Origin of the sequence: Rhodococcus sp. NPDC127527 (genome assembly GCF_042672245.1) — a bacterium.
Lineage (GTDB): Bacteria > Actinomycetota > Actinomycetes > Mycobacteriales > Mycobacteriaceae > Rhodococcus_G.
Genome location: NZ_JBHXVP010000002.1, coordinates 210555 through 322617, shown reverse-complemented (window position 1 = coordinate 322617; position 112063 = coordinate 210555). Strand labels below are relative to the sequence as shown.

At 69.6% G+C, this 112063-nt stretch carries 114 protein-coding genes (1 of these 114 running past the window's edge); 40 read left to right on the top strand and 74 right to left on the bottom strand.

From position 1 onward, the window contains the following. Positions 1-335 carry the 3' portion of an exodeoxyribonuclease III gene (locus ACFVH2_RS04440; protein ID WP_378422625.1) on the top strand. The gene continues 580 nt to the left of window position 1, outside the view, so 335 of the gene's 915 nt are visible here — the last part of the coding sequence; its start codon lies beyond the left edge, outside the window; its stop codon occupies positions 333-335. 11 nt (positions 336-346) lie between these two features. Here ACFVH2_RS04440 and ACFVH2_RS04435 read toward each other — a convergent pair whose 3' ends face one another. Both ACFVH2_RS04435 and ACFVH2_RS04430 read right to left on the bottom strand, forming a co-directional pair. Beyond that, positions 347-601 carry a WhiB family transcriptional regulator gene (locus ACFVH2_RS04435; RefSeq protein WP_378422676.1) on the bottom strand — a complete coding sequence of 85 codons (255 nt, stop codon included), beginning with the start codon at positions 599-601 and terminating at the stop codon, positions 347-349. 525 nt (positions 602-1126) lie between these two features. Then, positions 1127-3280, bottom strand: a complete 2154-nt coding sequence (locus ACFVH2_RS04430; protein WP_378422623.1) for an ATP-dependent DNA helicase UvrD2 — start codon at positions 3278-3280, stop codon at positions 1127-1129. A 74-nt stretch (positions 3281-3354) separates the two neighbouring features. Between ACFVH2_RS04430 and ACFVH2_RS04425 the strand changes: the two genes are divergently transcribed. Next, a complete protein-coding gene (locus ACFVH2_RS04425; protein ID WP_378422621.1) occupies positions 3355-3612 on the top strand; it encodes a mycoredoxin in 258 nt (85 codons plus the stop codon). An 8-nt stretch (positions 3613-3620) separates the two neighbouring features. Here ACFVH2_RS04425 and nudC read toward each other — a convergent pair whose 3' ends face one another. From nudC to ACFVH2_RS04410, 3 genes are all read right to left on the bottom strand, one after another. Next, positions 3621-4502 (bottom strand): NAD(+) diphosphatase, encoded by an 882-nt coding sequence (nudC, locus tag ACFVH2_RS04420; RefSeq protein ID WP_378422674.1) that lies wholly within the window; start codon positions 4500-4502, stop codon positions 3621-3623. Positions 4503-4569: 67 nt separating this feature from the next. Further along, positions 4570-5637, bottom strand: a complete 1068-nt coding sequence (locus ACFVH2_RS04415) for a potassium channel family protein (protein WP_378422619.1) — start codon at positions 5635-5637, stop codon at positions 4570-4572. A 71-nt stretch (positions 5638-5708) separates the two neighbouring features. After that, positions 5709-6041, bottom strand: coding sequence for a hypothetical protein (locus tag ACFVH2_RS04410; protein ID WP_378422617.1), 333 nt, complete (start codon positions 6039-6041; stop codon positions 5709-5711). A gap of 71 nt (positions 6042-6112) precedes the next feature. Here ACFVH2_RS04410 and ACFVH2_RS04405 point away from each other — a divergent pair, with 71 nt between their 5' ends. Further along, entirely contained in the window at positions 6113-6487 is a 375-nt protein-coding gene (locus ACFVH2_RS04405) for a hypothetical protein (RefSeq protein ID WP_378422615.1), read from the top strand. A gap of 2 nt (positions 6488-6489) precedes the next feature. Here ACFVH2_RS04405 and ACFVH2_RS04400 read toward each other — a convergent pair whose 3' ends face one another. Both ACFVH2_RS04400 and ACFVH2_RS04395 read right to left on the bottom strand, forming a co-directional pair. Next, positions 6490-9873, bottom strand: coding sequence for an ATP-dependent helicase (locus tag ACFVH2_RS04400; RefSeq protein ID WP_378422613.1), 3384 nt, complete (start codon positions 9871-9873; stop codon positions 6490-6492). Next, positions 9870-13172 carry an ATP-dependent helicase gene (locus ACFVH2_RS04395; RefSeq protein ID WP_378422611.1) on the bottom strand — a complete coding sequence of 1101 codons (3303 nt, stop codon included), beginning with the start codon at positions 13170-13172 and terminating at the stop codon, positions 9870-9872. The genes ACFVH2_RS04400 and ACFVH2_RS04395 overlap by 4 nt, the downstream gene beginning before the upstream one ends. Positions 13173-13251: 79 nt before the next feature. On the opposite strand from ACFVH2_RS04395, the gene ACFVH2_RS04390 reads away from it, so the two are divergent. The 6 genes from ACFVH2_RS04390 to ACFVH2_RS04365 all read left to right on the top strand — a co-directional run bounded on the left by ACFVH2_RS04390 (position 13252) and on the right by ACFVH2_RS04365 (position 16464). Next, positions 13252-13815, top strand: coding sequence for a dihydrofolate reductase family protein (locus ACFVH2_RS04390; protein WP_378422672.1), 564 nt, complete (start codon positions 13252-13254; stop codon positions 13813-13815). Between the two features lie 21 nt (positions 13816-13836). Further along, entirely contained in the window at positions 13837-14622 is a 786-nt protein-coding gene (locus tag ACFVH2_RS04385) for an alpha/beta fold hydrolase (protein WP_378422609.1), read from the top strand. Beyond that, positions 14623-14919: an MGMT family protein gene (locus tag ACFVH2_RS04380; RefSeq protein WP_378422607.1), complete on the top strand. Its 297-nt coding sequence runs from the start codon at positions 14623-14625 to the stop codon at positions 14917-14919. 36 nt (positions 14920-14955) lie between these two features. Continuing rightward, entirely contained in the window at positions 14956-15354 is a 399-nt protein-coding gene (locus ACFVH2_RS04375; protein ID WP_378422605.1) for an ACT domain-containing protein, read from the top strand. 171 nt (positions 15355-15525) lie between these two features. Further along, positions 15526-15759, top strand: coding sequence for a hypothetical protein (locus ACFVH2_RS04370; RefSeq protein ID WP_378422603.1), 234 nt, complete (start codon positions 15526-15528; stop codon positions 15757-15759). 9 nt (positions 15760-15768) lie between these two features. Continuing rightward, the gene (locus tag ACFVH2_RS04365; protein WP_378422601.1) at positions 15769-16464 is read left to right on the top strand and encodes a transglutaminase domain-containing protein; all 696 of its coding nucleotides are present in this window, start codon (positions 15769-15771) and stop codon (positions 16462-16464) included. Here the strand turns inward: ACFVH2_RS04365 and ACFVH2_RS04360 are convergent, their stop codons facing one another. The 3 genes from ACFVH2_RS04360 to ACFVH2_RS04350 are packed head-to-tail and all read right to left on the bottom strand — an operon-like array spanning position 16465 to position 19597. Next, entirely contained in the window at positions 16465-17715 is a 1251-nt protein-coding gene (locus ACFVH2_RS04360; protein ID WP_378422599.1) for a kynureninase, read from the bottom strand. Next, the gene (locus tag ACFVH2_RS04355; protein WP_378422597.1) at positions 17712-18743 is read right to left on the bottom strand and encodes a hypothetical protein; all 1032 of its coding nucleotides are present in this window, start codon (positions 18741-18743) and stop codon (positions 17712-17714) included. Before ACFVH2_RS04355 ends, ACFVH2_RS04360 begins: the two co-directional genes overlap by 4 nt. Further along, complete coding sequence (locus tag ACFVH2_RS04350) at positions 18740-19597, bottom strand: tryptophan 2,3-dioxygenase (RefSeq protein ID WP_378422595.1); 858 nt, start codon at positions 19595-19597, stop codon at positions 18740-18742. Before ACFVH2_RS04350 ends, ACFVH2_RS04355 begins: the two co-directional genes overlap by 4 nt. Before the next feature lie 118 nt (positions 19598-19715). Here ACFVH2_RS04350 and ACFVH2_RS04345 point away from each other — a divergent pair, with 118 nt between their 5' ends. Further along, positions 19716-21464 carry an NTP transferase domain-containing protein gene (locus tag ACFVH2_RS04345; protein ID WP_378422593.1) on the top strand — a complete coding sequence of 583 codons (1749 nt, stop codon included), beginning with the start codon at positions 19716-19718 and terminating at the stop codon, positions 21462-21464. Here ACFVH2_RS04345 and ACFVH2_RS04340 read toward each other — a convergent pair. The 6 genes from ACFVH2_RS04340 to ACFVH2_RS04315 all read right to left on the bottom strand — a co-directional run bounded on the left by ACFVH2_RS04340 (position 21406) and on the right by ACFVH2_RS04315 (position 29139). Further along, positions 21406-22122, bottom strand: coding sequence for a sirohydrochlorin chelatase (locus ACFVH2_RS04340; RefSeq protein ID WP_378422591.1), 717 nt, complete (start codon positions 22120-22122; stop codon positions 21406-21408). The genes ACFVH2_RS04345 and ACFVH2_RS04340 overlap by 59 nt on opposite strands. Next, on the bottom strand, positions 22115-23293 hold the full coding sequence (locus ACFVH2_RS04335) for a uroporphyrinogen-III synthase (protein ID WP_378422589.1): 1179 nt from the start codon (positions 23291-23293) through the stop codon (positions 22115-22117). The genes ACFVH2_RS04340 and ACFVH2_RS04335 overlap by 8 nt, the downstream gene beginning before the upstream one ends. Further along, a complete protein-coding gene (gene nirD / locus ACFVH2_RS04330) occupies positions 23290-23733 on the bottom strand; it encodes a nitrite reductase small subunit NirD (protein WP_378422587.1) in 444 nt (147 codons plus the stop codon). The genes ACFVH2_RS04335 and nirD overlap by 4 nt, the downstream gene beginning before the upstream one ends. 60 nt (positions 23734-23793) lie before the next feature. Continuing rightward, entirely contained in the window at positions 23794-26307 is a 2514-nt protein-coding gene (gene nirB / locus ACFVH2_RS04325) for a nitrite reductase large subunit NirB (protein ID WP_378422585.1), read from the bottom strand. A gap of 39 nt (positions 26308-26346) precedes the next feature. Continuing rightward, the gene (locus ACFVH2_RS04320; protein WP_378422670.1) at positions 26347-27744 is read right to left on the bottom strand and encodes an MFS transporter; all 1398 of its coding nucleotides are present in this window, start codon (positions 27742-27744) and stop codon (positions 26347-26349) included. A 171-nt stretch (positions 27745-27915) separates the two neighbouring features. Continuing rightward, a complete protein-coding gene (locus ACFVH2_RS04315; RefSeq protein ID WP_378422583.1) occupies positions 27916-29139 on the bottom strand; it encodes a CynX/NimT family MFS transporter in 1224 nt (407 codons plus the stop codon). A gap of 159 nt (positions 29140-29298) precedes the next feature. Here ACFVH2_RS04315 and ACFVH2_RS04310 point away from each other — a divergent pair, with 159 nt between their 5' ends. The 3 genes from ACFVH2_RS04310 to ACFVH2_RS04300 are packed head-to-tail and all read left to right on the top strand — an operon-like array spanning position 29299 to position 31522. Further along, the gene (locus ACFVH2_RS04310) at positions 29299-29991 is read left to right on the top strand and encodes a FadR/GntR family transcriptional regulator (protein ID WP_378422581.1); all 693 of its coding nucleotides are present in this window, start codon (positions 29299-29301) and stop codon (positions 29989-29991) included. Between the two features lie 28 nt (positions 29992-30019). Next, positions 30020-31042: a pirin family protein gene (locus tag ACFVH2_RS04305; protein ID WP_378422579.1), complete on the top strand. Its 1023-nt coding sequence runs from the start codon at positions 30020-30022 to the stop codon at positions 31040-31042. Positions 31043-31069: 27 nt separating this feature from the next. Continuing rightward, positions 31070-31522, top strand: coding sequence for a GNAT family N-acetyltransferase (locus ACFVH2_RS04300; RefSeq protein WP_378422577.1), 453 nt, complete (start codon positions 31070-31072; stop codon positions 31520-31522). A 10-nt stretch (positions 31523-31532) separates the two neighbouring features. Here the strand turns inward: ACFVH2_RS04300 and ACFVH2_RS04295 are convergent, their stop codons facing one another. Further along, the gene (locus ACFVH2_RS04295; protein ID WP_378422575.1) at positions 31533-32381 is read right to left on the bottom strand and encodes a TIGR02569 family protein; all 849 of its coding nucleotides are present in this window, start codon (positions 32379-32381) and stop codon (positions 31533-31535) included. Positions 32382-32433: 52 nt separating this feature from the next. Further along, a complete protein-coding gene (gene moeZ / locus ACFVH2_RS04290) occupies positions 32434-33630 on the bottom strand; it encodes an adenylyltransferase/sulfurtransferase MoeZ (protein WP_378422573.1) in 1197 nt (398 codons plus the stop codon). Between the two features lie 63 nt (positions 33631-33693). On the opposite strand from moeZ, the gene ACFVH2_RS04285 reads away from it, so the two are divergent. Further along, entirely contained in the window at positions 33694-34128 is a 435-nt protein-coding gene (locus ACFVH2_RS04285) for an acyl-CoA thioesterase (RefSeq protein ID WP_378422571.1), read from the top strand. A gap of 15 nt (positions 34129-34143) precedes the next feature. On the opposite strand, the gene ACFVH2_RS04280 is transcribed toward ACFVH2_RS04285, so the two are convergent. Then, positions 34144-35109, bottom strand: coding sequence for a DUF3152 domain-containing protein (locus ACFVH2_RS04280; protein ID WP_378422570.1), 966 nt, complete (start codon positions 35107-35109; stop codon positions 34144-34146). Positions 35110-35492: 383 nt separating this feature from the next. Between ACFVH2_RS04280 and ACFVH2_RS04275 the strand changes: the two genes are divergently transcribed. Continuing rightward, positions 35493-36155: a TetR/AcrR family transcriptional regulator gene (locus tag ACFVH2_RS04275; RefSeq protein ID WP_378422569.1), complete on the top strand. Its 663-nt coding sequence runs from the start codon at positions 35493-35495 to the stop codon at positions 36153-36155. Positions 36156-36216: 61 nt separating this feature from the next. Here ACFVH2_RS04275 and ACFVH2_RS04270 read toward each other — a convergent pair whose 3' ends face one another. Together ACFVH2_RS04270 and ACFVH2_RS04265 are read right to left on the bottom strand one after the other, a co-directional pair. Continuing rightward, on the bottom strand, positions 36217-36444 hold the full coding sequence (locus ACFVH2_RS04270) for a DUF3107 domain-containing protein (protein WP_378422567.1): 228 nt from the start codon (positions 36442-36444) through the stop codon (positions 36217-36219). 103 nt (positions 36445-36547) lie between these two features. Next, a complete protein-coding gene (locus ACFVH2_RS04265; RefSeq protein WP_378422565.1) occupies positions 36548-37228 on the bottom strand; it encodes a ferritin-like fold-containing protein in 681 nt (226 codons plus the stop codon). A 297-nt stretch (positions 37229-37525) separates the two neighbouring features. On the opposite strand from ACFVH2_RS04265, the gene ACFVH2_RS04260 reads away from it, so the two are divergent. Both ACFVH2_RS04260 and ACFVH2_RS04255 read left to right on the top strand, forming a co-directional pair. After that, complete coding sequence (locus tag ACFVH2_RS04260) at positions 37526-39124, top strand: DEAD/DEAH box helicase (protein WP_378422563.1); 1599 nt, start codon at positions 37526-37528, stop codon at positions 39122-39124. An 8-nt stretch (positions 39125-39132) separates the two neighbouring features. Continuing rightward, on the top strand, positions 39133-40365 hold the full coding sequence (locus ACFVH2_RS04255) for a hypothetical protein (protein ID WP_378422561.1): 1233 nt from the start codon (positions 39133-39135) through the stop codon (positions 40363-40365). A 12-nt stretch (positions 40366-40377) separates the two neighbouring features. Here ACFVH2_RS04255 and ACFVH2_RS04250 read toward each other — a convergent pair whose 3' ends face one another. Beyond that, positions 40378-41169, bottom strand: coding sequence for a ParA family protein (locus tag ACFVH2_RS04250; protein ID WP_378422559.1), 792 nt, complete (start codon positions 41167-41169; stop codon positions 40378-40380). A 71-nt stretch (positions 41170-41240) separates the two neighbouring features. Between ACFVH2_RS04250 and ACFVH2_RS04245 the strand changes: the two genes are divergently transcribed. Both ACFVH2_RS04245 and ACFVH2_RS04240 read left to right on the top strand, forming a co-directional pair. Then, positions 41241-41855, top strand: a complete 615-nt coding sequence (locus ACFVH2_RS04245) for an acid phosphatase (RefSeq protein ID WP_378422557.1) — start codon at positions 41241-41243, stop codon at positions 41853-41855. Next, positions 41852-42325, top strand: coding sequence for a GNAT family N-acetyltransferase (locus tag ACFVH2_RS04240; RefSeq protein ID WP_378422556.1), 474 nt, complete (start codon positions 41852-41854; stop codon positions 42323-42325). The genes ACFVH2_RS04245 and ACFVH2_RS04240 overlap by 4 nt, the downstream gene beginning before the upstream one ends. Here ACFVH2_RS04240 and ACFVH2_RS04235 read toward each other — a convergent pair. Further along, positions 42322-42741: a hypothetical protein gene (locus ACFVH2_RS04235; protein ID WP_378422554.1), complete on the bottom strand. Its 420-nt coding sequence runs from the start codon at positions 42739-42741 to the stop codon at positions 42322-42324. The two genes, ACFVH2_RS04240 and ACFVH2_RS04235, sit on opposite strands and share 4 nt — an antisense overlap. A gap of 45 nt (positions 42742-42786) precedes the next feature. On the opposite strand from ACFVH2_RS04235, the gene ACFVH2_RS04230 reads away from it, so the two are divergent. Then, entirely contained in the window at positions 42787-43743 is a 957-nt protein-coding gene (locus ACFVH2_RS04230; protein ID WP_378422552.1) for a diacylglycerol/lipid kinase family protein, read from the top strand. A 259-nt stretch (positions 43744-44002) separates the two neighbouring features. Next, positions 44003-44257, top strand: a complete 255-nt coding sequence (locus ACFVH2_RS04225; protein WP_007537924.1) for a WhiB family transcriptional regulator — start codon at positions 44003-44005, stop codon at positions 44255-44257. 67 nt (positions 44258-44324) lie between these two features. On the opposite strand, the gene ACFVH2_RS04220 is transcribed toward ACFVH2_RS04225, so the two are convergent. Beyond that, positions 44325-45836 (bottom strand): sensor histidine kinase, encoded by a 1512-nt coding sequence (locus ACFVH2_RS04220; RefSeq protein ID WP_378422551.1) that lies wholly within the window; start codon positions 45834-45836, stop codon positions 44325-44327. A gap of 17 nt (positions 45837-45853) precedes the next feature. After that, entirely contained in the window at positions 45854-46069 is a 216-nt protein-coding gene (locus ACFVH2_RS04215; RefSeq protein WP_378422549.1) for a biotin/lipoyl-binding carrier protein, read from the bottom strand. Between the two features lie 94 nt (positions 46070-46163). Here ACFVH2_RS04215 and ACFVH2_RS04210 point away from each other — a divergent pair, with 94 nt between their 5' ends. From ACFVH2_RS04210 to ACFVH2_RS04200, 3 genes are all read left to right on the top strand, one after another. Then, positions 46164-46238 carry a 50S ribosomal protein bL37 gene (locus tag ACFVH2_RS04210; protein ID WP_115967926.1) on the top strand — a complete coding sequence of 25 codons (75 nt, stop codon included), beginning with the start codon at positions 46164-46166 and terminating at the stop codon, positions 46236-46238. Positions 46239-46453: 215 nt separating this feature from the next. Next, a complete protein-coding gene (locus ACFVH2_RS04205; RefSeq protein WP_378422547.1) occupies positions 46454-47197 on the top strand; it encodes a hypothetical protein in 744 nt (247 codons plus the stop codon). Between the two features lie 110 nt (positions 47198-47307). Further along, entirely contained in the window at positions 47308-47547 is a 240-nt protein-coding gene (locus tag ACFVH2_RS04200; protein WP_378422545.1) for a hypothetical protein, read from the top strand. Between the two features lie 481 nt (positions 47548-48028). Here ACFVH2_RS04200 and ACFVH2_RS04195 read toward each other — a convergent pair whose 3' ends face one another. After that, positions 48029-48175: a hypothetical protein gene (locus ACFVH2_RS04195; RefSeq protein WP_378422678.1), complete on the bottom strand. Its 147-nt coding sequence runs from the start codon at positions 48173-48175 to the stop codon at positions 48029-48031. Between the two features lie 214 nt (positions 48176-48389). Here ACFVH2_RS04195 and ACFVH2_RS04190 point away from each other — a divergent pair, with 214 nt between their 5' ends. After that, on the top strand, positions 48390-49079 hold the full coding sequence (locus tag ACFVH2_RS04190) for a hypothetical protein (RefSeq protein ID WP_378422544.1): 690 nt from the start codon (positions 48390-48392) through the stop codon (positions 49077-49079). Between the two features lie 185 nt (positions 49080-49264). On the opposite strand, the gene rsrA is transcribed toward ACFVH2_RS04190, so the two are convergent. Together rsrA and ACFVH2_RS04180 are read right to left on the bottom strand one after the other, a co-directional pair. Beyond that, complete coding sequence (rsrA, locus tag ACFVH2_RS04185) at positions 49265-49546, bottom strand: mycothiol system anti-sigma-R factor (protein WP_378422542.1); 282 nt, start codon at positions 49544-49546, stop codon at positions 49265-49267. Continuing rightward, entirely contained in the window at positions 49543-50199 is a 657-nt protein-coding gene (locus tag ACFVH2_RS04180) for a sigma-70 family RNA polymerase sigma factor (protein ID WP_378422668.1), read from the bottom strand. Before ACFVH2_RS04180 ends, rsrA begins: the two co-directional genes overlap by 4 nt. A gap of 173 nt (positions 50200-50372) precedes the next feature. Here ACFVH2_RS04180 and ybaK point away from each other — a divergent pair, with 173 nt between their 5' ends. Continuing rightward, complete coding sequence (gene ybaK, locus ACFVH2_RS04175) at positions 50373-50867, top strand: Cys-tRNA(Pro) deacylase (protein ID WP_378422540.1); 495 nt, start codon at positions 50373-50375, stop codon at positions 50865-50867. A gap of 109 nt (positions 50868-50976) precedes the next feature. Continuing rightward, positions 50977-51969, top strand: coding sequence for an LLM class flavin-dependent oxidoreductase (locus tag ACFVH2_RS04170; RefSeq protein ID WP_378422538.1), 993 nt, complete (start codon positions 50977-50979; stop codon positions 51967-51969). On the opposite strand, the gene ACFVH2_RS04165 is transcribed toward ACFVH2_RS04170, so the two are convergent. Further along, the gene (locus ACFVH2_RS04165) at positions 51956-52735 is read right to left on the bottom strand and encodes an SOS response-associated peptidase (protein ID WP_378422536.1); all 780 of its coding nucleotides are present in this window, start codon (positions 52733-52735) and stop codon (positions 51956-51958) included. The genes ACFVH2_RS04170 and ACFVH2_RS04165 overlap by 14 nt on opposite strands. A gap of 6 nt (positions 52736-52741) precedes the next feature. Here ACFVH2_RS04165 and aroA point away from each other — a divergent pair, with 6 nt between their 5' ends. Together aroA and rsgA are read left to right on the top strand one after the other, a co-directional pair. After that, positions 52742-54037 carry a 3-phosphoshikimate 1-carboxyvinyltransferase gene (gene aroA, locus ACFVH2_RS04160; RefSeq protein WP_378422666.1) on the top strand — a complete coding sequence of 432 codons (1296 nt, stop codon included), beginning with the start codon at positions 52742-52744 and terminating at the stop codon, positions 54035-54037. Next, positions 53998-55050 (top strand): ribosome small subunit-dependent GTPase A, encoded by a 1053-nt coding sequence (rsgA, locus tag ACFVH2_RS04155; RefSeq protein WP_378422534.1) that lies wholly within the window; start codon positions 53998-54000, stop codon positions 55048-55050. The genes aroA and rsgA overlap by 40 nt, the downstream gene beginning before the upstream one ends. Before the next feature lie 331 nt (positions 55051-55381). Here the strand turns inward: rsgA and ACFVH2_RS04150 are convergent, their stop codons facing one another. The 6 genes from ACFVH2_RS04150 to ACFVH2_RS04125 form a co-directional block, all read right to left on the bottom strand. After that, positions 55382-56623, bottom strand: a complete 1242-nt coding sequence (locus ACFVH2_RS04150) for a fatty acid desaturase family protein (RefSeq protein ID WP_378422532.1) — start codon at positions 56621-56623, stop codon at positions 55382-55384. Positions 56624-56715: 92 nt separating this feature from the next. After that, positions 56716-57957, bottom strand: coding sequence for a fatty acid desaturase family protein (locus ACFVH2_RS04145; protein WP_378422530.1), 1242 nt, complete (start codon positions 57955-57957; stop codon positions 56716-56718). 103 nt (positions 57958-58060) lie between these two features. After that, entirely contained in the window at positions 58061-59176 is a 1116-nt protein-coding gene (locus ACFVH2_RS04140) for a ferredoxin reductase (protein ID WP_378422664.1), read from the bottom strand. An 84-nt stretch (positions 59177-59260) separates the two neighbouring features. Then, complete coding sequence (locus tag ACFVH2_RS04135; RefSeq protein ID WP_378422528.1) at positions 59261-59764, bottom strand: DUF6912 family protein; 504 nt, start codon at positions 59762-59764, stop codon at positions 59261-59263. A 10-nt stretch (positions 59765-59774) separates the two neighbouring features. Then, positions 59775-61211, bottom strand: coding sequence for a wax ester/triacylglycerol synthase family O-acyltransferase (locus ACFVH2_RS04130; protein ID WP_378422526.1), 1437 nt, complete (start codon positions 61209-61211; stop codon positions 59775-59777). Next, positions 61196-61639, bottom strand: coding sequence for an HAD-IA family hydrolase (locus ACFVH2_RS04125; protein WP_378422524.1), 444 nt, complete (start codon positions 61637-61639; stop codon positions 61196-61198). The genes ACFVH2_RS04130 and ACFVH2_RS04125 overlap by 16 nt, the downstream gene beginning before the upstream one ends. Positions 61640-61787: 148 nt before the next feature. On the opposite strand from ACFVH2_RS04125, the gene ACFVH2_RS04120 reads away from it, so the two are divergent. Beyond that, the gene (locus tag ACFVH2_RS04120) at positions 61788-62327 is read left to right on the top strand and encodes an Rv3235 family protein (protein WP_378422522.1); all 540 of its coding nucleotides are present in this window, start codon (positions 61788-61790) and stop codon (positions 62325-62327) included. A gap of 14 nt (positions 62328-62341) precedes the next feature. On the opposite strand, the gene secA is transcribed toward ACFVH2_RS04120, so the two are convergent. From secA to ACFVH2_RS04020, 20 genes are all read right to left on the bottom strand, one after another. Next, entirely contained in the window at positions 62342-65134 is a 2793-nt protein-coding gene (gene secA, locus ACFVH2_RS04115) for a preprotein translocase subunit SecA (RefSeq protein WP_378422520.1), read from the bottom strand. A gap of 169 nt (positions 65135-65303) precedes the next feature. Further along, positions 65304-65972 carry a ribosome hibernation-promoting factor, HPF/YfiA family gene (hpf, locus tag ACFVH2_RS04110; protein ID WP_378422518.1) on the bottom strand — a complete coding sequence of 223 codons (669 nt, stop codon included), beginning with the start codon at positions 65970-65972 and terminating at the stop codon, positions 65304-65306. 176 nt (positions 65973-66148) lie between these two features. Further along, positions 66149-66817, bottom strand: coding sequence for a ComF family protein (locus ACFVH2_RS04105; protein WP_378422516.1), 669 nt, complete (start codon positions 66815-66817; stop codon positions 66149-66151). Positions 66818-66848: 31 nt separating this feature from the next. Beyond that, on the bottom strand, positions 66849-68615 hold the full coding sequence (gene lpqB, locus ACFVH2_RS04100; protein WP_378422514.1) for an MtrAB system accessory lipoprotein LpqB: 1767 nt from the start codon (positions 68613-68615) through the stop codon (positions 66849-66851). Further along, entirely contained in the window at positions 68612-70327 is a 1716-nt protein-coding gene (mtrB, locus tag ACFVH2_RS04095) for an MtrAB system histidine kinase MtrB (RefSeq protein ID WP_378422512.1), read from the bottom strand. Before mtrB ends, lpqB begins: the two co-directional genes overlap by 4 nt. A gap of 14 nt (positions 70328-70341) precedes the next feature. Continuing rightward, positions 70342-71019: an MtrAB system response regulator MtrA gene (gene mtrA / locus ACFVH2_RS04090; RefSeq protein ID WP_378422510.1), complete on the bottom strand. Its 678-nt coding sequence runs from the start codon at positions 71017-71019 to the stop codon at positions 70342-70344. 76 nt (positions 71020-71095) lie between these two features. Then, entirely contained in the window at positions 71096-71737 is a 642-nt protein-coding gene (locus ACFVH2_RS04085; RefSeq protein WP_378422508.1) for a dTMP kinase, read from the bottom strand. A gap of 66 nt (positions 71738-71803) precedes the next feature. Further along, on the bottom strand, positions 71804-72982 hold the full coding sequence (locus ACFVH2_RS04080; RefSeq protein ID WP_378422506.1) for a 4-hydroxybenzoate 3-monooxygenase: 1179 nt from the start codon (positions 72980-72982) through the stop codon (positions 71804-71806). A 67-nt stretch (positions 72983-73049) separates the two neighbouring features. Further along, positions 73050-73817 carry an IclR family transcriptional regulator gene (locus ACFVH2_RS04075; protein WP_378422504.1) on the bottom strand — a complete coding sequence of 256 codons (768 nt, stop codon included), beginning with the start codon at positions 73815-73817 and terminating at the stop codon, positions 73050-73052. Between the two features lie 139 nt (positions 73818-73956). Beyond that, the gene (ahcY, locus tag ACFVH2_RS04070; protein WP_378422502.1) at positions 73957-75438 is read right to left on the bottom strand and encodes an adenosylhomocysteinase; all 1482 of its coding nucleotides are present in this window, start codon (positions 75436-75438) and stop codon (positions 73957-73959) included. A 37-nt stretch (positions 75439-75475) separates the two neighbouring features. Further along, complete coding sequence (locus ACFVH2_RS04065; RefSeq protein WP_378422500.1) at positions 75476-76087, bottom strand: TetR family transcriptional regulator; 612 nt, start codon at positions 76085-76087, stop codon at positions 75476-75478. A gap of 16 nt (positions 76088-76103) precedes the next feature. Beyond that, positions 76104-77294: an NAD(P)/FAD-dependent oxidoreductase gene (locus ACFVH2_RS04060; protein WP_378422498.1), complete on the bottom strand. Its 1191-nt coding sequence runs from the start codon at positions 77292-77294 to the stop codon at positions 76104-76106. Further along, on the bottom strand, positions 77291-77464 hold the full coding sequence (locus ACFVH2_RS04055) for a rubredoxin (protein WP_345342105.1): 174 nt from the start codon (positions 77462-77464) through the stop codon (positions 77291-77293). The genes ACFVH2_RS04060 and ACFVH2_RS04055 overlap by 4 nt, the downstream gene beginning before the upstream one ends. After that, positions 77464-77628, bottom strand: a complete 165-nt coding sequence (locus tag ACFVH2_RS04050; protein ID WP_072843793.1) for a rubredoxin — start codon at positions 77626-77628, stop codon at positions 77464-77466. The genes ACFVH2_RS04055 and ACFVH2_RS04050 overlap by 1 nt, the downstream gene beginning before the upstream one ends. A gap of 2 nt (positions 77629-77630) precedes the next feature. Continuing rightward, positions 77631-78842 carry an alkane 1-monooxygenase gene (locus ACFVH2_RS04045; protein WP_378422662.1) on the bottom strand — a complete coding sequence of 404 codons (1212 nt, stop codon included), beginning with the start codon at positions 78840-78842 and terminating at the stop codon, positions 77631-77633. A 118-nt stretch (positions 78843-78960) separates the two neighbouring features. Further along, positions 78961-80493, bottom strand: coding sequence for an amino acid permease (locus ACFVH2_RS04040; protein WP_378422495.1), 1533 nt, complete (start codon positions 80491-80493; stop codon positions 78961-78963). Between the two features lie 100 nt (positions 80494-80593). Next, complete coding sequence (gene manA, locus ACFVH2_RS04035) at positions 80594-81826, bottom strand: mannose-6-phosphate isomerase, class I (protein WP_378422493.1); 1233 nt, start codon at positions 81824-81826, stop codon at positions 80594-80596. Next, the gene (locus ACFVH2_RS04030) at positions 81826-82947 is read right to left on the bottom strand and encodes a tobH protein (RefSeq protein WP_378422492.1); all 1122 of its coding nucleotides are present in this window, start codon (positions 82945-82947) and stop codon (positions 81826-81828) included. The genes manA and ACFVH2_RS04030 overlap by 1 nt, the downstream gene beginning before the upstream one ends. A 43-nt stretch (positions 82948-82990) precedes the next feature. Beyond that, on the bottom strand, positions 82991-84358 hold the full coding sequence (locus ACFVH2_RS04025) for a phosphomannomutase/phosphoglucomutase (protein ID WP_378422490.1): 1368 nt from the start codon (positions 84356-84358) through the stop codon (positions 82991-82993). A 91-nt stretch (positions 84359-84449) separates the two neighbouring features. Beyond that, positions 84450-84827, bottom strand: coding sequence for a DUF3499 domain-containing protein (locus ACFVH2_RS04020; RefSeq protein WP_378422489.1), 378 nt, complete (start codon positions 84825-84827; stop codon positions 84450-84452). Positions 84828-84908: 81 nt separating this feature from the next. Here ACFVH2_RS04020 and ACFVH2_RS04015 point away from each other — a divergent pair, with 81 nt between their 5' ends. Beyond that, positions 84909-85403, top strand: a complete 495-nt coding sequence (locus ACFVH2_RS04015; protein WP_378422487.1) for a metallopeptidase family protein — start codon at positions 84909-84911, stop codon at positions 85401-85403. 67 nt (positions 85404-85470) lie between these two features. On the opposite strand, the gene ACFVH2_RS04010 is transcribed toward ACFVH2_RS04015, so the two are convergent. Continuing rightward, positions 85471-85704 (bottom strand): WhiB family transcriptional regulator, encoded by a 234-nt coding sequence (locus tag ACFVH2_RS04010; RefSeq protein WP_378422660.1) that lies wholly within the window; start codon positions 85702-85704, stop codon positions 85471-85473. Between the two features lie 481 nt (positions 85705-86185). Between ACFVH2_RS04010 and cofD the strand changes: the two genes are divergently transcribed. The 3 genes from cofD to ACFVH2_RS03995 are packed head-to-tail and all read left to right on the top strand — an operon-like array spanning position 86186 to position 89036. Next, positions 86186-87145 (top strand): 2-phospho-L-lactate transferase, encoded by a 960-nt coding sequence (gene cofD, locus ACFVH2_RS04005; protein ID WP_378422485.1) that lies wholly within the window; start codon positions 86186-86188, stop codon positions 87143-87145. Then, entirely contained in the window at positions 87142-88491 is a 1350-nt protein-coding gene (locus tag ACFVH2_RS04000) for a coenzyme F420-0:L-glutamate ligase (protein ID WP_378422484.1), read from the top strand. The genes cofD and ACFVH2_RS04000 overlap by 4 nt, the downstream gene beginning before the upstream one ends. Continuing rightward, positions 88488-89036: an NUDIX hydrolase gene (locus tag ACFVH2_RS03995; RefSeq protein ID WP_378422482.1), complete on the top strand. Its 549-nt coding sequence runs from the start codon at positions 88488-88490 to the stop codon at positions 89034-89036. Before ACFVH2_RS04000 ends, ACFVH2_RS03995 begins: the two co-directional genes overlap by 4 nt. A gap of 10 nt (positions 89037-89046) precedes the next feature. Here ACFVH2_RS03995 and ACFVH2_RS03990 read toward each other — a convergent pair whose 3' ends face one another. Then, positions 89047-90402, bottom strand: coding sequence for an APC family permease (locus ACFVH2_RS03990; protein WP_378422480.1), 1356 nt, complete (start codon positions 90400-90402; stop codon positions 89047-89049). Between the two features lie 591 nt (positions 90403-90993). Between ACFVH2_RS03990 and ACFVH2_RS03985 the strand changes: the two genes are divergently transcribed. Together ACFVH2_RS03985 and ACFVH2_RS03980 are read left to right on the top strand one after the other, a co-directional pair. Beyond that, positions 90994-92448, top strand: a complete 1455-nt coding sequence (locus tag ACFVH2_RS03985; protein ID WP_378422478.1) for an APC family permease — start codon at positions 90994-90996, stop codon at positions 92446-92448. Then, positions 92445-92891: a Tfp pilus assembly protein FimT/FimU gene (locus ACFVH2_RS03980; RefSeq protein ID WP_378422476.1), complete on the top strand. Its 447-nt coding sequence runs from the start codon at positions 92445-92447 to the stop codon at positions 92889-92891. Before ACFVH2_RS03985 ends, ACFVH2_RS03980 begins: the two co-directional genes overlap by 4 nt. A gap of 48 nt (positions 92892-92939) precedes the next feature. Here ACFVH2_RS03980 and ACFVH2_RS03975 read toward each other — a convergent pair whose 3' ends face one another. From ACFVH2_RS03975 to rfbD, 4 genes are all read right to left on the bottom strand, one after another. Next, a complete protein-coding gene (locus ACFVH2_RS03975) occupies positions 92940-93725 on the bottom strand; it encodes an SGNH/GDSL hydrolase family protein (RefSeq protein ID WP_378422474.1) in 786 nt (261 codons plus the stop codon). Between the two features lie 65 nt (positions 93726-93790). Further along, entirely contained in the window at positions 93791-94873 is a 1083-nt protein-coding gene (locus ACFVH2_RS03970; RefSeq protein WP_378422472.1) for a sugar phosphate nucleotidyltransferase, read from the bottom strand. Next, positions 94866-95756 carry a glycosyltransferase family 2 protein gene (locus tag ACFVH2_RS03965; protein ID WP_378422470.1) on the bottom strand — a complete coding sequence of 297 codons (891 nt, stop codon included), beginning with the start codon at positions 95754-95756 and terminating at the stop codon, positions 94866-94868. Before ACFVH2_RS03965 ends, ACFVH2_RS03970 begins: the two co-directional genes overlap by 8 nt. Positions 95757-95766: 10 nt before the next feature. After that, positions 95767-96627, bottom strand: coding sequence for a dTDP-4-dehydrorhamnose reductase (gene rfbD / locus ACFVH2_RS03960; protein WP_378422468.1), 861 nt, complete (start codon positions 96625-96627; stop codon positions 95767-95769). A 186-nt stretch (positions 96628-96813) separates the two neighbouring features. On the opposite strand from rfbD, the gene ACFVH2_RS03955 reads away from it, so the two are divergent. After that, positions 96814-98289, top strand: coding sequence for an LCP family protein (locus tag ACFVH2_RS03955; RefSeq protein ID WP_378422467.1), 1476 nt, complete (start codon positions 96814-96816; stop codon positions 98287-98289). 14 nt (positions 98290-98303) lie between these two features. Further along, entirely contained in the window at positions 98304-99038 is a 735-nt protein-coding gene (locus ACFVH2_RS03950) for a TIGR03089 family protein (RefSeq protein WP_378422465.1), read from the top strand. Positions 99039-99042: 4 nt separating this feature from the next. Here the strand turns inward: ACFVH2_RS03950 and ACFVH2_RS03945 are convergent, their stop codons facing one another. The 8 genes from ACFVH2_RS03945 to ACFVH2_RS03910 form a co-directional block, all read right to left on the bottom strand. Next, the gene (locus ACFVH2_RS03945) at positions 99043-99228 is read right to left on the bottom strand and encodes a hypothetical protein (protein ID WP_378422463.1); all 186 of its coding nucleotides are present in this window, start codon (positions 99226-99228) and stop codon (positions 99043-99045) included. Positions 99229-99408: 180 nt separating this feature from the next. Further along, a complete protein-coding gene (locus ACFVH2_RS03940; protein WP_378422461.1) occupies positions 99409-100101 on the bottom strand; it encodes a response regulator in 693 nt (230 codons plus the stop codon). Between the two features lie 2 nt (positions 100102-100103). Then, positions 100104-101294: a sensor histidine kinase gene (locus tag ACFVH2_RS03935; protein ID WP_378422459.1), complete on the bottom strand. Its 1191-nt coding sequence runs from the start codon at positions 101292-101294 to the stop codon at positions 100104-100106. Positions 101295-101363: 69 nt separating this feature from the next. Next, the gene (locus ACFVH2_RS03930) at positions 101364-102521 is read right to left on the bottom strand and encodes an acyl-CoA dehydrogenase (RefSeq protein WP_378422457.1); all 1158 of its coding nucleotides are present in this window, start codon (positions 102519-102521) and stop codon (positions 101364-101366) included. 124 nt (positions 102522-102645) lie between these two features. Further along, positions 102646-103320, bottom strand: coding sequence for a TetR family transcriptional regulator (locus tag ACFVH2_RS03925; protein ID WP_378422456.1), 675 nt, complete (start codon positions 103318-103320; stop codon positions 102646-102648). A gap of 79 nt (positions 103321-103399) precedes the next feature. After that, positions 103400-104506, bottom strand: a complete 1107-nt coding sequence (locus ACFVH2_RS03920; protein WP_378422454.1) for a hypothetical protein — start codon at positions 104504-104506, stop codon at positions 103400-103402. A 103-nt stretch (positions 104507-104609) separates the two neighbouring features. Then, a complete protein-coding gene (purE, locus tag ACFVH2_RS03915; RefSeq protein WP_378422657.1) occupies positions 104610-105083 on the bottom strand; it encodes a 5-(carboxyamino)imidazole ribonucleotide mutase in 474 nt (157 codons plus the stop codon). A gap of 31 nt (positions 105084-105114) precedes the next feature. Further along, on the bottom strand, positions 105115-106377 hold the full coding sequence (locus ACFVH2_RS03910) for a 5-(carboxyamino)imidazole ribonucleotide synthase (RefSeq protein ID WP_378422452.1): 1263 nt from the start codon (positions 106375-106377) through the stop codon (positions 105115-105117). Positions 106378-106498: 121 nt separating this feature from the next. On the opposite strand from ACFVH2_RS03910, the gene ACFVH2_RS03905 reads away from it, so the two are divergent. Next, positions 106499-107050, top strand: a complete 552-nt coding sequence (locus tag ACFVH2_RS03905) for a GtrA family protein (RefSeq protein WP_378422450.1) — start codon at positions 106499-106501, stop codon at positions 107048-107050. Here ACFVH2_RS03905 and ACFVH2_RS03900 read toward each other — a convergent pair. The 5 genes from ACFVH2_RS03900 to ACFVH2_RS03880 are packed head-to-tail and all read right to left on the bottom strand — an operon-like array spanning position 107047 to position 111358. After that, on the bottom strand, positions 107047-108351 hold the full coding sequence (locus tag ACFVH2_RS03900) for a sensor histidine kinase (protein WP_378422448.1): 1305 nt from the start codon (positions 108349-108351) through the stop codon (positions 107047-107049). The genes ACFVH2_RS03905 and ACFVH2_RS03900 overlap by 4 nt on opposite strands. Before the next feature lie 15 nt (positions 108352-108366). Next, positions 108367-109047 carry a response regulator transcription factor gene (locus tag ACFVH2_RS03895; protein WP_378422445.1) on the bottom strand — a complete coding sequence of 227 codons (681 nt, stop codon included), beginning with the start codon at positions 109045-109047 and terminating at the stop codon, positions 108367-108369. A 48-nt stretch (positions 109048-109095) separates the two neighbouring features. Then, complete coding sequence (locus tag ACFVH2_RS03890) at positions 109096-109698, bottom strand: PH domain-containing protein (protein WP_378422444.1); 603 nt, start codon at positions 109696-109698, stop codon at positions 109096-109098. Positions 109699-109715: 17 nt separating this feature from the next. After that, positions 109716-110900: an AI-2E family transporter gene (locus ACFVH2_RS03885; RefSeq protein WP_378422442.1), complete on the bottom strand. Its 1185-nt coding sequence runs from the start codon at positions 110898-110900 to the stop codon at positions 109716-109718. After that, positions 110897-111358, bottom strand: a complete 462-nt coding sequence (locus tag ACFVH2_RS03880; protein WP_378422440.1) for a DUF6069 family protein — start codon at positions 111356-111358, stop codon at positions 110897-110899. Before ACFVH2_RS03880 ends, ACFVH2_RS03885 begins: the two co-directional genes overlap by 4 nt. A 204-nt stretch (positions 111359-111562) precedes the next feature. Here ACFVH2_RS03880 and ACFVH2_RS03875 point away from each other — a divergent pair, with 204 nt between their 5' ends. Then, positions 111563-111982 carry a hypothetical protein gene (locus ACFVH2_RS03875; protein WP_378422438.1) on the top strand — a complete coding sequence of 140 codons (420 nt, stop codon included), beginning with the start codon at positions 111563-111565 and terminating at the stop codon, positions 111980-111982. Positions 111983-112063: the final 81 nt, after the last annotated feature.

The window sequence follows — 112063 nt, the reverse complement described above, 5'->3', positions numbered from 1 at the left end:
ACATCGCACACAGCCGGCACGACGTGCGGAACTGGCGGCGCAGCAACCAGGTCGAGGGCTTCCTCCCCGAGGAACGCGAATGGTTCGACTCGATCCTGTCGCCGCGCACGCTCGTCGACGTCGTCCGTGCCCAGCATCCGGACACCGACGGGCCCTACAGCTGGTGGTCGTGGCTGGGCCAGTCGTTCGAGGGCGACGTCGGCTGGCGCATCGACTACCACCTCGCGACGCCCGGGCTCGCCCGGACGGCCGTCGCCGCGGGCACCGACCGCGAGCCGGCGGCGGACCGGCGGCTGAGCGATCATGCCCCCGTGGTCGTCGACTACGCCCTCTGAGCCCGCACGGCTCACGCGCAGACGGCCACCTTCCGGGGCCGCCCACGGGGGCGCTTGCGGGCGATGACGACGCCCTGGTCGAGGATCTCCCCGCCCCACACCCCCCACGGCTCGGCGCGGTCGAGCGCGGCGCTCAGGCAGCGGGCGCGGATCGGGCACTGCCCGCACAGGGACTTCGCCTGCTCCAGCTCGGCAGGAGTCTCCCCGAACCAGAGGTCGGGGTTGTCGGCTCGGCACGGCAGCTCGCGTCGCACGGCGCCGATCACCGTCGGCTCGCTCGTGGCGGCCCGGGAATCGTCTCGGCAGGTGACGGTTGGCACGTCATGCTCCTTAGGCTTCTTCGGTGGTGTCAGGTCGTGGTGCGAACCTGTAGCCGGGCCTGGAGCTGGTGCTCGAAACAAAGAAGGCCACGGTCCGCTGGTGCGTCCGTGGCCGAGAGGAAGGAGTGATTCCTACCGAGTGGTGACTCGGCGTCTACTCCTGGGCACGGACGAGAGGGCTGCTGCGCGCGATGCGGGTGCTTCGCCGACTGCATATGCGCGATGGCGAGCGAGGCGCTCGGGCGCCGCCAACCACGCTGCCGCGGGCAGGTGAGCGGCGGGAGCGATACGAGCGGTCACTGCGACGCCTTGCGCGCTGCCGTTCCAATCGATCATGGCCAATCACCTCCCTCTCGTTCGTGTGGACTGTCGTTCCTTGCTGTGTCCAACTGCGGCAGGCCGGAGCTCACCGCGTCGGGAACCAGGGTATGCGGTCTCCTGCAAACCGCACAACCTATTTTTGACCTGCGGTTATACGTCCTCCACCAGGGACGCCTGCGCGGTGGCGACCGGATCGTCGCCGCGAACCACCGCCAGCACGTCGGCGCCGAACCGCTCGAGTTTCTTCGCCCCGATCCCCGGGATGGTCACCAGCGCGCGGTCGTCGCGCGGCTGCTGCTCGGCGATCGCGGTCAGCGTGGTGTCGCTGAACACCACGTACGCCGGGACCTTCAGTTCCTTCGACTTCGCCGATCGCCAGGCCTTGAGAGCGTCGAACAGCGCAGCGTCGAGGTTCGACGGGCAGGACTCGCAGCGCCCGAGCATCGTCGCCGCGGTGCCGAGCAGCTGCTTACCGCACACCCGGCAGCGCGGCCGCTTCTTCTGCGGTGCGGGCGCGGCGATCCGGGACGCGGGCGAGTCCTCGGGGATGAGCCCGTGCAGGAAGCGGGATCGCCGGCGCGACTTGCGGCCGCCCTCGTTGCGAGCCAGCGCCCACGACACCTGTAGGTGCTCGCGGGCTCGGGTGACGCCGACATACAGCAGCCGCCGCTCCTCCTCGATCCCCGCCTCGTCGGGCGCGGACTTGCTGTCGCCGAGCACGTGGGCGATCGGCAGCGTGCCGTCGGTGACCCCGACCAGGAACACCGCGTCCCACTCGAGCCCCTTCGCCGCATGCAGGGAGGCGAGGGTCACGCCTTGAACGGTGGGTGGGTGCCGGGCCTCCGCTCGCGCGGCGAGGTCGCGCAGCAGCCCGGCCAGGTCGAGATCCGGCTCGTGGGTGAGCAACTCCTCGGTCAAGGCCACCAACGCACCGAGGGAGGCCCACCGTTCCCGCGCCTGCGCGCCGGCCGGCTCGGCGTCCGTGAGCCCGAGCGGGACCAGGACCGCACGCACCAGCGTCACCAGCGCGTCACCCCGGTCCGCACCCTCGGGCAGGTCGTCGCGCGACGCAGCCTGCCGCAGGGCGCCGACCGCCTGCCGCACCTCGGGCCGGGTGAAGAAGCCCTCCCCGCCGCGGACCTGGAAGGGGATGTCGAGTTCGGTGAGCGCCTGCTCGTGCACCTCGGACTGCGCGTTGATCCGGTACAGGACGGCGATCTCCGCGGCCGGCGTGCCGTTTGCGATGAGCTTCTGGATCGACTTCGCGACCGCCGCGGCCTCGGCCGGCTCGTCGTCGAACTCCGCGAACTCCGGCTCCGGCCCGGGGGGCCGCTGGCCGATCAGCTGCAGCCGGGTACCGGCGATCCGGCCGCGGGCGGCGCCGATCACCCGGTTGGCGAGCGAGACGACCTCCGGGGTGGAGCGGTAGTCGCGTTCGAGCCGGACGACCGTCGCATCGGGGAACCGACGCGAGAAGTCCAGCAGGTAGCGCGGGGTGGCACCGGTGAACGAGTAGATGGTCTGGTTCGCGTCGCCGACGACGGTGAGGTCGTCGCGTTCGCCGAGCCAGGCGTCGAGCACCCGCTGCTGCAGCGGCGTGACGTCCTGGTACTCGTCGACCACGAAGCAGCGGTAGCGGTCCCGGAACTCCTCGGCGACGGCCGCGTGATCCTCGAGCGCGGCCGCCGTGTGCAGCAGCAGGTCGTCGAAGTCGAGCAGCATGCCCTCGCCGCGGACCTTGAGCGCCTCGTACGCGGCGTACACGTCGGCCACCTTGCCCGCGTCCGCAGGCGGTTCGCGCCGCGACCTGGCCGCCGCCGCCGGGTAGTCCTCCGGCGCGATGAGAGACGCCTTCGACCACTCGATCTCACCCGCCAGGTCCCGCACGCTCTCGGTGCTGGTGGACAGGCCGACCCGGTTCGCCGCCTGCGCGACGATCGCGAACTTGCGATCCAGCAGGTCCCACTGGGTGTCGCCGACGACCTGCGGCCAGAAGTAGCGCAGCTGCCGCAGCGCCGCGGCGTGGAACGTGCGGGCCTGCACCTGGCTCGCACCCTCACCGATGCCGAGCGTGCGCAGCCGAGCCCGCATCTCCCCCGCGGCGCGCGCGGTGAAGGTGACCGCGAGCACCTGTCCGGCCGAGACGTGCCCGCCCGCGACGAGGTGCGCGATGCGGCGGGTGATGGTGCGGGTCTTGCCCGTGCCCGCGCCGGCCAGCACGCACACCGGCCCCCGCGGTGCGAGCACGGCTGCCGACTGCTGCGGGTCGAGTCCTGTGGCGTCGGCTGACATGGCACCCATCATCTCAGGGACCACCGACAGGGCGGGCGCCGCGTCCGCCCGGAACAATTCACGCGGGTCGTGATGTTGTACGCGCCGTGACCGTTACTGACACCGACACCGCCCTGACCATCTACTCGACCACCTGGTGCGGGTACTGCCGCCGACTCAAGAAGCAGCTCGACGAGTCCGGCATCAGCTACGTCGAGATCGACATCGAGGACGATCCCGCCTCCGCCGAGTTCGTCGGCAGCGTGAACGGCGGCAATCACGTCGTCCCGACCGTCAAGTTCGCCGACGGCAGCACGGCCACCAACCCGACCCTCGTCGATGTGAAGAAGGCGCTCGGCCTCTAAGCCTCCAGCTACTTGGCCCACGCCTCGAGCATGCCTCGGGCGATGGACACGGACCCCGGCACCAACAGTCGGGCGTCCGTGGCCGAGGCCCAGTCCCCCGCCTCGAGGGCCGCGCGTACCTCGGCCCGGCCGAACCAGTGCGCCTCCGCGATCTCGCCGTCCGCGAACGCCAGCGGGGCGTCCGGGTCGGCGACCGCGGAGAACCCGATCATCACCGACCGCGGGAACGGCCAGGGCTGGCTGCCGAGGTAGCGGATGTCGCGGACCGCGAGACCCACCTCCTCGCCGATCTCCCGCGCCACGCACGTCTCGAGCGACTCGCCCGCCTCCACGAACCCGGCGAGGACGGAGAACCGGCGCTCCGGCCAGTTCCCGTTCCGTGCCAACAGCACCCGGTCGGCACCGTCGTGCACCAGGCAGATCACCGCCGGGTCGGTTCGAGGGAACTCCTCCTGGCCGGTGCTGGTGCTGTGCCGCGACCAGCCCGAGATGGTCGGGATCGTCGGCGCCCCGTCGACGGGGCTGTAACCGGCGGCGTCGTGCCAGTTCAGTACGGCGATCGCGGTGGTGAGCAGCCCGGCGCTGGAGTCGTCGAGGCTGTCGCCCACGAAGCGCAGATCGCCGAGGTCGCCGGTCAGCGCAGGCACCCGCACGCCCCACAGGTGTCGCCCGTCGAGCCTGCCGAGGAAGACTGCGCCCGGTATGGGTTCCGGGCCGAGGACGGTGGCGGGCTCCAGCACCAGCTCTCTGCCGTCGAGGCGTGCCTGCCCCCGGTGGTTGACGCGCAGCAGTTGTGCATCGGCCCAGCCCGCGCGCAGTGCGTCGGTGTCCGAGCGCAGTTCCTCGGCACGGTCCAGTGCCGATCGCGACAGCAGCGGCACCTCGGTCATCTCAAAGTCGGCCACGGCGCCAACCTTATTCGTCGCCCCGTGTCGGCTCGCACGCTAGTGCTGGGCACTAGTGCCCGACCCTGCGGATGTAGAGCAGGCGATCGGTCTCCTCCACCGCGTCGACCTCGGGTGAACCCACCCGCACGAGCCTTCCGTCGCGGACGACCCCGAGCACGATGTCGGACAGGTGCCGCGGCGACCCGCCTATCTCGTCGCGTTCGACCTCGCGCTCGGCAATGGCGAAACCGGCTTCCGGGGTGAGCAGGTCTTCGATCATCTCGACGACGGTGGGGGTGGTGCGGGCGATGCCGAGCAACCGGCCGGCGGTCTCCGACGAAACCACGACCGAGTCGGCACCAGACTGGCTCAACAGGTGTGCGTTGTCGGTTTCGCGGATCGCGGCGACGATCTTCGCCTCGGGGCCGACCTCGCGGGCGGTGAGGGTGACCAGGACCGCGGTGTCGTCGCGGTTGGTGGCGACGATGACCGACGCCGCGTTCTGGACACCCGCGAGGCGCAGCACGTCGGACTTGGTCGCCGACCCGCACACCGTCACGAGGCCGAGTGCGTTGGCCGAGTCGAGCACCGCCTGATCGGTGTCGACGACGACGATCTCGGACGGCTTGATGCCGTCGCCGAGCATCGCGTCGACCGCGGTCCTGCCCTTCGTGCCGTATCCGACGACGACGGTGTGATTGCGCACGGCGTGCCTCCAACGCTGGATCTTGAATGCCTGGCGCGATCGCTCGGTGAGCGCAGCCATGGTGGTGCTAATGAGGATGATGAGGAAGAGCACCCGCAACGGCGTGATCACGACGACGTTGATCAGTCGGGCGCTCGGGCTGAGCGGGGTGACGTCGCCGTAGCCGGTGGTCGAGAGCGAGACGGTCGCGTAGTAGAGGCAGTCCAGGAACGACAGCTCGTTCTCCTGTGCGTCCTTGTACCCGCCCCGATCGAGGTAGACGACGAGCACCGCGAGCATCAGAACCGCGACGGCCATCATCACGCGCCGAAAGATCAGCTGAAACGGGCTGCGGACCAGCTCGGGGATCCGAAGCACACCGACGAGGGCGTAGTCGGGCCGTTCGGTCAACAGCTCCGGATCGCGTAGGCGCGCACGCAATTTACCGGCCATGAGGGTGTTTCCCGTTCGCAGACATCGGCTGGCAGCCTATCCGAGGCCCGGACGCCGGGGGTGGGGACGGATCACCGCCGGCGCGAGCCTACGAAATCGAGTGCCTCCTGGCCGAGCGAGAACCACACGTGGTCGTCGTCGGTGTCGACCCCGAGCCATTCCTTCATCGGGACCCCCTTGCCCGCGTCGTAGGGCACCCCCACGCCCTCCTCGATCAGCGACCGGACCCGCTCCCGGGGCAGTTTCACCACCAGGCGCCCGTGAGCGAGCATCGCGAAGATCGACCCGTGGACCTTCAGCGCCGAGGAACCGAAGCCGCCCGAGCCGACAGCATCGGGTGCCGCGACGCCGGGTGCCCCCGTGAAATGCTCGACCAGCGCGGAAAAACGCTCCTCCGGGCCCATTCGTCCATTCGACGCCCGCCCGGGTCGCGGCACAACCCCACCTCTGCTCGCGCGCCGGTACCGTCGATCCCATGGCCTCCACACGCAGCACCGGACTGTCCGCCATCCTGCTCGGCGCGGGCACCCTGCATTTCCTCAACCCGAAGCCGTTCGACGCGATCGTGCCGAGGCAACTACCGGGCGACGCGCGGGCCTACACCTACGCCTCGGGCATCGCGGAACTGGTGGTCGGCACCGCGATCGCGGTGCCGCGGACCCGCAGGCTCGGCGGCACCCTGGCGGCCGCTCTGTTCGTCGCGGTGTTCCCGGCGAACGTGCAGATGGCGGCCGACTGGTTGGGCAGGAGCTCGATTCCGTTGCCGCTGAAGGTGCTCGGGGTGGCCCGCCTGCCCCTGCAGATCCCGCTGATCGCGGCGGCGCTGAAGGTCAGGCGCGACGCCGCCTGAGGTCAGGTTCGGTCCGGGGTCTCGACCGCCATCTCGGCGGCACTCGCGCCCGCCGATTCGATCAGGGCGACCAGTTCGTCGGGGTCCGGCAGGTCCGTGGGAGCGATGGTCCGCCCGGTCCGCACGTAGTGGAACGCGGCCCGCACCCGCTCGAGCGCGATCGGCTCCTGCCCTCGCGACACCGCACGTGCCGACATGAGTTCGGCCCAGGCGATCCGGTAGGCGGCCAACTGCATGGCGACGGCGTGTTCGTTGGCGGCACTCGGTTCGGCGCCGGTCTTCCAGTCGATCACCGTCCAGCCGCCGTCCGGGTCTGCGAACACGGCGTCGATCCTGCCGCGAACGACCGTGCCCGCGATGGAGGTCTCGAACGGCACCTCGACCTCGACGGGACTGCGGTGCGCCCACCGCGACCGCAGGAACGCCGCCTGGAGCGCGTCGAGCTCGCCGTCGGCGGCGCCATCGGTGTCGGCGGCGCCGGGCAGCTCGTCCATGTCCAGCAACCGGGTCGCGCCGAACCGTCGCTCGATCCAGGCGTGGAAGGCGGTTCCCCTGCGCGCCAACGGGTTCGGCGGGAAGGGCAGCGGGCGCCGCAACCGCGCCGCGAGTTCGTCCGGCGAGGCCGCGAGGTCGACCAGCTGGCTCACCGACAACTGGGTGGGCAGGGCGACCTCCGCTCGCGCGGCGGCGCGCCGCGCGCGTTCGGCCAGCAGAGCGTCCACGTCCGCCGCCCAGCCCTCCGGATCGTCCTCCTCTGCCGGCTGCCCGCCCTCGGGGGCGCCGATCGCGTCGAGGACGAGTTGCGCGCCACGGTCGACGCCTGCGCGCCGCTCCCCCAACGGATCCTGTGGCCACAGCGCCGTGACCGGCTCCGCGGTCAGCGGGTTCTCCGTGTCCGCCTCGGGCTCGTCCGCCCACTGCTCCACCACCCCGATCGGGCTGCCCTCCGCCACCGCGGCGTCGAGCAGGGCCCGCATCTCGAGCAGGAACTCGGAGGGCCCCTTGGGCTTGGTACCCGACTCGGACCACTGGTGGCCGGAGACGTACAGCGCGCGCTCGGTGCGGGTGAGCGCGACGTAGAACAGGCGCCGGTCCTCGTCGAGTTTGCGCCGCGTCAACGCGTCCTTGTGGGCGGCCAGCGCGTCCTCGAGGTCCTTGCGGTCGCAGACGTCCTCGAGGTCGAGAACGGGCACGCCGTCTGCGCCGTCCCCCTCGTGCGCGCGGTCCCCACGCAGGGCAGGCGGCAGTTCGGCCACCGCTCCGAGCCAGCTGCCCGAGGCCGTGGTCGAGGGGAACACCCCGTCCACCACGTGGGGCACCGCGACGACCTCCCATTCGAGGCCCTTGGCCGAGTGCACCGTCAGCACCTGCACGCGGTCCTTGGCGACCTCGACCTCCCCGGGTGCGAGCCCCTTCTCGACGGTTTCCGCCGCGGACAGGAAGGCGAGCAGTCCGGTCAGCGTCGCGGACGGGTTGCGGGCGTACGCGGCGACGGCGTCGGCGAACGCATCGAGGTGTTCGCGGCCGGCGCCGCCGTCCGGCGACCAGGGCAGCCGCGCCTGCGCCTCGATGCCGATGCCGAGCACCCGCTCGACCTCGGCGACCAACTCGGTCAAGGGCTGGCCGATCCGCTCGCGCAGCGAGGTCAACTCCGCGGCGAGCGCTCCGATGCGGGCGTAACCGAGCGTCGAATAGCGTTGCGGTCGACCGGGATCCGCGATGGCATCCGCGAGACCCGCCAGCTCGGCGTGCTCGCCGGGCAGGGCCGCCTCGAGCGCCTGGTCCAGGCTGGCGGCATCGGCGACCGCGCCCGGCGTGCCCCGGGTGGCGCCGATCGCCAGCTCACGTGCTCGTCGCCACAGCGCGGCGATATCGGACACTCCGAGCTGCCAGCGTGCGCCGGTGAGCACCCGCATGGCCGCACTGCCGGCGAGCGGGTCCGCCACCAGACGCAGCATCGCGATGACGTCGGCGACCTCCGGAATGTGCAGCAGCCCTCCGAGACCGACCACCTCGACGGGCAGGCCGCGTCGGCGCAGTGCAGCCGCGACGGGCGCCGCGTCGGCGTTGCGGCGGATCAGGACCGCGGCGGTCGGCGGAGCCTCGCCGCGTTCACGTGCCGAGGCGTAGTCGGCGGCGATCCGCTGCGCGACCCAGTCCCGTTCGCTCTCCACGTCCTCCGCGAGGGCGAGCCTGACGTCACCGGGCTCGGCACCCGGCTTGGGTCGCAGCTCCTGCACCGGCACGCCCCGCTCGCGCAACGACGCGGAGGCCGCGTTCGCGAGGGTCAACGCCTCCGCCGGGTTGCGCCAGCTGGTGAGCAGTTCGAGGCGCGGTGCGGGCCGCCCGTCCGGCAGTGGAAAGTCGGTCGCGAAGCGCGGCAGGTTGGCGGCCGAGGCGCCCCGCCAGCCGTAGATGGACTGCATCGGATCGCCCACCGCGGTCAGCGCCAGGCCACCGTCCTCACCGCCGCCGAACAGCGACGACAGCAGTACCCGCTGGGCGTGCCCGGTGTCCTGGTACTCGTCGAGCAGCACCACCCGGAACCGCGACCGCTCCGACCGCCCGACCTCGGGATGCTCGGCGGCCACCCGCGCGGACAGCGACATCTGGCTGCCGAAGTCGAGCGCACCCTCGCGCCGCAGCGCCTCGGAGACCCGCTGTACCAGTGGCAGCAGCGCGATCCGTTCGTGCTGGGTGTCGAGGATGTCGAGCAGATCCTTCTTCGGGCCGCCGCGCTGGCGCGGACCCGCGGGCAGGGTGTGGACCAGCTTGTCGAGCTCGGTGTGCGCCTCGCGCAGGTCCTCCGGTTCGACGAGGTGCTCGGCGAGCTGGCCGGACAGCGCGAGCACCGCCTCGGTCAGCGAGGTGGGGTTGCGGTCGGTGTCGAGGTCCCCGTCCCAGGAGCTGACCACGCGATACGCCAGCTGCCACAGGGCGGTCTCGGAGAGCAGTTCCGCGGACGGTTCCATCGGCAGCAGCAGACCGTGCTCGGTGAGCAGCCGACCGGCGTAGGAGTGGTAGGTGCTGACCTCGGGCTCACCCGAGAGGATGCGGCCCCGCAGTTGCCCGCTCGGGTCGATCGATCGCAGCAACGGCGAACCCGCCAGGCGGGCAAGACGTTGCCTGATCCGGCTGGTGAGCTGCTGGGCGGCCTTGCGGGTGAAGGTGAGCCCGAGCACCTGCTCCGGGTCGACCAGACCGTTCGCGACCAGCCACACCACGCGGGCGGCCATCGTCTCGGTCTTGCCCGCGCCCGCACCCGCCACCACCAGGGTCGGCCCGAGCGTGGCGGCGATCACCGCTTCCTGCTCGTCGGTCGGCGGGAACTGGCCCAGCGCGGCGGCGAGCTCCGCCGGCGTGACCCGCACCTGTCGCGGCGTCATCGGCCGGTCACCTGCCGTCCCGTCTCCTGAGCCGGGCAGCTCGACGACACCGGGCAGTGCCGACAGCCGTCGTTCGGCTTCGCCACGAACTGCGGCCCACGCGTCGCCGCTGCGGCCGCGTGCACCGCGTCCAGCCACTGCTCCTCCGACTCCTCGGTCAGGGGCGCCTGCATCCGCTGAGTCGCGCCCTCCTTGCGACTCGGCTTGGCCACGAACACGAGCCGAGCGCCGCCCGACTTCGCCGGGGGTTCGCCCTCGATCGCACCCGCGAGCGCGGCGACCTGGTACGTCGCCAGCTGGGCGTGCTGCTCGGCGGCCTCCTTGCTCACCGGCGTGCGTGCCGTCTTGACGTCCACGATCACCGGCCGCCCGTCCTGGTCACGTTCGAGCCGGTCGATGCGACCGCGAAGCCGGACGGCGGGTTCGCCGGGTGCGCGCGGCTCGAGCACCCCGTCCACCGCGACCTCGACGCCGACCTCGGTGAGCTCACCGCGCGTGCGGCTCAGCCACTCGGAGAACGAGTCGATCATCTGCGCGGTGCGGTCCATCTCGCGACGCGAGTACCACTGCGACCCGAGGTCGACCGCGTCCCAGGCGGTGGCCAGCGCCAGCCGGACCTGGTCGGGCGGCATCTTGCCGGCGACGGCCTGCACCAGGGTGTGCACCAGGGTGCCCGTCACTGCGTGGCTGTTCTCCCCGTCGGTGCCGCCGTGCCGTTCCAGCGCCCAGCGCAGCGGGCACGCCTCGAGCTGCTCGATCGTCGACGGCGAGAGCGGAACCGGGCCGTCCTCGAGTTCCCAGAGCGGCGCCGCCGAACTCCCACCGCCGACGCCGTACCAGTGTTCGGGGTGCGCGCCGCGCACCCCGGCGCGGGCCAGCCTGGCGAGTTGCTTCGCGGCCCGTGCCTGCGCGGCGGGATCGGTCTCGGCCAGCTCGGGATCGCACACGGCCCTGCGCAACTCGGCGATCAGCGACGGCAGCGCGAGCACCCGACTCGGCAACGTGGGTTCCAGCCACGAGTCCGGATCCTCGGGTCCACCGTCGACGTCGCCGCGACCGAGCAGTTCGTCGACGAACCGCGACTGCACCAGGTCGGCGTCGCCCGCGGCCGAGCGCACCGCCGTGACGAGCAGGGTGCGGCGGGCCCGACTGCAGGCGAGCAGGAACAGTCGCCGCTCCTCGGCGAGCAGCGGCGCCGTGCGCGAGAGGGTCGCCTCGCCACCCGGCGAGGGGTCGCCGACCCCGGCGGTGAGGTCCACGAGCGCCTCGGTCCCGAGCAGGGTCCCGCGGGCTCGCAGTCCCGGCCACATGCCCTCCTGCACGCCGGCGACGACCACGACATCCCACTCGCGACCCGCCGCGGAGTGCGCGCTGAGCACCGCGACCGCCTCGCCGGGTACCGCGGCGGCCGACCGCGGATCGCTCGGGATCTCCTGGTCGGCAAGATATTCCACGAATCCGGCGAGCGTGGAGCGCGGGAGTCGGTCGACGTAGTTCGCCGCCGCGTCGAACAGCGCGACCACGGCGTCGAGGTCTCGGTCGGCCTGCGCCGCGATCGGTCCGCCGCGCGCGGAGGCCGCGGCCCACCGCTTCTCCAACCCGGTCGCCTGCCAGCAGGCCCACAGGACGTTCTCCACCCCGCGGCCGCCGTGGTGCGCCTTCCTCGCCCTGGCGAGGATGGTGAGCACCCGCCGCAGGGCGGCGAACTCGCCTTCGGTGAGCTTTCCGACCAGGTCCTGGTGCGACTGTTCACCCTCGACGATGAGCACACGAAGCAGTTCCGCCGAGTCGCGCTCACCGCCCGCCGCGAGTTCGACCCGGCGCAGGCCGCGCCGGAGCCGGCGCAGCGTGACCGGGTCCGCCCCGCCCACCGGGCCGGACACCAGCGCGAGGGCGTCCTCGCCGGTGAAGGTTCCACCCGCGACCGCGCGGAGCACGAGCAGCAGGCTGGCCACCGCGTGCTGGCGGGCGAGGGGCAGTTCGGAGGACCCGGTGGTGACGGGCACGCCGGCGGACAGCAGCGCCCGGCGCAGCGGGGCCAGCGCCCGCGGGACCGACCGCACGATCACCGCCATCCGGGACCACGGCACGCCGTCGCGCAGGTGCGCTCGGCGCAGGGTGTCGGCGATGAGAGCGGATTCCTTGCCCGCGGTGCCGAGCACCGCCACCTGGGCCTCGCCCTCCGCACCGGGACCCACCGCCGCGCCGCGATGCGGTGGCAGTCCCGGCAGGCGTGCCGCGATCGCACCGGTGAGCTCAGCGATCCGCGCGGTGTTGCGGAAGTTGGTGTCCAGCACGACCTGCCGATCGGACCCCGGCTCGGCCAGGTCCGTCAGGAACCGCGAGTCCGCCCCGCGGAACCCGAACACGGACTGGTCGGGGTCGCCCGCGACCACCGCCAGGTCGGCGCCCCGTCCGAGCAGTCGGACCAGCTCGGCGGCCTGTGGGTCGAGGTGCTGGGCATCGTCGACGAACAGGTAGCGCACCCGCGCGCGTTCGCGGGCGAGCAGGTCGGGATCGGTGGCGAAGGCAGCGAGCGCCGCCCCGACCAGCTCCGCCGCGTCGAGTGCAGGCGCGGTCGCTTCGGGCGCCTCCACCCCCACCGCACCGCGCAGCAGCGTCACCTGCTCGTAGCGGATGGCGAACTTCCCGGCCGCGACCCACTCCGGCCGATGGTGCTCGCGACCGAGCTTGACCAGGTCTTCCGGGCCGATCCCGCGTTCGCCCGCACGCAGCATCAGGTCACGCAGTTCGACCGCGAACCCGGCCATCGGCAGCGCCGGCCGTAACCGCTCGGGCCACTGGTGCGCCCCGTCCGCGACGTCTCCCCGCAGCATCTCGCGCAGCACCGCGTCCTGCTCGGCGCCGGTGATCAGGCGCGGCGGCGGGTTAGAGTGTGCGGCCGCCTGCAGGCGCAGCACCGCGAACGCGTAGGAGTGCACGGTACGCACCAGCGGCTCCCGGGTGGCGCGCGACGATCCGGCGCCGAGCAGCCCCGCCGTGATCGACTCTCGGACCGCGGTCGCGGCCTTGCGCGAATGTGTCAGCACCAGAACCGATTCCGGATCGCCGTCCGGTCCGGCGATCCGGGACACCGCGAGGTCGACGAGCAGCGACGTCTTTCCGGTGCCGGGGCCGCCGAGCACCTGCCACGGGCGTCGGGCCGACCGGCCGGTGAGTTCCGCCGCGATCCGCTGGACGTCGGGGCCCCATGTCCGCGGCTCGGCGGGCTCGGCTGGGCGCCGGACCAGGGTTGCGGTCGCCCGCTGCGCCCTGTCCTGTCCCCCCGCGTCGGTCATGGCAAGCATTCCACCACGGGGCACCGACAGGCCCGCGTGCGGGAAGATGGCCCTCAGGGTCGACGAAGGGATGAGCACCGTGGCCCAGCTGATCTATTCGACCATCGCCTCACTCGACGGCTACGTCGCCGACCAGGACGGTCGCTTCGACTGGGCCGCCCCCGACGAGGAGGTGCACGCCTTCGTCAACGATCTCGAGCGGCCCGTCGGCACTTACCTGTACGGGCGCCGGATGTACGAGACGATGGTCACCTGGGAGTACGTCGGCGAGATGGCCGGCGGCGACCCGTCCGCCGCGCTGGATTTCGCCCAGTTGTGGCGGGCGGCCGACAAGATCGTGTACTCCACCACCCTGACGCGCCCGGCCAGCGCGAGGACCCGGATCGAGCAACGCTTCGAACCCGAGGCGGTCCGGCAGCTGAAGGCGGTGTCCGAGCGCGACATCAGCGTCGGCGGTCCGACGCTCGCCGCTCACGCGATCCGGGCGGGACTGGTCGACGACTTCCACTTCTTCGTCACGCCGGTGGTGGTCGGCGGCGGCACCCGGTCCTTGCCCGACGATCTCCGGCTGGACCTGACGCTGGTCGACGTGCACCGATTCGGGTCGGGTGTGGTCCACCTGCACTACCGCGTCCGTACCTGACCGCGCCGACGATCGGGCAAGATGGCGGTCGTGGCTGACCTCGAAACCCATAGATACGGCCCGGTGGACGGACCCCCGGTCCTCGCCCTGCACGGAATGACCGGGCACGGTCAGCGCTGGCGACACCTGGCCGACGGGTTCCTGCCGCAGGTCCGGATGCTCGCCCCCGACCTGCGTGGGCACGGCCGGTCGACCTGGGCGCCGCCGTGGTCGATCGACAGTCAGGTGGACGACCTGGTCGAACTGCTCGAGTCCGAGGCCACCGCACCCGTCGTGCTGGTCGGGCACTCCTACGGCGGCACCATTGCGCTGCACCTGGCCGCGCGGGCGCCGGAACTGGTACGCGGGCTGCTACTCCTCGACCCCGCGGTAGCCATCGATCCGACCAAGCTGCTCGAGATCGCGGATCTCACGGTGCGTTACCCGGACTACACCGACGCGGCGGAGGCCAGGTCGGAGAAGGTGCACGGCGCGTGGGCCGACGTCCCCGACGAGATCCTGGACGCGGAGATCGCCGAACACCTGATCGATGTCGAGGGCGGTCGGGTCGGGTGGCGGTACGCCGTGCCGGCGGTGGTCGCGTCCTGGGGTGAGCTCGCCCGCCCGATCGTGGTCCCGCGGGCGGACCTGCCGACCGTGCTCGTGCAGGCGATGCGGGTGCAGCCACCGTACGTCAGCGCCGAGTTGCGCGGGGCGCTGGCGGAGCGGCTCGGCGACCTGTTCACCGTCGTCGAGATGGACGTCGACCACATGGTGGCGCAGTCGCGACCTGCGGAGATCGCCGCGCTGATCGAGAAGCTGCTGTAGGTGGCCGCGACCACCGAGGAGCAGGTCGAGCGGGTCCGCGATCTGGTCGCCTCGATCCCCGCAGGGAAGGTCGCCACGTACGGCGACATCGCCGCGGCGGCGGGCCTGTCGAGCCCTCGGACGGTCGGCTGGATCATGCGCACCGACTCCTCCGACCTGCCCTGGCACCGGGTGGTCCCGGCGTCCGGGCGACCGACCCCGCATCTCGCGCACCGGCAGATCTCGAAGCTCGCGCTCGAGGGCGTGCCGATCGACGACGGGCGGGTGGATCTGCGCGCGGCACGGCACCGGTTCTGATCGCGGCTCGCCGCGGCGGATGGCATCGTCGGTCCCATGTCCGGCGAACGTGACCTCGATGTCCTGCTCTCCTCGATGAACCCCGCACGCCGACCGGGCACGTACGTCTTCGTGTCCGTGCCGGTCGACGAGGCCGACGGCATCCGCGCCGCCGCGACGGTGGTCGAGGACGAGGGCGTCACCGTGGTCGTGACGAAGGCCCAGGCCGACGACCGCGGCTGGCACTACGACTTCGAGGCCGCCTGGATCACGCTCCGAGTGCACTCCGCACTGGATGCGGTCGGGCTGACCGCTGCCGTGAGTACCCGACTCGCCGAGGCCGGGATCAGCTGCAACGTGATCGCCGGGTTCCATCACGACCATCTCCTCGTGCCGGTCGAGAAGGCAGACCTCGCCCTCGCCGCGTTGGTTGCCACACCCCGCAACCCCGCGTAGAATCGAACACATATTCGAACTCGGGGGGGTTGATCGACATGAGCCGCGCACCACACGCCGAACACATCCCGATCACCGACCACGAACGATCCCTGCTCACCGAGACCGAATGCCACCCTCGCCGCAGCCATCCGACTGCGCGACGGCACCTGCCGCCACCCCGGCTGCACCGTGCCCGCCGACCGCTGCCAGATCGACCACATCGTCCCGTTCGACCACGACAGACCCCGGCTCGGCGGCTGGACCATCGCCACCAACCTCCAGTGCCTCTGCCTCCTGCACCACCAGTTGAAAACCACAGGCTACTGGCACTACGACATGCTCGCCGACGCAATCATCCACGCCCACAACACCATCGGCCAACACGACATCACCCTGCCGATCCTCCGCCGAAGATACGACTAGCGTTGCGTAATGACGTGCACACTGGTGACCACCTGGCGCGGACGTGAACTCGAACCCACCACCGGCGAGTCCGCGGGCGGAATCGACGCCACCACCATCCTCGACTGGGGCCGTTTCGGACCCGTCACCCCAGCGACCGACGACTTCCTCAGGTCGACGCACCGCTGGGTCCAGCAGCACATTCGCGCCGTCTACGCCCTCGACGACACACAACCCGCTTCGGTGACCCTCGCGCATGGCCGCGGCTCCTGCAGCCAGCGCCTCGCGGTAGTCGAGGCTCTGGCCCGGCGCGCCGGTATCGCGACGCGCGTGGAGGGCCTCGTCCTGCGCGGCGAATTCTGGTACCCGCGCTTCCGGTACCTTCGACCGTTCGTCCCCGACCGCGTGCTGCTGGCCTGGCCGAGCTTCCGCGTAGACGGCCAGTGGTTAGACGCGTCCGCCGCGTTCAGCGGACAGGGGTGCACGACCTCGGAACCCTTCACCAACAGCGGCGCCGAGACCCTGTTCGACGCCGCGGGCCGCAGCCCCATCAGTTGGAGCGCCGCCACCCAGTCCGCGGCCTGCCTCGACCTCTCGGGCCACGTCGTCCAGTCGCTGGGATCCTTCGATTCCCGCGACGGCCTGTTCGCACGATATGGCCAGACCCTGGCCCGTCCGGTGCGGACCGTTCTGGAGCCGTTCTCGAGCAGGTGGAGCGCGGGCTGATCACCGAACCCGTGCCGCCAGCTCGTCGCGGATCACCTCCAGCCCCCTGACCACCTCCGCGAAACTCGCGGTGAGCGGGCTCAATCCGAGACGTAGGCCCTCGGGAGCTCGGAAGTCGGGGATCACACCCCGCTCCCATAGCACGGGCGTCATCTCGCGAAACTCCGGGTGGTCGACGGTGACGTGGCTGCCGCGTCGCCGCGGGTCGCGCGGCGACGCGATCGTGGCGCCGAGCGGAACCAGCCAGTCGTCGACCAACTCGATCGCGAACCCGGTCAGGGCGACCGACTTCTCCCGGATCGCGGCGATGCCCACCTCCTCGATCATCGCGACGGTGTCACGCAGGGCGATCATGCCCAGCACGGGCGGGGTGCCGCTGAGGATCCGGCGGATGCCGACCGCGGGCAGGTACCCGGGTCCCATCTCGAAGCAGTCCGCGCGGCCCATCCACCCCCAGATCGGTTGAACGAACGTGTCGAGGAGTCCGGCCCGGACGTATCCGAAGGCGGGCGATCCGGGGCCACCGTTCAGATACTTGTAGGTGCAGCCGACGGCGAAATCGACTCCCCACGAATCCAGTTCGACCGGGACCGCACCGACGGAATGACACAGGTCCCAGAGGATCAACGCCCCGACGTCGTGCACGATCCCCGTGATCGCCGCGGCGTCGGCCAGGTATCCGGACCGGTACGCGACGTGACTGAGCACCACCAGCGCCGTCCGCTCGCCGACGACGGCGGCCACCTGCTCGGCGCACACCCCCGAGCGCGGGTCCGCGGCGATCCAGCGCAGCGTCGCCCCCGACTCGGCCGCGACACCCTCGAGCACGTAGCGGTCGGTGGGGAAATTGTCCGTGTCCAGCACGACCTCGTCGCGACCGGGTCGCAGCGCGAGCGCACCGCGGACCAGCTTGTAGAGCAGGACGCTGGTCGAGTCCCCGACCGCGGTCTGGCCGGCGGCCGCGCCGAGCACCGCCCCGCCCAGTTCGTCGCCGATCGTCAACGGCATATCGAACCACTCCTCGTCCCAGCCGCGGATGAGCCGCGCGCCCCAGCTCTCGGTGACGAATCGTTCGATGCGCCGGGCACTGGCCAGGGGCGGACGGCCGAGCGAGTTCCCGTCCAGATACGACACGACGGATTCGTCTCCCGCGCCGACGAACCGACCACGCAGCTCCCGCAAGGGGTCGCCCGCATCGAGTTCGGCCGCACGGACCGCGAATACCCCTGCGGCAGCATTGCCCTCGTTCATCCGAACTGCTCCTCCCACTCCTCCACCGCGACGTTGCGCACCGAGGCGACCCACCGGGCCCAGTCCTGATCGCCGGACGGCGGCGGTCCGGGCGCCCACGCGAAACCCCGGCACCGCGCCGGCCAGGCGAGCGCGATCGCGTCGAGTACCGCCGCGCGATCGAGGCCGGCCGCCAACAGCGCGAGCAGCTCACGGTCGTTGACGCCCACCCGCTGGGGTCCGTTGCCCTGATCGGTGCCGTAGATCACCGTGCCGCCGGCGGCGCGGAAGCGTCGAACGTTGTCGACGGCGACCTCGAACGCCGCACCGTCGCCACCCCGCCCGTGGATGTCGAGAGTGCTGATCCACTGCACGGCCGGCCCCATCGCACCCAGCAGGTCCGCCGACAGCCGCTCGGTCCACGGCGCGTGCGCCAGCCGGTCCACCCCCGCAGCAAAGGCCCGCTCGACCTGCCCGGTCCCCTCCGCGTGCGCGACGACCCGGCGACCGCCCTCGTGCGCGGCGCGGACGAGAGCGCCCAGCGTCGCCTCGTCGAGGGTCGGTCCGGCGTCCGCGTTCAGCATCACCTTGACGAAGTCGGCACCCGCCCGCGCCTGTTCGTCGACCGCGGCCGCCGCGTCGGCGGGCCCGGTCACCGCACGCACCGAGCCGGCCCGGGCCCAGGTTCGGTCGCTCGGGTAACCGCCTGCAGCGGTGAGGAACTGGCCGGCGAATCGCACCTCGGGCAGGCCCGCGCGGACCCGGCCGCCGGCGAACGGCGCGAGCGTCGGCAGCGCGGAGCCGAGATCGTGCACCACACTCAACCCGCCCGCGTACAGGTCGCGGGCCTCGACGAGGTCGAGATGCACGTGAGCGTCCCGCATCCCGGCGAACACGCATCCCGGGACCGTGAGATCCCCACGACCGTCCGACTGGGTGCGCGATTCGACCAGCTCGACGCGACGGCCGCGCACCCTCAGCCGGCACGGTCCCGACCAGGCTCCGCGCCACAGGTTTTCGACGTCGAGGGTGACCGTCGAACTCGTCATTGCCCGATCTCGGTGCGCGCGGCGAACAGTTCGGGGAAGAAGCTCTGGTCGAGCGCCCGTTGCAGATACCCGGCGCCGCCGGACGATCCGCCGGTCCCCGGTTTCATACCGATGACTCGGAGCACCGTCCGCAGGTGCCGGAACCGCCACAGCTGGAAGCTCTCCTCCAGGTCGACGAACTCCTCGAACGACTCGTACGCACGCCAGTTGTCCTCCGGGTGCTCGTAGACACGCCTGACGAGTGCCATCAGGTCGGGGTTGAGCACGTAGCCCCGGCTGACGTCGCGATCCAGCGCGGAGACCGGGACGTCGTAGCCGGCACGCGCCAGACATCGCCAGAACTCGTCGTAGAGGCTCGGCTCGCGCAGCAAGGCCTCGAGCAGGGCGTGGGCGGGCGGGTCCGACTCGAAGACCGTCAGCGTGGCCGCGTTCTTGTTGCCGAGGACGAACTCCACGGCGCGGTACTGGCAGGACTGGAACCCCGACGCGTTGCCGAGGAAACCACGGAACTGCGCATACTCGGTGGGCGTGAGCGTCGCCAGGATCGACCACTGCTCGGTGAGTGTCTTCTGGATGTGCTTGACCCGGGCGATGCACTTGAGTGCCATCCCGATGTCGTCCTCGGCGAACGCCCGGCGCGCCGCGCGGATCTCGTGCAGCACGAGCTTGAGCCACAGCTCGGTGGTCTGGTGCGCGATGATGAACAGCATCTCGTCGTGGTGCTGCGGCTCGCTGACGGGATTCTGTGCGCGCAGCAGGGTGTCGAGATCGAGGTAGGAGCCGTAGCTCATCGCGGACCTGAAATCGGTCACGATGCCGGGTTCGAGCTCCCGGAAGTTCGAGTCTCCGGCCATCACTGCCTCCTGGCGGCTGTATGACGACGATCACCGACGAATCTCGCAGGTGCACGGGGCTCGGTCAACGATGGCGCCACGCGGCGAGTCGACCAATCGAACATGGGACGATGAACCCATGACTGCCGAACCGTTCGAGGCCATCGTCCTGGCCGGCGGATCGGCCACGCGCATGGGCGGCGTCGACAAGCCGTCCATCGAGGTCGGCGGGCGCACGATGCTCCGCACCGCGCTGGATGCCGTGGCGGGAGCCGCTCGGATCGTGGTCGTCGGACCGTACCGGGAGGACCTCGACCCGAGCGTGCGTCAGACCCAGGAGTCGCCGCGCGGTTCGGGCCCGGTCGCGGCCCTCGCCGCTGGGCTGCGGAGCGTGGGAGAGGGCTCGCTGGTCGTTGCGCTGGCCGCGGACCTGCCGTTCCTCGCGCCGTCCACCATCGAGCGGCTGCTCGACGCGCTCGCCGCCGACCCCGCCGCGGATGCCGCGTTCGCGATGGACGACTCCGGACGAGTGCAGTTCCTGCTCGGGGTGTGGCGCCGTCCGGCGCTGACGGCACGACTCGACGCGCTCGGTCCGGACGGCGCGGTGAACCGGGCGATGAAGTCCGTCGTTCCGAAAAACCATGTCACCGTGTCGATGTCAGGGATCTCCGACTGCGACACCGAGACCGACGTCGCGGCCGCCCGCGCCCGCGCGGCAGAGCCGGTGACGATCGCACAGGCCCGGCAGGCGATACGCGACGGCGTGCCCGCCCTGCCCGTGCGCGTCCTGGCACCGACTGCCGCGCTGGGGGCCGTGCTCGCCGAACCACTGGTCGCCGCCGCTCCCCTGCCCCGTTTCGACGTCTCCGCGATGGACGGCTACGCCGTGTCCGGTCCGGGCCCGTGGGAACTCGACACCGCGATCCGGTACGCCGGGTCGGAGGAGGACCTCGCCCTCGCGCCCGGCCACGCGGTGCGCATCGCGACCGGGGCACACGTACCGCCGGGCTCGACGTCGGTGGTGCGCGACGAGCACGTCGAGCGCACCGGCACCTCGCTGAGCCGACGGGCCGATGCGCCGATCCGCGACGACACCCGTCGCAGCGGCGAGGACTGGCAGGCGGGCACTCCCCTGGCGGCCGTCGGCACCCGCGTAACGCCCGCGGCGGCGTCGGTCGCGCTGAGCGGCGAGGTCGCCCGGCTGGCGGTCCGCGGACCGGTCCGCGCCCACGTCGTGGTCACCGGTGACGAGATCCGCCGGGACGGCCCGTTGCGCGAGGGGCAGACCCGCGACTCACTGGGACCACTGCTGCCGCAGTTCCTTTCCTGGTGCGGGGTCCGCACCGCCACCGAGTCGCACCTGCGCGACACCGCGGGCGGATTCGACGAACTGCTCGCCCGACCTGCCGCCGGAACCGACGCCGAGCTGATCGTGATCGTCGGCGCCACCGGCGGCGGGGCGGCGGACCACATGCGGCTGGCCCTGCAGCGACGGGGCGCCCGGACGATCGTCGGACGGGTCCTGGTCCGCCCCGGTGGATCACAGATCGTCGCGGCCTTGCCGGACGGACGAATCGTGTTGGGGCTGCCGGGAAATCCGTATGCTGCCGTGGCGACACTGCTGTTGACCGCGCCGACGGTGGTGGCGGCGATGACCGGCGAACCGAGCCCGGTACCCACGACCGGTGTCGTCGCCAACGCCACGCAGGCCTGCTCGGACTTCCCGCGGGTCGTTCCGCTCGCCCTCCTGCCGGACGGCCGGTGGCATGCGGCAGGTCACGTGCGCACCGCCCACCTGGCCGCGCTCGTCGGCGCTCAGGCGCTGGCGATCATCGAACCGGGGACACCTGACGGTGGTCGCGCGGAGCTTCTGCCGCTGCCGCGTTGACGTAGCGCGACACCAGCAGCCGCACCAGCTCCGGGTGCACGCCGAGCGGCTCGGCCACCCCGTCGGCGCCCGCATCCGCAAGTCGCGTGTGAAAGAGCCCGTGCGCCAGCAGGTACGAGGCCACGAACACGCGGCGCCCGCTCTGCTCCCGCAGGCGTGCCACCACATCGGGCACTCGCGGCTGCGCCGTGGCGACGTATCCGATCTCCACGCGATCGCCGGTCGACGCGGCCAGCATGGCCGCGGCCCGGCGCACGTCCGCGAGCGCCCGGTGATCCGACGATCCGGCGGCAGCGAGCACCACCGCGTCTCCCCGACGCCAGCCCGCCTCGCGCAGCCGTTCGAGCAGCACCCGTGCCAGCACCGGGTCCGGCCCCAGCGCCGGCGTCACCCGCACGTCCGGGTGCCCCGAGTCCGACACCTCACGGGGCACGTCGGTGTGCACGTGATAGCCGGAGGCCAGGAAGGCCGGCACCACCACCGCCGGACCGGAAAGGTCTCGCAGGACCTCCGCGGGCGAGGGTCCGAGCACGTCCACGAATGCGACCCGGGTAGGTCCCACCTCGGCGGCCACCCGGTCGGCGAGCGCCGCCACCATGTCGACACCTCGCGTGCTGCGGGTGCCGTGCGCCACCAGCACCAGGGCGGGCCTAGTCATCGCCACGCTCGGGGGCGTCACCGCAGTCCACGGGATCGAGCGCCAGTCGGTAGCCGCGCTTGACCACCGTCTGCACGATCTTCGGCGCGCCGAGGCAGGACCGCAGGCGGGCGATCGCCGTTTCCACCGCGTGGGTGTCACCGCCGCCGCCAGGCAACACCGTCAGCAGCTCGTCCCGCGAGACGACACGTCCCGGCCGGTGCGTCAGGGTGCGCATCAATGCCATTGCGGCCGGGGGCAACTGGCGAACCTCTCCGTCGACGACCACGCACCTGCCGCGCACGCTCACATCGTGTCCGGCCACCCGCAGCAGCAGCGATCGGCGCGGCAGCTCCTCGGCGATGTGCCTCGCCAGCGAACCGAGTCGGGCCCGCGCCGGGATGCTGGTAGGGACACCCAGCACCTCGAGCGGCGCCGCGGTGACCGGTCCCACGCAGACCGCGAGGACGCGGCCGCGCAGCGAGTGCAGCAGCGGGTCGACGAGACCGATCTCCTTGGCTCGCATCAGCATCGACGCGACCGCCGGTGCACTGGTGAAGCTGACCGCGTCCAGCGAGCCACTGACGGTCGCCTCGATCATCCGGTCCATGCCGCTCTGGTCCTCGGGTGGTGTCCACCGGTACACCGGAACCGGCACGACCTCCGCGCCTGCCAGGCGCAGCACCTCACAGAAGTCGGGCAACGGTTCCCACTCCGTGGTCGCGCCGTGCAGCTGCACCGCGATCCGCTTGCCCTCCACTCCTTCCGCGAGCAGGTGGTCGATCACCTCGGCGGACGACTCCGAAGGCGGCGACCACTCCTCGCGCAGATCGGCGGCGCGGATGGCTCCCTTCGCCTTGGGTCCGCGAGCGAGGATCCGCGAAGCAGACAGTGCGGCAGTCAATCCCTCCGCCAGGCCCCAGCCGTCCGCAGCCTCCATCCAGCCGCGGAAGCCGATGCCGGTGGTGGCCACCGTGATCTCCGCGGGCACGTCGATCAGCTCCCTGGTGACCCGCTCGAGCTCGGCATCGTCGACGAGCGGGATGATCCGGATCGCGGCCGCCGAGACGACTGTCGCCCCGCGCCGGGTCAGCAGGGTGCTGAATTCCTCCGACCGGCGGGCGGCGGTCACCCCGACGGTGAACCCGAGCAGCGGCTCGCCGATCCGGGGTACCGCCCCCGACTCGCTCATGCGCTGGCCCGATCGACGCCGGAGCCGCTGGCACTCTGAGCGGCGGAGCCGCTGTGAACCTGCACCACGCCGGCCCACACGCGCACGTCGTAGACCGGCAGCCGCACCGACTCGTCCTCCAGGCAGCGGCCGTCGACCAGGGAGAAGACCTGCTTGAGCAGGGGCGAGACCACGATCGGTTCACCCGCCCGGTCGCCGACCAGTCCGCGCGACATCACCGCGGCGCGGCCGAACGGGTCGATGTTGCCGACCGCGTACAGGGAACCGTCCTCGAGCAGGAACAGTGCGGCCTGCTCGGCGCCACGAATGAGCACCGCCACGCCCCGCCCGGGGATCAGATGGCTGAGCGGACAGGCCGAGGTCCATTCGAGTTTTCCGTCGTTGACGCTGTCGCGTCCGGGTCCGGTCACGTTGTGGGCCCTCGTTTCGGTAACGGTCATCACGACCCCTCCTTCGTGCAGGCTTACTTTCTACGTTTCCGGTGTTACCTGGGCGTTAAGCTACGATTCCCGGAGCGTAAGCGGCATCGGCGGCATTCCCATCAGGACCGGCACCTTGCGAGAGCCGGACTCGTCGAACACCACCGTGGGGTCGGCCTCCTCCGGGGCGTTGACGAACGAGACGAACCGCGAGAGCTTCTCGGGGTCCTCGAGCACGCCCGCCCACTCGTCCCGGTAGCCCTCGACGTGCTTGGCCATCTCCGACTCGAGTTCCGACGCGATGCCGAGGCTGTCCTCGCACACCACCGCCTTGAGGTGGTCGAGACCGCCCTCCATCGCCTCCACCCACGGCGCGGTGCGCTGCAGCCGGTCGGCGGTGCGCACGTAGAACATCAGGTACCGGTCGATGTAGCGGACGAGTGTGTCGTCGTCCAGTCCACCGGCGAGCAACTGTGCATGCCTGGGCGACTGCCCGCCGTTGCCTCCGACGTACAGGTTCCAGCCGTGTTCGGTGGCGATGACGCCGACGTCCTTGCCCCTCGCCTCCGCGCACTCGCGCGCGCAACCCGAGACCCCGAACTTGATCTTGTGCGGCGAACGCAGTCCGCGGTAACGGTTTTCGAGGGTGACGGCCATACCGACGGAGTCCTGGACACCGTAGCGGCACCAGGTGGAGCCGACGCAGCTCTTCACCGTGCGCAACGACTTGCCGTACGCCTGACCCGATTCCATTCCCGCGTCGACCAGTCGCTTCCAGATCGCGGGCAGTTGTTCGACGCGGGCACCGAACAGGTCGATGCGCTGACCGCCGGTCACCTTCGTGTAGAGCCCGAAGTCCCGTGCCACCTCACCGATCACGATGAGCTGCTCGGGGGTGCACTCGCCGCCGGGCATCCGGGGCACCACCGAGTAGGTGCCGTTCTTCTGGATGTTCGCCAGGAAGTGGTCGTTGGTGTCCTGCAGACCGGCCTGCTGCCGGTGCAGGATGTGGTCGGAGTCGGTGGACGCGAGGATGGACGCCACCACCGGCTTGCAGATGTCGCAGCCGGACCCGGTGCCGAACTTGGTGATCAACGCGGAGAAGGTGCGGGTGCCGGTGGCCCGGACGATCTCGAACAACTCCGCACGGGACTGCTCGAAGTGCTCGCACAGCGCCTTGCTCATCACCACGCCCGACGAAGCGAGTAGCTGTTTGACGGTGGGCAGGCAGCCGCCGCAGGTCGTCCCCGCGTTGGTGCACGCCTTGACCGACGCGATGTCGCACGCGCCCTCCGCGATCGCCCCGCAGATCGCCCCCTTGGTGACGCCGTTGCACGAACACACCTCGGCATCGTCCGGCAACGATCCGGCTCCCGGCTTCTCCCCCGCCGGCGAGATCAGGGCGGCGGGATCACCCGGCAGTTCACGGCCGACCAACGGCCGCAGCGACGAGTACGGCGTCGCGTCGCCGACCAGGATGCCGCCGAGCAGGATCCTCGCGTCGTCCGAGACCACCAGCTTGGCGTAGGTGCCCTTGGCCGCGTCGGAGAGCACCACCTCGAGTGCGCCGGGTGTCTTCGCGTGCGCGTCGCCGAAGCTGGCGACGTCCACGCCCATCAGCTTGAGCTTGGTGGACAGGTCCGCGCCGGGGAACTCGGCGCCGCCGCCGAGCAGCCGGTCCGCCACGATCTCGGCGGTGGTGTACCCGGGGGCGACGAGTCCGTAGCAGGTGCCCGCCACCGCCGCGCACTCGCCGACCGCGTAGATCGCCTCGTCCGAGGTGCGGCAACCGTGGTCCGTGAGGATGCCGCCGCGCTCGCCGACCTCGAGCCCCGCCTCCCGCGCCAGCTGGTCGCGCGGCCGCACGCCCGCCGAGAACACCAGCAGCGCCGCCTCGATCACCGAACCGTCCGAGAGTTCGACGGTCACCCCGTCGGGGCCAGGGGCGATGCCCGCGGTGCCGACGCCCGCGTGCACGGTGACGCCGAGATCGGTGACCAGCCGCGACAGCAGCGCGCCGCCGCCCTCGTCCACCTGCAGCGGCATCAGCCGCGGCGCGAACTCGACGACGTGCGGAGTCATGCCCATCAGCCGCAGGGCGTTCGCCGCCTCGAGGCCCAGCAGCCCGCCGCCGACCACGACACCGACGGCGCCCGGACCGGCCGCCTCGGCGCGGGCACGGATGCCGTCGAGGTCGTCGAGGGTGCGGTAGACGAAGCACTCCGGCCGGTCGTGCCCGGGCACCGGCGGCACGAACGCGTACGAGCCGGTGGCCATCACGAGAGCGTCGTAGTCGAGCGTGTCACCGGCCGACGTGGTGACCGTGCGGGCCGCGCGGTCGACGGTGTCGGCGCGCACGCCGGTCCGCAGATCGACCAGGGCGTCGCCGCGGTAGTCGTTGCCGGCGAGCGCGAGTTCCTTTGCGTCCCAAGATCCGACGTACGACGACAGCGCGACCCGGTCGTACGCCGGCAGTTCCTCCTCGCACAGGACGGTGATCCGCCAGGCGCCCGCCTCGTCGCGGGCGCGCAGTGCCTCGACGAACCGATGTCCGACCATGCCGTGGCCCACCACCACTACCGACTTGTCGCTCATGCCGCAGCCTCTTCCTCGATCGATCGTGATACTCGGTTGTCAGACCAGCACGGGAGACTGGTTGTCGTCGGTGACGCCGCGCTCGGCCGGGCGGCGGAGGAACACCACCCAGGTAACGACCACGCACGCGAGGTAGAAGCCGAGGAAGACCCAGAAGGCCATCGTCGCGGACTTCGCCGGGCTGCTGTAGGACGCGCGCAGCACCAGGTTGATGCCGACACCGCCGAGGCCGCCGATGGCGCCGGCGAACCCGATCAGCGCCCCGGACATGCTGCGCGACCAGGCCGCCTTCCCGGACGCACCCAGCTCGTCCAGCCCCTGCGCCTTCGCCTCGAAGATCGACGGGATGATCTTGTAGACCGACCCGTTGCCGAGGCCCGAGAGCAGGAACAGGGCGATGAACCCGAGCACCAGCGCGGTCATCGAGCCCTTGCTGCTCGCGGTGACCAGCACCGCCGCCGCCAGCGCCATCGCCACGAAGGTGTACAGGGTGATCTTGCCGCCGCCGATGCGGTCGGCCAGCTTGCCGCCGATCGGGCGGGCGATGGATCCGAGCAGGGGCCCGATGAACGCGATCTGGGCGGTGTGCAGGGCCGCCTGAACGGGGGTGTCGCCGCCGGCGAGGTAGTTGATCTGCATGACCTGGCCGAACGCGAAGCTGTACCCGATGAAGGAGCCGAACGTCCCGATGTAGAGGAAGGCGATCACCCAGGAGTCGCGGTACTTCAGCGCCGCACCCATCGCGCGCAGGTCGGCCTTCTGGTTGCCGAGGTTGTCCATGAACAGGGCAGCGCCGACCGCCGCGGCTCCGACGAACACCAGGTACACGGCGCAGACGATCCACGCCTCGGTGTTGCCGACGGTCGCGATGACCAGCAGACCGATGAGCTGGATCGTCGGGACACCGATGTTGCCGCCGCCCGCGTTCAGGCCGAGCGCCCAGCCCTTGAGTCGCTGCGGGTAGAAGGCGTTGATGTTGGTCATCGAGGAGGCGAAGTTGCCCCCGCCGACGCCCGCGAGCGCCGCCACCAGCAGGAACGTGGTGTACGAGAAGCCCGGATCGAGCATCAGGTACAGCGTCGCGAGCAGCGGGACGAACAGCACCAGTGCACTGAAGACGGTCCAGTTGCGACCGCCGAATCGCGCGGTGGCGACGGTGTACGGGATGCGCAGGATGGAACCGACCAGTGTCGGGACCGCGACGAGGAAGAACTTGCCGCCCGCGTCGATGCCGTAGACCCCGACGGGCATGAACAGGACCATCACCGACCAGATCGACCACACCGAGAAGCCGACGTGCTCGGCGATGACCGACCAGATCAGGTTCCGCCGGGCGATCTGCTTGCCGCCCGCTTCCCAGGCCGCCACGTCCTCGGCGTCCCAGTGCTCGATGTAGTGCGGGCGCGGCGAGGCCGGAGCCTCTGCCGCGCCGGCCACTGCAGTGGCGTCGTCCGAACGTGTGGTCACCGGGCCTCCTCGTGTGCTTGGGAGTCCCAAAGCTACGAGTCGGATGTTGCCCGGGTGCTGCGGTCAGTGACCCCGCAGTGAACTTGCGCTCACCATCGCCGGACCATTCCGGTGAGGAGGTTTTCGCAGGTAAACGCCGCGTTACCCGGTGTGACGGGCACCCCAGGAGTCTTCCAGGAACCGCGGCTTGCAGGCCTGGTAGGCGCCCAGGGTCATCACGGCCACGGCACCGAGCAGCAGCGCGAACGGCCAGGTCCAGCCGCCGGTGGCGTCGTGCAGGACGCCGAACAGGAGCGGTCCGATGCAGGCCACCGCGTAGCCGAGGCCCTGGGTGAAGCCGGACAGCGCCGCGGACCCGGCACCGGTCCTGGTGCGCAGGTTGATCAGCGTCAGCGACATCGGGAAGGTGCTCGGACCCAGTCCGAGCGCGATGATCCACACGATCGGCGCGGCCATCGGGGCGAACAACAGTCCCGAGAAGCCGATCAGGTAGGCCACAACGCAGCCCAGCACAACGGGGAACGGGTTCGCGATCCGGATGCACAGCGACGGCGCCCCGATCGCGGCGATGAATCCCACGGCCGAGAACAGTGCGACCATCGCGCCACCGAACCCCGCGCTGGCGCCGGCCTCGGTGAGAATCTTGGGAATCCAGGTGAACATCGAGTACGTGATCAGCGACGTCATGCCGAACATGCCCGCCATGCCCCACGCGACCGGCGAGCGCCAGGCCTGCCCCTTCGACTCCCCGGAGGTGACGACCCGCTCCGCGGTGACGTCGGACCGGTCCCGGCCGCGCCGGCTGAGGATCACCCCGATCCACGGGAGCGCGGCGGCGACGGGCAGCAACGCCCACACGCCGAGCGACGTCCGCCAGCCGAAGGCCTCGGCGAGCGGCACCGCGACCAGCGCGGGCAGCATGGTGCCGATCTGCACGCACGTGATGTAGACGGTGCTCACCACGGCCAGTCGGTCCGAGAAGTAGCGCTTGACCAGCGGCGGGATCACCACGTTGCCGATGCCCATGCCGCCGAGCGCCAATGCCGAGAAGAACAGCAGCCCGAGGGTGCCCGACATCGCCGAGCGCGTCGCGATCCCGATCGCGGTCATGGCCATCGCCGCCAGCGCCACCCGCTCCAGCCCGAAGCGGAGCGCGAAGCGCGGGGTGAGGATCCCGAACACCGCGAACATCGCCGTCGGCAGCATGCCGAAGACCCCGGTGACGGTCGAGTCGAAACCGACCTCCGCGCCGATCTCGTCGAGCAGCGGCGTGATGGAGGTGACGGCGGTGCGCAGGGTCAGCGCGGAGAGCACGATCGCAACGAGCACCATCAGCCGTCCGGCCACGAGCGAGCGCCTGGACATCGCCTCATCCTGCCGTCGGGCCGTCTGCACCGTCACCACTCACCTCGCGTGTTCTCGAACTTCGCCCCTGACATCGGACCGAGAAATCATAGGATGACTGGATGATCGGATGCAACCGACTATGATGCGGGTGACAGCCCAGCAGAGAGAGTGACAACCGTGCAGCCCGTTCGCCGTACCAGCCTCATCGCCCAGGTCACGGACCAACTCCGTGCCGAGATCACGGCCGGGAGATGGCCGATCGGCGAGCGAATCCCGACCGAGCCCGAACTCGCGGAGTTGACCGGGACCGGACGCAACACCGTCCGCGAGGCGGTCCAGGCACTGGTGCACGCGGGCATGCTCGAGCGCAGGCAAGGCTCGGGCACTTACGTGATCGCCACCAGCGACCTCTGCGGAACGCTCGGCAAGTACTTCGCGTCTGCGCACGAGCGGGACGTGCTCGAACTGCGTCAGGCCTTGGACGTCACCGCCGCCGCCCTGGCGGCGCGCCGCCGCGACGCCACCGACATCGACCGGCTTCGCACGCTACTGGAAGCACGGAACGCGTTGTGGCGCAACACCACAACGGTGACCGACACCGAACAGAGGGCGGCCGTCGCGGCGGACCTCGCCCTGCATCGCGCGATCGTCGCGGCCAGCCACAACGAGGTCTACCTGGAGTTCTACGACTCCCTGCTGCCGACCATCGAACAGACCATCTCGCGACATCCCGTGGACCCCGCGAACTCCTTCGAGACCGAACACCACGAGTTGGTGCAGGCCGTGATCGACGGCGAGGCCGAGCGGGCCGCCACCGCGGCCCGACGGTTCCTCACCGAACTGCTTTCGCAGCGCACCCCGCGGGAATGACCCGAGGGGCCGTTTAGTTGAAGTTTCTATGACATCGAACAATCCGGTCCTCCAGCAGTTCCCACTCGGAACGCCGTGGCAGGCGGTGGACCCGTTCCTCTTCGTCGCCTTCCACCGCGACGACTATCCCGAGGGCACAGCCGAGCTGGGCCCCGACGCCTCGCTGGCCGGTCGGCCGCTCGGCCAGGACTTCGGGAACCCCGCAGGCTGGAACATGTACCACGGGGATTCCGTCCCGGGGTTCCCCCAGCATCCGCATCGCGGCTTCGAGACCGTGACGTACGTGCGCGAGGGTCACGTGGACCACGCCGACTCGCTCGGCGCGACCGCGCGGTACGGGGCAGGCGACACCCAGTGGCTCACCACCGGCCGCGGCGTGTCGCATTCGGAAATGTTCCCCCTGCTCGAGCGCGACCACGCGAATCCGCTGGAACTGTTTCAGATCTGGCTCAACCTCCCGGCCGCGTCCAAGGGAGCCGAGCCGCACTTCTCCATGTTCTGGAACGAGCACACCCCGCGCGTCACACACACGGACGACGCCGGCCGTGTCACCGAGGTGATCGTGATCGCGGGACGCCTCGACCACGCCGAGCCGCTCATGCCGCCGCCCGAGTCGTGGGCGTCCAGCGACTCCTCCGATCTGGCGATCTGGCACCTGGACCTCGGGCCCGGCGCCGAGTACGAGCTACCCGCGGCCGCCTCGGCCGACACCCACCGGGTGCTGTACGTGTACGACGGGTCGACGGTCCGGATCGGCGCTGCGCCTATCGACACCGGCACCGGGATCCTCGTGGACGCCACCGGACCCGTGACGCTGACCGCGGGTGACGGTGGCGTCAAGATTCTGCTGCTCCAGGGTCGGCCCATCGGCGAGCCTGTCGCCCAGCACGGACCGTTCGTCCTCAACGACGAGGCGGGGCTGGTGCAGGCCTTCGACGACTACCGCCGCACCCGTTTCGGCGGCTGGCCCTGGCCGTCGGACGGGCCGGTGCATCCTGCGGATGCGGGACGGTTCGCCAAGCACCCGAGTGGCCGCGTCGACACCCCGTGACCAGGTAACCGTCCCTAGACTGAGGCCGTGCGTACCGTCCACCACGCGAGGCTGGCCGCCACGGACCCCGCCACGCTGTATCGGATCATGATGCTGCGTACCGCGGTGTTCGTTCACGAGCAGGGCGTCGTCTCCGAACCCGAACTCGACGGCCGCGACCTGCACGCGTCCACGACGTTGTTCTGGACCGAAGAGGACGGACAGGTGGTGGCCACCCTGCGGGTTCTGGCCGACGAACCGACGGTGCACATCGGGCGGGTGGCCACCGCGGTCACCGCTCGGGGCCGGGGTATTGCCGGCGAGCTGCTGGCGACGGCCCTCGCGTCGATCCCGGGCGAGGTCGACATCTCCGCCCAGGCCTACCTCGAGAGCTGGTACGGCCGATTCGGGTTTCGGCGCACGGGGCCGAACTTCTCCGAGGCCGGAATCGACCATGTGCCGATGCGGCGGCCGGCGGTCGGGCCGGCACCGCCGGAATGAGGCGTCGCGCTCAGAGCATCAGTCGGATCAGGTCCGCGGTCCGCACCAGCCCCGGCAGCGCCTCCGGTGTGGACCGCGGATGCAGGGCGTGCACCGCGAGACGGAACATCAACGCGCGCAACAACATCTGCGGCCACTCGGGTAGGTCCTCCCAGCGCCCGATCAGCTCCTCGTCCGCCCCACCCCAGGACAGCGCGTCGACGACGGCGACACCCGCTGCCCAGCCCGCGGGTCGCCAGTACGGGGTGATGTCGGTGATGCCCGGAGCCTCCGAACCCGAAAACAGGACCGTGCCGAACAGGTCGCCGTGCACCAACTGGTCCGGGCTGAGCACCTGCTTCCGCAGCGTCGCCAGCTGACCGATCAGCTCGACACTCGTGCGACCGTCGGCGGAGGTCGCCTCGAACTGTCCCTTGACCCCGCGCAGTGGAACCTGCTCCCACGCGGCCCGGTCCGCCGCGACGAACACGTCGACGTCCGCCCACGGCGCCACCGGCGGCTGCACCAGGAACCGGGGTCGCTCGAGCGGCGCCGTCGCCGCGTGCAGCCGCATCGAGAGCGAGACCACCTCGTCGTGCCGGGGCTCCGGCGAGCCGTCGATGAACGTGTCGGCGCGCCAACCGGAGACCACGTAGCGGCCGTCGGTGGCGCGCACCGGGCGCGCCAACCGAACCCCGTCCGGGTTGAGCGTCTCGCGCACCTTCGCCGACCAGGCCGCGCGGGCGTGATCGGCGACGGGCGAGAGCACCACGTCGTCGCAACGCCAGCCGCCCTCCCAGTCGGCACCGAGCGGGATCGGCTCGACCTCACGCAGGCCGAAGGTGGACCGCACATGCGAGGGTGGTTCGACGGAGCTCACGCCCCCAACGCTACCGCCGTGACCCGGCGCGCCGAGCCTGACGCGCCGCCACTCAGTAGACCGGGAGGGTCCGGTCGACCTGCTGCGCCCAGGCGATGATTCCGCCCTGCAGGTGGGTCGCGTCCGCGAATCCCGCCTGCTTGAGCGCGGCCAGCACCTCCGCCGACCGCACCCCGGTCTTGCAGTGCAGCACGATCGGCCGGTCCTGCGGCAACTCGGCCAGGGCCTCGCCGGACAGGATCCGATCCTTGGGGATCAGGACCGCCCCGGGCAGATGCACGATGTCCCACTCCACCGGCTCGCGGACGTCGATCAGCTCGATCTCCTTGCCCGCCCCGATCATGTCCGCGAGCTCCGGCGCGGTGACCGTCGACCCGACTGCGGCCGCGACGCCCTCGTCGGAGACCACACCGCAGAATGCGTCGTAGTCGATCAGCGCGGTGACCGGTTGGCGGGCGGGGTCGCGGCGCAGCCGGATCGTCCGGTAGCTCATCTGCAACGCGTCGTAGATCATCAGCCGGCCGAGCAGCGACTCGCCGATGCCGGTGATCAGCTTGATCGCCTCGGTCGCCATGATCGATCCGATCGACGCACACAGCACGCCGAGAACCCCACCCTCCGCGCAGGAGGGAACCATCCCCGGCGGCGGGGCCTCCGGGTACAGGTCGCGGTAGTTCAACCCGCGGCCGTCGGGGGCGGCCTCCCAGAACACGGACGCCTGGCCCTCGAAGCGGTAGATCGAGCCCCACACGTACGGCTTGCTCGCCAGTACCGCGGCGTCGTTGACGAGGTAGCGGGTGGCGAAGTTGTCGGTGCCGTCGAGGATCAGGTCGTACTGCGCGAACAGTTCGACGGCGTTGTCGGGTTCGAGCCGGAACTCGTGCAACCGCACCTCGACGTTGTCGTTGATCTCGCGGATCGAGTCGCGGGCGCTGTGCGCCTTCGGCCGGCCGACGTCCGAGCTGCCGTGGATGACCTGACGCTGCAGATTCGACTCCTCCACCTCGTCGAACTCCACGATGCCCAGGGTGCCGACCCCGGCGGCCGCGAGATAGAGCAACGCGGGCGAACCCAGTCCCCCGGCCCCGATCACGAGCACTCGGGCGTTCTTGAGGCGCCGCTGCCCGACCGTCCCGACATCCGGAATGATCAGGTGCCTGCTGTAGCGCGCCACTTCCTCCCGACTCAGCGCGGCGGCGGGTTCCACCAGCGGCGGCAGGGACGTGCGAGGCGACGAGTTGGACGACACCACCCCATTGTCCCCCGGTCGGCTACGGTCTAGCGCGCCGGTCCACCGATCCCAGGAGCCCCGATGAACAGCCCGTCCGATCCCGCCGCCTACCGAGCCGTCGTGTCCGTGCGGTGGTCGGACATGGACGCGTTCAAGCACATCAACCACGCGCGGATGGTGACCCTGCTCGAGGAGGCCCGGATCGACTGGCTGCACAACGTGGACCCCGGCGCCGGGGCCCTGCTGCAGAGTTCGGTGGTCGCGCATCTCGAGGTCCGGTACCGCTCGCCGTTGACGCACTCCGATGCGCCGCTGGCCGTGACGATGTGGCTGGAACGGGTGCGCACGGTGGACCTGACGGTCCGCTACGAGGTCCGTGCGGCAGACGCGCCCGCCGATTCGAAGCCCGCCGTGGAGGCGAGCACCCAGCTCGCCCTCGGGGACCCGTACACACAGAGCCTGCGGCGGCTGACCGCGCAGGAACGCGCCCACCTGGAGCCGTGGGTGCGGGCGTGACCGGCCGAGGGCCGCTCAGCCTCGCGGGTACGGCCAGGGATTGAACCGGCAGGTCTTGCCGTCCATCGGGACCACGCCCTCGGGATCGAGCCGGGCGATGTCGTTGTTCGAGACGCCGAAGGACTGCTGCATCATCACCGGCGCCAGCCCGCCGTCCACCTCGCACGGTTGGTGCTGCTGGTACCCGATGGCGTGCCCGACCTCATGGTTGATCTGGTACTGCCGGTACGACCCGATGTCGCCTTGGAACGCGACCGCACCGCGCACCCAGCGCGCCTCGTTGAGCACCACCCGGTCGATGCCGGGGTTGTAGCACGAACTGTCGACCGGGATGTCGTATCCGCACGCCTGCCGGGTGGTCATCTGCGAGGTCAGCGAGATGCGGAAGGTCGGGTCGCCGCTGTCGACCCGCTGGAACGCAAACCGGTGGTCGTTGGTCCAGCTCTTCGGGTTGGCGAGCGTCTGGTCGACCATGCGCCCGAAGGACTCGTCGCCACCGAAGCCCGCGGTGTCGACGCCGTCCTCGACCTCGACGGTGTAGGTGAAGACCTGCTCGGTGCCCTGTCCGGTCTTCGGCGTGGCACCGGGAATCACTCGCCAGTTCCCCGTACCGGTGGCGGTGAACGGACCGCCGTCGGGGAGCGCCCCGGACGGCAGCGACGCCGCGAAGGCGCCGTCGGCCTTCGGCGGCGCGCCGATCACGCCGGTGCCGTCGGTGCCGGTGCTCCGGGTGCCGAATCCGGGGTCGCCCGTCGCGCTCTGATCGACCGAGCCGCCGTCCCCGCGCACCGCGTCCACCACGACCAACACCGTGACCACCAGCAGGATCGGGATCGCGTAGGCGCGCCAGCCGTACATGGCGACGAACTTGCCGAGCTTGCTCTGCTTGCGCGCGCTGCGTTCCGGGCGCGGGCTCCTGGGCCGGCCGACCTCCCGACCGATCGGATCCCACTGGGCCCGCAACGGCTGGTGCGAACCCACGCGACCAGGCTCGCGGTCGTCCGAAAACGTGTCGCCGGAGCTCGTGCGGTCGTCGGGAACCCTGGGGTTCTCGCCGCGCAGACGCGGTCCACCTCGATCCGTCACCAAGCCAGAATCTCACAGTCCCGGGCCGCCGACGTCCGGCACGCCGATTGCGCCTTTACCAGAACGTGACGGTGGTCACCGCAGAGGGGGTGAAGGGATGCTGGCCACTGGTGCCCATTGCGGTACCTGGAATACTGGGTCGCACAGCCCGCGCCATTACGCAGATCGACCCGGGAACCATCCGGTATCGTTCGACTACTTTGTGCACCCAGTGCAGTGAGCACCCTCACACACGCCGCACGAGGCACGCGATGGTGGTTACGCAGATTGGGAGCACGATGACAGAACTCGCTGACCGGACCTCGTCCGATCGTTCCGCAGCCCCGGCCGGGCGCGCGACTACCAAACGCAGCACCCGCCTGCCTCGGGACGAACGTCGACTGCAACTGCTCCAGGCCGCCAGTGAGGTCTTCGTCAGCCGCGGCTACCACTCGGCGGGAATGGACGAGATCGCCGAGTGCGCCGGCGTGAGCAAGCCCGTCCTCTACCAGCACTTCCCCGGCAAGCTCGACCTCTACCTCGCGGTCCTGCAGAGCTACGTGGACAGCCTGATCTCCGGGGTGCGGCAGGCGCTGCGCTCGACCACCGACAACCGACAGCGTGTGCGCGCGGCGGTGCAGGCGTTCTTCGACTTCGTCGACAACGAGAGCCAGGGCTACCGGTTGGTGTTCGAGTCCGACCTGATGGGTGATCCGCAGGTGCTCGCCCGCGTCGACCGGGCCACCGAGGCCTGTGTCGACGCCGTCTTCGATCTCGTCGCCCACGATTCGGGCCTCGACCCGTACCGGGCCCGCATCCTCGCCGTCGGACTCGTCGGCACCAGCCAGTTCACCGCGCGGTACTGGCTGCAGGCAAACCGGCCGATCCCCAAGGAAGAGGCCGTCGACACCACCGTCGTGCTCGCCTGGGGCGGTCTGTCGCACGTGCCGCTGCAGTCCTGACCCGGACACGACAATGGGGCGCGGATCGAGATCCGCGCCCCATTGTCGTGTCTGCGACCCGTCAGCTCGCGAAGCCGACCTTGCGGGTGTCCGAGGGCCCGATCTCGACGTAGGCGACCTTCGCCGCCTGGATCAGGAACTTGCGGCCCTTGTCGTCGGTGAGGGCGAGGACTCCGGCCGAATCTCCGCTGAATGCGCTGGCGACGAGCGCCTCGACCTCCTCCGGGGTCTGCGTGCTGTTCACGATCAGCTCGCGCGGGCTGTCAGAAACGCCGATCTTGACCTCCACGGCCAACCTCCGAAATCTCGTGCCGTCACTACCGATGCCCAAGGCTAGTGCAGCCGACTACCGCACTGCCGTCATCCACGATGTGCTGAGAGCGAACAGCCACTCAGACGAGACCGAGGACCGCCATCCGCTCCGCGTGCCGCTGCTGCATGCGGTCGAAGAGCGCCGCAATGCCGTTGAGGTCACCGCTGGCGGTGATCACGATTTCGGTCAGCGCCTCACGCTGAGCCATCACGAACTGCGCCTGGGTGATCGCCTCGCCGAGCAGTCGGCGGCCCCACAGCATCAGCCGGTCCTTGTCCCTCTTGCTCGCCGCGACGGCGGCGCTGACCTCGTGGACCACGAACTCGGAGTGCCCGGTCTCGGCCAGGACCTCGCGCACCACCGCCGCGACCGACGGGTCGAGCGAGTCCGCGATCTCCAGGTAGAAGTCGGCGGCAATGCCGTCGCCCACGTGCGCCTTGACCAGCGACTCGAGCCACGTCGAGGGCCGGGTGGAGGCGTGGTAGTCGTCGAGCGGCTGCACGAACGGCGCCATCGCGGCGTAGACCTCCTGACCGCGGTCGGTCAGTGCGGCGTGGAGCGTCTCGAAATGGCTCATCTCCGCGGCCGCCATGCTGGCCAGCGCGACCTTCCCCGGCAGCGAGGGGGCCATCTGCGCATCCTCGGCGAGGCGGTAGAAGGCCGAGATCTCGCCGTACGCCAGGACGGCGAACAGTTCGCCAACGCCGGGGTGATCGGCGGCGATTACAGGGGTCAGGGAATCCGCGGAATTGGCTGCCATGCGGCTAGCCTAGACCGCCCGGTCGCCAGCACGCCGACGTGACATTTCCCATGCGCCTACCTGCGAACACGGCCGCGCAAGCTACCATTGACGCGGGGAGCCGCCCGTTACCCGAGCAAACGGGTACACGATATTGGCGCGGCGCCCCGCAGATAATGTGCGCGCACCTGATTCGAGGTCCCTTCCCGCGCCGCGTCGAGATCACCACGATCTCCACGCCGGGCAGCAGGAAGCGCGACTCACGGACGAGGGCACCGACATCGGCCGACACCCGGCCTGGCCCCAGCTCGTGCGCGCGTGCCAACGAGGAAGGCCAGAGCACTGAGCAAGATCACGATCGACCATGAAGACGACGCGAGCGAGACGACACTGTCCGCCCAGCTCGACGAGACCCACACCGCACCGACCTTCGCCGAACTCGGCGTCCGCGACGAGATCGTCCGGGCCCTGGCGGAGATCGGCATCGACCGCACCTTCGCAATCCAGGAACTGACCCTGCCGCTGGCCCTGGCCGGCGACGACCTGATCGGTCAGGCCCGCACCGGCATGGGCAAGACGTTCGGTTTCGGCGTCCCCTTGCTGCACCGGATCGCGACCACCGACTCCGGCACCACCGCGCTCGACGGGACCCCGCGCGCGCTGATCATCGTGCCGACCCGCGAACTCTGCATCCAGGTGACCGAGGACCTGGTCAACGCCGGCAAGTACCTGAAGGCCGGCGACCGCAAGCTCGAGGTGCTCTCCATCTACGGCGGCCGCCCGTACGAGACGCAGATCGAGGCCCTGCAGAAGGGCGTCGACGTCGTGGTCGGTACCCCCGGTCGCCTGCTCGACCTCGCCAAGCAGGGTCACCTGATCCTCGGCAAGGTCGGCGTGCTCGTCCTCGACGAGGCCGACGAGATGCTCGACCTGGGCTTCCTGCCCGACATCGAGCGCATCCTCGGGATGGTCCCCGACAAGCGCCAGACGATGCTGTTCTCGGCCACCATGCCGGGCCCGATCATCACCCTCGCGCGCACCTTCCTCACCAAGCCGACGCACATCCGCGCCGAGGAACCCGAGTCCTCCGCGGTGCACGACCGCACCAGCCAGCACATCTACCGTGCGCACGCGCTCGACAAGGCCGAGATGGTCGCCCGGGTGCTGCAGGCCGACGGCCGCGGCGCGACGATGATCTTCACCCGCACCAAGCGGACGGCCCAGAAGGTCGCGGACGAGTTGAACGAGCGCGGCTTCACGGTCGGCGCCGTGCACGGCGACCTCGGTCAGATCGCCCGGGAGAAGGCGCTCAAGGCGTTCCGCACCGGCAAGGTCGACGTCCTGGTGGCGACCGACGTCGCCGCCCGCGGCATCGACATCGACGACGTCACCCACGTTATCAACTACCAGTGCCCCGAGGACGAGAAGACCTACGTGCACCGCATCGGCCGCACCGGCCGCGCCGGCCGCACCGGTATCGCGATCACCCTCGTCGACTGGGACGACATCCCGCGGTGGCAGCTGATCGACAAGGCCCTCGGTCTCGGTATCCCCGAGCCGGTCGAGACCTACTCGAGCTCGGACCACCTCTTCGCCGAGCTGAACATCCCGACCGACGCCAAGGGCACCATCCGGAAGCCGAGAACCCAACGAGCCGAAGAGGTTTCGTCCGGCGAGCGCTCGGTCGAGACCGGCGATGCCGACAAGTCCGAGCGGCCGCGCCGGACCCGCACCCGCAAGCGCACCCGCGGTGGGCACGCAGGTGAGGCCCCCGCGGCCGGGACCGTGAGCGCCGACGCGTCGGCCGCGGAGTCCACCGCACCGTCCGCGGAGGCCGCGCCCGCGCGCCGCCGTCGCCGCCGTCGCAAGCCCGCCGCCGCAGGCGCGTCGGCCGCCGTCGCCGCACCCGCGGAGTAACCGCCCGCATGGTCGCACCCGAGCGGCGCACCCGCGTCGACGTCCTCGTCGCCTGCGCCATCGCGGTGAGCCTGCTCGTCGCTGCCGGCGTCGTCTGGCTGCGCAGCGACGCGCGGGGCACCGTCTCGGTCACCGCGCAGCACCCGGCCTCTCCCGCCGAGTCGGCACTGTCCGTCCCGGCAACCCTGTCCGAGGCATGGCGTGCCTCGAGCCGGGAGACCGCGGTCCCGCTGGTCGCGGGCGGCGCCGCCGTGACCGCGGACGACGGCACCGTGCTCGGGCGCGACCCGGCCACCGGCACCGAACTGTGGCGCTACCAGCGCGACATGCCGCTGTGCGGCGCGATCGGTGCCTGGCACACCGTCGTGGCGGTCTATCGCGACCGCCTCGGATGCGGCCAGGTCACCCAGCTCGACGGTTCGTCGGGTGCACGTCAGGCGCAGCGCAACAGCGACGCCGACGACTCGGTCACGCTGTCCGAGGACGGCACCTACCTGACCTCCCGCGGATCGACCCGACTCGAGGTGTGGCGCTCGGACCTGGTGCGCACCCTCGAGTTCGGCCGGGTCGACGCACCGGTGAATCCGGGTGCCCAGCCCCGCTCCGGCTGCACCCTGCTCTCCTCCGCGTCCAGCAGCAGCCGGCTCGCCGTCCTCGAGCGTTGCCCCGGCGAGTCCGCGGACCGGATCAGCATCCTCAACCCGTCCCCCAAGGACAATTCGAAGCCCGAGGAGTACGGCTCGACCCTGCTCGACGACGCGGGGCAGGACGTCACCGGTGCGGCGGTGCTCGCCGTCTCCGGTGACCGCACGGCGGTGTACGTGCCTGCCGGCGTCGGCGGCAGCACCCGGATCGCCGTCTACGACGGCTCCGGATCGCTCGTGACCCAGTTCCCGGTCGACGGCGACGTCTCCCCCACCGCCCGGGTGGTGCGATCCGGGTCGATCTTCGCGTGGTGGACCGGGTCGCGTGTGATCAGCCTCCGCGCAACCGATTTCACGCCCGGCTGGACGGTCGAGGGCGCGCTCGGGCCCGGCACCACGATGGCCGGCCAGTTCCTGGTTCCGGTGGACGGCGCGGTCGCGGTCGTCGACCCGACCACCGGTGCCCAGACCGGCCGGATCCCCGTGGACCGGCCCGGCCCGGCCCCCGCGGCACTCGGCGGCCGGCCGATCACCAGCGCCGCCCTTGGGTCGATCCTGCTCGAGCAACGCGGCGACGAACTGGTCGCCCTGCACTGACCGCGAGCCAGGCTAGCCTGCGCTGAAGGTCCTCAGGTCTGCGCCCGAATCCCAGTGCGCCACCAGGTTTTCCGCGAGCTCACGGTATGCCTGCCCACCCTTGCTCCGCCTTCCCGCGAGCACCGTCGCGCCCGAGGCACTCGCCTCGGCGAACCGCACCGTGCGCGGGATCGCCGGTGCGAGCACCGGCAGGTCGTACCGGTCGGCGACGTCCGAGAGCACGTCCCGGCTGTGCGTGGTGCGCGCGTCGTAGAGGGTCGGCAGCGCGCCGAGCAGGCGCAGGTCCGGGTTGGTGATCTGCTGAACCTCGCCGACGGTGCGCAGCAACTGTCCGACGCCGCGGTGCGCGAGCGTCTCGCACTGCAGCGGCACCAGCACGGCGTTCGCGGCGGTGAGCCCGTTGAGCGTGAGCACGCCGAGGGACGGCGGGCAGTCGATCAACACGACGTCGAAATCGTTGTCGAGCGTGGCCAGCGCGCGCTTGAGACTGAACTCGCGACCGGGCCGCATCAGCAGCACCGCCTCGGCGCCCGCGAGGTCGATGGTCGCCGGGACCAGCGAGATGCCCTCGTCGGTCTCGAGGATCACCTCCCGCATCGAGACCTGGCCGGTCAGCACCTCGTGAACCGAGGACTCCAGCCGGTCCGGATTGTGGCCCAACGAGAACGTCAGGCAGCCTTGCGGATCCAGGTCCACCACCAGCACCTTGCGGCCGAGTCCGGCGAGCGCGGCCGCCAGCGAGGCCACGGTCGTGGTCTTGGCGACCCCACCCTTTTGATTCGCCACAGCGAGCACAGTTGTCACGGCAGTGATCTTTGCCTACTTCGGCCGACATGGCGAGTGTTGACGTCGCCACCGCCTGCCATGATGGAACGGTGACCACCGCCGACGCCCGTATCGTGCTCCTGCGGCACGGCGAGACCGAGTGGGCTCGTACCGGCAGGCACACCAGCCACACCGACGTGCCGCTGACCGCGAACGGCGAACGGCAGGCCCGGGCGGCCGGCGCGCGGATCGCCACCCTCGACCTGCGCGATCCGATGGTGCTGACCAGCCCCCTCCTGCGCGGTGCCCGCACGGCCGAGCTGGCAGGGCTCGACGCGATGCCGTGGGACGCACTGGTCGAGTGGGACTACGGCGACTACGAGGGGCTGACCACCCCCGAGATCCGCGAGAGCGTTCCCGGTTGGACCGTGTTCACCCATCCCTGCCCTCGCGGCGAGAAGGCGGAGTCGGTGCAGGCGCGCGCCGACATGGTGCTCGCGATCTGTGCCTCGTGTCTGGACGAGCGCGACGTGGTCCTGGTCGGGCACGGCCACTTCTCGCGGTCCCTGCTCGCCCGCTGGGCGAGCCTGCCGGTGCACGAGGGCAGGCGGTTCGCCGCCTCCCCCGGCAGCTTGTCCGTGCTCGGCTTCGAACACGGCACCCATCAGATCGTCTCGCTCAACATCGTGTCGCAGTCACCGAACGAAAAGAGGAAGACCCCATGATCCGACGGGTCACCCCCGAGGACGTCCCCGCGGTCACCGCCCTCGTGTACGAGCTCGCCGAGTACGAGAAGGCGCGCCACGAGTGCACGGTCACCGAGTCGCAGTTGACGACCGCGCTGTTCGGCGAGCACCCGTCGGTGTTCGGACACGTTGCCGTCCAGGACGGCGTGGTGGTCGGGACGGCATTGTGGTTCCGGAACTTCTCCACCTGGGACGGCGTGCACGGGATCTACCTCGAGGACCTGTACGTCAAGCCCGAGTTCCGCGGCGGCGGCCACGGGACGGCACTGCTCGCCACGCTGGCCCGCGAGTGCACCTCACAGGGATACTCGCGACTGAGCTGGTCGGTGCTCGACTGGAACGCGCCGTCGATCGCGTTCTACGAATCGCTCGACGCGAAGGCCCAGGACGAGTGGACCACGTACCGGCTCTCCGGCGACGCGCTGGAGAAGCTGGCCGCCGCCGGCTAGTCCTCGGACACGTCGTCGTACGCCTGCGCCATCCACCGCGACGTCGGCGTGCTGAAGAGCAAAACGAGGGCGGGAACGACGACCACGCCGAACGCGACCCCGAGCAAGGGTTGGTGCGAGCCGGTCAGCAGCGACCACACGAACGGCAGCAGCAGCAGCTGCGCGACGACGGCGATCGTCCTCCCCCAGCGCCGACCCAGGAACAGCGCGAGGCCGGCCGCGAGCACCGCGCCACCGAGAATCACCAGCCAGGCGGCGGTGCCGTAGCCGCTGGCCACGCTCTGGTCGTAGCCCAGGAGGACCCGGATCACCAGGAACACCGCGTACCCGACGGCGACGGCGCCCTCGAGGGCGACCAGCACACCCGCGACTCGGACTGTGGTGGGCGGGGCGGACGACGTGGAAGGCTCGGACACGGCGCCAGCCTATAGAACAGGGCGACCCGGCTAGGCTGATGCCCCGTGCGCGCGCTGCTGATCGTCAACCCCAATGCCACCTCCACCACTCCCGCGGCGCGCGACCTGCTCGCGCACGCGCTGTCGAGCCAGGTGCAGGTTCGAGTGGTGCAGACCACCCATCGTGGTCACGCCGCCGAACTCGCCCGTCGCGCCGCGCTCGAGGGCGTCGGACTGATCATCGTGCACGGCGGGGACGGCACCGTGAACGAGATCGTCAACGGCCTGCTCGGCGCGCCAGAACCCGGATCCATGCGCGCGGTCACCATCGGCCCGATCCCGCCCGTCGCCGTCGTTCCGGGTGGCTCGGCGAACGTGTTCGCCCGGTCCCTGGGCATCAGCCAGGATCCCGTGGTCGCGACCAATCAGTTGATCGAACTGTTGGCGCTGCGCGAGCGTCGCAGCGTGGGACTGGGTCACTGTGACGGCCGCTGGTTCACCTTCAACGCCGGCCTCGGGCTCGACGCGCAGGTGTGCGAGGCCATCGACGCGAGCCGCAGCAACGGTCATCCCGCGACGCCCGCCCGCTATGTGAGAACAGCGATCCGCACCTTCTTCCGCAACAAGTCCCTCGAACCGGCGCTCACGGTCGAGGTTCCCGGCCATGATCCGGTCGACGGGGTGCACTACGCCTTCGTGTCCAACTCGAGCCCGTGGACGTATCTGGACGAGCGGCCCGTTCGGGTCAACCCGGAGACCTCGTTCGACAATGGACTCGGGGTGTTCGCGATGAGGACGACGGCCGTCGCGCCGAGCCTGCGAGTGGTCCGCCAGCTGCTCACCCCCGGCTCACAACCCAAGTCGCGCAAGCTTTTTCGAGTGGACGACGTGCCGAAGGTGCGAATCCGCTCGCGGGTCCCGATCGCCCTGCAGATGGACGGCGACTACATCGGCATGCGCAGCGAGGTGGAGTTCGTGTCCGTGCCCCACGCACTGACCGTGATCGCCCCCAGCAGGGCCTGACGCTCCGCGTTCCGCGGAGACAGTTCGCACGAAATCTTACGCCCCTAGTGCAAAACAGCCGCGAGCGGGGTACAAAGTAACGCAGACCACACCAGGGTGACCGTGAGAGTGAGTTACCCCACGGACGGGCCAATTTCTATTGACTTCCTGCGCGTTCGTGAAAGCATTCACAAGCAACAGCGCGGAAACAATCGACTGACCGCGCATGAATGACGCGATACGAGACGGTGCGAATCGCACCCGGTAAAGGAGCAGAAGGATGGACTGGCGCCACAAGGCAATCTGTCGGGACGAAGACCCGGAGTTGTTCTTCCCCGTGGGCAACAGCGGTCCGGCCATTGCGCAGATCGCGGACGCCAAGCTGGTCTGCAACCGTTGCCCCGTCACCGCCGACTGCCTGTCCTGGGCACTCGAGTCCGGCCAGGACGCAGGCGTGTGGGGCGGCATGAGCGAGGACGAGCGTCGCGCGCTCAAGCGTCGCAACGCGCGCACTCGCGCCCGCAGCGCGGTCTAGTCACCGCCCAGCATACGAACGGGCCCGGCACCCACAGGTGCCGGGCCTTTGTCGTCCGCGGGGACGGTCAGGGTCGGGGTGCGCGGCGGCCGAGGGGCACCCGCAGCGCGGCGTCGGTGCCGCCGTCGGGTCCCGGGTTCAGGCCAAGCGATCCGCCCAGTTCCGCGGACACCAACGTCCGGACGATCTGCAGACCCAACCGGTCCGACCGTTCCAGGCTGAATCCGGGCGGCAGTCCGCTTCCGTCGTCGTGGATGACCACGTCCAGCCAGCGGGCCGACCGCCGCGCCTGCAGGGTCACCGTGCCGGGCGCCCCCGGCTCGAAGGCGTGCTCGATGGCGTTCTGCACCAGTTCGGTGAGCACCATCACCAGCGGGGTCGCGCGCTCCGCGGGGAACACCCCGAGACTGCCCTCGCGCCGGATCTGCACGGCGCTGTTGACCACCGCGACGTCGGCCATGATCGGCACCAGCCGATCGACCACCTCGTCGAGGTTGACCTCCTCGTCGACGGACATCGACAGGATGTCGTGCACCAGCGCGATGGACGTGACCCGCCGCACCGATTCGCTCAGCGCCTGCCGAGCCTCGTCGTTGCCGGTGCGCCGCGCCTGCAGTCGCAGCAGTGCGGCCACGGTCTGCAGGTTGTTCTTCACCCGGTGGTGGATCTCCCGGATGGTCGCGTCCTTGCTGAGCAGCGCGCGGTCCCTGCGCTTGACCTCGGTGACGTCCCGGATGAGGACCACCGCACCGGAGGGCTGGCCGCCCGGCCGCAAGACCAGGGTGCGCACCAGCACGATCGCGCCACGCGCCTCGACCTCCATCCGCTTGCCCGCCTTGCCGGCAAGCGCGCTGCGGATGTCGTTGGCGACGTCCTGCGCGTCGAACGGGTCGGTCACGAGCGTCCGGGTCACCGAGGCGAGGTCGCGGCCCTTGAGGGTCGTCGTGGTCAGCCCCATCCGGTGATAGGCCGACAGCGCGTTGGGGCTGGCGTAGACGACCGTGCCGTCCGAGTCGAGCCGGATGAATCCGTCACCCGCGCGGGGGCTGGAGAGGATCTCGCTGTGCTCCTCCGGCGTGGGGAAGGTCCCCTCGCTGATCATCTGGCAGAGCTCGCCCGCGCAGCCCAGATAGGCCACCTCGAGCGGGCTGGACTGGCGCTTCTGGGTGGGGTTGGTGTCCCGGCTGAGCACCGCGATCACCTCGCCGTTGCATCGGACCGGGATCGCCTCGCGCCGCACCGGGGTCCCGTCGACGGGCCGTTCGTCGGGCACCCGCACGATCCGCCATTCGGCCATGGCCTGGCGCACGTGCGGGTGCTGGACATCCGAGGCGACCCAGCCGACCGCGTCCTCGGCGAAGGCGGTCGGCGCCGTGGTCGGCCGACACTGGGCGACACAAACCAGGTCGCCGGGGCCACCGATGTCGAGCCTGCCGACGTCCGCGCTCACCCACAGCAGCACGTCCGCGAACGACAGGTCCGCGAGCAACTGCCACTCCCCGACCACCCGCTGCAGGTGGTCGACGGCGTCACCGGGCAGGTCGGTGTACTCGGCGAGCAGGTCGCTCAGTGTGGACATCGGTCAGCGTCGGCGAGTCAGGAGATGACGGCGATCAGGTCGCCCTGCTGGATGACGTCCCCGACGGTGACGCCGACCGAGGTCACCGTGCCGGGCACCTCGGCCAGGACCGGAATCTCCATCTTCATCGACTCCAGGATGACCAGGGTGTCACCCTCCTCGACCTCGTCGCCCTCGGCGACAATCACCTGGAAAACGGTGGAAACCATCTCGGCACGCACGTCTTCTGCCATCGAGCACCTCGCTTGTGTTGACCTGCCAATGGAAGTACAGCCAACCACACGTGGAAGAATGTCCCCGAGCGAGATCTGAGGGAAGGAGACAACCATGGGTAAGCGTGGTCGCAAGAAGCGCAGCCGTAAGGGCAACAAGGCCAACCACGGCAAGCGTCCAAACAGCTGACGCGCCGTAGGCGAAGCCTCACGAGGGCCGGGACACACTGTGTCCCGGCCCTCGTTGCGTCTCGGGGAGGGCAGGGTGCACATTCCCCGAATGAACGTTATACGCAACACTTTTCGGAATTTTCCTCGCAAATCTGGCACTGCGGGATAGCCTTCAGCCCGCGACCCCGGAGGAGACCATTCGGCATGTTTCCACCACACCTCGACTGGAGATCCATGACCGACACACCGTTGCGCCGATTCGCCAGGACACGTCGCACCCTCGCTCGCGCCGCCACCACGGCCACAGTCGCCGCGCTGATGGTCGTTGGTCTCACTGGCGTCGCCGGCGCGATCGGGTCCGCCGACGCAGTCGACGCGGCCACCGGATCCGCCGGACCCGCCGCCCACGACCCGACCGCAACGAGCGCGACCACGACGCACGGCAACCTCACCGTCAGGCACGAAATCATCGGACCCAACCTCGGGTTTGCCGGCGAGACCGTCCACTACCGCACCACCATCTCGGCGGTCGAGGGCCCCGCACGGCAGGTCACCGAGATCAGCGAGTACCCCGAGTGGTACTCGTGCGTCGACCCCTCACTGAATCGGCAGTCCAGCACCGTGACGTACACCGGCGCGGCGGGCGCACGCACTACCGACACGGTGCCCCCCAACTACCCCGCACGGGGATCATGGACGGTCGACCCCGCCTCGGGAACCACCGTCGTCTACGACAGCGTGTACACCTACAACGATCCTCGGCTCGGGCCCGCGGTGGGTTGCCGCGTGGCCGACACCGCAAAGCCGGCGAGCGCGGGTTCGGTAAACCTCACTATCGGTCTCCGCATCAGCGTCGCCGGCCTCGACACCCTGAACTGGTATCCGACGGGGGTGACGGCGACCTGCACCCTCGACTGCCAGTCGATGCCGCTCGCCCTCCTGACCTACCCGCTCACAATCCTTCTGCCAGGAAGCTGACCGCGCCATAGGAACGCGCCCCAACTCCCACGAACAACACTTACGCACAACAGTTTTCGCGATCGTACAGCCCCACCGCACATTTCACCTTCACTCTGGAACGGAGACCCATGCCCTCCTTGACCCGTCCCGCGGTCCGACGCCTCGCGTCGGTCCTCGCGGCCACCGCACTGCTCACCGGCGGCATCGTCGCAGGAACCGGCACCGCTGCGGCAGCGCTGCCCGCCACGGACGTGTGCGGCCCTGCGGGGTTGCCCGGCTGCTCGCCAGCGCCATCCGGATCCGTTGGAGTCAACATCTACAACATGCTCATCGGCACCTTGTTCGACCTGCACAGCCACGGGAGCTAGATGCCAGACGAGGGCCGCCCGGGACACTTCCTGGCGGCCCTCGTCGCAGTTGCCGAGCTAGACGTCCAAATCGGCTCGGTTCTCCGTCCGCACACCGTCCACACGTGTGTCACGGACTGCGACGAAGGTGTACGACAACGTCTCCGTCACCCGCGAGATCGTCGACACGAACGTCGGACTTCCCCGGCGACACTTTCACCCACCGCACCACCAAGAGCGTGGCCGCGACCGGTTCGTGGACCGTCGATGCCGCCACGGGCGCCACCGTGGTCTACGAGAGCACGTACCACTGGGTCGATCCGAACACGGGCACAATGGAGGGAATTGATTGCGGGGCTCCGTGTCCGTCCGTGGACTCGGTGGACCTCGACACCGCGCTGAGCATCGACATCAGCGGCCTCTGCACCCCCGACTGGCACCCGACCGGCGCGACAGCCCCGACGTCTTCGGGGTGGCTCGATTCGTTGTTCCACCGGTGCGCCTACTGCGCCGGATCGACCCGGGTGACGATGGTGGTCTGACCGAGCTGGATCCGCAGCCGGTGCCGCAGGCTGTCGGGGGCGTGCTCGCCTCCGAACTTGCGGGCGAGCAGCGACCAGACGTCCGCGATCACCGCAGAGCAGTCCAACTGTTCGAACTCGATGGAATGCGGCCAGAGGCCCCCTGCAGACGGCCTCGACCCCCTCACCTGGGCCACGGCGAATCCGTCAATTCGCCCGCCCGACAATCGCAAACGGGCTATCGTTCCACGCCAGGGTCGGGGGGGACCAATCGGTATGTTTCCGTGTCGCCGGCACCCGGCTCCCGACAGTCCACGGACGACCACTCACCCAGGAGAACCAGTGCCCCACACCCGCCGACGCACCCTCGCCCGCCTCGCCGTCACCACCGCGGCCACCGCACTGCTCGCCGCCGGCGTCACCGGCATCGCCACCGCCCAGTCCGCCGACACCGGGTCCGCGACCACGAAGCGCGCCACCACGACCCACGACAATCTCACCGTCACCCACGAAATCATCGGTAGCAACATCGGATTGGAGGGTGACGAAATCCACTACCGCACAACCATCTCCGCAGCCGACGGCCCGGCACGCCAGGTCACCGGGATCGAGGAATTCATCTCGGACAGGGTGGGCTGCTTCAACACGTGGACGACGGCAAAGTCCGGAACCGTGACGTACACAAACGATTCGGGTGAGCGGGTGTCCGAATCAATGCCATATGTCCGTGGCCACGAGTACGCGGCGGTCGGGTCGTGGACCGTCGATCCTGCAGCGGGAACAACCGTCGCGTACGACACCGTCCGTGAATTCAGGACCGCGTTCGGTGGACCCGCCGTGGGTTGCGACTGGGAGGGCCACGCATCCCCATCGAATATCGATGCCTCGCTGACGGTCCGAGTCGACGGCCTCGCGCCCCTCGATTGGCGCCCGACGGGTGTCACCGTGACCTGCGCCGCCTCCTGCCTCATCCCCGGCAGCCCTGCCGGTTCGGTCGACATGGTGCTCGGCTCCGCATTGTTCGGGAGCTGACCCGCCCGTTCTCATGAGAACGTTTCGCCCCCAAGCGAAAGACAGCCACAGGGCCGGACACCTTCGGGTGTCCGGCCCTGTGTCGCAGGTTCCAGCAACTGGACACCGGGCGGCCACGACTCCCGGTACAGGGCAAACGCCATGGGCCGGGACACTGTTCGTGTCCCGGCCCATGGCGTTCGGGGCTACAGCCCCGGGTCGATACGACTGACGATCGTGGTCTGCGTCAACTGGATGCGCAGCCGCTGCCGCAGGCTGTCCGGGGCGTGCTCGCCGCCGCACTTGCGTGCGAGCAGCGACTTGACCTTCGCCTCGATTCCGTACGCCTCGAAGCAGGAGCCGCAGTCCTCCATGTGCTGCTGCAGCCGCGCCCGGGTGCGGTCGTCGCACTCGTTGTCGAGCATCAGCCACACGTCGGCGATCACGGCGGAGCAGTCGAGTCGCTCGAATTCGTTCTGCTCGCTCACCGGGACGCCTCCTGCTCCTGGCCGGTGGCCGCGGTGGCGGCTCCTCGGTTGAATCCTCGTTCGCGGGCCACGTCGGCGAGCAGTCCCCGCAGTTGCTTGCGACCGCGGTGCAGCCGCGACATCACGGTGCCGATCGGGGTGCCCATGATCTCGGCGATCTCCTTGTACGGGAATCCCTCGACGTCGGCGTAGTACACCGCCATCCGGAACTCCTCCGGCAACTCCTGCAGCGCGGCCTTGATGTCGTCGTCGGGCAGCGCATCGAGAGCCTCGACCTCGGCCGACCGCAAACCCTGCGAGGTGTGCTCGGCCGTCGCCGCGAGCTGCCAGTCGGTGATCTCGTCGGTCGGGTACTGCGCCGGCTGACGCTGCTTCTTGCGGTACGAGTTGATGTAGGTGTTGGTCAGGATCCGGTACAGCCAGGCCTTGAGATTGGTGCCCTCCTTGAAGGAGCGGAACGCCGAGTAGGCCTTGATGTAGGTCTCCTGGACCAGGTCCTCCGCGTCCGCGGGGTTGCGCGTCATGCGCAGAGCTGCGCCGTACAGCTGGTCCAACAGCGGCAGCGCATCGCGCTCGAACCGCGCGGTCAGCTCGGCCGCCGACTCCGCTGGCTGCTGGTCTTCTGGCTCACGCCGGTCGTTAGGCACGCTGATCCCTTCAGTCGCCGTAGGGATCAAGGCTACCGCCACCCGTTCGACGGGGATGCGGTCAGCGGGGCGCTCGAGGCACTGCACCGACACCTACGGACTCCTCTCGGGACGGATCAACGTGCTCGGTGCAACGCCGGGTCGGCGCGGTGTGTTCCCGCGAAACTAGAGTCGTCGCCATGGCAGGCTCCGCAACCCCGGCAACGCAGGCACTCGTCAAGGGCAAGGTCGCGCACCGCGTACACAGCTACGAGCACGACCCCGCGAGCGCCTCGTACGGCACCGAGGCAGTGGACGCGCTGGCCGCCGACCTCGGCCTGGAGGCCGCGCAGATCTTCAAGACCCTGGTGATCAAGACCGCCGACGGCAAGCTGGCGGTCGCGGTGCTGCCCGTCCCGGACAAGCTCTCCCTCAAGGCCGCCGCCGCGGCACTGGGGGCGGGCAAGGCGGTGATGGCCGACCAGGCGGAGGCGCAGCGGTCCACCGGCTACGTCCTCGGCGGCATCTCCCCGCTCGGCCAGCGCAAGAAGCTCCCGACCGTGATCGACTCGTCCGCGGCGAAGTGGGACCGGGTGCTCTGCAGCGCGGGCCGCCGCGGCCTCGAGATCGACATGGATCCCGCCGACCTGGTCCGGCTGACCGGCGCGGTGCTCGCGCCCATCACCGCGGGCTGAGCCCGAAAGTCCGTGCACGGGGAATTACTCTCCGGTCAGGGACTGTTGCACCACACAACGACTTGTCACCACGAACGACCGTTGTCATCGAACAGAAGGCGCTACCACCGTGACCGTTCCACTCTCGATCCTCGACCTGGCCCACATCGGAGACGGGGAAACGGCCGCCGACAGCTTCCGGTCCAGCGTGCACATGGCGCAGTCCGCCGAACGGTGGGGCTACGACCGCATCTGGTACGCCGAGCACCACAACATGCCGTCCATCGCCTCGTCGGCCACCAGCGTGCTCATCGCGCACGTCGCCGCGCACACCGAGCGAATCCGACTGGGCGCGGGCGGCATCATGCTGCCCAATCACGCGCCCCTGACCATCGCCGAGCAGTTCGGCACCCTCGCCGAGCTGCACCCCGGCCGGATCGACCTCGGTCTCGGGCGCGCGCCGGGCAGCGACCAGCAGACGATGCGGGCGTTGCGCCGCGACCCCAGCTCAGCGGAGTCCTTCCCGCAGGACGTGCTGGAACTGCAGGGCTACCTCACCGGACCGTCCCGTGTCCCTGGCATCGAGGCGACGCCGGGCAAGGGCACCGACGTGCCGCTGTACATTCTCGGCTCCTCGCTGTTCGGCGCGAAGCTTGCCGCGATGCTGGGTCTGCCGTACGCGTTCGCCTCGCATTTCGCGCCCAACGCCCTGCACGACGCGATCGCGATCTACCGCCGCGAGTTCCGGCCGTCGGCACAGCTGTCGGAGCCGTACGTGATCGCGGCCGCGAACGTCATCGCCGCGGACACCCAGGAGGAGGCCGACCGGCTGTTCCTCGACGCCAAGCGCAAGCGGGTCGGGTTGTTCGTCGGCCGCGGCCGCACCTTCACCCCGGACGAGGCGGACCTCATCCTCGAGTCCCCCGCGGGCCAGCAGGTGCTGCAGATGGTCCGGTACTCGGCCGTCGGCACCCCCGCCGTCGTGCGCGACTATCTGGACCGGTTCGCCGAGCAGACCGGCGCGGACGAGCTGATGGTCGTCTCCTCGGCTACCGACCGGACCGCCTGGTTGCGCTCGCTCGAGCTCCTCGCCCAGGTCAGCGGGCTGGTCACAGCAGGCTGATCTGCTCGCCCACCGCCGACCCCGCGGGGCCCGCCGGCGCGATCAGGTCCGGGCCGTCGTTGCGGACGCTGTTCACCCGGTCCGACACCCGCCGGATCTCGATTCCCCCGGCCACCTCCGCGGCCACCTCGCCGAGCAGTTCGGTCGGTGCGTCCGCGTCCGGGTCGAGCCATCGGTCCCAGTGCTCGGTCGGGAGGATCAGCGGCATCCGGTCGTGGATCGCCTGCAGCTCGCCTACGGAGTCCGTGGTGAGGATCGTGGCGCTGAGCAGCGGCGCGGCGTCGGCGTCCCGGTCATGCCACACCGACCACAGCCCCGCCATGTACAGCCGGGAGCCGTCGGCCGGGGTCATGAAGTAGGGGACCTTCGCCGCCTTCCCCGACCCGGCGGGCTCGGTCAGCCACTCGTACCAGCCGTCCATCGGGACCAGGCACCGTTTGGTCTTCAGCGCCGTGCGGAACGCCGGCTTGGTCGCGGCGGTGTCCGCGCGGGCGTTGAACAGCGGCGCGCCCTTGGCCGGCACGCCCGGTGTCCCCGATTTGGTCCACGGCGGCACCAGGCCCCAGCGCATCCGACGAATCCGGCGCGCGGGCGCGTCGTCGGGATGCTCGCGCGAATGCCTGCTGACCACTGTCAGCACCGGGTCGGTCGGTGCGACGTTGTAGTTCTCGGTCGGCTCGCGTGAATCGGACCCGGTCTCGTCGACCGCGTCCAGTTCGACCGCCAGCAGGGCCGGGTCCACCGTGGTCGCATATCTGCCGCACATGGGACCATTGTGCGCGTGAGTCTGTGGAGAGCGCCCCTCGCCGAATCGCCCGTGCACGCGACCGTGACCCTGCCGGGCTCGAAGTCGATCACGAACCGAGCCCTGATCCTCGCGGCGATCGCCGAGGGACCCTCCACCGTGACCGGGGCGCTGCGCAGCCGGGACACCGACCTGATGATCGACGCGCTGCGCGCACTCGGCGTCGGGATCGAGGAGGTCGGCGGCTCGCCGACCACGCTGCGCGTCACCCCCGGACCGCTCGGCAGCGCCACTGTGGACTGCGGCCTCGCGGGCACGGTGATGCGCTTCCTGCCGCCGGTCGCGGCGCTCGCGGACGGACTCGTCTCCTTCGACGGCGACGAGCAGGCGCGCACCCGGCCGCTCGGCACCATTCTCGAGGCACTGCGCGGACTCGGCGTCCGGATCGACGGGGACGGGCTTCCGTTCACGGTGACCGGTCACGGATCGGTCGCGGGCGGCGGCGTGACCATCGACGCCTCCGGCTCGTCCCAGTTCGTCTCCGGACTCCTGCTCTCGGCGGCCCGGTTCGAGGACGGCGTCACGGTGCGACACGCCGGCGCGTCGGTACCGTCCATGCCGCACATCGACATGACGGTGGAGATGCTGCGCGAGGCGGGCGTGCGCGTGCAGACGCCTGCCGACGGGACTGCGAACACCTGGCAGGTCTGGCCCGGACCCGTCACCGCGGTGGACTGGGTGATCGAGCCGGACCTGTCGAACGCGACTCCGTTCCTGTCCGCCGCCGCCGTCACCGCGGGCACGGTGAGCGTGCCACTGTGGCCGTCGGCCACCACCCAGCCGGGCGACGCGATCAGGGGGATCCTGGGTGAGATGGGATGCGATGTCACCCTTCACGATTCACTGCTGACAGTCACCGGCGCCCGCACCCTGCGGGGCATCGACGTGGACCTGCACGACGTCGGCGAGCTCACCCCCACCGTGGCGGCGCTGGCCGCGCTCGCCGAGGGGCCGTCGGTCCTGCGCGGAATCGCCCACCTGCGTGGCCACGAAACAGACCGGCTCGCAGCACTTTCCACGGAGATCAACAACCTAGGCGGCGCCGTGACCGAGACCGAGGACGGATTGCGGATCGAACCGCGACCGCTCCACGGCGGCGCCTGGCGTTCCTATGCCGACCACCGGATGGCGACCGCGGGCGCGATCCTCGGCCTCGTCGTCCCGGGCATCGACGTCGACGACGTGGGAACCACCGCGAAGACCCTGCCGGGGTTCGAAAAGCTGTGGGAGACAATGCTCAGCCCGATCGGGGCACCCTCCTGACCGCCCGCCGGTACGACGAGTCCGACGTCCGGATCCGCCCGGGCAAGGGCTCGCGTCCGCGCACCAAGACCCGGCCCGAGCACAGGAGCGCCGAGTCCGCGATGGTGGTCTCGGTGGACCGTGGGCGCTGGGGGTGCGTGCTGGACGGCGACCCGGACCGCCCGGTGGTGGCCATGCGGGCCCGCGAGCTCGGCCGCACCCCGATCGTCGTGGGCGACCGGGTCGGTGTGGTCGGCGACGTCTCCGGCCGCACCGACACCCTCGCCCGGATCGTGCGGGTCGAGGACCGCAGCACGGTGTTGCGCCGCACCGCCGACGACACCGATCCGTACGAACGCATCGTGGTGGCCAACGCCTCGCAGCTGCTGATCGTGGTCGCGCTGGCGGACCCCCCGCCGCGCACCGGGTTCGTCGAGCGCGCACTGGTCGCGGCCTACGTCGGCGGCCTGAAACCCGTCCTGTGCCTGACCAAGGGCGATCTCGCCGACCACCAGGAGTTCGCGGCCGCGTTCGCCGACCTCGACGTGCCGGTGGTGCTCGCCGGTCAGGACGACGCGCTCGACGCGGTGCAGGCGATCCTCGCGGGTACCGTCACCGCGCTCATCGGACATTCCGGCGTCGGCAAGTCAACCCTGGTGAATCGCCTTGTGCCCGACGCGGATCGGGCCACCGGCGTGGTGTCCGGCGTCGGCAAGGGCAGGCACACGTCCACCCAGTCGGTGGCGCTTCCGCTGCCCGCGTTGCCCGGCCAGTCCGCGGAACTGCCGCGCGGATGGGTGGTCGACACACCCGGCATCAGATCCTTCGGACTCGCCCACATCTCACCGGACGACGTGATGGGCGCGTTCACCGATCTCGCCGCCGCCATCGAGGACTGCCCGCGCGGATGCAGCCATCTCGGTCCGCCGGCGGACCCCGAGTGCGCACTGGACCGACTCGAGGGCGAGGCCGCCCGCCGCGCCGCCGCGGTGCGCCTGCTGCTGGTCGCGCTGACCTCCAACGAGGCCTGGTAGACACGAGGTCCCCCAGGTCACGGTTCGGACAATTGCCGAATTCGCCCGTCGCCGATTCGCGACCCGTGTTTACACTGTACGAGCTCAGTTCTGATTCGAATCAGCTCACAGGTCACGACATCTCACAAGTCACGACGAAGGAGTTCAGATGAGTTCAGAGATCATTGCGGCCGGATCGTCCATTCTCGGCGACATCGAGAGCATCATCAAGACGCTCATCAGCACCGGCTCGGCGATCGTCGGCTCGACCGACAAGTAGGTCCCGACCGGACGGTTCTGACTCGGGTGCCCACCCGTCGGGGGCGGGCACCCGAGTCGGTACCGCGACTGGTCAGCGGGTGAACACTCCCCGCAGGCCACGACGCTTCTTCGCCTCGCGGATAGCGGTCCGCAGGCCACGGCTGCGGCCGGTTTCCGGGTCCACGGTCAGCACCGCCTCGCGGCCCTCCCACTTACGCTCCGATGCGGTCTCCGGGGCGTCGTCAACGGTGTCGCGCAGGTACTTGTTCGGCAGCGACAGTTTCGCGATCGTGCGCCACGACTTCCCGTACTGCACCAGCAGCGGACCGGTGGTGTACGGCAGGTCGTACTTGTCGCACAGCGCCCGCACCTTCACCGCGATCTCGGCGTACCGATTCGACGGCAGGTCGGGAAAGATGTGGTGCTCGATCTGGTAGCTCAGGTTGCCGGTCATGAAGTCCATGACCCGGCCGCCGCTGATGTTCGCGCTGCCGAGCATCTGCCGCAGGTACCACTGCTCGTGGGTCTCGGCGTCGATGTCCGCCTTGGTGAACTTCTCGGCGCCGTCCGGGAAGTGCCCACAGAAGATGACCGCGTTGGTCCACACGTTGCGAATGACGTTCGCGGTGAAGTTCGCGGTGAGCGTGCTCTTCCAGGCCTTTCCGGTGAGCGCCGGGAACATCACGTAGTCCTTGAGCGCCTGCTTGCCGATCTTCTCGAGCACCTCGTCGCGCTTGACCTTGAACTCGGCCATGTCGACTCGGCCCTTCGCGACCTTGCCCAGCTCGAGGTGCTGCGCCGCGATGCCGAACTCGAAGAACAGTGCGAGCAGGGTGTTGTAGACGAGATTGCCCGCGTTGAACGGCTTCCACCGCTGGTCGCGGGTCACCCGGAGCAGGCCGTATCCCACATCGTCGTCCATGCCGAGGACGTTGGTGTACTTGTGATGGATGTAGTTGTGCGTCTGCTTCCAGTGCGCGGACGGCCCGACGACGTCCCACTCCCAGGCACTCGAGTGCACCTCGGGATCGTTCATCCAGTCCCACTGGCCGTGCATGACGTTGTGGCCGAGCTCCATGTTCTCGATGATCTTCGAGGTACCGAGCAGTCCGGCACCGAGCAGCCACAACGGGCGCTTGCGGCTGCCGAAGAGCACGGCTCGGCCGGCCACCTCGAGCGAGCGCTGCAGCCGGATGGTGTTGCGGAGGTACTTCGCGTCGCGTTCGCCGCGCGAGTCCTCGACGTCACGGCGGATCGCGTCGAGCTCCCGACCGAGCGCCTCGACGTCCGCCTCGGTGAGGTGGGCGTACTCCTTGATGTCGGCGATTGCCATCGACTCTCCCGGACCTAGACGTTCCCGTACAGGGACCTACCGTACCGTAACCTACGACTCCGTAGGTTACGGTCGGGACATTGTGGGGCAGCTCACACCGAGAGCGGCCGGCCGCGCTCGCGCACCCGACGCAGCGCCGACCGCAGACCGATCCGGCGCCCGGTGGCCGGATCCACCCGCAACGGGTTCACCGCGGAGTCGCCGACGAAGAATTTACGCTCCGACGACGTTTCCGGGGCGTCATCGGAGGTCGCCTTCAGAAAGCGGTCCGGCAGCGACAGCTTGTGGATCGTCCGCAGCGCCAACATGTACTGCTTGCCCAGCGATCCCGTCGTGTAGGGCAGGTCGTACTCGTCGCAGAGCCGCCGGACCCGAGCCGAGACCTCCCGCAGCCGATTGCTCGGCAGATCCGGGAACAGGTGGTGCTCGATCTGGTAGCTGAGGTTTCCACTCATGAAGCCCATGACCCGGCCCGCCCTGAAGTTGGCCGAGCCCAGCATCTGCCGCAGGTACCACTCCGGCTTGGTCTCGTTCCGGTACTGCTCGACGGTGAACTTCTCCGCACCGTCCGGGAAGTGTCCGCAGAAGATCACCGTGTAGGCCCACAGGTTGCGGGCCAGGTTCGCGGTCGCGTTCGCGGTCAGCGTGCTGCGCCACGCCGGACCGGTCAGCGCCGGGAACAGCACGTAGTCCTTGATCACCTGCCGCGCGATCTTGCGGGCGAAGTCCCGGTTGACCTCGGCCAGCTGGTCGTCGCCGCGCTCGCGCGCGGCATCCTGGGTGATCTTCCAGTCGTGCAGGGCGATGCCCCACTCGAAACCCGCGGCCAACACGAGGTTGGCCACGGGCTGGAGCAGGTTGATCGGACGCCACGGCACGTCACGGGTCATCCGGATGATGCCGAACTGGACGTCCTGGTCCATCCCGACGATGTTGGTGTAGGTGTGGTGCGAGTAGTTGTGCGCCCGCTTCCACTGCGCGGAGGGACCCGTCATGTCCCACTCCCAGGTGGTGGAGTGGATCTCCGGATCGTTCATCCAGTCCCACTGCCCGTGCACCACGTTGTGGCCGAGCTCCATGTTCTCGATGCACTTGGACAGCGCGAGCATGGCGGTGCCCGCGAGCCAGGCCGGACGGTACTTGCTCCCGAACAGCGTCAGCCTGCCGCCGAACTCGAGCGCGCGCTGCAGACGGATGACGCCGCGGACGTACCGCGCGTCACGCGCACCCAGCGACTCCTCCACGTCACGCCGAATCTCGTCGAGTTCGCGGCCGAGGGTGTCGATGTCCGACTGGCTGAGGTGGGAAAACTCTTTGATGTCCGTGATGGCCATCAGGGGCGGCCCTCCGTAAGGGGCTAGATAAGATCACCGGGAAGGACACCACGGCGCGTGAGAACAACGATAGACGAATTTCGGTGGGCGGCGGTGGGCCCGATCAGAGATCGAAGGTGCAGTCGCCCGCGGCCGAGGAGATGCAGGTCTGCACGCGCTCCCCCTCGGCGTGCTCGCGACCCGAACGCAGATCACGGATGTGTCCGGAGACCAGCGGCACCACGCACGTCTGGCAGATTCCCATCCGGCAACCGAAAGGCATCTGCACGCCGAGCTTCTCGCCCGCCTCGAGCACCGTGGTCGCGCCGTCGATCTCGACCGATCGACCGGACTTCGCGAATGTGACGGTGCCACCCTGCCCCGACGTGTCCGCACGTGAGATCGAGAACCGCTCGGTGTGCAGGCGGTCGGAGATGTCCGCGTCGGCCCACACCCGCTCGACCTCGTCGAGCATCTCCGCGGGCCCGCAGGCCCACGTCTGCCGCTCGCGCCAGTCCGGGTAGAGCTCGTCGAGGTCGGCCAGCTTGAACCGGCCGCCGGTGCGGGTGTGCTGAACGTGCGAGACGAAGTTCGGGTACCGCTCGTGCAGCGCGAGGAGTTCGTCGCCGAACATCACGTCGCCGGCGGTCGGCGCGGAGTGCACGTGCACCACGTTCGGGAGCTCGTCGCGACGCACCATCGCCCGCAGCATCGCCATCACCGGGGTGATCCCGCTACCCGCGGTGATGAAGAGGATCTTCGCGGGCGGCGGCTCGGGCAGCGAGAAGTTTCCTTGCGGCGCCGCGAGCCGGACGACGGTCCCCGAGGGGACGCCGTTGATCAGGTGACTGGAGAGCTGACCTTCCGGCATCGCCTTGACCGCGATGGTGATCAGCTTGTGCTCGCGGCTGGGCGGGGAGGTCAGGGAGTAGGAGCGCCAGTGGAAGCGACCGTCGACGAGCAGGCCGATCCCGATGTACTGGCCGGGCTGGTAGTCGAAGTCGAAGCCCCAGCCCGGCTTGATCACCAGCGTCGCGGAGTCGGAGGTCTCCTTGCGGACCTCGACGACCTTGCCGCGCAGCTCCCGGGCCGACCACAGCGGATTCGCCAGATGCAGGAAGTCGTCCGGCAACAGCGGAGTGGTCACCCGGGTCACCGCCCCGCGCAGCATGTTCAAACTCGGCCGCCGGGGTGCCGACACATTTGCCGCCGGCGCCTCGAGCCACTTCCTCAGACCCATCAGATTCCCGTCCACTCGCCTAGGTTACGGGACCGTAGGTTACCCGCAGGTGCACCGAGCTGTCACGCGGTCGGACGGAGAAGTTCAGAGCAGTTCGAGCAGGAACGGCAGCTCCTGCGTGGCGTACCAGGCGAGCTCGTGGTCCTCGGCGTCACCGAGCACGAACTCGGCGTCGGCGTCACCGAGGTCGGCCGCGTCGATCGACTGGGCCGCACGCGCGATCGACTCCTCCGCCTCCGCGAGATCCACGTGCACGGAGGCGACGGCCGACAGTTCCACCGGCGCGGCCAGCCGCACCACCGCGTCGTCGAGGTCGGGACGCAGCTTGACGTCCTCGACGTCCGCCGCGATCACCGCGCGGCGATGCACGGGCGTCTCGCCCTCGCCGGATTCCGCGGCCAGCAGTCGCAGCGACGCACGCGACGCCTCGATCATCGCGACCTCGGCCAGCTCGTCGTCGTCCCCCGAGGCGTACGCCTCGCGAAGTGCCGGAGTGACGGCAAAAGCGGTGCGGCTCACCGGATCCAGCCGTTCGTCTGCGACCAACCGCTGCAGCATCGCGATCGTCGCGGGCACGTAGACCCTCATGCACACCCCTTCACTTACTGGCATCCAACAGTTCCTCGAGCGCCTCGTACAGCAACGCCGCCACCACGTCGACATCGGACATCGCGTCCCGATCTCCGTTCAAACCGTAGTAGACGTGGCCGTCGTAGGACGTCAGCCCCACGCTGAGCGCTTGGTTGCGCAGCAGCGGCGACACCGGGTACATCTCCAGCAGCTTCGCATTGTCCAGGTACAGCGGGGTCCGCGGCCCGGGTGCGTTCGTGATGACCAGGTTGAACATGCGCTGCGAGAGCCCGCTCGCGACCCGCAGCCCCATCGCGTGCAGCGTCGCGGGCGCCGTGCCCGACATCCGGACGAGGGTCTGTGCACTCACCGTCCGGTTCTGTTTGGCGTGCGCCTCCGACGCGTGCGCGATGTGCGAGAGCCGCACCACCGGATTGGGCTCTCCCACCGGAAGATCGATCATCCACGAGTAGACCCGGCGCTCGGCGCTCTCACGCATCGTCTCGCGCTCGGCGGGGTCCACCTCCGGGTCGAATGCCTCGGCCGGCCCCTCCCCCGTGACGTAGACGGCGATCGGGACCAGCGCCCGCACCGACGAGAACGCGATGACCGGTTCGCCGCGCGAGAGCAGCCAGTTGCGCAGCGCGCCGGTGAGCACCGCGAGGATGGCGTCGTTGACGGTGCAGCCGAACTTGGCTCGGATGGTCCGGTAGTCGTCGAGGTCGGTCTTGACCGTCGCGAACCGGCGGTTACGGGAGATGGTCGCGTTGAGCGGGGTCGACGGTGCCGTGGTGGCGGCGGTCCGGACCACGGCGGCAACGTTCCCTATCGCCTTGGTCGCCTCGCCCACGAGGTCACCGAGCACCATCCGGATGGTGGCGGCACCCTCGCTAGGGCGGGCGATCATCTCCGCGACGGCGTCGAGCACCAGCTCGGCCTCACGAGGTTCGCGCCCCGGCATCCACAGTTCCTCCGCGACCTCGCGCGGCTGCAGGCTCGGGTCGAGGATCACCTGGTTGATCTCGAGCGCCTTCGCCCCGTCCACCAGCGAGGAGTGCGACTTGGTGAAGATCGCGATCCGGTTGTTCGCCAGCCCCTCGACGAGGTACATCTCCCACAGCGGCCGGGACCGGTCCAACGGCCGCGACGTCAACCGCGCCACCAGGTCGTGCAACTGCTCGTCGGAGCCGGGTTTGGGCAGCGCCGAACGTCGCACGTGGTAAGTGATGTCGAAGTCGCGATCGTCCACCCAGACCGGTCGTGCCAGGCCGAACGCCACCTCGCGCACTCGCTGCCGGTACCGCGGCACCAGGGGCAGCCTGCGCTCGACGTGCGTGAGCAGGTCCTCGTAGTCGAGGCCGCCCTCGGGCGCCTCGAGGATCGCCAGCGACCCGAGGTGCATCGGCGTCGTACTCGCCTCGAGAAAGTAGAACGATGCGTCCTGTGTGGTCAGCCTCGTCGCCATGTCAGTCCGTGCCCCCCCATGCCCGCTTGCTCCAGATCGAAAAGAATGCCCAGCTCCCCTGCCGTGGTCTCCGCGTCGACGTGGTGGACGCCGACCATCCCCGCCGCGACCGCGCCCCGCACGTTCGTCACCAGGTCGTCGACGAACACACAGTCCACCGGGGCCAGATCCAGGCGCCGCGCGGCCAACCGGTAGATCCGCGGATCCGGCTTGGCGAGTCCGACGTCGCCGGAGAGCACCACCGTGTCCACGAACCGACCCTCGCCGAGCTCGCGCAGCCCCGCGCCTGCCGGGCCGCCCGGGTCGTTGCTCAGGATCGCGGTGCGCACGCCGCGCCTGCGCAGGTCCGTGAGGATCCCGGCCAGCACACGCCCGCCCGAGCCGGGCCCGGCCAGCACGCCGCCGAAGTCCATCACCAAGCCGCGCATGCGCTCACCCTAGGGTGCGGCCTGGGCCGGCGCGAGGGGAGGATGCCGAAATCCGTGCGCGAACGGACAATTCGTGCCATCCTCGGCGGCAACGTCCGGCCTCTCCCCGGAAGACACGACCGAAGTCGATCGAGCACGGGAGAGAGCTATGACCGGACCACTTCCCTTTCGCGGCGGACTGTTCGTCACCGGCGCGCCGCCCGCCGAGCCGCCGTTGGACACCCCGGGCACGCCCCGGACCACGGAACCTCCCCTGCCGAGGCACTCAGGCCCCTCGGGCCTGCACGCACCCCGCCGCTCCGCGCACGACGGCCGGTCCCCCAGCCGCGGAGCACCGGTGCATCCGGCCGATCCCGCGGCACTGCGGTTCGCCGAGACCGCGCTGCGCTTGACACTGGAGGTGCTCGACCGGCGACGCCAGCCCGCACAACTGCGGACGCTGCTCGAGCCCGCCCCGATCGACCTCGTGGCCGCCCTCGCGAGGGCCGGGTCCCCCGCACGACGGCTCGGCGTTGCGCAGCTGCAGCGGGTGCACCTGCGCCCGAGCGGACCCGACGTCGCCGAGATGTTCGGCACCTACGCGCGCGGAAACCGGACGTTCGCGGTGGCGGGGCGGGTCGAACGCAGACCAGCCGCCCCGAACGGAACTCGGGACGGCTGGCTGATCACCTCACTGCAGCTGGGCTGAGCCTCAGGCCCGGCTCAGCGCTTGCGCTTGGACCGGCGCTCGCGCCGACTGCCCGCGCCGTCGCCCGCGGCCGCTGCGCTGCGGCGCACCGCGGCGTTGCCGTCCTCGTTCGGTCCGGAGAAGGTCAGCCGGGTCTCGTCCTTCTGGTCGAGTCCCTTCGCGCGCAGAGCGGTCGGCGCGGCATTGCGTTCGGCCTCCGCCGCGGCCTGCTCGGTGGGCAACGGCGCGGGAGCGGTGCGGGCCGCCGCGGCGGCCGCGGTCCAGCCCGACTGCTCCTGCTCGGGTGCCGGAGCAGCCTCGACCTGCAGGTTGAACAGGAAGCCGACCGACTCCTCCTTGAGGCCCTCGAGCATGGCCGCGAACATGTCGAAACCCTCGCGCTGGTACTCCACCAGCGGGTCACGCTGCGCCATCGCGCGCAGGCCGATGCCCTCCTTGAGGTAGTCCATCTCGTAGAGGTGCTCGCGCCACTTGCGGTCCAGGACGGACAGCAGCACGCGCCGTTCGAGTTCGCGCATGCCGTTCTCGCCGGCGATGGCGTCGATCTGCTCCTCGCGCGCGGCGTAGGCCGCCCGCACGTCGGCGAGCAGAGCCTCCCGCAGCTCGTCGCGGGACACGTCGCCGCGCTCACCGTCCGCGGTCTCGCCGGTCAGCTCCTGGTGGGTGACTCCGACCGGGTACAGCGTCTTCAGCGCCGTCCACAGCTGGTCGAGATCCCAGTCCTCGACGTAGCCCTCGGCGGTGGCGCCGTCGACATAGGCGGTGACCACATCGGTGATCATCTTCTCGACCTGGCCCTCCATGTCCTCGCCCGCGAGGATCTGGCGACGCTCCGCGTAGATGACCGTGCGCTGCTGGTTCATCACCTCGTCGTACTTGAGGACGTTCTTGCGGATCTCGAAGTTCTGCTGCTCGACCTGCGTCTGTGCACTCTTGATGGCCTTGGAGACCATCTTCGCCTCGATCGGCACGTCGTCGGGCAGGTTGAGCCGGGTCATGATGGACTCCAGCGCCGCACCGTTGAACCGGCGCATCAACTCGTCGCCGAGCGAGAGGTAGAAGCGGGACTCGCCGGGGTCGCCCTGGCGTCCCGAACGGCCGCGCAGCTGGTTGTCGATGCGGCGGGACTCGTGCCGCTCGGTGCCGAGGACGTACAGGCCGCCCGCCGTGCGGACGTTCTCCGCATCGGCCTTGACCTGGGTCTTCACCTCGTCGAGCGCGGGCTCCCAGGCTGCCTCGTACTCGTCCGGTGTCTCCACCGGATCGAGGCCCTGCTTGCGCAGGTGCAGGTCGGCGAGGATGTCGGGGTTGCCACCGAGCACGACGTCGGTGCCGCGACCGGCCATGTTGGTGGCCACGGTGACCGCACCGGTGCGGCCGGCCTCGGCCACGATCGTGGCCTCCTGCTCGTGGAACTTGGCGTTGAGCACGTTGTGCGCGACACCGCGCTTGGTGAACTGCTTGGACAGGTACTCCGAGCGCTCGACGCTGGTGGTACCGATCAGCACCGGCTGGCCCTTGGCGTGCCGCTCGACGACGTCGTCCACGACGGCGTCGAACTTCGCCTCCTCCGTCTTGTAGATCAGGTCGCCCTGGTCGACACGCACCATCGGGCGGTTCGTCGGGATCGGGATGACGCCGAGGCCGTAGGTCTGGTGCAGCTCGGCGGCCTCGGTCTCGGCGGTACCGGTCATGCCGGAGAGCTTGTCGTAGAGGCGGAAGTAGTTCTGCAGGGTGATCGTGGCGAGGGTCTGGTTCTCGGCCTTGATCTCGACCCGCTCCTTGGCCTCGATCGCCTGGTGCATGCCCTCGTTGTAGCGCCTGCCGACCAGGATGCGGCCGGTGAACTCGTCGACGATGATGACCTCGCCGTCGCGGACGATGTAGTCCTTGTCGCGCTGGTACAGCTCCTTGGCCTTGACCGCGTTGTTCAGGTAGCTCACCAGCGGCGAGTTCGCCGCCTCGTAGAGGTTGTCGATACCGAGCTGATCCTCGACCAGCTCGACGCCCGCCTCGTGCACGCCGACGGTGCGCTTCTTGATGTCCACCTCGTAGTGCACGTCGCGCTTGAGCAGCGGCGCGATCCGGGCGAACTCGCCGTACCACTTCGACGAGGCGTCGGCGGGGCCGGAGATGATCAGCGGGGTCCGGGCCTCGTCGATCAGGATGGAGTCGACCTCGTCGACGATCGCGAAGGCGTGCCCGCGCTGGACCAGGTCCTCGAGCGAGTGCGTCATGTTGTCACGCAGGTAGTCGAAGCCGAACTCGTTGTTCGTGCCGTAGGTGATGTCGGCGGCGTACGCGACGCGACGCTCGGCGGGCGTCTGCCCCGACAGGATCACGCTGGTGTCGAGGCCGAGGAAGCGGTGCACGCGGCCCATCCACTCGGAGTCACGCTTGGCGAGGTAGTCGTTGACCGTCACCACGTGGACGCCGTCGCCGGCGATGGCATTGAGGTACGCAGGCAAGACGCAGGTCAGGGTCTTGCCCTCACCGGTCTTCATCTCCGCCACATTGCCGAAGTGCAGGGCGGCACCGCCCATGATCTGCACGATGTAGTGCTTCTGACCGAGGACCCGCCAGGACGCCTCGCGGGCCACCGCGAACGCCTCGGGCAGCAACTCGTCGAGCGACTCGCCGCCCGCGTAGCGCTCCTTGAACTCCGCCGTCTTCGCGTGGAGCTGCTGGTCGGTCAGTGCCTCGTATTCGGGCGACATGGAATCGACGTGCTCAGCGATGTTTTTGAGCCGCTTGACCATGCGACCTTCACCAACACGGAGCAGCTTGGACAGTGACAGCGACGGCACGGGCTTGAACGTCCTCAATCTCGGCGGGCAGGTGACTTCACGGTAGATCCGGCTGCATTCACAGTAGATCCGGCCGAGGGAGGTTATCCCCCGGCCGGACCCCATGGTAGGCGTTGCGTCGATTCACCGAGTGGATCGACCGGCCCAAACTTGTATCAGACCTGCTGGCTCACGCCAGCCGGATCAGGCCGTAGTCGAATGCGTGCCTCCTGTAGACGACGGACGGACGATCGGTCTCCTTGTCCTGGAACAGGAAGAAATCGTGTCCCACCAGTTCCATCTCGTACAGAGCGTCGTCGACGGTCATCGGCGCCGCCGAGTGGACCTTGGTCCGCACGATCTGGCCTGGACCCTCGTCGTGCTCGGGTTCGAGTGAGATGTCGGGCGAGATGCCGAGCGAGTCGTCCAAGGCCAACGCCGCGGTCGCCTCGGACACGGATACCGGCGTCTTGTCGCCGTAGTGGACTCGCCGCCGATCCTTCGTGCGGCGCAGCCTGCTCTCGAGCTTCGCGGTGACACTCTCGAACGCAGCGTAGAAGCTGTCGGCGGAGGCCTCTGCACGAACCACGGGTCCCTTGCCCCGCGCGGTGATCTCCACACACTGGCAGTTCTTCGCCTGGCGCCGGTTGCGCTCGTGCTGAAGTTCGACATCGAAGTGGTAGATGGTGGGATCGAATCGCTCGAGTCGAGCGAGCTTCTCTGCTACGTAGACCCGAAAATGATCGGGAACCTCGACATTGCGGCCCTTCACCACGATCTCGGAACGTGGGGCGTCAGATTGTCCGGTGGTTTCTGCAGCGTCTTCGATGAAAACAGAGGCTGTTGAAGGGGTCGTCACGCGTACCTCCCGGTTACGGCCGAGCCACTAGAGATGACTTGCGGCGGATGAGCTACGCCGGGAAGGGGACCGCCCGGCGCCTGGGTTCGGAACTATCACCTCCCACCCGTTTCGTCGGCTGTGCTGGCGACGCTAGTACGAGTTCGACGCAAGTGCCAGCATTCGCGGCGATTGCGTCATGCGGCGGCGATCACAAGGATCGCGTCGACCCGAACTTCCCGTCCGGCGAGCGCACGAACGGACTCCGCCGCGGTGGCGCCGGTGGTGAGCACGTCGTCGATCAGCACCACACAATCGGACCGTCCGGTTCCCTCCAGCGGTGCGACCAGAATCCGGCCCGACAGGTTCTCGATTCGAGCACGAGCGGACAGACCCACTGAATCACGCACTCCCCGAGCATATTTCAGCACCGGCGCGACACGAACCGGCTCGGGCGCGAGCACGCCGGCGGCGACGCGGACGGCCCGCGTGACCGGATCGCCACCACGCGAGCGGGCCGCCCGCGCCCGGGTCGGCGCGGGTACCAAGGTCAGCACCGCCAGCTCCGGCGGATCGATGTCGCCCAGCTCCCGCATCCGGGTCAGCGCGAGCGCGATCGCCTCCCCCAGCGGCTGCGCCAGGTCCCGTCTGCCGCGTTCCTTCGCGGCGAGGACTGCGGTTCGGCGCGCTCCCGAGTAGTCCCCGACGGCCCACGCCGGCGCGCCGGGATCGACCCGCGGCGTCAGCGACACCGGACCGCCGGACAACTCCGCACGGCAGCGTGGGCACCAGAGGGTCCCCGGCGCCGAGCAGCCGCCGCACTCGCGTGGCAGGACCAGATCCGTCAGTGCCCCCAGCACCCCCATGCCCGCATTGTGCGTCAGCGCACCGACAGGTTCAGCCGGGCAGGACCGGCGTCGCCTTCACACCTGTCAGTCCGGGCACCTCACGCCAGTATCGGTCGCCGGCCGGGTCGTTGTTGTTGAGCTGGAACACCGCACGGGTGTCGGCGACGAACGCGGTCGTGGCCGAGGCGTCCACCGACGTCACCGGAGGCGTGAGGTTGCGACTCGGCAAGGCGTCCATCCGCGAACCGTCCACCGCGACCGTGACCACCGGGATGTCCGAGGCGGCCCGGGCGACGACAATCGAGTCGCCGCTGCTCCAGTCGATCGAGACCGCGGGACTGCCGAGCCCGTTCGCGACCGGCCGCGCGCTGCCGAGCGCGTACGTGCCGTCCGGACGGTGCCGCACGGTCACCACGTAGACCTTGCCGTCCACGATCATCGCGGCCCGCACGCCGTCGCGGGACAGGCGGAGCTCGGAGATGTTCGCGCCGAGCGAGGAGATCTCGGCGGTATCCACCGGCGTCGTCACCAGCTGACCCGATTCGCTGTCCCGTGCCACGCGGACCACCTTCGAACCGTCCACGACGGTCCACACCGAGTTGTCCCCGACGGACCAGCTCGGCCGGGTCATCGTGACCCCCTCGGCGACCGGGCTGGCAAATCCCTCGATCGGCCCGACCATCAGGGCACTCGCGGCGTCCGGCGCGGTGCGGCCGGTGTCGGTGACGGCGGCGGCGAGTTTGCCGTCCCGCGACAGCGCGATCGTCTTGATGTTCGCAGTGGTGCCGAAGAAGCCCGGCATCGGGGCGACCCCGGTGTCGGTGACGGCCACGAGCGAGCCGTTGGCGAGCGCGTGCAGGCCGACCGCCGCGCCCGCGGACGCCATCGGATTCGTCGACGACACGTCGGCCGTCGTCCAGCCGTTGGGCAGCCGCTCGTCGAGCGGCTTTCCGTCTCCGAGCAGCACGTACGGTCCGGAGATCTCCGCATTCGCCAGCGTCCACACCACCTGGGCGGCCAACTGGTCCCGGGTCGCCTGATCGAGCGCGGACGCACCCTGGAAGTCGATCCGCAGGCCGCCGAAGCCGATCCCGACGCCGGCGCTGCGACCGTCTGCCTTGGTGATCGGGCCCTTCACCGACACCTTTCCGGCCGGGTTGGCGACGGCGCCGGCCAGCGCCTGCTTGGGTCCGGCGATCAGCATGTCGATCAGCTGCGCGGGCATGTCCAGCTGGGGCGTGGTGATCCAACGCAGGTCGGGCACGACAGTGCTGCCCGACGGGTCGAGGAAGTACAGCGCCTTGCGCTGGTAGGTCTTGAGGAACTGCGCGCGGTCCAGGATGACGCCCGCCGGCAACTCGTCGATCCGCCACTGGCCGTCCACCCGGGTCAGCCGCACCTTCGCCTCGAAGTTGCCCTCGACCGCCTGGTAGACCCCGCCGGGTTCGAGCTGTCCGACCCGATTGGCGCGGATCGTGTAGGTCGCCTGGTCACCGTTGCGGGACTCGGGCAGCACGTCGACCTTGTCGACGATGGTCGTGCTCGCGGCGTCGTCCCAGCCGTTCGACGCGCGCTGCGTGAGGAACTGGCGAGCGGCGGCATGCCCGCCCGCCGGGTCCGTACTGGCGCCGAAGAAGTCGCGCAGCAGCAGATCGGGGTCGCGCCCGGGCGACGGTGCCGGGATACTGGTGACCACCGGTGCCGTCGCGAAGGTGCCGATCGCCTGCGGTGTCGACGACTCGGGCACGCTCGCGCAGCCACCCAGCAGCACCGCCGCACCCAGCACCAGTGCGGTCGCGGTGTGTCGCCGCCTCACGGCCGACGCTCCCGCAGGACCGGCACACTGCTGGTCTCGTCGGGGTCGAGCGCCTCGCTGCCTTCGGCGTGCCCGCTGTGCGGACGCTCCGCGCCCGGCAACGGCCTGCCCTGCACATGCTTGGTGCTCGGTGGCCGCAGCGGCAGCGGGCTGCTGGTCACCTTGTGCCCGCGCACCAGCGGCAGCGTCAGCCGGAAGCAGGCCCCCTCGCCGGGCTCGCCCCAGGCGTCGAGCCTGCCGTCGTGCAGTCGCGCGTCCTCCACGCTGATCGCCAGCCCGAGCCCGGTTCCGCCGGACCGCCGCACCCGCGACGGATCCGACCGCCAGAACCTGTTGAACACCAACTTCTCCTCGCCGGGACGCAGACCGATGCCCTGGTCGCGGACGATGAACGCCACGGCGTCCTCGTCCGCCCGCAGCCGCAGCAGCACCGGTTTGCCCTCACCGTGGTCGATCGCGTTAGCGAGCAGGTTCCGCAGTATCCGCTCGACCCGGCGCGGGTCGACGGTCGCCATCACCGGCTCCTCGGGCAGGTCCAGGATCAGCTCGGTTCCCGACTCGCGCGCCAGGTGCCGAATGGTCGACACCGCCGCGCGGGCACTCATTCGCACGTCCAGCTTCTCCGCGGCGAGTTCGGCCACACCGGCGTCGTGGCGGCTGATCTCGAGCAGGTCCGCGAGCAGGGTCTCGAACCTGTCCAGCTCGGCGACCAGCAGTTCGGAGGACCGCCGCATGGCGGGATCAAGCTCCGCACTGCCGTCGTGAATGAGGTCGGCGGCCATCCTGACCGTGGTAAGTGGGGTGCGCAGCTCGTGACTCACGTCGGAAGTGAACCGCTTCTGCAGGTTGCCGAACTCTTCGAGCTGGGCAATCTGTTTCGACAGCGACTCGGCCATGTCGTTGAACGACATCGCCAACCTGGCCATGTCGTCCTCGCCGCGCACCGGCATCCGTTCCCGGAGCTTGCCCTCGGCGAAGCGCTCGGCGATCCGGGAGGCCGAACGGATCGGGAGCACCACCTGCCGCGCCACGACCACCGAGATCGCGGCGAGCAACACCAGCAGTACCGCACCGCCGACGAGCAGCGTGCCGCGCATCAGGGACAGGCTGCGGTCCTCGCTCGCGAGCGGAAAGACCAGGTACAGCTCGAGGTTGGGAATCTCCGCGGAGGCCAAGCTGCCCACGATGAGCGCCGGGCCCGTGTAGCCGTCCGGGTCCGAGACGGTGGCGAACTGGGTCGCCACCTGACCGTTGTGGACGAAGTCGCGCAGGTTCTGCGGGATCTGGTCGACCGGGCCCGCACTCGCATCGCCCTTCGACGGGTCGCCCACGACGAGCACCGAGTCGAAGGTTCCGGCCGCACCCGAGGCCGGTCCGGCGTCCACACCCCGGTTGGTCAGTGACGCCCGCGCGCTGTCGAGGCGGGTGCTCAGCGAGGTGCTGTCATCGGACCCGGCGAGCTCGCCCTGCACCGTGGCGCGGGCACGATCCATCTCCTCGGCGGCGGCGCTGACCTTGGCCTCGAGCAGCCGATCGGTGATCTGGCTGGTGAGCACGACACCGAGGATCGTGATGACGACGAGCGAGAGGGACAGCGTCGAGACAACGACACGCAACTGCAGCGAACGGCGCCACAGATGAGCCAGCGCACGGCTCATGTTCCGGAAACGACGCAGCAGCGGCGTGAAGGTCCCGTTGATCCTGCGCCGCATGCGGGGGGATCGGATCACGGCGGTCCGGCCTTGTAGCCGACCCCCCTGACCGTGAGTACCACTTGGGGATTCTCCGGGTCGGTCTCCACCTTGGCGCGCAGTCGCTGGACGTGCACGTTGACCAGGCGGGTGTCGGCGGCGTGACGGTAGCCCCACACCTGCTCGAGCAGCACCTCGCGGGTGAACACCTGACGAGGCTTGCGGGCGAGCGCCACCAGCAGGTCGAATTCGAGCGGGGTCAGCGAGATGAGCTGGCCGTCGCGGGTGACCTTGTGCGCCGGCACGTCGATGACGATGTCGGCGATCGACAGCAGTTCGGCGGGCTCGTCCTCGGTGCGGCGCAGCCGGGCGCGCACGCGAGCGACGAGTTCCTTCGGTTTGAACGGCTTCATCACGTAGTCGTCGGCCCCGGACTCGAGCCCGAGCACCACGTCGACGGTGTCGGTCTTGGCCGTGAGCATCACGATCGGGACGCCGGAATCCTGGCGCAACACCCGGCAGACGTCGATGCCGTTCATCCCCGGGAGCATCAGGTCGAGCAGCACCAGATCCGGCCGGATCTCACGGACCGCGGTCAGCGCCTGGGTGCCGTCGCCCACGACGTAGGGATCGAACCCCTCGCCGCGGAGCACGATCGTGAGCATCTCGGCGAGCGCCGTGTCGTCGTCGACAACCAGAATGCGTGGCTTCATGTCCCTATCGTGTCATCCTCGGACCCCGGAACCCCGTCGTTACGGGCGCTCCGGTGGCGTGTCGCGATGGTCGCGTTCACTTCCACTGTGCCAGAGCGAGGGCCAGTCGCGCCGCATCCTCGTCCGGCGTCAGTACCTTCCACGGCGACATCCAGCTGGTTCGGGCCAGTTCCCGGTACACCTCACCGGTCCGGGTCTGGAGGTCGGAGTCGCGCTCGAACGCGTCGAGTTCACGGCTCGCATCCTGGATCTCGCGGGACCGGGCGCGCGCCCGGGCGAGCTCGACCGGGACGTCGAGCAGCAGTTGCAGCCCGGGCCGAGGCACCGCCAGCCGGTCGAACTCGAGCTCCTGGACCCAGTGCACGAAATCCCCGCCTGCGCCCTGTCGCATCCGCGCCGCGCCGTAGGCCGCGTTGGATGCGACGTACCGGTCGAGGAGAACGATGTCGTTGACGGACAGCAACTCCCTCAGCTCGTCCGCCGCGAACCCGCGATCCAACGCGAACATCGACGCCATGCCGTACACCGAATCGGCAAGGTCGCCGTTCGCTCCCTTCAACGCCCCGGCCGCGAGATCCGCGTGAATCGAGTTGCCGTAGCGGGGAAACGCGCGGACGGCGATGCGGACGTCCGACGACTCGAGCTCGGTGACGAGCTTGTCGACGAGCGTCCGCTTCCCCGCGCCGTCCAGTCCTTCCAGCGCAATGAGTGTGCCCACATCGGGCAGTCTAGGCGGCGTCGACTCGGTTGCTTCGGGTCCGGCCGGCAGAAGAGGTTCGCGGTGTCAGTCGAGCGGCGTGCCGACGTAGTTCTCGGCGAGCAGGGTCCGGCCGGCGACCGAGCGGGTGACGACGTCCAGCTCCGCGAGTTGGCGTCGGTGGTCGAATCCGCCCGCTCCGGGCATCCGGTGCAGCATTGAGGTCATCCACCACGAGAAGTGCTGTGCCCGCCACACTCTCGGCAGCGCGGTGGCCGAGTACGCATCCAGCTGGTCCTTCTCGCCGGTGGCGAAGTACCGCGCCATCGCCTTGGCGAGTACGTAGACATCGGCGACGGCGAGATTGAGGCCCTTCGCCCCCGTCGGCGGTACGGTGTGCGCGGCGTCGCCCGCGAGGAAGAGCCGGCCGTACTGCATGGGCTCGCACACGAAGCTGCGGAAACCGAGCACGGTCTTCGAGAAGATCCTGCCGTCCTTGATCTGCGCGCCCTCCCCGTCGACACGGGTGTGCAGCTCGCTCCAGATCCGGTCGTCGGACCAGTCGTCGACGGTGTCCGAGGGATCCACCTGTAGGTAGTGCCGTTGCACGGTCTCCGTGCGGGTGCTGATCAGGGCGAATCCGTTCTCGTGGTTGGCGTAGATCAGCTCGTCGGAGGACGGGGGCGCCTCGGCGAGGATGCCGAACCAGGCGAACGGGTACTGCTTGGCGTGGTCGGTGCGGACGGTGGTCTCGGGAATCAGGCCCCGGGTGGTGGTCCGCGACCCGTCCGCGCCGAGCACCAGCTCGCAGTGCAGCGCATCCTCTGCGCCGGAGGCATCGACGAAGCGGATCAGCGGTGCGTCGCCGGTGACGCCCTCGACCGCGGTCACGGTGGAACCGAAACGGATGTCGCCGCCGTCGGCGAGGCGCCGCTCGATCAGGTCGACGAGAACCTCGTGCTGCGGGTACACCGTTACCGCGCGTCCACCGGTCAGCGCATCGAAGTCGATCCGGTGCCCGACCCCTCCGAATCGAAGTTCGATTCCCTTGTGCTGGTGGCCTTCTCGCTTGACCCGGTCGCCGACACCGGTCTCGGTCAGCAGGTCCACCGTGTTCTGCTCGAGCACCCCGGCCCGGATGGTGCCCTCGACGTCCGCGCGGCTGCGGGACTCGATCACCACCGACTCGATGCCCCGCAGGTGCAGCAGATGCGAGAGCATCAGTCCCGCCGGACCGGCCCCGACGATGCCTACCTGTGTGCGCATTCCTGAACTCCTTGCATCTTCAACGAAATCGAGTGAATGCCGCCCCTGGCGGCCGACGGACCAACGTCTAGAGCGCGAGCCCGCGAGAGATCCCGCGACACGCGGTCTGCAGCGCGGGTATCAAAGTCGCGGGGTCTTCGTCGGCGTCGACGACCACGGAGACCGCGGCCACCACCTCACCGGTACCCCGTCGGACCGGCGACGCGATCGCGAGCGAATGCGGGTCGATGTGCCGGCGACACGTGACCACCCCGGTTCGACGGATATCGGTCAGGGTCGCGCGCAACCGGTGCTCGGTGACGATCGTGTCCGGAGTGAATCGCTCGAGCCCGTCGGCGAGCACGCGGTCGAGCAGCGCGGGACCGGCATGGGCGAGCAGTACCAGCCCGCCGCTCGACGCGTGCAGCGGCAGCCTGCCGCCCGCCCTGCCGACGAGCTGAATCGAGTTGTGCCCCGACAGTCGCTCGACGTACAGCGCCTCGGCACCGTCGAGGACGACGAGCTGGACGTTCTGGTGGGTGGCCTCGTAGAGGTCCTCGAGGTACGGGAGCGCGACCGCGCGCAGTCCGTGCGCACGGGGCGCCAGCGCGCCGAGTTCCCACAGGCGGGCACCGATCTGGAACTGGCCGGACGCGTTGCGCTCGAGCGCACCCAGGTCCACGAGCTGATGGCAGAGCCGGTGCGCGGTGGGCAGCGGCATCCCGGTCCGCCTGCTCAGGTCGGACAGGCTCAGTACCGGGCGTTCGGCGTCGAACACCGCGAGCAGCAGGAAGGCGCGGCCGAGCACGCTGCGGTCGGCAGCGGAATCGGGGGCGGCTCGGCGCTCGGTGGACATGCATTCAGTGTGACCTGGCACATAGACCGGAGTCAGCGCCTATTTCACTGAGTGAAAGAGAAGTTTCGAACAGGCGCCGCGCACCGTGCGCGATCTTCACCCCGACCAGGGTGAAGATCGCGCACAGGCGACGAAGCCGCTAGTACCGGTAGTGCTCGGGCTTGTACGGGCCCTCGACGTCCACGCCGATGTACTCCGCCTGGTCCTTGGTCAGCTTGGTCAGCGAGCCGCCGAGCGCCTCGACGTGGATCTTCGCGACCTTCTCGTCGAGGTGCTTGGGCAGTCGGTAGACCTCGTTGTCGTACTCGTCCGGCTTGGTCCACAGCTCGATCTGGGCGATGACCTGGTTCGAGAAGCTGTTGCTCATCACGAACGACGGGTGCCCGGTGGCGTTGCCCAGGTTCAGCAGCCGGCCCTCCGACAGCACGATGATGCTGTGGCCGTCGGGGAAGGTGAACTCGTCGACCTGCGGCTTGATGTTCACGCGGGTGACGTCGGCGGCACGCTCGAGGCCGGCCATGTCGATCTCGTTGTCGAAGTGGCCGATGTTACCCAGGATCGCCTGGTGCTTCATCTGCTTCATGTGCTCGAAGGTGATGATGTCCTTGTTGCCGGTCGAGGTGATGACGATGTCGGCCCAGCCGATCGCCTCCTCGACGGTCTTGACCTCGAAACCGTCCATCAGCGCCTGCAGGGCGTTGATCGGGTCGATCTCGGTGACCGCGACGCGCGCGCCCTGGCCGCGCAGCGCCTCCGCGCAACCCTTGCCGACGTCGCCGTAGCCGCACACCAGCGCCGCCTTGCCACCGATCAGCACGTCGGTGCCGCGGTTGATGCCGTCGAGCAGCGAGTGCCGGGTGCCGTACTTGTTGTCGAACTTGCTCTTGGTGACCGAGTCGTTGACGTTGATGGCCGGGAACGCCAGCTCACCCGCCGCGGCGACCTGGTACAGGCGAAGCACGCCGGTGGTGGTCTCCTCGGTGACGCCCTTGACGGACTCCGCGACCGTCGTCCACTTGGACTTGTCTGCCTCGAGCGACTGACGCAGCAGCGCCAGGAACACCTTGTACTCGTCGGAGTCGTGCTCCTCGTCGGTCGGCGGCACGACGCCGGCCTTCTCGAACTGCGCGCCCTTGAGCACCAGCATGGTGGCGTCGCCGCCGTCGTCGAGGATCATGTTCGCGGGCTCGTTCGGCCAGGTGAGCATCTGCTCGGCCGCCCACCAGTACTCCTCGAGGGTCTCGCCCTTCCAGGCGAAGACCGGGGTGCCCTTGGGCTCCTCCGGGGTGCCGTGCGGGCCGACGACGATCGCGGCCGCGGCGTGGTCCTGGGTGGAGAAGATGTTGCACGAGGCCCAGCGGACCTCGGCGCCGAGCGCGGTCAGCGTCTCGATCAGCACCGCGGTCTGGATCGTCATGTGCAGCGAGCCGGAGATGCGCGCACCCTTGAGCGGCAGCACCTCGGCGTACTCGCGACGCAGTGCCATCAGGCCCGGCATCTCGTGCTCCGCGAGGCGAATCTCCTTGCGGCCGAACTCGGCGAGCGAAAGGTCCGCCACCTTGAAGTCGATTCCGTTGCGGGTTTCCGCGACGCACTTGTTCTCAGACACTGAGGTCGTCATCTGCCTCTCCTGGTTGCCGATATCTCGGCTAAGGCTACTAGGCGTCCGCGCCGACGATCGCCTCGATGAACGGCACGAAGATCCTGGCCAGGTCCTCGGCCACGTCCTGATCCGATTCCGGCGGCATCGAGATGTAGCTGATCGCCAGCCGGACGATTCCCCGGCTGGCGATCCCGGCTTCGACCGGCGAGGCCTGGATCCAGCTGCGTTCGAGGGTTTCCGCGAGACGGGACGATGCCCGGTCGAGCAGCGGGGCACTGTCCGTGGTGATCAGCCGAAGCAGGTCGGGCTTGGCCTCCCCGGTGAGCAGCGACTGCACGAGCGGATCCGCGGCGCTCTGACGGAAGAAGGTGGTGAACGCCTCGACCAGGGCGGTGTGCGGATCGTCGACGTTGGCGTAGATCGAGTCCTCGATGGCTCCGACGAACCGGTCCGCCAGCTGCAGGGCGTAGGCCTGCGCGAGGCCCTGCCGCGACTTGAACTCGTTGTAGACCGTTTGCCTGCTCACGCCCGCCCCCGCCGCGACGTCGGTCATGGTGATCTCGGACCAGTCCTTGACCGCCAGCAGGTCCCGCATCGCCCCGAGAACCGAGTCCCTCAGCAACGTCCGGGCGGCCTGCTGGTACGGGACTCGGTTCACGGGATCCATGGTGGCGAGGGTCGCATCACGCCCGCGACGCGTCAAACTCCCAGGCCTGTCCGATCAGGGTGCGCGCCTCGCGCAACTCCTTCGGCCGCCCGATGGCGACCGCGCCGACGAGCCGGTCGCCGCGCCGCGTCAACGCGATGAAGTCGAACGCGTCGACGTCGCCGTGCACCTCCACCTCGTCGTCGGCGCCCGGCCAGCCCGCGATCTGCAGGTTGCGTCCGTACTGCGAGCTCCAGCACATCGGCACCTCGGACCACACCGGGGTGACTGCCCCGGACAGGCCCGCGAGCATCGAGCGTGCCGCGGCCGCACCGTGAGCCTGCGCCGAACTCCAGTGCTCGGTGCGGCCGCGTTCACCGCGGAACCGGCAGCGGCGGTTCGCCACGTCACCGGCCGCGAAGACACCGGGCGCGGAGGTCCGGAACTGCTCGTCCACGACGATTCCGTCGTCGACGGTGAGGCCGGCCGCCTCGGCCAGCCGGGTCTCGGGCACCGATCCGACCGCGAGCAGTGCGGTGCCCGCCGTCCAGGTTCGGCCGTCGTCCGCGCGGGCCAGGACCGCGCCGTCGCCGTGGGAGGTGAGCGCGGCCAGCCGGACGGAGGTGTGCAGCGCGACGCCCCGATCCCGGTGCATACGTGCGTAGAGTTCGCCGACCTGTGGCGGCAGCACCCGGTGCAGCGGCGCCGGGGCCGATTCGAGCATCGTCACCGCGGTGCCGAGTTCCCGGGCCGCCGCGGCCACCTCGGAGCCGATCAGCCCCGCGCCGACCACCAGCACCCCGTCACCACGGTCGATCGCCGCGCGCAGCGGCGTGACGTCGGCCAGCGAGCGCAAGGAGAGTGCGGCCTCGCCCGCGTCGTGCTCGAGGGTGCGGGCCCGGGCGCCGGTGGCGAGGAGCAGCGCGTCGAACGGCAGCCGCTCCCCGGTACTCAGCCGGACCGCGCGACCCCCGACGTCGATCGCGTCCACCGCGACCGCGGTGCGGACCTCGATGTCGCGCTCGGACCAGTACTCGGCGGCGCGCAGCGCGACCTTCGCGGCGGTGCTGGTGCCGAGCAACAGGTCCTTCGACACCGTGGGCCGCCGGTAGGGGTGGGCGTCCTCCGCACCCAGAACCGTCACGGTTCCCGAGAATCCCTCGGCGCGAAGGGTTTCCGCGGCAGTGATGCCCGCGATCCCGGCACCGACGATGACGACGGCGGTCACGGTCGCGCGACCTCGACCATCTCGAAGTCCGCCTTCGCCGCCCCGCAGTCGGGGCAGCTCCAGTCGTCGGGAATGTCGTCCCAACGGGTGCCGGGGGCGATGCCGTCCTCGGGCCAGCCCAGTTCCTCGTCGTACTCGAATCCGCACTGGACGCACCGGTACAGCTTCATCACGCGCTCCTCTCGAAATCGATCTTCTCCCGCACTCCGCAGTCCGGGCAGCACCAGTCGTCGGGGACCGAGTCCCAGCCGGTTCCGGCCGGGAAGCCCTCGCGCGGGGCACCTTTCGACTCGTCGTAGACGTACTCACACACCGGGCACCGATAGGCAGCCATGATCACGCCACCCCGAACCGTGCGTAGATCCGCTCACGCTTGGCCGGCTGCACGTTCACGCGGGTGATGTCGCCGTCGTAGTGGTCGAGGACGCGGTGGTCCATGACCTTGCGCCAGACCGGCGGGAAGTAGGCCAGGGTGATCATGCTGGCGTAGCCGCTGGGCAGATTCGGCGCGCCGTCCATGCTCCGCAGCGTCTGGTAGCGCCGGGTCGGGTTGGCGTGGTGGTCGCTGTGCCGCTGCAGGTGGTACAGGAAGATGTTGGTGCAGATGTGGTCGGAGTTCCAGCTGTGCACCGGGGCGCAGCGCTCGTACCGGCCGCTCGCGGTCTTCTGCCGCAGTAATCCGTAGTGCTCGAGGTAGTTCACGGTCTCGAGCAGCGAGAACCCGTAGACGGCCTGAATCAGCAGGAACGGCAGCACTTCCCAGCCGAAGCCGGCAACGAGTGCGACGTACAGCACGACCGACATCAGCCACGCGTTGAGCACGTCGTTGTGGATGCTCCAGGTGCGCTTGCCGAGCCGCTCCATGCGGGTCTTCTCGAGCTCCCACGACGAGATCAGGCTCCCCCAGACGCTCCGCGGGAGGAAGGTCCAGAAGGTCTCGCCGTAGCGGGCGCTGGCCGGGTCCTCCGGGGTGGAGACCCGGACGTGGTGACCGCGGTTGTGCTCGATGTAGAAGTGGCCGTAGAAGGTCTGGGCGAGGGTGATCTTCGACAGCCACCGCTCCAACTCGTCCTTCTTGTGGCCGAGTTCGTGTGCGGTGTTGATGCCGATGCCGCCCATGACGCCGATGCTCAGCGCCAGACCGATCTTCGAGGCCAGGCCCAGGCCGTTCTCGAGGCCGAGCCAGCTCAGGTTGTCGGCGGTCCACAGGTAACAGGCGAACACCAGGCTCGCGAGCTGGAACGGAATGTAGACGTAGGTGCAGTAGCGGTAGTACTTGTCGTTCTCGAGCTGCTCCATCACCTCCTCGGGCGGGTTCTGCCCGTCCGGACCGAAGAAGATGTCGAGCACCGGCAACAGCCCGTACACCAGGATCGGCCCGATCCACCACCACACCGGTGACACCGCAGACCAGCCGAGCTCGTTGAAGCCCCACACGAGGCCCGCGGCGATGAACACCGCGGTGGGCGGAATCAGGCCCAACAACCAGAGATGGCGCTTCTTGTCCCGCCACTGCGCGGGCGCCTGCTCCCCCGCTCCCGTTCGCATGCTCACGACTACCTCCAGTCCGCCGGCCCACCGATCTGTGAGGTGGACCACTAGGAAGTAGACAGTAGCGCCAGATCTGTTATCTGTCTATACAAACTCCGCCTTTTGTAAAGTCGACTCATCGCCCCAGATGCGTCGGCTCGTCCGGTCCGCCCAGTTGATCGAGCGCCTTGGACGCGAGCCCCGGAGGCGGGCGCATCCGCTTGCCGACCAGCGAGTGCCGGTAGCCGTAGCCGAAGTAGACGACGATGCCGATCGCCATCCACACCACGAACCGGATCCAGGTCTCCACCGACAGGTTCAGCATCAGCCACGCGCAGGCCAGCACCGCGAGGATCGGCACCAACGGCACCAACGGCACCCGGAAACCGCGCGGCAGGTCGGGCCGGGTGCGGCGGAGGACGACGACGCCGATGCACACGAGCACGAAGGCGAACAGCGTGCCGATGTTCACCATCTCCTCGAGGGTGCCCATCGGGAAGAAGCCGGCGAGGAGAGCGGCGACGACGCCGACGATGACGGTGATCCGAACCGGGGTGCCGTGGCGGCCGGTGTGCGCGAGCTGCCTCGGCATCAGCCCGTCGCGTGACATGGCGAACAGCACACGGGTCTGGCCGAGCAGCATGACCATCACGACCGTGGTCAGGCCGGCCAGCGCGCCCAGGTTGATCACCCACTGCGCCCAGGTGATGCCGTGGTACTCGAATGCCGTCGCGAGGGTGGAACTGTCGGTCGCGAGCTCGGTGTACTTGACCATGCCCGTGAGCACCAGCGTGACCGCGACGTAGAGCACCGTGACGATCGCGAGCGAGCCGAGGATGCCGCGCGGCAGCGCCTTCTGCGGATCCTTGGTCTCCTCGGCTGTGGTCGCGACGACGTCGAAGCCGATGAACGCGAAGAACACCAGCGATGCCGCGGCCAGCAGTCCGTACCAGCCGTAGGTGCTCCCACCCGCACCGGTGAAGAAGCTGAACAGGGACTGATGGATGCCCTGACCGGTACTCTTCGGCGCCGACGGCGGGATGTACGGCGAGTAGTTGTCCTTGTTGATGTAGAAGGCACCGACCACGATCACCAGCAGCACGACCGCGACCTTGATACCCGTGACCACCTGGGACACCCGGGAGGACAGCTTGGTCCCGGTCGCCAGGATCACCGTGAGCACGGCGATGAGCAGCACCGAACCCCAGTCGAAGTTCACCCCGCCGAGCGAGACGACCGTCGAGCCCTCGGCGCCGATCACGTTGCCCAGGTACAGCGACCATCCCTTCGCCACCACCGACGAGGCCAGCGCGAACTCGAGCGTGAGGTCCCAGCCGATGATCCAGGCGACGAACTCGCCGAACGTCGCGTAGGAGAAGGTGTACGCGCTGCCCGCGACCGGCACCGTCGAGGCGAACTCGGCGTAACACAGGGCGGCGAGTCCGCACGCGATCGCGGCCAGGACGAACGCGAGCGAGACGGACGGCCCCGCGACGTTGCCCGCGGTGCGCGCGGTCAGCGTGAAGATGCCGGCACCGACGACGACCGCGACGCCGAAGACCGTCAGGTCCCACGCGGTGAGATCCTTGCGCAGTTTGCTCTCGGGCTCGTCGGTGTCCGCGATCGACTGCTCCACCGATTTCGTCCGGAAGATCCCGGTGCGTGCCATCGCTGCCTCCTCGAACTGGTCCGTTCTCGAAGCCTATTGCTCAGCTACTGCGCGGGCACCCGTTACCGGTCCGAGCGTCGTATCTGGTGGTACTTCTGGTTCAGCCGACGGAGGCGCTGAACAGTTGCGCGGTGGTCGAGTGGGCCGACACCGTCACCGCGGGGTCCGCAGCGGCGATCCAGGCCGCCTCGCCGCGGGCGAGTTCCAGGGTGTCGTCGCCGCTGCGAAGTGTGACCGACCCGGCGGTGCACAGCAGAATCCGCGGTCCGGCGAGTTCGAAGTCGACGCTCGCTCCCTGCGACCGCCCGCACTCGTCCAGGTCGATCCGGGACAACGAGAACTCCGGCGCCGGGGTGTCGTAGACCAGTACCGGCGTGCCCGGCTGTGCGGCGGGCATCCGGATCGGCCCGGTGAGCGGCTCGAAGTCGAGCACCCGCAACAGTTCCGGGACGTCGACGTGCTTCGGCGTCAGTCCCCCGCGCAGCACGTTGTCGGAGTTGGCCATCACCTCGACCGCGAGGCCGTGCAGGTAGGCGTGCAGATTGCCCGCGTCCAGGTAGAGGCCCTCACCCGGTTCCAGGGTCACCCGGTTGAGCAGCAGCGAGGCGAGCACGCCCGCGTCGCCGGGGTACGACTCGCCGAGCCCGAGCACGGTCTGGACCTCGCGGGCGTACCGCCGCTCGGTGGCCGGGCCCGACAGGTAGCGCACGCAGCCATCCAGGATCTGCGGCAGCAACGCGCCCAGCGCGGGCGGCGGGAGCGTGATCCAGGTGGTGAAAAGCGCCCGCAACCCCGACGAATCAGGTTGCCCGGCAAGCAGTCCGATGTAGTTCTCCAGGGCGGGGACGTCGAGGGACCGCAGCAGTTCCACCGTGCGGTGCGGATCACGGAAGCCGGCGAGGGCCTCGAACCTGGTGAGGGCAACGACCAGTTCCGGCTTGTGACTGTCGTCGCGGTAGTTGCGCACGGGCGAGTCCAGCGGGATCCCGGCCGCCTCCTCCCGCGCGAATCCCTCCTTGGCCTGTTCCGCGCTGGGGTGCGCCTGCAGCGAGAGCGCCTCCTCCGCGGCGAGCAGCTTGAGCAGGAACGGCAGCCGGTCCCCGAAGCCGGCCCGAGCCCGTTCGCCGAGCTGGGTCGCCGGATCCGCGATGATCGCGTCCAGCAGGGACACCGACCGGTCGCCGACCAGCAGCCGGGCCGGATCGGCCGGGTGGGCGCCGAGCCACAACTCGGCCTCCGGATGGTTCGACGGGACGGGACGTCCGCAGAGTTCGGCGATCGCCGTCCGCGAACCCCAGGCGTAGGTGCGCAGCGCGCCTTGCATCAACTGCACTAGCTGCCACCGATCAACTGCAGGTAGGCGGCCGCCATCTCCAGGCGCACGGCCGTCACCGCCAGCTGCTCGACCTCGGTACGCTCCCGCCTCGCCGGGCTCGTCATCTCGGCGCCCCCCATCTCGATCGAATCCTCTTCCCCCACCGCCGTCACCAGATCGGCGTCCCGCAGCGCCGCGATCCGACGCGTGGTCGGCTGCCGGGAACCCGCGGTCGCGAGCACGAACACCCGCACCGGTGCGCTCGGCGCGGGACCGTCGAGCTCCTCGTCGTGGAAGATCGGGTCGTACTGCGCGCCGGGGACTGCCCCGCCTCCGGCCAGCCGGTCGGCGGCGGCCAGCACTTCGCCCAGGTCGGCCGCCGCTGCCACCACACCGGCGGTGCGCAGCAGAACTTCGGCGCCGTGCCGGGCGAGGGCGGTCGTCGACGGAGCGTCGCCGGCCAGCACCACCCGGCGGCCGCGCATCCGCACCGCCAGCGACTTCGCCGGATTGTGGAACACCTCGTTGTCGGGACGGCCCCTGACCGCCTCGGCGTCCAGCTCGTCCGCCAGGTCCGCGAGGTCCGGGAAAAGAGCTGCAACCCTTTCCGATTCGAGCGTCGCGACGACGGCCAGCCCGGCCGCCAGATAACGCAGGAAGCCGTTCCGGTCGGGCACGCGAATCCGGGGCGGCAGCACCATCGCCCGGCCGGCACCGGCCGCCCGCAGCGGTCCCTCGTCGGGCGCAACCAGGACCACCTCAGCACCCCTGCGCAGCGCCGAGTCCGCGGCTTCGAGCAGTCGGTGGTCGCCGGCGTCGTCGCCCGAGACCACCACCACGTCCAGGGGACCGAGCCACGGCGGTACCGCGGGCAGATGCAGGATCGGGATCCCGACTCTCGGCCCCACCGTCACGGTCAGCACGGTGGCCGCCCGCCCGGCCCGGCCGCCGCCGGTCACGAAGACGACGCTGCGCGGCCGCATGTTCCTGATCCGGTCGAGCGCGCCCTCGGCCACAGCCGCCGCCGTGGCGCGGACCTGGGCCCCGCCCAACGCGGCGGCGCGCATCGCGCCCTCCGAGTCGGCGGCGGCGACGCCCGCGGCGTCATCGAGGTCGAGAAGGGGTGACGGAGCCGTCATGGCAGCCTTCCTTTCGCTCGAGTCCACACCACAGTGCGCCCCGCTAGGCGCGCACCACTGCCAGTATCTCAGCAACGAGGGCGTCGACCTCGTCGGCAGTGCGAGCCTCCACGTTCAGTCGCAACAGGGGCTCGGTGTTCGACGCCCGCAGGTTGAACCAGGCGCCGTCGTTCAGGTTCACCGTCACACCGTCGAGCCGGTCCACGGACTGCGCCCGGCCCGCGAACGCCTCGAGCACCGCCGCGGTCCGCTCGGACGCGTCGGCCACGGTGGAGTTGATCTCCCCCGACGCCGCGTACCGGTCGTACTTGCTCATGAGCTCCGACAGCGGGCGGTCCTGCTCACCCAGCGCGGCCAGCACGTGCAGCGCGGCCAGCATCCCCGAGTCGGCGCCCCAGAAGTCACGGAAGTAGTAGTGCGCCGAGTGTTCGCCGCCGAAGACGGCGCCGGTCTCGGCCATCTGCTGCTTGATGAACGAGTGGCCGACGCGGGTGCGCACCGGGGTGCCGCCGAGTTCGGTGACGAGTTCGGGAACCGCGCGGGAGGTGATCAGGTTGTGGATGATCGTCGCACCGGGCTCCTTGGCCAGTTCACGTTCGGCGACCAGGGCGGTCACGGCCGACGGCGAGACCGGGTTGCCGAGCTCGTCGACCACGAAGCAGCGGTCCGCGTCGCCGTCGAATGCCAGGCCGAGGTCCGCGCCCGTGCTGCGCACGTAGGCCTGCAGGTCGACCAGGTTCTTCGGATCGAGCGGGTTGGCCTCGTGGTTCGGGAAAGAGCCGTCGAGCTCGAAGTACAGCGGCAGGGTGGTGAGCGGTAGCGCGCCGAACACGGCAGGCACCGTGTGCCCGCCCATCCCGTTGCCCGCATCGGCGGCAACGGTGAGCGGCCGCATGGTCGACAGATCGACCAGGCCGCGCAGGAAGGAGGCGTACTCGTCGAGGACGTCACGCTCGCTCACCGATCCGGTCGCGCCGTCGTGCGCGGGCACGCCGTCGATCACCTCGGTGGCGATGGTCGCCAGGCCGGTGTCCTGACCGACCGGCTTCGCGCCGGCCCGGCAGAGCTTGATCCCGTTGTAGCGCGCAGGATTGTGGCTGGCGGTGAACATGGCGCCGGGGCAGTCGAGCAGGCCCGAGGCGAAGTACAGCTGGTCGGTGGAGGCCAGCCCGATGAGGACCACGTCGAGGCCCTGCGCGGTCACCCCGTCGGCGAACGCGGCGGCCAGGTCCGGAGAGGAGGCTCGCATGTCGTGGCCGATGACCACGCGGGACGCCCCCTCCTCTCGCACCAGCCGCGCGAACGCACCGGCCACGTCCCGAACGAAGTCGGCGTCGATCTGGTCGCCGACCACGCCGCGTACGTCGTATGCCTTGATGACGGCATGGACGGATTCGGCGGTACGTGCCACTGCTCTACTCCTGCGTTCGGGGACGGTCTGGATCGGGTGCTGTATTCGGACAGCCTAGTGCCCCCGCACAGCCGGACAGCGCCCGGCGCGGTCAGCTGGTGGGGTCGGGAAGGACCCGCAGATGACCTCGACGGCCCGTCCTGGCGTTGAGCTGGCTCGGCGCCTCCTCGACGCGACCGTCCGAGGAGCCCCGCTCACCGCGTCCCGCCTCGCGGACGGCCTCGGCCAGCGCCGTCAGATCGTCCTCGTCGGGAGTGGGGCTGGAGAATCCGCCCTCGTAGCGCACCAGCTCCCAGCCCTTGGGCGCGGTGATCCGCGACGCGTGCGAATCACACAGGTCCCAGGAGTGCGGTTCGTCGACGGTGGCGAGCGGACCGACGACTGCAGTCGAGTCCGAGTAGACATACGTCAGCGTCGCAACGGCGGGGTTCTTACACCCAGGCCGGCAGCATCGACGCAGTGCTCTCACGCCTGTGAGGGTAGCCCTCCGTCTCGGCGTCGCCTACTCGGACACACCGGAAGGGTATGGCTGTCGGTAGGATTGACCCTCATGCGCAGAGCCCGTCACGGTCGTCCACTGAGTTCCCGTTCGGTGGCTCGACGCGGCCGGGGCATCCGCGGCCCGGTCCTCCCGGAGCACGTGCCCGCCTGGCGCAGCCGCGCGGAGAAGTTCGACATGCTGGTTCTCGAGGCGTTCGCACCGATCGACGCCCGCTGGCACGACCGCCTCGCAAAGCTGGACATCGCGGTGGACGAGGTGCCGAAAATCCGTGCACTGGACCCGGATTCGGTGACGTGGCCACCAGAGGTGGTGGCCGAGGGTCCGGTTCCGCTGTCGCGGCTGGTCCCGGCAGGTGTCGACCGACACGGCACCGCGACGCGTGCCCGCCTGGTGCTGTTCCGTCGGCCGCTCGAGTTGCGCGCCAAACGCCAGGACGACCTGGTCGATCTGCTCAACGAAGTCCTGGTCCGTCAGGTCGCGACCTATCTCGGAGTAGACCCCGAGGTGATCGATCCCGACCTCACCGACGACCCCGGCGAGTGAAATGCGTTGGCGCGGTTACCCGCTGACGATGTCCGTCGGCGGGTAACCGCTGACCGTCGAACGACGCTCAGATGATGCCGCGCTTGAGGCGCCGGCGCTCCCGCTCGGAGAGGCCACCCCAAATCCCGAATCGCTCGTCGTTCGCCAACGCATACTCGAGGCACTCGTCGCGCACCTCACAGCCGAGGCAGATGCGCTTGGCCTCCCGCGTCGAACCACCCTTTTCCGGGAAGAACGCTTCGGGATCGGTCTGCGCGCAGAGTGCGCGCTCCTGCCACTGATCCTCGATCGATTCGAACATGTCGTCGAATCCATTGACGATCAGACTGAGTAGCGGGCGATCGGCGTTCGACTCGCCCTCTGTTCTGCAGACGCCCCCCGCTGCGCCCGCCCTGGAATCGGTCTGCGGTTCGTTGCCAAGCTCGCTGAGATGGGTCACTGACCACTCCTGCAGATTGGGCATCCGTTCCGCCTCCTCACCTTTGATAGCGCAGAATCTCCTGACAAATAGAATCCCCGAATATGCCGATTCCGTGGGAATGAACGTTCGAATCAAGGCTCACCGCAAACCATCTGGGTTGGCGACCTCGGAATGACATACATGTGATTAGACACGGCCCGCACTGAGGGGTCAAGCCGTCGAGGGATTTCCCCTACCACCACCGAGCCCGAATCGACGCCGTCGACGCGTTCGTGCGCGTCAACAGCGTGTCGCGCTGCCCACGCCGGTGGGCACGGTGCCGTTCAACGAAGCAACGGCAGTCCGCCTAGGCTCTTGGTCTGTGAGAGTCACTGTATTGGTCGGCGGGGTCGGCGGGGCGCGTTTCCTCCAAGGTGTGCGAAGTCTGCTCTCCGAGTCCGACGAGATCACCGCGATCGTGAACGTCGGCGACGACGTGTGGATGCACGGCCTGCGCATCTGTCCGGACCTGGACACCTGCATGTACACCCTCGGCGGTGGTATCGACCCCGAGCGCGGGTGGGGCCACGTCGGCGAAACCTGGAACGCCAAAGAGGAACTCGCGGCGTACGGCGCCAAGCCCGACTGGTTCGGACTGGGCGACCGCGACATCGCCACCCACCTGATCCGGTCGCAGATGCTGCGCACCGGGTACCCACTGTCCGCGGTGACCGAGGCGCTGTGCAACCGCTGGCAGCCCGGGGTCCGGCTGATCCCGGTCACCGACGACCGCAGCGAAACCCACGTCGTCATCACGGATCCCGCCGACGACGAGCAGCGCGCCATCCACTTCCAGGAATGGTGGGTGCGCTATCGCGCGCAGGTGCCGACACACAGCTTCGCGCACGTGGGCGCCGAGAAGGCCGCTCCCGCACCCGGTGTGCTGGAGGCCCTGGAGAATGCCGACGCGATCCTGCTCGCACCGTCGAACCCGGTGGTCAGCGTCGGTGCGATCCTGGCGGTGCCCGGCATCCGCGGCGCGTTGCGCACCGGGCGGGCGAAGGTCGTCGGCCTGTCCCCCGTGATCGACGGTAAGCCGCTGCGCGGCATGGCCGACGAATGCCTCGAGGTGATCGGCGTGCAGACCTCGGCCGAGGCGATCGGCCGGTACTACGGATCGCGGTCGGAGACCGGGATTCTCGACGGATGGCTGATCCACGAGACCGACACGGCGGAGGTTCCCGGGGTCGACGTCGAGGCGGTCCCCTTGCTGATGACCGATCCCGAGACCACCGCCGAGATGGCGCGGGCGGCCCTGCGGCTGGCCGGGGTGAGCGTGTGAACGCCGTCGTCGACCACGGGGCAGGCGGCGGCGTCGAAGTCCTGCCCGTCCCGGGCCTCCCGGAGTTCCGACCCGGCGACGACCTGGCGTCGGCGCTCGCGGCGGCTGCGCCGTGGCTGGCCGACGGCGACGTACTCGTGGTGACCAGCAAGATCGTCTCCAAGGTCGAGGGCCGGATCGTGGAGTCCCCGACCGACCCCGACGAAAGGGACGCCGCCCGAAGGGTTCTCGTCGACCAGGAGGCAGTGCGCGTGGTCGCCCGCAAGGGCCGCACCCTGATCACCGAGAACCGCCTCGGCATCGTGCAGGCCGCCTCGGGGATCGACGGCTCGAACGTTCACCCCACCGAACTGGCCCTGCTGCCCGAGGATCCCGACGCCAGCGCGCGAACGCTGCGGGCACGGATCGCACAGCTGCTCGGGGTGACCGTGGCGGTCGTGATCACCGACACGATGGGCCGGGCCTGGCGGCACGGCCAGACCGACGCCGCGATCGGCTCGGCGGGCCTGCCGGTGCTGCACGGGTACGCCGGCTCGGTGGACGCCCAGGGCAACGAGTTGTTCGTCACCTCGGTGGCGGTGGCCGACGAACTGGCCGCGGCAGGCGATCTGGTCAAGGGCAAGGTCGGCAGCGTCCCCGTGGCGGTCGTGCGTGGGATGTCGCTCACGGACGACGGGTCCGGTGCGCAGGACCTGCTGCGCCGGGGCGAGGAGGACCTGTTCTGGCTCGGCACCAACGAGGCTCTCGCCCAGGGCCGAAGCGAGGCTCTTCTGCTGCGCCGGTCGATTCGCGAGTTCTCCTCCGAATCCGTTGACCCGCAGGCGGTGCGGGAGGCGATCGCGGAGGCGTTGACCGCACCCGCGCCGCACCACACCCGCCCGGTGCGGTTCGTCTGGATCAGGACGGCCGCCACCCGGCTCCGACTGCTCAACGCGATGCGCGCACGCTGGCGGGCGGACCTCACCGCCGACGGGTTGAGTGAGGCGGCGATCGCCCGGCGCCTCGACCGCGGCAACATTCTCTTCGAGGCGCCCGAACTGGTGATCCCGTTCTGCGTGCCCGACGGTGCGCACTCGTACCCGGACGACGCCCGTACCCGGGCCGAGCAGACCATGTTCACCGTCGCGGCGGGAGCGGCGGTGCAGGGCCTGCTGGTGTCGTTGGCCACCAAGGGAATCGGAAGCTGCTGGATCGGGTCCACCATTTTCGCTGCCGACCTGGTCCGGGACGAACTCGGACTGCGCGCCGACTGGCAGGCGCTCGGCGCGATCGCGGTCGGCAATCCGGTCGAGCCACTGGCCCCGCGCCCGCCCGTGACGCCGGGCGAGTTGCTGGTGGAGATGTGAGCGCGCAGTCGCTGCACCGATCGGCCCGCGAGGCGCTGCTCGACTGGCGGACGCCCGACGCCGCCGACGAGTCGCTGCGGCACACCATGCTCGCCTTCCTCGACTCGGCACCACTCGGGTGCCTGCGCGAGCACGCACCCGGCCACATCACCGCGTCCTCCCTTGTGCTCAGCGAGGACCGGCGGCAGGTGCTGCTCACCCTGCATCCGCGGGTCGGGCGGTGGATCCAGCTCGGCGGTCACTGCGAGGCAGACGACGAGACCGTCGTGGACGCCGCACTGCGTGAGGCCACCGAGGAATCCGGCATCGTGGGCCTGCGGATCGACCCGGTGTTGCTGTCCGCACACACCCACCCGATCACCTGCTCACTCGGGAAACCGACCCGGCACCTGGACCTGCGCTTCCTGGTGTGGGCGCCGAACGGCGCCGCGATCGTGCGGTCGGACGAATCCACCGATCTGCGATGGTGGCCGGTCGACGCGCTGCCCGAGGCGGCAGAGCGGGAGACCATCGATCACCTGGTCGGGCTGGCCGCTCTGCGCTGAGCTGTGCCGCTCACTCACGGACCCCTCGTTCGGCAGACCTGTGCCGCCGCCGGCTCCAGAGAAGATCCAGAACCACCGCGAGCACAACGATCCCGATCATTGCGCCGAACGTTTCGGGTTCGGTACGGAGGGTCTGGACCGCGAACACGGCCAGCACCGCGAACGTGAGCACGATTCCGACCAGCAGCACGCTCGCGCTGGAACCGGTCTCGGACCTCAGCCGGTAGGCCGCGACAGACGTGACCAGGAAGATGGCCAGCGCCACCACGCTCCCGAGCGACGCGATCGCGGTCAGATCGACGAGATTCGCGAGCAGCAGGATCAGAACGACGGAGACGACCAGGCCCCATGTTCCGCCCACCCGGGCGAGCCGACCGAAAAGGGGTGGAAAAATACCCGACTCGGCGAGTTTCGCCGTCGAACCGGCGGCCGCGTAGATGTTGGCGTTTGCCGACGACGAGGTCGCGAGGAGTGCCGCGACGGCCATCATCGCGAAACCGGCCTCGCCAAGTGCGGGCTTTGCCGCGAGGGCGAGCGCCGTGTCGCCGTTGTCGACGACTTCCTGCACCGTGAGGCTGCCGAAGACACCCAGGGCGATGAGGATGTACAACGCCGAGGTGATGCCCAGTGCGAGATACATCGCCCGCGGAAGGTTGCGCTGCGGGTTCGGGAGGTCGCCGCCGGTGAAGCTGATGACTGTGAATCCGAGGTACGCGAAGAAGGTCAGTGCGACGCTGGAAATGATGTCGGTGGCCGGCGGGTAGGTCGAGCGGGCCAGCAGGCTCGGGTCGAGCTGAGCGAGAGTGACCACGATGAACACCGCGAAAACGGCGAGGAGCACGACCACGATCAAGCTCTGCACCCGATCGATGAGCTTCGCGCCCGCGATGTTGACGGCGGCGACCAAGAGGATCACCGCACTGGTCAAGATCCGAGCCCAGGCCCCCGAGTCGTCGAAGAACAGAGCCGAACCGTAGCTGCCGAACGACACGGCCACCATCGCGGTGACGATCATCGCCGCGAAGTAGAGCAGCCACGACGTAACGGCGGTGACGTGTCCGCGACCGTATCCCTGCAGAAGGAAGGTCACGATGCCGCCGGACGAGGGGTAGCGGGCCCCCAGTTTGGCGACCGCGTAGCCCTGAAGCGTCGCCACGACTCCCGCGACAGCGAATGACAGCCACACCGCGGAACCGGCGACCGCACCGGCTTCACCGAGGAGAGCGAAGATACCGGCGCCCACCATCGAGCCGACGCCGAGGAAGGCGGCGCCGCGCACCGTCATCGAGTGCCCGCTCGTCGGCGGCTCGGCAGCTTCCGGACGTCGCGCAGGACCCGTGTCCCCGGTGCTTGTGGATTCAGACACTCTGTGGCCTCCAGGTCGACGTGCCTTCCGCGAAACCCTTTCCGGTCGACTGATCCTCGGACATCTTCATCCCAGGTCCCGAACGAGTCGAACGGACGTGTACATCTCATTCTCCGCCGCCGCGCACGAAGGGAGGTCGCGACCGTTCGAGGCTCGGTTACTGCCTGGTCACCGCCTCCGGGTACAGCGGCATCGACTAGCGAATTGGTCTGGGATACGGGACCGGACAGGCGCAAAATAGAGCTCATCGAGCGGTTTCCCGAACCGCAACAGTCAAGTGACGACATGGCTGTGCGAAGAGTCGAGCGGGCAGAGCGCCGTAGGCGCGCAACCCACGCTGCTGGTGCCCCCTCGTGCTGGGCGGCGCCGGATCGTCGGCCAGCTCCGGCCAGGCGCCCACTTCGATCAGAAAGGTGAAGTCGTGCAACGACACTGCGTTTCGATCAGGACGGCGTCGCGGCGGCGCCGCGACGAGGAGTCGAGCGAGATGACATGCCACGACAGGGCCGTCGGGGCGACCAGCGAGCCAGGTCGACGCCTCCGCACCGCCGCGGCACCGAGGGTGCGCCGAGCGCCTGGGCGGTGGACGCCATGAGTGCGACGGATGTGCCCGCGACACCTCCTACCGCCGAGACCGCGGCACGAACCCGGGCTCCTTCCGGTTCCTGGATCTCATGGATTGCCCTGGCGATGATGACCACCAGTTCGGTGGCGAGCTTGCGGCCGTCGCCGACCATGGCCGTGTACGGCCTTGCGTGCGTGTTCCTCTACTTGGTTCCCGCATTGGTGTTCTTGCTGCCGACCTCCCTCGTCTCGGCCGAGTTGGCCTCGGGCTGGGAGGGCGGCGTCTACAACTGGGTGGCCCTCGGAATCTCCAAACCGATGGGCTTCCTGGCGGTGTGGTGCCAATTCGCGATGACAATCTTCTACTACCCCAGCTTGCTCGGGTACGTCGCGAGCACCCTGGCGTACGTCATCAATCCTGCACTGGCCAGCAGCGGGGTCTGGACCGCATTGGTCATCATGGTCGCCTACTGGTCCGGGGTCTACATCTCCTCCCGCGGCACCAAGGGTGTGGCCGGACTGGCCAGCGGCGGCCTGATCATCGGCACCCTGATCCCCGGTGCCGTGCTCGTCATCCTCGGCGCCGTCTTCCTCGGCCAGGGCAACCCGTCGGCTGCACCGATGACTGTCGACCACCTGCTGCCCGCCTGGGCCGGGCTGGCGAGCCTGGTGCTGATCGTCAACAACTTCCTGTCCTACTCGGGCATGGAGATGAACGCGGTGCACGTGTCGTCCCTGCGCAACCCCGCCAGGGACTTCCCCAGGTCGATGTTCCTGGCCATGGGACTGGTGCTGATGATCTTCATCCTCCCCGCGTTGGCGATCAGCTGGGTGGTCCCGGCTGAACAACTGTCCCTCACGGCCGGCGTGATGCAGGCGTTCGACGCCGTCTTCGCGCAATTCGGCTCGCAATGGCTGACCCCGATCGTCGGCATCATGCTGGTGGCAGCATCACTGGGCGGAATGTTGACCTGGCTTGCCGGCCCGTCGAGGGGTCTTCTCCTGATCTCCCGGCAGGAAGGCTACCTTCCGCCCTTCCTGCAACGGGTGAACAAGAACGGCGTCCAGCAGAACATTCTGGTCACCCAGGGCTTGATCACCACCGTGATCGCCCTGCTGTACGCCTTCATTCCTGACGTCTCCAGCGCATACTGGATCTTCTCGGTGATCACGACGCAGGTCTATCTGATCATGTACCTGTTGATGTTCGTCGCCGCAGTTCGATTGCGGCGCAGGGCTCCCGACCATCCGCGCGGCTACCGGGCACCGATGTTGGTCGGCCTGTGTGGAGTGGGTTTCACCGCCTCGCTCGCCGCACTGCTGATCGGCTTCATTCCGCCGTCCCAATTCGGTTCCGGCAACGCCGGTCTGTACTTCGTGTTCGTCGCCGCCGGGGCGCTCGGACTCGGGTTGCTCGTTCCGTACCTGTTCTACCGGTTGCGTAAGCCCTCCTGGAAGCAGCCGGAGGGGAGTTCGTCATGACCGTGGACACCGAACCCGAGAACGCGCGCGGACGCACAATCATGTACGTCGTCGTCGCGGTCACGTTCGGGCTGCTGCTGGTTCTCGCTCTCATCGCCTTCTCGTCGGCAAGGTCGACAGCGCAGGCCGAGCAGAAGGCGAATCAGCTCATCGCGGCGCTTGAGCAGGCTGGTGCGCACGCACCGTCCGAGGAGCAACTCGTGCGGGTGCTCGGCGACGACGGCGGAGCGATCTGCGCCGATCCGAACTCGGCTCTGACACGCGCGACCCTGCTGTCTCAGATGGCCAACGGAGCGGGCGGGCCGGGAACCCGGCCGGTGATCGTCGACGACCGGGTAGTGAAGGGGGAACTTCTGGTACTCGGAATCTACTGCCCCGACCAGTTGGCCGACTTCCAGCAGTTCGCCGGAAACCTGCACACCAGCGACGTCGCCTCGTACTGAAGTGGAGAGTGACCACGAACGCATCGCCGACCCGCGACGGGCCCGATGTCAGTCCTCGACCGAAATCGGTCCCAACTCGGGCCTTCTCGCGGCGACGGTGTCACCGGACGACTTTCCGGTGAGCCGTCGCCCGATCCACGGGCCGAGGAAGTCCTTGGTCCAGGTGTAGTTCACCCGGCGCCGCTCGGCCTTGCTCTGGAACGGGATCGGACCGAGGTCGGGCGCGACCAGCGCGTGCCGGACTCCGAGCGCGTCGAGCACCTCGACCGCCATCCGCTCGTGCCCGGGGGTCGCCATGTGCAGGCGGTCCCAGTCCCACATCCGCTCGTCGTCGTAGCCGTCGAACCGCCAGAAGTCGACCAGGGTGGCGCCATGTCGCTCGACCACCTCGCGGACGAGTTCGTTGTAGACGGCGGTGCGACCGCGCATCGCCTTGAAGATCGCGTTCCAGCCCGCGTCGTAGGCGGTCCACACCGCGACCGTGGCGCCGGTCGCGGTGAGCTTGCCGATCGCGGCGTCGTAGCGTTCGACCAGCGCGTCGATGTCCACCGACGGTCGCATCATGTCGTTGCCGCCGGCGTAGACGGTGACCAGGTCCGGTTCCATCGCGATCGCCGCGTCGAGCTGGTCGTCGAGGACCTGGCCGAGGAGCTTGCCGCGGACGGCCAAGTTGGCGTACCCGAAGTCGTCGGTCCGGGTCGCCAGCTGCTCGGCGACCCGGTCGGCCCAGCCGCGCAGCCCGTTCGGCCGCGCCGGTGCAGGATCCCCGAGCCCCTCGGTGAAGGAGTCCCCGAGCGCGACGTAGCGGTGAAATACAGGTTCCGGCGAGTTCACCCGACCCATCGTGCCAGCGTGCGCCCCGTCACATCAGACCAGGGTTGCACTGAGCAACAAACGGCTCAGACGTCGGTCGAGAACCGCACCCCACCGTCGGGCAGCGTGACCCCAGGCCACACCCGCGCGCCACGAAGCAGTTCGCAGCGTGCGCCGATGTCGGCGCCGTCCCCGATCACCGCGTCGCGCACCAGCGCCCGCGGGCCGATCCGGGCACCGAACCCGACGATCGAGCGCTCCACCGTCGCGCCCGCCTCGACCACCGCTCCGTCGAACAGGATGGCGCCGTCCAGTCGCGCACCGGCGCCGACCTCGGCGCCGCGGCCGACCACGGTCCCGCCGATCAGCACCGCGCCCGGTGCGATGCCCGCGCCGGGATGCACGAGCGACTCCCCACGCGGACCCTCGAGCGCGGGCGAGGGCGCGATCCCACGCACCAGGTCCGCCGAGCCGCGGACGAAGTCCTCGGGGGTGCCCATGTCCCGCCAGTACGCGTTGTCGACGTGCCCGTAGACCCGCCTGCCGTCGGCGAGCAACCCGGGGAACACCTCACGCTCGACGGACACCGCACGGCCGGCCGGGATCTTCTCGATGATCTCGCGCTTGAAGACGTAGCAGCCTGCGTTGATCTGATCGGTCGGCGGATCCTGGGTCTTCTCCAGGAAGTCCGTGACCCGGCCGTCCGCGTCCGTCGGCACGCACCCGAACGCGCGCGGATCGCCGACCCGCACCAGGTGCATCGTCACGTCGGCCTCGGTGGCGACATGGGTGTCGAGGACGGCGCGCAGGTCGGTACCGCCGAGCACGTCACCGTTGAAGACAACCACGTTGTCGGCCCGCAGCTTCGGGAGCACGTTGCGGATGCCGCCGCCGGTGCCCAGCGGCTCGTCCTCGGTGACGTACTCGATCTCGAGACCGAGGTCGGAGCCGTCGCCGAAGTACTCCTCGAACACCTCTGCCTTGAAGGAGGTTCCGAGCACCACGTGAGTGATCCCGGCCGCCTTGATCCGGGCCAGCAGGTGCGTCAGGAACGGCAGGCCGGCCGTCGGGAGCATCGGCTTGGGCGCGGACAAAGTCAGCGGCCGCAGCCGGGTGCCCTTACCGCCGACCAGAACCACCGCGTCCACGGTCGTCTTCTTGTCAGTCATCGGTTCCATCCCCCTCGTTCTTCGCCCTGCTTCGTACGGCCGACGCGACGGCCACCTTCGACCGCACCGCGAGTCCCCCCTTGAGCGCCCAGCGCAGCGGCGCCTGCCACCAGTGCGGGTGCCGGTCCGCCTGGAACCGGTATGCGCTCTGATGGTGTGCGGGCAGCATCAGCTCCGGATGCCGGCCCGCCGCATGCCCCTTCGCGTGGGTGACCTCCGCGGAGGGCACGTACACGTTGTGCCAACCCGCTCGGCCGAGCCGGTCGCCCAGGTCCACGTCCTCCATGTACATGAAGTACCGCGAGTCGAAACCGTTGATCGAGTCGAACGCGGCCCGACGCACCAGCAGGCACGAACCGGACAGCCAGCCGACCGACCGCTCGGAGACCTGCTCGTCCTCCTGGCGGTAGCGCGTGGTCCACGGGTTCGACGGCCACACGGTGCCGAGCACCGCGTGCCCGGCGCCGGAGACCAGACCCGGAACGTGCCGGGCCGACGGGTAGACGCTGCCGTCCGGTTCGAGCACCAGCGGCCCCAGCGCGCCCGCCCGCGGCCACCGCGCGGCGGCGTCGAGCAGCGCGTCGATGGAGCCGGCACCCCAGCGGATGTCGGGGTTCGCGATCATCACGAACTCGCACGACGGGTCGAGCTCGGCGACTGCGCGGTTGATCGCGCCGCCGTACCCGATGTTCCCGCCGGTCCGCAGCAGGCGCACGTTCGAATTCGACGCGGCGGCGGCCTCCGGCGCTCCGTCGGTCGACCCGTTGTCGGCCATGACGACATGCGTCGACAACCGGGTTGCGTCCTCGAGACTGTCCAGGAATTCCTGAAGATGTCTGCCGGGCGAATACGTCACCGTCACCACGGCCAGCTGCGAACTCACGCGGGCAAGACTAGTCGCAAACGGGGGGCACCCCCGCCAGGGCCGCCTGCAGGGCCACGGGCCACGGCCGCAGCGGTGTCAGCCCGGCCGCCACCCAGGATGCCGGGGAAAGGACCGAATACGCAGGCCGGGGCGCCGGACGCGGAAACTGCGCACTGCTGCAGGGGCGGACCCGCGCCGGGTCTGCGCCCACTCCGGAGAAGACGGCCCTGGCCAGATCGAACCAGCTGGCCTGCCCCGAGTTGGTGGCGTGCAGCACGCCGCCGGGCGCATCCTCGCGCCCCGCCAGCTCGAGCAGTCCCGCCGCAAGGTCGCCGGCGTACGTCGGGGAACCGACCTGGTCGTCGACGACGTCGACGGTGTCCCGCTCGCGTTGGAGCCGCAACATCGTCGCCACGAAGTCCGACCCGGCACCGGCGTAGACCCAGGCGGTACGCACGACCACCGCACTCGGGAAGGCCTCGAAGACCGCGCGCTCCCCCGCGAGTTTGGTGCGCCCGTACGCGGTCCGCGGACCGGTCGGCGCGTCCGGCTCGTAGGGGACATCCGCGTCGCCGGCGAAGACGTAGTCGGTGGACACGTGGATCAGCCGCGCGCCGCGTCGTGCGCACGCCCGCGCCAGGTACCGGGCGCCGTCGACGTTGACCCGGTGCGCGGTCGCCTCGTCCGACTCGGCGGCGTCGACGGCGGTGTACGCGGCGCAATTGAGCACCACCGCACCGGGTTCGACGGCGTCCCCGACGGCCGCCGCGTCGGTGATGTCCAGCTCCGCCGAGGTGAGGCCGATCAGGTCGAACCCGGCCGCGCCGCCGCGGCCGAGCAGCTGGGTGCCGAGCTGTCCACCCGCTCCCGTCACAAGGATCTTCGTCACAGTCGCAAAGTCTGGCACGCCGGACCGGGGTCACTCGGATGCTGGGTGTTCGCCAGTAGCCTGGGACGTGGGTCGGACCAAAGCACATCGATGGAGGGGCAGGGTTTGCCGGACAAGAAAGTGCCGGACCGAACAGCATCGGGCAGGGGCAGGTCGCGCGGCACCGAGCCGCACGACGAAGGGCCCGTGCCGTCGTCAGGCCTTCGCCGGGCGACCGCCCGACCCTTCCAGCTCGCCGTTGCCGCGGTCTCGGTGTTGGTGCTGGTGGTCACCGGGTTCGCCTGGCGCAGCGTCGATTCCCTCGAGTCGAACCTCGCCACCACCCGACTCGGACTCGGCGGCGTCAAGGACGGCGCGGTCGACATCCTGATGGTGGGGACCGACAGCCGCACCGATGCGCACGGAAACCCGCTCTCGCGAGAGGAACTCGCCTCCCTGCACGCCGGCGACGCGGAGGCGGACAACACCGACACCATCGTGCTCGTGCGGATCCCGAGCAACGGTGACTCGGCCACCGCGATCTCCATCCCCCGCGACTCGTACGTCAAGGTTCCCGGGATCGGGATGTCGAAGATCAACGCCGCGTTCGGCTCCACCAAGGCGACCGAGAAGCAGCGACTGCTCGACGAGGGCACCGCGGAGGCCGACGCGGACAAGCAGGCTACCCAGGCCGGGCGTGAGGCGCTGGTCAAGTCGGTCGCGGACCTGACCGGTGTCACCGTCGACCACTACGCCGAGATCGGGCTGCTCGGCTTCGTGCTGCTCACCGACGCGGTCGGCGGCGTGGACGTGTGCCTGAACAACGCGGTGGACGAGCCGATGTCCGGCGCCCGGTTCCCCGCCGGGGAGCAGACCCTCACCGGGGGCAACGCCCTGTCGTTCGTCCGGCAGCGCCACGACCTCGAGCGCGGCGATCTCGACCGGATCGTGCGCCAGCAGGTGTTCATGGCGTCGTTGGTGCATCAGGTGCTCAGCGCGAAGACCCTCAGCAACCCCGGCAAGCTCAAGGAGCTCAGCGCCGCGGTGCAACGCTCGGTGGTCCTCGACGCGGACTGGGACATCATCGGATTCGCCCGACAGTTGCAGAATCTCGCGGGTGGTCAGGTGAAGTTCGAGACCATCCCGGTGGTCGACATCAACGCGATGACCGACTACGGCGAGTCCATCGTCCAGGTGGACCCGCCGACGGTCCGCAGGTACGTCGCGTCGCTGGCGGGCCAGGAGCCCGATTCCGGCCGGTCGACGCCGTCCGTCGACCCGTCGAGCGTGACCGTGGACGTGTCCAACGACAGCGGGATCGGGGGCCTGGCCGCCCGGGTGTCGGAGGCCCTGTCCGCGGAGGGCTACCGCCCGGGCACGGTCGGGAACAACACGGGCACCTCGGTGAGCAGCAGTCGTGTCCTCGTCGCCGACCCCGATTCGGCCGGTGCGAAGTCGGTGGCCGCGGCGCTCGGAGGCCTGCAGGTCGTCGAGGACAGTTCGCTGGCGTCCGGCGCGATCCGCGTGGTCATCGCGAACGACTACACCGGGCCCGGCTCCGCCTCGGCGTCGACGTCGTCCACTCCCGCCTCTATCGTTCGTTCCCAGGGCACGGGCACCACCGCGCCTGCCCCCAGCCCGAGGATCGACGCGGGCCGCAAGGGGCCCCAGTGCGTCAACTAGAACGGCGGATTCACGTGTCAGATCGCAGCGGCTCGACCGGCAACCTGACCGGTGACCTGCTCGACCCCGTCCTCGTGCGGGATCCCGCGGTCCCGCGCATCACCTACTACGACGACGCGACGGGCGCGCGCATCGAACTGTCCGCGGTGACGCTGGCGAACTGGGCGGCCAAGACGGCGAACCTGGTGCGTGACGAGTTCGGCCTCGTCCCCGGCGCCCGGGTGTCCGTGCTGCTGCCGGCGCACTGGCAGACGGCGGCGGTGCTGCTGGGTTGCTGGTGGGCTGGCCTCGAGGTCGTGCTCGCGGCGGCCCCGGACGCCGATCTCGCGTTGGTGACCGCGGACCGACTGGACGAGGTGGCCGACGCGGCCGAGGTGGCGGTGCTGTCGCTGGACGCGTTCGGCAGGCCCGCCGAGAACCTGCCGGTCGGGGTGACCGACTACGCCACGTCCGTGCGCGTGCACGGCGACCAGTTCCGGCCCGACCGGGCGAACGCGGACGCCGCCGCACTGGACGGCCGGTCCGTCGGGCAGGTCCTGCAGGAGGCCCTGGATTCCGCGGCCGCGCAGGGCTTCTCCGGAACGGACCGGGTGCTTTCGACCTCCCCCTGGTCCGACACGCGGGAACTGATCGACGGCCTGCTGGCGGTACTCGCGGCCGGAGCCTCGCTGGTCCAGGTCGACAATGCCGACGAGGCGCGGATCGAGCGACGAATCGAGAGTGAGAAGGTGACCGTGCGCCGGCCGTGACCGGTCAGCTCAGGCCGCCGCCACCGAGTCCGCCGAGCCCGCCGAGCAGGCCACCGCCGCCCTTCCCGGTTCCGCCGCCCTGGCCGTTCTGCATACCCGTCATCAGGTCCATGACCAGCTTGAGCAGGTCCTGGACGACGTCCATCGTGATCGAACCCATCTTCTTCAGCCCCTTCGCCTCAGCAAGCATCGTTCGAGTGCACGGTCCATTGAACGCCTCCGCCCGGCCGGGCGGGGCGGGTCGGGCAGACGCGGCACTCAGTGCCGTCGAACGTGCGGGCAGCGCACCGGCCACCGGATTTCTCGCACACTCCATCGCCGAGATGCCGGAAGCCGCCGAATCACCGAGAGAATGTGAGCCAGGTCCGGGCTATCCGCCGAGCAGGTCCTCTGGCTGCACCAGCCCCGTCTGATACGCGAACACCACCGCCTGCACGCGGTCGCGCGAACCCGTCTTCGAGAGCACCCGCCCCACATGGGTTTTCACGGTTGCCTCGGAGACGAAGAACTTCGTCGCGATCTCGGAGTTCGACAGTCCGTGCGCCATCGCCTCGAGCACCTCGACCTCCCTGGGCGTCATCTCCTCGGGCAGCTGTGGCCGAGCCACCGTGGCCGTTCCGGTGAGCATCGGTCCGACGTGCTGGAGCAGTCTGCGAGTGGAGCGGGCGGCGATCACCGCGTCACCCCGAAAAACGGTGCGCAGCGCACCGAGCAGTTCCTCCGGCAGCGCATCCTTGAGGAGGAACCCGCTGGCACCGGCGGAGATCGCGCCGACAACGTACTCGTCGTTGTCGAAAGTGGTCAGCACGACCACCTTCGGCGACGCCGCCAGCGCGGTCAACCGCCGCGTCGCCTCGATCCCGTCCAGGTTCGGCATCTGCACGTCCATCAGCACCACGTCCACCGGGACGCGCGCGAGCTCGCGCAGCGCCTGCTCGCCGTCGGACGCCTCGACCACGACGTTCATGTCGGGCTGGGAGTCGATCACCATCCGGAACCCCGCCCGCACCAGCTGTTGGTCGTCGACCAGCGCGACCCGGATCGGGTCCGCCCCTTCGGACATGGTCACACCTTTCTCGTGTAGGGCAATTCGGCCCGCACGCGGTAGCCTCCGCCGACCAGGGGCCCCGCCTCGAAGCCGCCGCCGTGCAGTTCGGCGCGTTCGCGCATCCCGATGACTCCCTGACCGCCGGCGCTCGGGGCCACCAGGGCCCCCGACGCACCCCGGCCGTCGTCGACGACGGTGAGCACCAGGCGCCCCTCGGTCCACTGCTGGGTGACCACCACGTGTGCGGCCGGCCCGGCATGCTTGAGCACATTGGTCAGGGATTCCTGCACGATCCGATAGGCCGTCAGCCCCGCACCGGTCGAGAGCTCACCGGGTTCGCCCTCGACGCGCAGATCCACCTCCAGGCCGCCGTCCCGCAGATCGACGAGGAGTGCATCGATATCGGAAACCTTTGGGGTCGAACGTGTTTCACGTGGTTGATCCTCACGCAACACGGACAGCAGCGCGCGCATGTCGGTCAGCGCCTGCCGCCCCGTCTCCGAGATCGTCTCCAGTGCCGCGATCGCGGCATCGGGGTCGGCCTTGGCGCTGTACCGCCCGCCGTCCGCCTGCGCGATCACCACGGTCAGCGAGTGCGCGACGATGTCGTGCATCTCCCGGGCGATCCGGGTGCGCTCGTTGATGGCGGCGATCTCCGCCTCCTGCGCGCGTTCGAGTTCGAGCAGCCGCGTCCGTTCGGTGAGACCCGCGAGTTCCTGGTTGCGTACCCGGCGCAGGTCGCCGAAGGCCCACACCGCGACCAAGAACACGATGAGGAAGGCCGTCAGGAAGACCTTGCCCTGCCACGTCGTGTACTCACCGCCGAAGTACCTCATCCCGGCGCCGACCGCGCCGAGCACGGCGAGGACCAGCCCCCAACTGCTGGCCCAGCGCGGGCCGTAGGCGGCCAGGGCGTACACCGCGATCGGCACCGCGATCACCGAGGGCAGCATGGTGTGCGGAACGACGACCAGGTGCAGCACCGAGAAGCCCGCCACGGTGAGCCCTGCGGCCGCGACCCGGGTGCGGCGCCAGGCGAGTGGCACGGTCATGCCGAGCGAGACGACCAGCGCGCTCCAGCCCTCACCCGAGACGAGCGTGAGCAGGCCACACATCAGCGTGAGCACGGCAGCGACGGTGCGGTCGATTCCGACGACGTGCGCGGCGCTCCAGCGGTACCAGCGCTCGCTCAGCGGGAATCGGGGCATGGATCCAGCGTAGACACCGGAGGCCGGTGAGCGAGCTCACCGGCCTCCGGATCGAACATCGTCGTCAGCTCACTTGAGCAGCGCGCGGGACATCACGACCCGCTGAATCTGGTTGGTGCCCTCGTAGATCTGGGTGATCTTGGCGTCGCGCATCATCCGCTCGACGGGGAAGTCGGTGGTGTAGCCGGCGCCACCGAACAGCTGCACCGCATCCGTGGTGACCTCCATCGCGACGTCGGAGGCGAAGCACTTGGCTGCCGAGGAGATGAAGCCGAGGTTCTTCTCGCCGCGCTCGGCACGGGCGGCGGAGGTGTAGACCATCAGGCGGGCCGCCTCAACCTTCATCGCCATGTCGGCGAGCATGAACTGCACGCCCTGGAACGTGGAGATCGACTTGCCGAACTGCTTGCGGTCCTTGGTGTATGCGATGGCCGCGTCGAGTGCACCCTGCGCGAGACCGACGGCCTGCGCGCCGATGGTCGGGCGGGTGTGGTCGAGGGTCTCGAGCGCGGTCTTGAACCCGGTACCGGGCTCGCCGATGATCCGGTCGCCGGGGATGCGGCAGTTCTCGAAGTACAGCTCCGCGGTGGGCGAGCCCTTGATCCCGAGCTTGTGCTCCAGCGGCCCGACGACGAATCCCTCGTCGTCCTTGTGGACCATGAACGCGGAGATGCCGTTGGCGCCCTTCTCCGCGTCGGTCACGGCCATGACGGTGTACCAGGAGGACTTGCCACCGTTGGTGATCCAGCACTTGGAGCCGTTGAGGACCCAGTCGTCACCCTCGGCCTTGGCGCGGGTGCGCATGCCTGCCGCGTCGGATCCGGCCTCACGCTCGGAGAGTGCGTAGGACGCCATCTCACCGTTGACGAGGTCCGGCAGGACCTTCGCCTTGAGCTCCTCGGAGCCGTTGAGGATCAGGCCCATGGTGCCGAGCTTGTTGACGGCGGGGATCAGCGAGGACGAACCGCAGACGCGGGCGACCTCCTCGATCACGATGCACGTGGCGACCGAGTCGGCGCCCTGACCGTCGTATGCCTCGGGGACGTGAATCGCATTGAAGCCCGACGCATTGAGCGCGGTCAGCGCCTCCTCGGGGAACCGGGCGTTACCGTCGACGTCCTTGGCGTAGGGCGCGATCTCCTTCTCGGAGAGTGCGCGGATCGCCGAGCGCAGCTCGTCGTGCTCGTCGGCGAGCTTGAACAGGTCGAAGTCCGGGTTTCCAGCCATCAAGAGCTCCTCGGGAGGCAGTGGTGGGGCGGCACTCAGTGCCAGTCTTTCCCGAACTATACCCGAAACACCCAGCAAGGCCGCCACGCCTCATGCCAAACATCGGCACTGAGTGCCACCTCGGCTAGTGGTCGCCGTTCAGCCGGCGTTCGATGAGCTCGGCCACCCGATGCGGCGCGGTACCGCGGGCGAAGACCGCCACCACGACGTCGTCCTCCGTGCGGGGACGCGCAGGGGCGTTGTCGCGGAAGGAGGCCCGGACCTCCGCGAGCACCTCACGCAGATCCTGCGAGGTCGGTGCCGACTCGTCGCGGACCATCCGACGCAACACGTAGTTGTGGGTGGCGGTCACCAGGGCCGCGAACTGGACGAGGGCGAGATCGGGCGTCTCCGGCATCCGTCCGCGCAGGTACTCGACGAACAGGCGCTCGTAGCGGAAGACGGTGACGATCTCACGGTCCCGCAGCGCGGGTACCCCGTGCACCACCGCGTATCGACGGCGGGCGACGTCACGCCAGTGCGAGAAGCGCTCGAACACGAGCATGGCGGCGTCGCACACCGCGTCCCAGGGATCGTCGTGGTCGGCGGCGAGGAATTCGGAGGCCTGCGCCAGCAGGATCTCGTGATCGGCGAAGACCACGTCCTCCTTGGACCGGAACTGCCGGAAGAAGGTGCGCCGCGAGATGCCGGCGGCCTCGGCGATCTCGTCGACGCTGGTTGCCTCGTACCCCTTCTCGGAGAACAGGCGAAGCGCCTCCGACACCACCCGGAGCCGGAAGCGATCTGAATCATCGGGCATGCGCACAGCGTAGGCCGAGCCGTGAGTCCTTCCGGTCCACATGGGCACCGGAAGGACTCACGGGCGGCGCAGCCGCCGCCTACGGCGCGACCGAACTCCAGTCGGCGAAGCCGGTCGGATCGTGCCGGCCCAGGCTGCCGTGCTCGAACATGCCCGCACCGGGGATGCCGTTGCAGGTGGCGCTGGCCGGGTACTCACACACCCCGAACGGGGTCCGGCCCACGATCGCCGGGTCGGTGAGGTCGTAGACGTCGCGCGCGCTCCAGTTCCGGCCCTTCCACTGGCCGTGCGACCATTCCGGGTCGCCGCCGTAGCCGGCGCCCACGTGCAGCGCGATCCCGTCCCGCGGGGTGACCTCGACGGTGACCGGGCTGCCGTCGGCCGCCGTCATGTGCAACGTCGCCGCGAACGGCCGCCGGGTGCCCGAGTGGTACTTGATGTCGAGCCGCGGCCAGCCGAGCTGCTCGACGCGGCCGTCGTCCCAGACCCGGGTCGCGTCGTTGAGGGTGCGGAACCCGTCCGGGCTCTCCTGCACGATGACGATGATCGAGAAGCCCTCGAAGCGCAGCGGCACGTACATCCACCAGAAGCCCTCCGAGGGCTGGTCGACGAGTCGGCCGGCGGGGTCGGCGTCACCGACCGGGCGGATGCCCCAGGAACGGTCGCGGGAGCCCATCCACCGGTCGGGGGTGACCGCGATGTCCTCGCCGTCGACCGAGATCACACCGGTCCAGGCGCCGGTCTGGGCGAAGCGGCTGGTGTCGAGCTGCGGCCGGAGGCTGGTCATGAGCAGGTGCGGCTGCTCCTGGACCGCGGGGCAGGTGCCCTCCCAGGTCAGATCGAAGCCGAGCCCGCCGTCGTCGTCGCCCTCGCACACCACACGCAGCTTCTGCAGCGGCTCGATCACCTCGATCCGGTAGCCGCCGACCGCGAGGTCCATCGACCGGTGCTCGAGGGCGTCGGAGAACTTGACCGCCCACTGCCGCTCACCCTTGCGGATCGTGGCGAACGCGTCGGTCACGCCGAGATTCGGGTACACCCCGAACCCGGTCACCAGGAACAGCTCGCCCCCGGTGTCGATCGCGTTGAAGTAGGACCGGTCGTAGAAGTTCTTGTCACTGGAGGCGACCCGCGCCATCGACAGCGGCGTCTGGTGGATCGGGTATTCGTCAAGCGGAGCCGGCATGAGGACACTCCCACGGAATTCGATACGGCATCAAACGTAATAGGACACCGTCATTCAACCCCGGAAACTCCCCTGCGGTCAGCCGTTTGACCGAAACCCGCCCTCAGCCGAGCAGCTTCGACCGCAGCGCCGCGTCCTTCTCCAGCACCATCGACTCGAGCCCCGCCTGGAATCGCTCCATCGCCGCACGCAGCGCCGGGTCGGCGGCACCGAGGATCCGCGCCGCGAGCAGGCCCGCGTTGCGCGCCCCGCCGATCGACACCGTGGCCACCGGCACGCCCGCGGGCATCTGCACGATCGAGAGCAGCGAGTCCATCCCGTCGAGGTACTTGAGCGGGACCGGAACGCCGATCACCGGCAGCGCGGTCGCCGACGCGACCATGCCGGGCAGGTGCGCGGCGCCGCCGGCACCCGCGATGATCACCTTCAGCCCGCGACCGGCCGCCTCGCGGGCGTAGTCGAGCATCCGCTGCGGGGTGCGGTGCGCGGACACCACGCCGACCTCGAACCGGATCCCGAACTCGGCCAGCGCCTCGGCCGCAGCCTCCATCGTCGGCCAGTCCGAGTCGCTGCCCATGATCAGGCCGACAAGCGGCCCGTTCGAATCTTCACTCACCGTGGTTGTCCCATCCGTCGGTCCATTCTCCGTGCGAGAGCCAGTGCGCGGCCCGCTCGGCGCGCTCGCGCACCGCAGCCACGTAGGCGGGGTCGTCCGGCGACCCGTCGAATCCGCCGACCACGTTGACGTGGCCGATCTTGCGGTCCTTGCGCTCGCCCTTCCCGTACATGTGCACCTTCACGTCGGGCATCCGCGCGAACAGGTGGTGCAGCCGCTCGTCCATGCTCATCGCCGGCGCCGTCGGTGCGCCGAGCACGTTCGCCATCACCGTCACCGGCGCGATCGGCGCCGGGTCGCCGAGCGGGTAGTCGAGCACGGCGCGCAGGTGCTGCTCGAACTGCGAGGTGCGCGCGCCGTCCTGGGTCCAGTGCCCGGAGTTGTGCGGGCGCATCGCCAGTTCGTTGACGACGAGGGCGCCGTCGGTGGTCTCGAACAGCTCGACCGCCATCGCGCCGACGGCACCGAGTTCGGCGGAGATCCGCAGCGCGAGCTGCTCGGCCTGCGCGGCGAGCTCGTCCGGCAACTCCGGGGCAGGCGCGATCACCACGGCACACTGTCCCTCGCGCTGAACGGTCTCGACCACCGGCCAGGTGGCCCCCTGCCCGAACGGCGAGCGCGCCACCATCGCGGACAGCTCGCGGCGCATCGGGACCTTCTGCTCGACCATCAGCCGCACGCCCATGTCGAGCTGCTCGGTGACGATCTCCTCCGCCTCCTCGGCGTCGGACGGCATCCACACCCCGCGGCCGTCGTACCCGCCGCGGACGGCCTTGAGCACGATCTGCCAGTCGTGCTCGTTGCCGAACCGCTCCACGTCGCCGACCCAGGTGACCTCGGCGAACGCCGGCACCGGGACGCCGAGCACGGACAGTCGGCGACGCATCGCGAGCTTGTCCTGCGCGAAGATCAGCGCCTGCGGTGGCGGCTGCACGTTCACGCCCTCGGCAACGAGCACCTCGAGGTGCTCGGTCGGGACGTGCTCGTGGTCGAAGGTCAGCGCGTCGGAACCGACCGCGACCGCGCGCAGCGCCGCGAGATCGGTGTGGCTGCCGAGGACGACGTTCGCACTGACCTGCGCCGCGGGCTCGTCGGCGCCACCGGAGAGCACCCGCAGGCACTGGCCGAGTTCGATGGCGGCCTGGTGCGTCATCCGCGCCAACTGCCCGCCGCCGATCATGGCGACGACCGGCAGGCCGGCATTCGGGTCGCGCGGACTGCTGGGGCGGTGCTGGGATCCGGGATCGACGCTCACGGCTCACCATGGTGTCACGTCGGCATCTGCGCGAGTGCGCCGAGTCCTGCACCTGAGAGCAACCTGTGATCCGGGGTGTCAGTTAACAGACTCGGGCGAGTATTTCGTAGAGTCAACCGTTGTGTCTTTTGTCGATCAGGCGCTGAGCCGCGTCCCCAAGCCGTTGCGGGACGTCGTGCTGCGTCACCACGAACTGGTCAAGTTCGCGATTGTCGGCGGCACGACGATGGTGTTCGACCTCGCCGTCTTCTACTCGCTGATCTTCACGGTGCTGGAGGAGAAGCCCACCGTCGCCAAGATCATCTCCGGTGTGCTGGCGACCATCCTCAGTTACATCCTCAACCGCGAATGGGCGTTCAAGAACCGCGGCGGCCGCGAACGGCACCACGAGGCCCTGCTGTTCTTCACCATCAGCGCCGTCGGAGTGGTGCTCGCCGCCGCGCCGATGTTCATCGCGAACAACATGTTCGAGATCCGGTCCGACCAGGGCAACGTGTCCAAGGTCGTGATCATCGACTTCGTGCTGAACTACGTCATCGGCAACCTGCTGCAGATGGTGTTCCGTTTCTGGGCGCTGCGCCGGTTCGCGTTCCCCGAGGAGAACGCGCGAGCGTCGAGCGACTTCGACCCGACCCCCGAGGAACTGGCCCAGGAAGAGCTCGGGCACAGCTAGCGCGGCTCGACTGTCGGCGTCGGATCGCCGTCCGGTTCGGTCGGCAGGAACACCGCGAACAGCGCCGGCCGACGACGCTGCAGGTCGAGCCTGCCGCCGTCGGCCTCCACCAGCGCCCGCGCCAGCGCCAGCCCGACGCCGGTCGACCCGGCCCCCGAGAACCCGCGGTCGAAGATGTGCGGCGCCAGCTTGTCGCTGACACCTTCGCCCTCGTCGGCGACCTCGACGCGCACCATCGCCTCGTGCCGTGGCGACGCGCCCGGCACCATCCGGACCGACACGGTGCAGGTTCCGCCGCCGTGCATGAGCGCGTTGTCCACCAGCACGGCCACTGCCTCGCGGAGCCGGGACGGGGTGGCCGAGGAGCGCACCGCCCCCTCGCCGCGCAACACCAGGGCGCGTCCGGCCTGCTGGTACTGGCGCTGCCACTCCGAGACCACGGTGGCCAACTCACCGACCACCGACACCGACTCCTGGGCACGTCCGGCGTTGCGGGACGCGCGCACCAGTTCGTCGATCGCCCGGGTGAGCCGGTCGACCTGCGCCATCGCCTCGTTCGCCTCGTCGACGACCGCCGGGTCCGAGTGCACGGACAGTTCGTCCAGTCTGAGCCGGACCGCGGTCAACCGGCTGCGCAGCTGATGCGAGACGTCACCGACGAGTGCGCGTTCGCGTTGCAGCCTGCCGGCGATCTCGACGGTGACGGCGTCGAGCACGTCGGAGACTCGGTCCAGCTCGGCGATGCCGTACCGGCGCGAGTCCTTCCGGAAGTCGCCCATGGCCAGGCGCGCGGCCCGGTCCGCGACGTCCTGCAGCGGATCGGCGAGTCGCCGTGCGGTCACGCTCGCGACCCCGGCACCCGCGGCGAGAGAGGCGAGCACCACCAGTGCGACCGCCCCCACCGCCTGGCGCTGCAGGGTGCGCATCGAATCCGACGGGGCTTCGAGCCGCAGCGCACCCGACCGACCCATCGAGATCGACTCGATCAGCGGGGACTCGACCGTCGCCGCACCGATGTCGACCCGGGCATCGGGATCGGACGGGGTCGGGTAGGTCACGGACAGCTTGCCGCCCTCGGGCACGGCCAGCCGCAACGAACCGAGATCGAGCGAACCGACGACCAACCCCGTCTGTCCCTCCTGCGAGATGATCTCGGCGGAGAGCCGGTTCAGCCGGGCCTGCAGATCGCTGCGGGTGAAGTCCTCGACCCAGAGCCAGGCCGTGTACATCAGCGGCAGGCCGAGTAGCAGTCCGGTGACCAGGACGACGGCGAGGATGGACTGCAGGATCCGGCTGCGCATGTCGGTCCGCGGCGGCTAGTCGTTGTTGAGGCGGAACCCGACACCGCGCACGGTGGCGATGCGTCGCTCTGCGACCGGTCCCTCGTCGCCGATCTTCCGCCGCAGCCACGACATGTGCATGTCCAGGGTCTTGGATCCGCGCAGGTCCGCGTCGCCCCAGACCTCCTGCAGGATGGTGTCGCGGGAGACCACCTCGCCCGCCCGGTCGAGCAGCACCTTGAGCAGCTCGTACTCCTTGTTGGCCAGCGCGACCTCGGTGCCGCCGACCATGACGCGACGGGCCGCGGGCTCGAGCCGGATGTCGCCCACCTCGAGCACCGCGTCGTCGCCTCCGCCACGGCGGCGCATCAGGGCCCGCACCCGGGCCATCAGCTCCGCGAGGCGGAACGGCTTGCCCACGTAGTCGTCCGCGCCCGCGTCGAGGCCGACCACGAAGTCGACCTCGTCGGTGCGGGCGGTGAGCATCAGCACGGACAGGTCCGATCCGGCGCCCCGCAGCTGCCTGCACACCTCGAGTCCGTCCATCCCGGGCAGCCCGAGATCGAGGATCAGCAGATCGAACGACCCCTTCAGGGCCAGTTCGAGGGTCGCGGGACCGGACTGTTCGACGGTCACGTCGTAGCCCTCGCGGCCGAGCGCGCGCGAGAGCGGCGCGGCGATCGCCTCATCGTCTTCGGCAAGAAGTACAGCAGTCACGACACCACAGTACGGAGCGTGACGCGGATTTCGCCCCATTGCCGCGCTTCAGCGACGCCAGCCGCGCCGCGCCCGCCGATTCCCCGTGTCGTGGTTATCCGGAAGGTCCGGATCCGCTCCCCCGAAATCGACCGCGCCGTGCTCGTCGCGCTGCAGATTCATCGCATCGAACACCTGGTGGTAGAGCAGCGAGTGGACCCGCTGGACGTCCGGGACGTCGTCGAACTCGAGCGGATCGTCGGCCGCGGAGCCGATCACCAGGGTGCCCGTGCGCAGCATCCGGTCGACCAGGCCGTGCCGGAACTGCACGTTGCTGATGCGGCCCATCGGAATGTCGATACCGGTGTGCGCGAAGACCCCGTGCCGGATCAGCACCCGACGGTCGGTGACGATGAAGTGGGTGGACTTCCAGGTGATCAGGGGGCCCAGGCAGCGCCACCCGACGATCGCCAGCCAGGCCACCAGAACCACGAGCAGTGCCACGGTGCGTGCGGTGCCGTCCAGCCGGGCCTGCGCGAGCCCGCCGACGAAACCGGCGACGGCAGTCGCCGCGATGAAGGTGACGGCGGGCAGCAGCAGCATCTTCCAGTGCGGATGCCGATGCAGCAGCAATTCCTCGTCCGCGGCCAGCGCGTCGTCCGGGTAACCCATTCGGGAAAGTCTGCCACCTACTGGGGGTCCGACAGTATCTCCTCCGCAGCGTCCTCGACCGCCGCCTCCGCCTCCTCGTGCAGCGCTGCGGCCCGAGCGGCGGCATCCTGCTCGGCGGTGGCGAGGTCCTCGGCGGTGGGCGGAGACTCCGCGATCAGGGCGTTCGCCCACCTGGTGGTCGGATCGATGTCGAGCAGCAGCGCCTTGACCAGCAACGTCATCGGGATGGCGAGGAGTGCCCCGAGCGGGCCGAGCACCCAGCCCCAGAACACCAGGGCGAGGAAGGTCAGCGTCACCGACAGCCCGACCGCGTCACCGACGAACTTGGGCTGGATCACCGACTGGATGATCACGTTGATCACGCTGTAGACCACGATCACCCAGATCATCAGCCCGGGCCCGCCCTGCAGCAGCGCGATCAGCGCCGGCGGGATCAACCCGATGACGAAGCCGATGTTCGGGATGTAGTTCGTGATGAACGAGAGCAGCCCCCACAAGATCGGCAGCGGAATCCCCATGGCCCACAACGCACCCGCGTCGATGACGGCGACGATCAGTCCGAACACTGTCGACACGATCAGGTAGCTGCGGGTGCCGCCGGCGAACGACGAGAAGGCATAGGCGATGTCGGGACGCGCATAGGCCACCGCGCGCATCCGCTCACCGAACGTGCTCGCGTCGAAGGCCATGAAGATCAGCAGCGCGAGGATGAAGAAGAGGTTCGAGAACACCGACAACAGTCCGCGCAGGATGTCGTCGAGTAGGCCGATCAGTTTCCCGAAGTCGATGTTGGACAACGCCTTGTCCACCTGGTCGGACCCGATGTTCAGCTGCGCGAGCCAGGTCTGCGTGTCGGCGATCAACTGGTTGGCCTTGTCCGCGTACTCCGGCAGCAGGGTGGCCAGCTGCGCGACGGACAACGCCAGCGCGCCGACGAGCCCGAGCAGGATCGCGTACACAGTGAGCAGTGTCGCGACAACCGCGACCCACCGCGGTGCACCTTTGCGCTGCAACCAGTTCCCCAGTGGCTGCACGCCGACGACGAGCATCAGCGCAAGGAACACGGGGCCGACCACGCCAGAGAACGACTTGACCCCGGCCACCGCGACGACCGCGCCCGCCATGCCGAGCAGCACGACCAGCCCGCGCGGTAGCCCAGTGGACGCCGCGGGCGGGGGCGGGGCCGCAGCGCGGGGCCTCACTTCCACACCGCGGCTCGGTCGCCCACGCCGGGCAACAGTCCGAGGATCGGCAGCCCGATCGCCAGATGCACCAGGCTGGTGGCGATCCGGTCGCCGGTGGTCGCGTCGTAGACGAACGGCAACACCACCGCGGCGAGGGTCAGCAGGCCGACGATCCAGCCGAAGAACGAGTCCCCGCCCGGGGTGGTCACGAGCAGCAGGTAGAGCAGCGCGGCGGCGACGAGCGCGGCGACGAACCCGAGAATCGCGAATCGGACCGGCATGGTGGTCTCGACCAGCCACGGCGGCGCCAGCGGCGCGAGGTCGACGGCTCGGACGATCAGCGTGACGACCAGCGCGGACAGCGCCGTGACCAGTGCTGCCGCGGACGCACCCGCCCAGAACTTCACGGCCGCAATCCCTTTCACCCGCTGGTCCGGCACGCCCGGACCGACGGTGCCGCCCGGATAGCTCGTCATCGAGTTGCCCCTTTCGTGCCTGCCGTCAGGCTCCGTACCGAGACTCGCACCGGGACAGTCGTGTCGACATCACCCGCGGCGGATGACTCACTTCCGCTGTCTCATCCGCACCGAAAGTCACCCACAACGGATGAGGTGCAGGGACCTCACAGACCGGACACTGCTCAGGCAGGCTCGGCACACTCAACAGGAGAGGGATCTGCCATGACGGATCATTCGGCCGCGAACCGCACGGACAGCGGCGTCAAGCAGGGCTTTGCGGCGGGCGCCTCGATCGCCGCAGCAATACTGCTGCTGACAGTCGGCATCCTCCAGATCTTCCAGGGCATCTCCGCGGTCGCCAAGGACAACGTCCTCGTCGTCGGGCCCCAGTACACCTACCAGTTCAACATCACCACCTGGGGCTGGATCCACATCGTCGTCGGCATCCTGATCGCCCTCACCGGCTTCGCACTGCTCAGCGGCGCCACCTGGGCGCGGATCGCCGCGATCTTCCTCGCGGCGCTCTCGATCATCGCCAACTTCCTGTGGCTGCCGTACTACCCGCTGTGGTCGATCCTGATCATCGCGCTCGACGTCGTCGTCATCTGGGCCGTCACGACCTGGGACACCGATCGCGTCTGACCGCTCCGGACAAACGAACGCCGGGCGTGGAGCCCCGTGTGCAACCCCCGCCTGGGGCGGTTGTGACCCCCGACGCCCCAG

Excerpts from the sequence above, each read along its gene's own strand:
- ACFVH2_RS04340 (WP_378422591.1), bottom strand. The coding sequence starts at position 22,122 with ATGACTAGGCCCGCCCTGGTGCTGGTGGCGCACGGCACCCGCAGCACG.
- ybaK (WP_378422540.1), top strand. The coding sequence starts at position 50,373 with ATGGCAGGCTCCGCAACCCCGGCAACGCAGGCACTCGTCAAGGGCAAG.
- ACFVH2_RS03970 (WP_378422472.1), bottom strand. The coding sequence starts at position 94,873 with ATGACTGACAAGAAGACGACCGTGGACGCGGTGGTTCTGGTCGGCGGT.
- ACFVH2_RS04200 (WP_378422545.1), top strand. The coding sequence starts at position 47,308 with ATGCCCTCCTTGACCCGTCCCGCGGTCCGACGCCTCGCGTCGGTCCTC.
- ACFVH2_RS04215 (WP_378422549.1), bottom strand. The coding sequence starts at position 46,069 with ATGGCAGAAGACGTGCGTGCCGAGATGGTTTCCACCGTTTTCCAGGTG.
- ACFVH2_RS04335 (WP_378422589.1), bottom strand. The coding sequence starts at position 23,293 with ATGAGCGAGTCGGGGGCGGTACCCCGGATCGGCGAGCCGCTGCTCGGG.
- ACFVH2_RS04345 (WP_378422593.1), top strand. The coding sequence starts at position 19,716 with ATGACTGCCGAACCGTTCGAGGCCATCGTCCTGGCCGGCGGATCGGCC.
- ACFVH2_RS03890 (WP_378422444.1), bottom strand. The coding sequence starts at position 109,698 with ATGGGTTACCCGGACGACGCGCTGGCCGCGGACGAGGAATTGCTGCTG.
- ACFVH2_RS04075 (WP_378422504.1), bottom strand. The coding sequence starts at position 73,817 with ATGTCCACCGAGCGCCGAGCCGCCCCCGATTCCGCTGCCGACCGCAGC.
- ahcY (WP_378422502.1), bottom strand. The coding sequence starts at position 75,438 with ATGACGACCTCAGTGTCTGAGAACAAGTGCGTCGCGGAAACCCGCAAC.
- ACFVH2_RS04105 (WP_378422516.1), bottom strand. The coding sequence starts at position 66,817 with ATGGGGGTGCTGGGGGCACTGACGGATCTGGTCCTGCCACGCGAGTGC.
- ACFVH2_RS04050 (WP_072843793.1), bottom strand. The coding sequence starts at position 77,628 with ATGGCTGCCTATCGGTGCCCGGTGTGTGAGTACGTCTACGACGAGTCG.
- ACFVH2_RS03945 (WP_378422463.1), bottom strand. The coding sequence starts at position 99,228 with ATGCTTGCTGAGGCGAAGGGGCTGAAGAAGATGGGTTCGATCACGATG.
- ACFVH2_RS04145 (WP_378422530.1), bottom strand. The coding sequence starts at position 57,957 with ATGGCCATCACGGACATCAAAGAGTTTTCCCACCTCAGCCAGTCGGAC.
- ACFVH2_RS03935 (WP_378422459.1), bottom strand. The coding sequence starts at position 101,294 with ATGCCCCGATTCCCGCTGAGCGAGCGCTGGTACCGCTGGAGCGCCGCG.
- ACFVH2_RS03985 (WP_378422478.1), top strand. The coding sequence starts at position 90,994 with ATGAGTGCGACGGATGTGCCCGCGACACCTCCTACCGCCGAGACCGCG.
- ACFVH2_RS03940 (WP_378422461.1), bottom strand. The coding sequence starts at position 100,101 with ATGTCCGAAGGGGCGGACCCGATCCGGGTCGCGCTGGTCGACGACCAA.
- ACFVH2_RS04405 (WP_378422615.1), top strand. The coding sequence starts at position 6,113 with ATGGCCTCCACACGCAGCACCGGACTGTCCGCCATCCTGCTCGGCGCG.
- ACFVH2_RS04040 (WP_378422495.1), bottom strand. The coding sequence starts at position 80,493 with ATGGCACGCACCGGGATCTTCCGGACGAAATCGGTGGAGCAGTCGATC.
- nirB (WP_378422585.1), bottom strand. The coding sequence starts at position 26,307 with ATGAGCGACAAGTCGGTAGTGGTGGTGGGCCACGGCATGGTCGGACAT.
- nirD (WP_378422587.1), bottom strand. The coding sequence starts at position 23,733 with ATGACCGTTACCGAAACGAGGGCCCACAACGTGACCGGACCCGGACGC.
- ACFVH2_RS04065 (WP_378422500.1), bottom strand. The coding sequence starts at position 76,087 with ATGGATCCCGTGAACCGAGTCCCGTACCAGCAGGCCGCCCGGACGTTG.
- ACFVH2_RS03930 (WP_378422457.1), bottom strand. The coding sequence starts at position 102,521 with ATGGCTGGAAACCCGGACTTCGACCTGTTCAAGCTCGCCGACGAGCAC.
- ACFVH2_RS04010 (WP_378422660.1), bottom strand. The coding sequence starts at position 85,704 with ATGTTCGAATCGATCGAGGATCAGTGGCAGGAGCGCGCACTCTGCGCG.
- ACFVH2_RS03925 (WP_378422456.1), bottom strand. The coding sequence starts at position 103,320 with ATGCCCGATGATTCAGATCGCTTCCGGCTCCGGGTGGTGTCGGAGGCG.
- ACFVH2_RS04315 (WP_378422583.1), bottom strand. The coding sequence starts at position 29,139 with ATGTCCAGGCGCTCGCTCGTGGCCGGACGGCTGATGGTGCTCGTTGCG.
- mtrA (WP_378422510.1), bottom strand. The coding sequence starts at position 71,019 with ATGAAGCCACGCATTCTGGTTGTCGACGACGACACGGCGCTCGCCGAG.
- ACFVH2_RS04385 (WP_378422609.1), top strand. The coding sequence starts at position 13,837 with ATGGCGGTCGTGGCTGACCTCGAAACCCATAGATACGGCCCGGTGGAC.
- ACFVH2_RS04135 (WP_378422528.1), bottom strand. The coding sequence starts at position 59,764 with ATGAGGGTCTACGTGCCCGCGACGATCGCGATGCTGCAGCGGTTGGTC.
- ACFVH2_RS04255 (WP_378422561.1), top strand. The coding sequence starts at position 39,133 with ATGGTCGCACCCGAGCGGCGCACCCGCGTCGACGTCCTCGTCGCCTGC.
- ACFVH2_RS04400 (WP_378422613.1), bottom strand. The coding sequence starts at position 9,873 with ATGACGCCGCGACAGGTGCGGGTCACGCCGGCGGAGCTCGCCGCCGCG.
- ACFVH2_RS03980 (WP_378422476.1), top strand. The coding sequence starts at position 92,445 with ATGACCGTGGACACCGAACCCGAGAACGCGCGCGGACGCACAATCATG.
- ACFVH2_RS04015 (WP_378422487.1), top strand. The coding sequence starts at position 84,909 with ATGCGCAGAGCCCGTCACGGTCGTCCACTGAGTTCCCGTTCGGTGGCT.
- ACFVH2_RS04030 (WP_378422492.1), bottom strand. The coding sequence starts at position 82,947 with ATGACGGCTCCGTCACCCCTTCTCGACCTCGATGACGCCGCGGGCGTC.
- ACFVH2_RS04130 (WP_378422526.1), bottom strand. The coding sequence starts at position 61,211 with ATGGCGACGAGGCTGACCACACAGGACGCATCGTTCTACTTTCTCGAG.
- ACFVH2_RS03900 (WP_378422448.1), bottom strand. The coding sequence starts at position 108,351 with ATGCGCAGCCGGATCCTGCAGTCCATCCTCGCCGTCGTCCTGGTCACC.
- ACFVH2_RS04240 (WP_378422556.1), top strand. The coding sequence starts at position 41,852 with ATGATCCGACGGGTCACCCCCGAGGACGTCCCCGCGGTCACCGCCCTC.
- ACFVH2_RS04285 (WP_378422571.1), top strand. The coding sequence starts at position 33,694 with ATGAACAGCCCGTCCGATCCCGCCGCCTACCGAGCCGTCGTGTCCGTG.
- ACFVH2_RS04415 (WP_378422619.1), bottom strand. The coding sequence starts at position 5,637 with ATGGCCGGTAAATTGCGTGCGCGCCTACGCGATCCGGAGCTGTTGACC.
- ACFVH2_RS04045 (WP_378422662.1), bottom strand. The coding sequence starts at position 78,842 with ATGCGAACGGGAGCGGGGGAGCAGGCGCCCGCGCAGTGGCGGGACAAG.
- ACFVH2_RS04395 (WP_378422611.1), bottom strand. The coding sequence starts at position 13,172 with ATGACCGACGCGGGGGGACAGGACAGGGCGCAGCGGGCGACCGCAACC.
- ACFVH2_RS03880 (WP_378422440.1), bottom strand. The coding sequence starts at position 111,358 with ATGACGAGCTATCCGGGCGGCACCGTCGGTCCGGGCGTGCCGGACCAG.
- ACFVH2_RS03875 (WP_378422438.1), top strand. The coding sequence starts at position 111,563 with ATGACGGATCATTCGGCCGCGAACCGCACGGACAGCGGCGTCAAGCAG.
- ACFVH2_RS04220 (WP_378422551.1), bottom strand. The coding sequence starts at position 45,836 with ATGTCCACACTGAGCGACCTGCTCGCCGAGTACACCGACCTGCCCGGT.
- purE (WP_378422657.1), bottom strand. The coding sequence starts at position 105,083 with ATGGGCAGCGACTCGGACTGGCCGACGATGGAGGCTGCGGCCGAGGCG.
- ACFVH2_RS04410 (WP_378422617.1), bottom strand. The coding sequence starts at position 6,041 with ATGGGCCCGGAGGAGCGTTTTTCCGCGCTGGTCGAGCATTTCACGGGG.
- ACFVH2_RS04150 (WP_378422532.1), bottom strand. The coding sequence starts at position 56,623 with ATGGCAATCGCCGACATCAAGGAGTACGCCCACCTCACCGAGGCGGAC.
- mtrB (WP_378422512.1), bottom strand. The coding sequence starts at position 70,327 with ATGCGGCGCAGGATCAACGGGACCTTCACGCCGCTGCTGCGTCGTTTC.
- ACFVH2_RS04055 (WP_345342105.1), bottom strand. The coding sequence starts at position 77,464 with ATGAAGCTGTACCGGTGCGTCCAGTGCGGATTCGAGTACGACGAGGAA.
- ACFVH2_RS04365 (WP_378422601.1), top strand. The coding sequence starts at position 15,769 with ATGACGTGCACACTGGTGACCACCTGGCGCGGACGTGAACTCGAACCC.
- ACFVH2_RS04265 (WP_378422565.1), bottom strand. The coding sequence starts at position 37,228 with ATGGCAGCCAATTCCGCGGATTCCCTGACCCCTGTAATCGCCGCCGAT.
- ACFVH2_RS04225 (WP_007537924.1), top strand. The coding sequence starts at position 44,003 with ATGGACTGGCGCCACAAGGCAATCTGTCGGGACGAAGACCCGGAGTTG.
- ACFVH2_RS04140 (WP_378422664.1), bottom strand. The coding sequence starts at position 59,176 with ATGGGTCTGAGGAAGTGGCTCGAGGCGCCGGCGGCAAATGTGTCGGCA.
- ACFVH2_RS04120 (WP_378422522.1), top strand. The coding sequence starts at position 61,788 with ATGACCGGACCACTTCCCTTTCGCGGCGGACTGTTCGTCACCGGCGCG.
- ACFVH2_RS04275 (WP_378422569.1), top strand. The coding sequence starts at position 35,493 with ATGACAGAACTCGCTGACCGGACCTCGTCCGATCGTTCCGCAGCCCCG.
- ACFVH2_RS04350 (WP_378422595.1), bottom strand. The coding sequence starts at position 19,597 with ATGGCCGGAGACTCGAACTTCCGGGAGCTCGAACCCGGCATCGTGACC.
- ACFVH2_RS04305 (WP_378422579.1), top strand. The coding sequence starts at position 30,020 with ATGACATCGAACAATCCGGTCCTCCAGCAGTTCCCACTCGGAACGCCG.
- ACFVH2_RS03920 (WP_378422454.1), bottom strand. The coding sequence starts at position 104,506 with ATGCCGGCTCCGCTTGACGAATACCCGATCCACCAGACGCCGCTGTCG.
- ACFVH2_RS04355 (WP_378422597.1), bottom strand. The coding sequence starts at position 18,743 with ATGACGAGTTCGACGGTCACCCTCGACGTCGAAAACCTGTGGCGCGGA.
- nudC (WP_378422674.1), bottom strand. The coding sequence starts at position 4,502 with ATGACCGAGGTGCCGCTGCTGTCGCGATCGGCACTGGACCGTGCCGAG.
- ACFVH2_RS04375 (WP_378422605.1), top strand. The coding sequence starts at position 14,956 with ATGTCCGGCGAACGTGACCTCGATGTCCTGCTCTCCTCGATGAACCCC.
- ACFVH2_RS04080 (WP_378422506.1), bottom strand. The coding sequence starts at position 72,982 with ATGCGCACACAGGTAGGCATCGTCGGGGCCGGTCCGGCGGGACTGATG.
- ACFVH2_RS04430 (WP_378422623.1), bottom strand. The coding sequence starts at position 3,280 with ATGATGGGTGCCATGTCAGCCGACGCCACAGGACTCGACCCGCAGCAG.
- ACFVH2_RS04125 (WP_378422524.1), bottom strand. The coding sequence starts at position 61,639 with ATGCGCGGCTTGGTGATGGACTTCGGCGGCGTGCTGGCCGGGCCCGGC.
- ACFVH2_RS04360 (WP_378422599.1), bottom strand. The coding sequence starts at position 17,715 with ATGAACGAGGGCAATGCTGCCGCAGGGGTATTCGCGGTCCGTGCGGCC.
- ACFVH2_RS04205 (WP_378422547.1), top strand. The coding sequence starts at position 46,454 with ATGACCGACACACCGTTGCGCCGATTCGCCAGGACACGTCGCACCCTC.
- ACFVH2_RS04165 (WP_378422536.1), bottom strand. The coding sequence starts at position 52,735 with ATGTGCGGCAGATATGCGACCACGGTGGACCCGGCCCTGCTGGCGGTC.